Source organism: Streptomyces sp. NPDC033165, from assembly GCF_055577965.1.
This window is the reverse complement of the sequence record NZ_JBVIPK010000013.1, coordinates 1-110,193: the sequence shown is the minus strand read 5'-3', so window position 1 is coordinate 110,193 and position 110,193 is coordinate 1. Positions and strand designations below refer to the sequence as shown.

Sequence of the window (110,193 nt, the reverse complement as noted above, 5' to 3'; positions counted from 1 at the left end):
GGCGGCGGACTCCAGGGGGGCACTGAGCCGCTCGGCCAGGGCCCGGGCTTCGTCACCGCTGGCATCCGCGGCGACGGCGAGTTCCCGCCGGAGGTTGTCGACGTAGGGGGTGAGATCCATGACGCCATGATGGCACACAAATGGCGCCACGTCGAGCCACTGTGGCGCACTCCCCATAAAGACGCCCCTGACCTGCAAAGTCATCACCTGGAGCGCCGCAGTGGCACCCCATGAGCACCCCGAACAACCAACAGTGACGCCACACCGGCACCGGGTGGCACCACATGGCACCACCAGGCAGACATGCTCCTCGGCACGGAAGCCGAGACGGCGAACAGCTCCTGTTCGCCCCCTTCGCGGCTTCCGGCGGTACAGCTCGCCAGGATCACTCGGGAGCTGGAACCCCTATCGAAATGATCTCCGAGGCGGCCGGATCATCGCGGGAGTGACGATGCGAGTCCGGGACGGCACGGCCGGAGCCTCGGAACGCCGGTGAGGACGCGGCCCGGCTGCCGCACGCCCGCTTCAACGAGGCATGCCTTCAGCGACAGCATTCTGGTTCAGGCGTGACCAGGCTCCAACGCCCAAGGCTGTTCCGATGCCCAGGAACGCGCCGACCCCGGCGGGCACCACCCACTGCGTCACCGAAGGCGCGGCATCACCGCCGTTCCCGGTGAGGGCGACCGCAGCGGTCAGCAGTCCGTACGGGATCAACAGCGTTCCCGCCCAGGCCGGGGGAAGCAACAGCCACCGGGGGAGTCTCCGCCCCCATGGCCGGACGAGGGCGAATGCCAGCATCACCCCCATCAGCGCCAGCACGGCCGTGAAGTCGATGCCATGCCGTTCGAGCCACACCAACGCATCGGGGGCACCATTCCTCTCGAACTCGCCCGTCACGTCGAACCCGTCCGCAAGCCCCGCCCTGCCGCCGAATGCCCAGTACATCTTCATAGCGACATAGGGCGCGGCAGCCGCGCCGCCCAGCGCCACGACCGTCCGAGCCGCCCTTGGCGTCACCACGCGCGTCATCACCGCTCCCGCCCAGCGCCTTCACCGGGCCAACGGCTGTCGTCGGCCCGGTTCCACCGTGCTCCCGTTCCGGCGTCCAGGCGTCATGCCTGGGTACCGTCGCCACGACGGGCCCTCCCCCGAGTGACGGAAGCACGGTCATCCGCTGGTACGCGATGCGTTCAGGCGTCTCCAGCAGGCGAGTGCGCACCGGGGATGAGGAAGGCCTCATGGATGCCGTCCCGCATCCCCCAGCGGATCCGCAGGCGGCGGAACCAACGCCAGCCCCTCGCCCAGTTCACGCGCCGACCAAAAGAAGCCCAGGTCAGACACACCTGACCTGGGCTTCCCACCGAGCCCCCTGTCGGATTCGAACCGACGACCTACGCATTACAAGTGCGTTGCTCTGGCCAGCTGAGCTAAGGAGGCGTGCCGGAGCAGTCTAACCAACCCCGCGCCCCGCCCGTCCGCGTTTTCCATGTGCCCTGGACTACTGACAGATCAGGGAACGCCAGGTAGCGTCACGGCAGGTCCGCTCAAGTGGACCAGACCACTCCCTACTCGGATCGTCCGGCACGTTCCTGCCGGTGGAGGAGAAGATTCAGCATGGCCAGTGTCACGTTCGACAAGGCGTCCCGCGTCTACCCCGGCTCCACCAAGCCGGCTGTGGACCAGCTCGAAATCGACATCGCGGACGGTGAGTTCCTCGTCCTCGTCGGTCCTTCCGGTTGTGGAAAGTCGACCTCCCTGCGCATGCTCGCGGGTCTTGAGGACGTCAACGGCGGCGCGATCCGCATCGGCGACCGTGATGTCACGCACCTGCCGCCCAAGGACCGGGACATCGCCATGGTGTTCCAGAACTACGCGCTCTACCCGCACATGACCGTCGCGGACAACATGGGCTTCGCGCTCAAGATCGCCGGTGTGAACAAGACCGACATCCGGGCGAAGGTCGAAGAGGCCGCCAAGATGCTGGACCTCACCGAGTACCTGGACCGCAAGCCGAAGGCGCTCTCCGGTGGTCAGCGCCAGCGTGTGGCGATGGGCCGGGCCATCGTTCGGGAGCCGCAGGTCTTCCTCATGGACGAGCCGCTGTCGAACCTCGACGCCAAGCTCCGTGTCTCCACCCGTACGCAGATCGCCTCGCTCCAGCGCCGCCTGGGCATCACCACGGTCTACGTCACCCACGACCAGGTCGAGGCCCTCACCATGGGGGACCGGGTCGCGGTGCTGAAGGACGGGCTGCTCCAGCAGGTCGACTCGCCGCGCAACATGTACGACCGCCCGGCCAACCTCTTCGTCGCCGGGTTCATCGGCTCCCCCGCGATGAACCTCGTCGAGGTTCCGATCACCGACGGCGGCGTGAAGTTCGGCAACAGCGTCGTGCCGGTCTCCCGCGAGGCGCTCAGCGCCGCCACGAACCGCGGTGAGACCACCGTCACGGTCGGCATCCGGCCGGAGCACTTCGACATCGTCGAGCACGGGGGCGCCGCCGCCCAGTCGCTGGCCAAGGGCGCCTCGGGCGAGCCGGCCGGTCTCGCCGTCTCCGTCAACGTCGTCGAGGAGCTCGGCGCCGACGGGTTCGTCTACGGCGGCGCGCAGGTCGCCGGCGAGCACAAGGACCTGGTCGTCCGTGTCGGCGGGCGCGCCGTCCCGGAGAAGGGCACCGAGCTGCACGTCGTCCCGCGCCCGGACGAGCTGCACGTCTTCTCGACCTCCACCGGTGAGCGTCTCTCCAACTGACCCGCCGCCTGCCGTACGCTCGGGCCCCGCGCTCCCCGCAAGGGAGGCGCGGGGCCGTTTGCGTGGTCGCGGCGCGTTTGGGTTTCGACGCCGGATGAGGTCAAATACCCCGGCACACAGGGCATTTCGCCTTGGTTCGTCAACCTGGTATTCGAAAGGGCGCGTCGAACCATCCCCCGCGAGGGTGACGAAATGTCGCCAAGTCATCACTGGCCGCTACGCTCGCTGCGTGACCCACACCGCGCGCCGCATCGGCCGATCCCTCGCTCTCGTCCTGCCCGTCGTCATGGTTCTGTCCGGGACCCTCGCGGTCACCACTGTTCCGTGGGCCGCGCCGGACAACGACTCCACGCTGCTGGCCGCCTCCTCGGAGACCGTGTCCAAACCAGCGAAGCCGCGGGCCCCGCAGGAGATCCTTCGCGAGAAGCTGCTCGTGGAGCTCCAGGAGAAGGACCCGGGCACCGCGCTCACGGCTCTCCAGCGCGCCGTGGAGCAGCGCCCGTCGCTCGCCCGCCACTGCATGTCGATCGCGAAGGCGCTCGGCAAGGCCGCCGTCGAGCAGTACGGTCCGACCCGCGCTCAGCGCTTCTCCCGCCCCGTCTGCGACACCTCGTTCGCCTCCGGCGTCGCCCAGTTCAGCTGAGACCGGTGGGCGGTGGCTCGGAGCGCCGCCGCCCGCCCGCGGGCAGCGCCTATCGTGCCTGCCATGCATACGTATCCGACACAGGCCGTGATCCTTGCCGGTGGCCAGGGGTCGCGGCTGCGGCCGTACACCGACGACCGCCCCAAGCCGATGGTCGAGATCCCCGGGACCGGGACGCCGATCATCGGCCATCAGCTGTCCTGGCTGGCCGCCGAAGGAGTCACCGACGCCGTGGTCTCCTGCGGGCATCTCGCCGAGGTGCTCCAGGAGTGGCTGGAGGCGGCCGTGCTGCCGCTCCGGGTCACCACGGTCGTGGAGACCGAGCCCCTGGGGCGCGGCGGCGGGCTGAAGTACGCGGCCGAGCGCCTGCCCGACGCAGATCAGCCGTGGTACGCCACGAACGGTGACATCTGGACGCGCTTCTCCTTGCGCGAGATGGCCGCCTTCCACGCCGAGCGCGACGCCACCGCCACTCTGGCCCTCGCCCGGCCCCGCATCCCGTGGGGTGCCGTGGAGACGGACGCGTTCGGGCACATCACCGACTTCATCGAGTCGCCGCCCTCCCCGTATCTGATCAACGCCGGAGTGTACGTGTTCTCGCCCGCGTTCACGAAGCTGCTGCCGGACCGCGGCGACCATGAGCGGACGACGTTCCCCCGCCTCGCCCGCGAGCGCCGGCTCGCCGGGTATCCACTGCCGCACGGGGCGTACTGGCGGGCCATCGACACCGCGAAGGATCTGACCGAGGCGGCCCGGGAGCTGGGCTCGCACGGGGGCTGACGGCCGCCCGTACGTGCGGCCGTGTGTGCTGGCGTGCGCCGCGCCGCTGGAGCCCGTACGTACCGGTGAGCGCGGGAGAGGGCGGTCCCCACCCTGTTCGGTGGGGACCGCCCTCTCCGTCTGACGAAGCCCTACGAGGAACCTTACGAAGCTCTACGGAGCGGGCTCAGCCGAGGAGGCCGCCGATCGGGTTCCGGCCGCCGCCGCCGGAGGTCGAGCCCTCGCCACCGGAGGAGGTCGAGCCTCCGGTGGGCTCCGGTTCGCCGCCGCCGGAGGAGCCGTCGCCGCCGGTGGAGCCGGAGGAGGTGGGGCCCGCGCTGGTGGTGGACGGGGGCTGCTGGGGGGTGGACTGCTGCGGGGGTGCCTGGCCGGTGCCCTGGGTCTGGCTGGGCTGGGTGCTGCCCGAACCGGTGCTCTGACCGCCCGAGTCGCGGGTCGCGCCGGGGCTGGTCTCGCCCGTGCCGGGCGTGTTCGCGGCACCGGAGCTGGAGGGTTCGGGGCGTCGCTCCTCTTCCGGCGTACGGGGGGCCTCGCGCTCGCCGGTGGACTCCTGGGGCAGCGGCATGCCGGGAAGGCGGTTGGTGGGGTAGTCGCTGCGGCCGGGGACGGTGACGACCCCGGTGGAGCGGACCGCGCCGCCGAGGACGGAGCCGACCAGCAGGGTGAGGCCGATGACGACGCTGGCGGCGACGGTCCCGCGGCGCAGGACCCGGCGGCGCAGGTCCCAGATCTCGGAGCGCGGGCCGAGCTTGCGCCAGGCCTCTCCGGCCAGCCGCCCGTCCACGGAGTAGACGGGGGCGCCCGCGATGATCAGGGGGCTCCAGGCGGCCAGGAAGATGATGTCGGGCGCCTCGTACACCGGGACCGTACGCCAGCTCACCGTCACCAGGAGGGCGGCGGAGAGCAGGGCGCCGACCGAGGCGGCGACGCGCTGCCAGAGGCCGAGGACGGTGAGGACGCCGACGACGACCTGGAGGAAGGCGATGGTCAGGCCCGCGCCGACGGGGTGGGAGAGGGCGAAGTCGCGCAGGGGCTCGGCCGCCGCCCAGGGGTTCAGGGAGGTCAGCCACTTCACCATCGAGCCGCGTTCGCCGCCGTCGAAGTAGACGGGGTCGCACAGCTTGCCCATGCCCGCGTAGATGCAGATGAAGCCGAGGAAGACCCGCATGGGGAGCAGGACGACGCCCAGGTTCATCCGGTGGCCGGGGTAGTAGGCGTGCCGGACGGGGTCGTTGCCGTGGCGGCGGGCGCGGGCCTCGGCCGTCTCGTCGTGCTCGCCGTCACCGCCGGGTCCGTCGAGGCCGTCCGGGCCCTCGGGGCCGTCGACCGGGTCGTACGCGCCGACGGCCTGGCGCATGGGCGGCAGCAGCGGGCCGGTGGATCCGGGCTGGTGCGGGGCGGTCAGTACGGGATTGGGCTGCGTCTCCTCCAGGAGCGGGATGACCTGCGTCGCGCCCGTCCCGTGGCCGTCGCCGGAGGCCCCGCCGAGTCCGGCATCGAGATGCCCGGCGGTGGAGTTGCGCATGGCCTGGAGGAGGCCCGTCGCGCCGGGGTCGCCCGGGGCGGACTTACCGCTCCAGACGACGGGTGCCCGCCTTCGGCCTCCGGCCGCGCCGCTCATCGCGGGGATGCGGGCCGTGGCCGCGGGGGCACCGCGCAGCCGTGCGCGCTGGCCCGGGGGGAGCTGCACCCGGAAGCTGGCGTGGTTGACGATGACCTGCGCGGGGTCGCTGTCCACCTTGGTCATGCTCAGGGCGGGTTGCTCGTCGAACCGAGGCGTTCTGGTGTCCACACTCATCTAACCGAGTGATGTGTGTTTAGGACACTGCCTTGACCGCACCAGATGTGTCCGAGACCCGTCAAGATCAGGCCAAACTCGGGCATCCTGGAACTGTGTTCGGCGTTCGCGCGTCAACTCGCCCGGCGGACGAGCCCATTGCCGCGCGAACGCCGACTGGTGCCGGCACGGCTGCCGACCGGTGCCGGTGCGGCTACGCGCGGCGGCGCGCCACCTCGTACAGGACGATGCCCGCCGCGACACCGGCGTTGAGGGACTCGGCGCCACCCGGCATGGAGATCCGCACACGGTAGTCGCAGGTCTCGCCGACGAGGCGGCCGAGACCCTTGCCCTCGCTGCCGATGACGATGACGACCGGGCCGTCCAGCGCCTCCAGGTCCTCCACCGTGTGCTCGCCGTCGGCGGCCAGGCCGACGACCGTGAGGCCCGCCTTCTGGTAGCCCTCCAGCGCGCGGGTCAGGTTGGTGACCCGGGATACCGGGGTGCGGGCCGCCGTACCGGCCGAGGACTTCCACGCACCGGCGGTCATACCGGCCGCCCGGCGCTCGGGGACGACCACGCCGTGGCCGCCGAACGCGGAGACCGAGCGGACGATCGCGCCCAGGTTGCGCGGGTCGGTCACCCCGTCGAGGGCGACGATCAGCGGGTCCTCGTTGTTGTCGTACGCGGCGGCGGTGAGGTCCTCCGGGTGCGCGTACTCGTACGGCGGGACCTGGAGGACGAGGCCCTGGTGGTTCAGGCCGTTCGTCATCCGGTCCAGCTCGGGGCGCGGTGCCTCCATCAGGTTGATGTTGCCGCGCTCGCCCGCGAGCTTGAGCACGTCACGGACGCGCTCGTCGTTGTCGATGAACTGCTGGACGTACAGCGTGACGGCGGGCACGCCGTCGCGCAGGGCCTCGAAGACCGGGTTGCGGCCGACGACCATCTCCGAGGTGCCCTTGACGCCGCCGCGCCGGGGGGCCGGGCGGCGGGCGGCGGCCTGCTTGGCCTGGACGTTGGCGATGCGGTTCTTCTTGTGTCCCTTGCGGGCGGAGGCCGGAGGGGTCGGGCCCTTGCCTTCGAGACCACGGCGTCGCTGGCCACCGCTGCCGACCTGCGCGCCCTTCTTGTTGGACGTGCGGCGGTTCCTGCGCTGGCTGTTCCCGGCCATGATCTACCTGTTTCGTTGCTTTCAGACGTGCGTACGTTTAAGGAAAGTGTGCCGCCCGGATCGCCGGGCGGCACAATCTCACTGCTCGGAGCGGGTGCTCAGCGCGGTCCCAGCGTCCACCGGGGGCCGGTGGGACTGTCCTCGATGACGAGGCCGGACTGGTTGAGCTGCTCGCGGATGGCGTCGGCGGCGGCCCAGTCCTTGCGGGCCCGGGCCGCCTGCCGCTGGTCGAGGACGAGGCTCACGAGGGTGTCGACGACCCCGTGCAGATCCTCACCCCGGTCGCCCTCGCCCGCCCAGTGCGGGTCGAGCGGGTCGAGGCCCAGGACGCCGAGCATGGCCCGGACCTCGGCGAGGCGGGCGGCTGCGGCTTCCTTGTCGTCGGCGGCGAGCGCGCTGTTGCCCTGGCGGACGGCGGTGTGGACGATCGCGAGGGCCTGCGGCACACCCAGGTCCTCGTCCATCGCCTCGGCGAAGGCGGGCGGCACCTCGGCGGCGGGGGGAACGGTCTCCCCCGCCTTCTCGATGGCGCGCTGGACGAAGCCCTCGATCCGCGCGAACGCGGACTCGGCCTCGCGCAGGGCCTCCTCGCTGTACTCGATCATCGACCGGTAGTGCGGGGTGCCCAGGTAGTAGCGCAGGACGATCGGGCGCCAGTGCTTGACCATCTCGCTGACGAGGACGGAGTTGCCCAGCGACTTGGACATCTTCTCGCCGGACATGGTGACCCAGCCGTTGTGCACCCAGTAGTTGGCGAACGCGTCGCCGAACGCCTTGGCCTGGGCGATCTCGTTCTCGTGGTGCGGGAAGATCAGGTCGATGCCGCCGCCGTGGATGTCGAAGGCGGAGCCCAGGTACTTGTGTGCCATGGCCGAGCACTCCAGGTGCCAGCCGGGCCGGCCGCGGCCCCACGGGGTCTCCCAGCTGGGCTCACCCGGCTTGGTCGCCTTCCACATCGCGAAGTCCCGCTGGTCCCGCTTGCCGGTCTCGCCGTCGCCGGAGGGCTGGCGCAGATCGTCCAGCTCCTGGTTGGAGAGCTCCAGGTAACCGGGGAGGGACCGGACGTCGAAGTAGACGTTGCCCTCGGCCTCGTAGGCGTGACCCCGCTCGATGAGACCGCGCATCATCTCGATCATCTCGGGGATGTGGCCGGTGGCACGGGGCTCGTAGGTGGGCGGCAGGCAGCCGAGCACGTCGTAGCCGTCGTTGAACGCGCGCTCGTTCTCGTACCCGATCGACCACCAGGGGCGGCCCTGCTCGGCGGACTTCGTGATGATCTTGTCGTCGATGTCGGTGACGTTCCGGATGAACGTGACGTCGTAGCCGCGGTAGGTGAACCAGCGGCGCATGATGTCGAAGTTCAGGCCCGAGCGGATGTGGCCGATATGCGGTGCTGCCTGGACGGTGGCGCCACAGAGGTAGATCGAGACACAGCCTGCTGTGAGCGGGACGAAGTCACGGATCTGCCGGGCGCTGGTGTCGTGCAGGCGAATAGTCACGCCTCAAGGGTAGTAGGCCGACACCAGTGCCCCGCGACCCTCGGGGATCGAGGGGACAACTTTCTGATACCGGGATGCCTCTTTCCGGTACCGGGATGCCTCGAACCGGCCCCGAGAGCGTTCCCCGGGGCGCGCGAGAGGCCTCCGGAGGCCTCAGATGCTGCCGACGACCTTCCGCGGCGAGATCCGGACGACCACACGGGGGGCGTCGGCGGCGGAGTCCGGGTTGAACTCCGCGTACGGCTTGCCGGTGTACTTCACCGCGAGCTCGTCGATCAGCTCCTGCCCGCCGTCCGTCGTCAGCGTCGCCTCGCCGCGGATCTCGGCGTAGCTGTACGGGGCGTCGAAGGGCTGGACGAGCACGGTGACGCGCGGGTCGCGGCGGAGGTTCTTCTCCTTGCGGCGGCCGATCGTGGTGGAGATCAGCACGTCGTCGCCGTCGCGCGTGACCCACACCGGGGAGACCTGGGGGCTGCCGTCGGGCTGGATGGTGGCGATGTTGACGAAGACGGGGGTGTCGAGCAGGTTCTTGAGCTCGGTGGAGAGTGCGGCGGTCATGCGTACGTCCTCCTGGTCCCTGCGGGAGATCGGTTCGGTGATCAGGCCCGGTGCTTCTACCCCGTAACCGGGCGCGGCCCCGGCTCCTTCGCGCCCGTTCACCCGTTCACCCGTTCCCCGCACGTCCCGCCGGAAGGGCGAACGCGAGGGCCGCGCCGGTCAGCGGGCCCGGTAGACCAGCGCGGTCGCGATCCCCGCGATGCCCTCGCCGCGACCGGTGAAGCCGAGCCCGTCGGAGGTGGCGGCGGAGAGCGAGACCGGTGCGCCCACCGCGGCGGACAGCACCTTCTGCGCCTCCTCGCGCCGCTTGCCGATCTTCGGGCGGAGGCCGACGACCTGGACGGCCACGTTCCCGATCTCGAAGCCCTCGGCGCGGACGATCCGGGCGGCCTCGGTGAGCAGCGTGATGCCCGCGGCGCCGGACCACTCGGGGCGGCCGGTGCCGAAGTGCTGCCCGAGGTCGCCGAGGCCCGCCGCGGAGAAGAGCGCGTTGCAGGCGGCGTGCGCGACGACGTCGGCGTCGGAGTGACCGGCGAGTCCGGGGCCCTCGCCCTCCCACTTCAGGCCCGCGCACCAGAGCTCGCGGCCCTCCTCGAAGGCGTGGATGTCGGTGCCGATCCCGACGAGCGGGATGACGGGGGCGGGGGGCCCCGCGGCGTGCTGCTCAGAAACCATCGTTGGCCCTCCTGCGGGCGAGTACCGCTTCGGCCAGTACCAGATCGAGCGGCCGGGTCACCTTGAACGCCTCCTCGTGCCCGGGGACGACGACCACCGGCGCGCCGAGGCGTTCCACCATGCCCGCGTCGTCCGTGGCGCCCTCGCCGTCGAGCGCGACCTCGGCGTGGGCCCGCACCAGCGTGTCCCGGTCGAAGCCCTGCGGGGTCTGCACCGCGCGCAGCCTGGCCCGTACGGGGGTGGCGAGCACCGGCTCCGGCTCCCCGGCCGCCTCTGCGGGCTCGACCTCCTTGACGGTGTCCGCGACGGGCAGCGCGGGAACGACGGCGGGCGCCCCGCCCCGGACGGCCTCGACCACCGCGTCGACCGTGTCGACCGGCACCAGGGGACGGGCGGCGTCGTGGACCAGGACGACGGATACGTCCTCGGGCAGCGCGTCGAGGCCGAGGCCCACCGACTCCTGCCGGGTGTCACCGCCCGGCACCACCAGGTAGTCGGTGTGCTCGGGCAGCACGTGCTCGTCGAGGAGGTGCTTCACCTCGGGCGCGCCGTCCGGCGGGGCGACGACCACGACCAGGGAGACCGACCGGGAGGCGGCCATGGCGCGGACCGCGTGGATCAGCATCGGCGTACCGCCGAGGACGCGGAGGGCCTTGGGCGCGCCCGGCCCCAGGCGCACGCCCCGTCCGGCCGCGGGGATCACCGCGGCGGTACGGGGAGGGCGCGACGGGCCGGACGGCGGGGGCGTCGATGACATCGGGTGCACTCCGAAGGTCCGAAGGTTCGGCAGGTTTGTCTTCCGTGCCGACATGGGTAGGGGCCCAGCGAGCCGGGCAGGACGCCCTGTCTCGAACCGGGCCCCTTCCGTGACACCCGGTCGGGACAGCACGTCCGGTCGGGACAGGCACTCCGCACGAGTGGACGGCACGTAGAAGAGCGGCCGGTGCCGGTGCCAGTACGTGTCACGGGCCCGGAGATGGATGATTCGGGTCCGAACATGCCGCAGCGCCCGACGACACAGCGTAAAAACGACTGGTCAGCGGGCACCGCGGCACATTCATACGACCGGATTCATTCGACCGGTGCGACCCGGTTCAGGACGCGAGGACCTCGTCGAGCAGAGCCTCGGCCTTGTCCTCGTTCGTGTTCTCCGCGAGAGCGAGCTCGCTCACCAGGATCTGGCGGGCCTTGGCGAGCATGCGCTTCTCTCCGGCGGAGAGACCGCGCTCGCGCTCGCGACGCCACAGGTCACGCACTACTTCGGCGACCTTGATGACATCGCCGGAGGCGAGCTTTTCGAGATTTGCCTTGTAACGCCGGGACCAGTTCGTCGGCTCTTCGGCGTACGGCGCGCGCAGCACCTCGAAGACCCGGTCCAGCCCGTCCTGCCCGACCACGTCGCGCACGCCTACGAACTCCGCATTGTCCGCCGGCACACGAACCGTCAAGTCGCCCTGGGCGACCTTGAGCACCAAGTAGGTCTTGTCCACGCCTTTGATCTGGCGAGTTTCGATAGCCTCGATCAGCGCGGCCCCGTGATGGGGATAGACCACGGTGTCGCCAACCTTGAACGTCATGTGACAGGTACCCCTTCCGTGGCTATCCAGAGTAACACGAGAATCGCCTCTCCTGAATGGCGTTTTCGCAGGTCAGGGCATATCTCGGGGCTTGACAACAGCGACACGAACGTGCTGCGGAAGGCTTCCGGAAGGCGGTATTCGCAGGTCGGAGCCGTTGTGCACCCGGCGTGAAACGCCCACGTCACGCAGCCCGGAAGCCCCACAGAAGAGGCCGAAAGTCCCGTTTTGCCGGTTTCTGGATGACGATCATTCCGCACCCCGTTCGAGGATCGCTCACCCGTACGGGTGCAAGTGTCGGACCGCAATGAAATTGATCAAGCCAAACGCCCTGCCGCACCTTTCGCGGAATGCGTCGCCGCCGGAAGAATTGATCACGCGGATTACGTGAACGGCAGGCGACTTACCGGCTGGTAGACCTTCATCGGTTACCGGCTGGTAGACCTCAGAGGGCGTCCAAGGGCCCCAAGGGCCTCCCAGGGGCCCCAAGGGCCTCCAGGTGAACGCTCCCCGTCCGCTCTCCGCCGACGTCCTCCCCCGGGCACCCCAGGGCGCCGTCCGGCAGCGCTCGGGGAAGTGGCGGAGCGCGTAGGGGCGGGTCGGGTGCAGGGCAGGAGCGGTGGCTCGGTAGCCTAAGGCCGCTGACACACCCTTAGGGCGGCTTTACGTCACTCCTTCCGCCGCCGCTCTCGGGAGGGTCGGCACGACGTACGAAGCCCGCAGTCCGACTCGTTCAAGGAGTTGCCGCCGCCGTGAGCCGCAGCCTTCGACACGGCGCTCTCGCCGCCACCGCCACCGTGTTCTCGATCGTCACGCTGTCCGCCTGCGGTGCAGGCAACAACGCGGAGACGCTCCAGATCAGGCCGGACAACGCGGCCACCTCGGTCGGCACCATCAAGATCCAGAACGTCAACGTCCTCACGCAGCCCGAGGGCGGCGCCGACGGCACCGCCGTCGTCGCCGCGACGCTGTTCAACGACGGCACCGAGCGCGAGGTGCTGGAGGCCGTCACCCTGCCCGGCAGCGACGCCGAGGTGAACCTCCAGGCCGCCGACGGCAAGGGCCCCATCGTGGTCCCGGCCGGCGGGCGGGTCGTCATCGGCGGCAAGGGCAACGCCTCCGCCGTGATCGAGAACAGCGGCGAGGCGGCCCGCGACGGCGATGTGCAGCAGGTCGTCTTCAAGCTGAGCCGGACCGGCGACGTCGGCCTCGGCGCCAGCGTCTTCCCGGCGGAGGGCTTCTTCGAGGACTTCGGTCCCAGCCCGAAGGCAGAGGCGCCCTCGCCGAAGCCGGACACGGCCACCTCGGAGACGCCGTCCGGCGACGGCGAGACCCCGGGCACGCCCGAGGGCGAGACGCCCGGCACCCCGGCGGACGGCGCGGGCGCGGAGGGTGCCCAGGGCGCCGAAGGTGCTCAGGGCGCCGAAGGTGCTCAGGGCGCCGAAGGTGCTCAGGGCGCCGAAGGTGCTCAGGGCGACACGGGAGCGGAGCAGGGCGCCGAGCAGGGCGCGGCCCACTGACACCGGTGCGCCGCCCCCGTACGGCGCACGAGCACGCCGAAGGGCGCTTCCCGGTCGGGAAGCGCCCTTCGGCGTGCTGCCGTGCGGAGAGCGCCCCCGGCGCGGGCTCGGGCCCGGGGAGGCAGCTCGGTGCGGTTTACGGCTCGAACTTGTACCCCAGGCCCCGCACCGTGACGAGATACCGGGGCGCACCGGGGTCGGGCTCGATCTTGGCGCGCAGGCGCTTGACGTGGACGTCGAGGGTCTTGGTGTCGCCGACGTAGTCAGCGCCCCAGACCCGGTCGATGAGCTGCATACGGGTCAGCACGCGGCCCGCGTTGCGCAGGAGCATCTCCAGGAGGTCGAACTCCTTGAGCGGGAGGTCGACCTTGCCGCCGGAGACGGTGACCACGTGCCGGTCCACGTCCATCCGGACCGGGCCCGCCTCCAGAGCGGCCGGGGTGACCTCCTCCGGCTCTCCCCGGCGGCGCAGGACCGCGCGGATGCGGGCGACGAGCTCTCGGGAGGAGAAGGGCTTGGTGACGTAGTCGTCGGCTCCTATTTCCAGCCCGACGACCTTGTCGATCTCGCTGTCCTTGGCGGTGACCATGATCACTGGAACGTTGGAACGGCTGCGGAGCTGGCGGCACACCTCGGTGCCGGGCAGGCCGGGCAGCATCAGGTCGAGCAGGACCAGGTCGGCGCCGTTGCGCTCGAACTCGTCCAGACCGTCGGGGCCGGTCGCCGCGATGGCGACCTCGAAACCTTCCTTGCGCAGCATGTAGGACAGGGCGTCGCTGAAGGATTCCTCATCCTCGACGACAAGCACTCGGGTCACGGAAGAGCCTCCGGGGCAGGGAAGGGGTCAAAGGTGTCGGTCTCGTACGGCCCCTCGTCGTCGCCGTTGACGATAAGCGGTCCGCCGGTGGTGCGCTCCCTCACGACACCCGATTCGGGCAGCCGGAGGGTGAAGGTGGAGCCCTGTCCCTCTGAGCTCCAGACGGTGACCTCCCCGCCGTGCGAGGCGGCCACGTGCTTGACGATGGCGAGGCCGAGACCGGTGCCACCGGTGGCCCGCGAGCGGGCCGGGTCGACGCGGTAGAACCGCTCGAAGACCCGTTCGCGGTCCTTCTCGGAGATGCCGATCCCCTGGTCGGTGACGGCTATCTCGATGAGATCCCCGCCGGGCGCGGCCATCCGGCGTGCGGCGATACCGACGCGAGTGCGGGCGGGACTGTAGTTGACGGCGTTCTCGACGAGGTTGCCGAGCGCGCCGACGAGCTGGCCCCGGTTACCCCAGACCGTGAGGTCCTCGGTGCCGGCGGAGGCCATGGTGATCTGCTTGGAGCCCGCCTGCTGGCGGCAGCGGTCGATCGCCTCGGCGACCAGCGTCTCCACCCTGACTGGCTCGGCGTCCTCCAGCGGGTCGTCGTTCTGCACCCGGGAGAGGTCGATGAGCTCCTGGACGAGGTTGGTCAGCCGGGTGGCCTCGATCTGCATCCGCCCGGCGAACCGCTCCACCGCCTCCGGGTCGTCGGAGGCGTCCATGACCGCCTCGGAGAGCAGTGAGAGCGCTCCCGTCGGGGTCTTGAGCTCATGGCTGACGTTGGCGACGAAGTCGCGCCGTACCGCTTCTATCCGGCGCGCCTCGGTCAGGTCCTCGACCAGGAGGAGCACCAGCCGCGAGCCCAGCGGGGCGACCCGGGCGGAGACGGCGAGGGCGTCCCCCCGGCCGGTTCCGCGCCGGGGGAGGTCCAGCTCGACCTGGCGTATCTCCCCGTCCCGCCGGGTGTCCCGGGCCATGTTGAGCATCGGCTCGACGGCCAGCTTGCCGCCCCTGACCAGCCCCAGGGCATACGCGGCTGAGCTGGCCTTGACCACGCTGTCGCTCTCGTCGAGAACGACGGCGGAGGAACTGAGCACGGAGAGGACGGTGTCCACTCCGGGGGGCAGAGCGGCGTTGCTGTCCGGCCGCAGGGACGTACGCGTGGGCCGTTTCAGATCGCGCTCGCTCCAGCGGAACGCCAGCATGGCGATCACACCGGTCAGGAGACCGGCGATCGCAGCAGCTGCGGCGACCGCCGCGTTCACGTCCATGCTTCAAGGTTATGCGGGTGCGCAGACACTCTCCCAGCCGTCCGAGCACCATCTCGAACACTCGTCGCCCAGAGTTCACCGAGGGGTAGGTGCCGGTTCACTTGGGAGGTTGGATCCGGACGCGTTGCGGCCGCACCGTGGGACCGTGGGGGTCGGCCCGAGACCCCGGCCTCAGTTGGAACTGGAGAGGGACTTCCATGCGCGACGCTTACCACGAGGAACTCGATTCGATCGGAGAAAGCCTGGTCGAGATGGCCCGGCTGGTCGGCTCGGCGATCGGGCGGGCGACCACGTCCATGCTCGACGCCGACCTGACGCTGGCGGAGAGCGTGATCGCCGGCGACCAGAAGGTCGACGACCTCCAGCACGAACTGGAGGCCCGCGCCATCGCGCTCCTCGCCCGCCAGCAGCCGGTCGCGACCGACCTGCGCATCGTGGTGACCTCGCTGCGGATGAGCGCCGACCTGGAGCGCTCGGGCGACCTCGCCCAGCATGTGGCGAAGCTGGCCCGGCTGCGCTTCCCGCAGTCGGCGGTCCCGCACGACCTGCACGCCACCATCCTGGAGATGGGCCAGCTCGCGCAGCGCCTGATGGCCAAGGCCGCCGAGGTCATCATCACCAAGGACGTCGATCTGGCACTCCAGCTGGAGCAGGACGACGACGAGATGGACCTGCTGCACCGCACGCTGTTCCAGCACCTGATGGACGACCGCTGGAAGCACGGCATCGAGACGGCCGTGGACGTGACGCTGCTGGGCCGCTACTACGAGCGCTTCGCCGACCACGCGGTGTCGGTCGCCAAGCGCGTGGTCTACCTGGTGACGGGCGAGCACGCGGACGAGATCCAGGCGGCGGCACCGGTAGAGGGCGCGTAACAGCGCTCCTTACCGCGTTACGGCACTCCTGTCTGCGTAGCGGCACTCCTCGTCGCCGCGTGACGGCGCTCCGTCCGCGTAGCGGCGCTCCCGTCTGCGTGACGGCACTCCTCGTCCGAGTGCCGACGTCCCGTCTCCTGCCCCCGCCCCCATTGCATGCCCTCCCGCATCTGCCTGTCGACGGCGTACGCGAGTCGCACATGCGTTCCTGCGCGCGTGCGCCGTTGATGCGCCCGCCGGGGTGGGCATCCAATGGGGGCGGGGGCGGTGCACCATGCCGACCCCCGCCCCAGCCGTACGCCCTGAGGAGGGACCATGGCCGAATCCCCCATGACCGAACCCCAGCAGGAGACCCCGACCGAAGTGGTGCACCTGACCGTGCTCGGCGCCTGCGGCTGCGGCTCGGGGTGCGGGTGCGGCTGCCAGTCCGGTGCTCCGTGCCAGTGCGGCGGCTGCTCCGGCTGACACGTACAGGCGCACGTACAGGCGCACGGAATACGGACGCACGGAATACGGGCATACGGACGTACGGCGTCGGCCCGGAGGAAGAGCCGGGCCGGCGCCGTACGTGTGCCGGAGCGCGAGGTGCGCAGGTCAGACCGCGCGCTCGACGGCCAGGGGCTTCTCGGCCCGGTCCGGCCGGACCTCGGCCGGACCGGGAGCGGGTTCGGGAGCAACGGCGTCCGCACCGCCCGGGTGCTCCTCGCGCGGCAGGTTGCGCATCAGCAGCCAGTAGCCGAGGCCGGCGACCGTGCCGATCACGGCACAGGCACCCCAGAGCCAGGCGGCGCCGTAGTGGTCGATCACGAAGCCGGACATCAGCGGCGCGACGAGCGCCGCCACCGACCACGACATCGTGTACATGCCCTGGTAGCGGCCCCGGCCCCGGGCGGGCGACAGCTGCACGACCAGACCCGTCTGGGTGGGCGCGTTGACGATCTCGGCCAAGGTCCAGACGCACACCGTCAGGGCATACGCCGCGACCGACCCGGCGAACGCCGTCAGCCCGAAGCCGTACCCGGCGAGCAGCGAGGAGATGATCAGCAGCCGACGCGGATCGCGGTGCTGGATGAAGCGGGTGACCGGGATCTGGAGGACCACGATCAGCACGCCGTTGACGGCGATGGCGGTACCGAAGTCGGAGCTGGAGAGCCCGTCCGTACCCATCGCCACCGGCAGGCCCACATACCCCTGCTGGAAGATCAGCGACACCAGGAACGACAGCCCCACGACGCCCATGAAGCGCCCGTCGCGCAGGACGGTGGTGAGCCGCACCTCGTCCTTGGGCCGCTTGCCGCCGACGCCCTTCGCGGGCGCCTGCTCGGGCCGCGACTCCGGCACCTTCACGAAGACGACGACGGCGCACACGAGCGTCATCAGGGCCTCGCCGAGGAAACCGGCGAGGTAGCTGTACTCGGCGATGAAACCGGCACCGGCGGCAGAGATCGCGAAGCCGAGGTTGATCGCCCAGTAGTTGAGCGAGAAGGCCCGGATCCGGTCCTTCGGGGGCACGATGTCCGCCATCATCGCCTGGACGGCGGGGCGTGAGGCGTTGCTGGCCATGCCCACGAAGAACGCCACGGCGGCGATGGCGAAGGGATGCACCATGAACCCGAGCAGCGCCACCGAGACCGCGGTGGAGACCTGGGCGATCAGCATGGTGGGCCGCCGCCCGAGCCGGTCGGTCATCACACCGGCGCCGAGCGAGGAGATGACCCCGCCGAGCCCGTGGAGGGCGGCGACGAGGCCGGCGTACGAGGCGGAGTAGCCCCGGTCCAGGGTCAGGTACAGGGCCATGAAGGTCGCTACGAACGCCCCGAGGCGATTGACCAGGGTGCTGGTCCACAGCCACCAGAACTCGCGGGGCATCCCCGAGACGGTCTCGCGGGCAGCTGTGCGCAGACCGGCGACGGACATAAGGTTCCCCCCACGGGACGTACGGAACGAACGCCTCGGGTAATACTCCCGACGGCCTTCGAGACATTACGAAGCGCGGCTCTCCGCCCGCCACCGAATTGACGCCCACCGTCAATCGTCCCGCCGCCGGGCGCTCCTCGGGCGTCCCCGGACCGGCGCTGTCCGCGTTACGGGCGGGCGCGCGGAGGCCACGGGGGTTCGATTACGCTCGGACCCATGGCCGACGCACCGTACAAGCTGATCCTCCTCCGCCACGGCGAGAGCGAATGGAACGCGAAGAACCTGTTCACCGGTTGGGTGGACGTCAACCTGACCGAAAAGGGCGAGAAGGAAGCAGTCCGGGGCGGTGAGCTGCTCAAGGACGCCGGTCTGCTCCCCGACGTCCTGCACACCTCCCTCCAGCGCCGCGCGATCCGCACCGCGCAGCTGGCCCTGGAGTCCGCCGACCGCCTCTGGATCCCGGTCCGCCGCTCCTGGCGCCTGAACGAGCGCCACTACGGCGCCCTCCAGGGCAAGGACAAGGCCCAGACGCTCGCCGAGTTCGGCGAGGAGCAGTTCATGCTGTGGCGCCGCTCGTACGACACCCCGCCGCCGCCGCTGGACCGCGACGACGAGTACAGCCAGTTCGACGACCCGCGCTACGCGACCCTCCCGCCGGAGCTGCGCCCGGACACGGAGTGCCTGAAGGACGTCGTCGTCCGCATGCTGCCGTACTGGTTCGACAGCATCGTCCCCGACCTCCTCACCGGCCGCACGGTCCTGGTCGCCGCCCACGGCAACAGCCTGCGCGGTCTGGTGAAGCACCTGGACGGCATCTCGGACGAGGACATCTCGGGCCTCAACATCCCGACCGGCATCCCGCTCTCCTACGAGCTCGACGCCGACTTCAAGCCGCTGAAGCCGGGCGGCACGTACCTGGACCCGGACGCGGCGAAGGCCGCGATCGAGGCCGTGAAGAACCAGGGCAAGAAGTAGTCGGCAGGCGGTAGTCCGTACGCGGCAGTCCGCACGCGCTCGTCGCCGAGCCCCCGGCCCGACGGTTCATCCGTCGGACCGGGGGCTCGGCGCTGTACTGGGCTCCTGTCGCAGGCCGCGGGGAACAACGCGCGGAGCCGACAGGGGCGAGGGGCACGGCTACGGCCAAGAAGCAGACGCTCGCCGACACACCCGGGTACGTGGGGCTGCTGGCCGCGTCGGGCCTCGGGGATCGTCCCGATCGTCCTGAAGGCCGCCCCGGGGCCCTGGCGCACGTTGAGGGTTGTGCCCGTCCAGTTGTGGATGCAGCACGTCGCGGCCGCGGCGCGGGGCGCGGCCGACTCTGCCGTACGCACATCCGGGAGGTGCGGAGAGGCCGAACTGTCCGTGCCGCGTACTACGGTTGCCCCAACAGCGGCCGTGCCGGCCGCGACGGCGAAGCGCGGTGCCTCCAGGGCAAGGAGATCGGGGAGAGCGGTCATGGGCGAGTCTCTGAAGACCTTCGTCGGCGGTACCGAAGTCGAGGTGCCCAACAGCATCCCGGACATCCGGGCCGCGCTGCCCGAGGAGAGACGCGAGGAGTTCGACCTCGCGATCAACGAGGCCGGGGTGCACGAGATTCAGGCCGTCATGCGCCACTGGATGCTGGAGGCCGTCCCCGATCCCGAAGCGGAACGGATTCTGGACCGGCTCGCGCAGGACGAGGCCGAGAGGCGGAGCGTCGCTTGAGCTTCCGCATCTCCTACGCCCCGCCCGCCGACGACACCCTGGCCAAGATGCGGGACGGCGAGTCCTTCCGCGACGAGATGGCCCGCACGCTGGGTCAGGAGCCGTACGGACACGCCTCGTCCGCCGTCAAGAGCGAGCACGACCGGCGCGAGGCGACCGTCTCCGGGGCCATCGTCCTCTACTACGTCTCCCGGTCCGTCCTGACCGTCACCGTCGTCCGGCTCGTGCCCCTGCCCTGAGCAGCACGGCAGGGGCAGGGGCGGAGGCAGCAGGAGGGACGGGGGGCAGAGGCAGGGGTGCGCGTTCGGTCGTGCGCGTCAGGCCAGCTTCTCGTCCTGCGCCGCCACGACCTCCGTCGGCACCTCGAACTTCGAACCGCCGCCCCCAGCCGCCAGGTTGAAGGCGTAGAACGTCGCCACCGTGCCCTCCTTGCGCAGCGCCACCAGCTTGAACGGGACCGTGTCGCCGTCGTCCTCGGCCGTGACCGTCCAGGCCGCCGACTCGTCGCCACCGCTGACCTTCTCCTCCGCGATCGAGGCGACCTTCGTCGGCACTCCTGCGGTCGTGACGGTGAAGCCGCCCGCGCAGTCCGCTGCGGCCTTCTTCAGCGCGGCGAACGCGTCGGGGCCCGCCGTCTTGTCGTACGAGGTCAGCGCGACGAACGTGGACGTCAGGTCGAACGCGGCCTTCAGCGCGTCCTCGACCCCGTCGTCCGTCAGCTCCTCCAGCGGCTTCTTGCCGTCGGCCTTCGGCTCGCTGACGACCTTGCGCTTCGTGGTGGCCACCGAACCCTCCTGCGCCACGCCGTACATGGCGTGGGCCACCGGAAGGCAGGCCTCCGTGTCGACCTTGACGGCGTCCGCCGGGACCTCGTCGTCCGGGCCCGCCTTGGCGACCTTGTGGCCCTCCACATCCCCCTGGGCGAGGGTCGCCTTCTCCAGTTCGGCGGCGGTGAGCGCCTTGGCCGGGGCCGGGGCCTCCGGGGCGGAGCTGCTGCCGTTCGCGGCGCCGCCCTTGTCGTTCTTCCCATCGCCCGCGTCGGCGTCGGACGAGCCGCCGCAGGCGGTGGCCAGCAGGACGAGGGACGCCGCGCAGGCGGCGAGGGCGGTACGGCGTACGGCAGTGGCGCGCATGGTTCTTCTCTCCGGTTGGGGGAGCAACCGCCCTTCCCCCGTCGGCACTTCGACGCTGTCCGGGACGGGCCGTCGCAGTGATCCACACTTTACGATCGAACGCCCGAGCGATGGCCCGCCAGGCGGCACTCCCCCGTGATCGTGATTCTGATGTGATCACCCGGTGAACGTACGGGTGGCGCCGCCGCCGTGTAACGGAATTGCCGTTGCCTACGCCGTTACGAGGCGCCGCCGGACGGACGCTGGATCAGGTGGCTGAAGGCGTCCAGGTTCCGCGTGGACTCCCCGCGCGACACCCGCCACTCGTACTCCTTGCGGATCGAGTCGGCGAAACCGAGCTCCAGGAGGGTGTTGAACGCGCCGTCGGCCGCCTCCAGCACCGTACCGAGCAGGCGGTCCAGCTCCTCGGGGGTGACCACCGACAACGGCAGCTTGCCGACCAGGTAGACGTCGCCGAGCGGGTCGATCGCGTAACTCACGCCGAAGAGGCGGAGGTTGCGCTCCAGAAGCCAGCGGTGCACCCCGGCGTCGTTCTCGTCGGGGTGCCGGACGACGAAGGCGTTGAGCGAGAGGGAGTGCTTGCCGACGATGAGCGAACAGGTCGTCGACAGCTTGCGGGTGCCGGGCAGCGTCACCACGTAGTTGCCGGGTGCGGGGCTCTCCCAGGCGAGCCCGGCATCGTTCAGCGTCGCCTCGATGACCTGGGCCGCTGCTGTTTCGTCGGGTACGTCAGCCATGCGACGAGCGTACGTCAGCCCCGGACGGGCAGCAGATGGGCTCAGCCGTGGTGTGTACGCGCCCGGCGGCGGTGGTCGGTCAGCGCGGCCGTGTACACGTCGGCGGTCGCCGAGGCGGCCGTGTCCCAGCCGAAGGACTGGGCGTGCGCCGCCGCGGCCGCCCCCATCCGCTCGACGAGCTCCGGCGCGTCCGCGAACCGCCCGAGCGCGCGGGCGTACGCCTCCGGCTCGTGCCCCGGTATCAGAAAGCCGCTGACCTCGTCGCGTACCGCCACCGGCAGTCCGCCGACGGAAGCCGCGACGACCGGGGTTCCGGCCGCCTGGGCCTCGATGGCGACCAGGCCGAAGGACTCGCTGTACGACGGCATGACCAGCACGGACGCGGCCCGGAACCAGTCCGCCAGCCGGTCCTGGCCCACCGGCGGGTGGAAGCGTACGACGTCGGCGATGCCGAGGCGGGCGGCCAGCTTCTGGAGCCCCTCGGGCTTCGCGAGCCCGCTGCCGCTGGGCCCGCCCACCACGGGCACCAGGATCCGGGAGCGCAGGGACGGGTCACGGTCCAGCAGCACCGCCACCGCGCGCAGCAGCACGTCGGGGGCCTTCAGCGGCTGGATGCGGCCCGCGAAGAGCGGGATCAGGGCGTCCTGCGGCAGGCCGAGGCGGGCCCGGGCGGCGGCGCGGGCGGATGGAGCGTCCCCGGGACGGAATGTGCCGGAGCCCTTGGGGAAGGGCCGGAAGCGCTCCAGGTTGACGCCGGGATGCACGACGGCGACGGCGGCCGGGTCCGCGTCGTAGAAGCGGACCAGCTCGGCGGCCTCCTCGGCGGTGTTGGCGATCAGCCGGTCGGAGGCGTTCACGATCTGGGTCTCGCCGATGACGCGGGCGGGCGGCTCGGGGGTGTCGCCCTCGGCGAGCGCGGCGTTCTTGACCTTGGCCATGGTGTGCATGGCGTGGACGAGCGGGACGCCCCAGCGCTGGGCGGCGAGCCAGCCGACCTGGCCGGAGAGCCAGTAGTGGGAGTGCACGAGGTCGTAGTAGCCGGGGCGCTGACCGGCCCAGGCCTGCATCACGCCGTGCGTGAAGGCACAGAGCTGGGCTGGCAGGTCCTCCTTGGCGAGCCCCTCGTACGGCCCGGCGTCGACATGCCGGACCAGAACGCCCGGGGCCAGCTCGACGGCGGGGGGCAGCGACCCGGTGGTCGCCCGGGTGAAGACCTCGACCTCGATATTGATCGCGGCGAGCCGCTTGGCCAGCTCGACGATGTACACGTTCATCCCGCCCGCGTCGCCCGTACCGGGCTGGTGCAGCGGGGACGTGTGCACGGAGAGCATCGCGATGCGGCGCGGCCTGCGGGAGGCCCCGGGGAAACCGCCGGGGAACCGGATGCGCGCCGCGGAGCGGGCGGAACCGAGCCGGGAGACGTACTGGCTCACGTCGTCGGTCCTCCTCGCTCAGGGCCTCACTCGGGGCGTGCCGTGGGGAGGGGCGTAGGGCCTCTCCGAAGGGCGAGAACAGTGGAAGGCCGTCTTTCATTTCCGCTTTGCCAAATCATTACGTCGCCGGGCGGCGCGCCTCGCCACGTCGCCGGGAGGCGCATCGTGCGGTGAGCACCCCTCTCACCTCGTCGCATACGCTCGACGCATGCGCCAGCGCCCCATCGGCACCGTCACCCGCGGGACCACCAACCCGAACCGGCTGCGCCGCATGGACCGCTGGATCGCCGCCGTGCACGGCCCGGCCCTGCGCCGCGCCGCGACCCCCGTGGCCGCCGATCTCGGGTACGGGGCGGCCCCCTGGACCGCCGTGGAGCTGCTGGACCGCCTGCGCACCGCCGAACCGCGCACCGCGGTGGCGGGCATCGAGATCGACCCGGAGCGGGTCGCCGCCGCGCAGCCGTACGCCCGCGAGGGCCTCACCTTCGTCCACGGCGGCTTCGAGATCCCGCTGGAGGTCCGGCCCACGCTGATCCGGGCGGCGAACGTGCTGCGCCAGTACGACGAGGACCGGGTCGCCGAGGTCTGGGCGCGGCTGTGCTCCCGCCTCGCCCCGGACGGGCTGCTGGTGGAGGGGACCTGCGACGAGATCGGGCGGCGGCACGTCTGGGTGGCCCTGGGGCCGGAAGGCCCGCGCACGGTCACCTTCGCCACCCGGCTCGGCTCGCTGGCCCGCCCCTCGGACCTGGCGGAGCGCCTGCCGAAGGCGCTGATCCACCGCAACGTCCCGGGCGAGCCGGTCCACGCCTTCCTGCGGGACTTCGACCGGGCCTGGGCGGCGGCCTCCCCCTATGCCTCGCTCGGCGCCCGGCAGCGCTGGATCGCGGCGGTGCGGGCGGTGGCGGGCGACTGGCCGGTGACGGACGGGGTGCGGCGGTGGCGCCAGGGCGAGGTCACGGTGGCGTGGGACGCCCTGCGGCCGGGCGGCCACTGAACGACCGCCCGAAAGGACGGAACCAGCCCGTTCAGGGAACGCCGGGGGATCATCGTTCGTCCCTTGTGATGGGGAGGGGGGACGAAGGGCGGAATCGGGCACGCGCGGCGGCACCTGTGGGGCGAAGTGCCCCGGCACAGGCAGTATGTGACGCGGCAGGTGGCGACTACCTCTGTTGCTTTGCGGGGCGACATGGCACGATCACGACGTTGCCGAAAAGTTACTGACGGTAAGTCAGATGTGCGTTACCCGGCTTCGGTTGCCTTTCTCGCATTCGGCGCGATTGTCACCATTGCCGCAATTGCCCGCCACCGCTGTCATTACCGCCGCCTCTGTCACCGCCGCCATCACTGTCATTGCTGTCATCACTGTCATTGCCGCCCATATCGACTGAGTCGCCTTCACCCGGAGGCGAGCCCGGAGAACCGACCCGGAGGGGGAGCTCGTGAACCGACGCCACTGTGCCACTGCCGCGATCACGCTGGTCTGTGCGCTGGCCCTGCTGACGGCCCCGGTTCAGGCCATGGCCGCCCCGGCTCCGAACCCTTCGCCGTCCCCGGCCGCCTCTTCCCCGGCCGCCTCCTCTCCTTCCCGGTACTCCAACGCGGACCTGGAGAAGGTCCGCGAGCAGATCGAGACGCTGTACCGGAAGGCGGGCGCGGCGACGGACGCGTACAACCTCGCCGAGGAGCAGACCAAGAAGCAGTCCGGCGAGATCGTGAAGCTGGCCAAGGCGATCGTCGACGGACAGGCGCGCATCGCCGAGCTGAAGGACCGGGCGGGCGCCCAGGCCCGCGAGCAGTACCGCAACGGCGGTCTGCCGCCCGGCGCTCAGCTGGCCCTCAGCAACGACCCGAAGCTCTTCCTCGACGGGATCAACAAGGTCAGGCAGAGCCAGCAGGCTTCCCAGTCGCTCCTGACCGAGCTGAACCAGACGCAGGAGGACCTGGAGCTGTACACCCAGGACGCCAGCGCCAACTGGGAGAAGCTGGAAGCGAACCGGGTCAAGCAGGCCAAGGCCAAGAAGAAGATCAACGCCCAGATAGCGGCGGCGAAGAAGCTTGAGTCGCAGCTGGAGAAGAAGGAGCGCGACCGGCTGCGCCAGCTGGAACAGGACGCCGCGAACAAGGCGCAGACCGCCTGGCTCTCCTCCGGCGCGATCAAGGAGGTCAGCGGCGAGGCGAGCGAGGCCGGCCGGGCCGCGGTGGCCTTCGCGACCGCGCAGATAGGCAAGCCGTACGTCTGGGGAGCCGAGGGCCCCGGTTCGTACGACTGCTCGGGCCTGACGTCCCAGGCGTGGCTGGCGGCGAAGCGGCCGATCCCGCGCACCTCGCAGGAGCAGTGGCGGCTGCTGCCGCGCATCGACATCCGGGACATGCGCCCCGGCGACCTGATCATCTACCACTCCGACGCCAGCCACGTCGGGATGTACGTCGGCGACGGCTCGATCGTCCACTCCCCGCGCCCCGGCCGCAATGTCACGCTGGCGGGCGCGGGCTCGATGAAGATCCTCGGCGTGGTCCGCCCCGACAAGTAGGCGCGGCAGGCGTCGAGCCCAACGAGTACGCGCAAGCAAGCAGCGGGCAGCCGTCGTGAGCGAGTAGGCGCGGCAGGCAGCCGACAGCCGTCGTGAGCGGTGGCTCCCGGCTCATGTGAGCCGGGCCACGCGGCCGTTCACGGGCGGGTGATGTTCGTCATGGGCCCTTCCCGGCCCGTACGACGGCCCATCGCGCCGGATCCGTGTCAGGACGCGGCTTATGGCGCCGCATATGACAGCGCCCGCTTTCCGCATGCCATTCCGTTCCCCCGCCGTGTGCCGCTATCGTCCCCGACTGGCGGTGCGTCGATCGGCGTTCCGCCGCACCCTCGGGGGAGGGAAGGAAACCCGAACCGATGCCCGTACCCGTACCGCAGCAACGCGCCGTTCCCGCTGCGGAGACCACCCATGGCGCCGACCTCACCCTGCTGGTGATCGAGGACGACCCGGCGGGCACCACCATCACCGTCCCCGAGCTGTCGGCAGCCGCCGGGACCCGGGTCCGTGTCCGTACCGCCCGCAACCTCACCGAGGCCGGGCGGCTGCTCACGGACGACGTCGACTGCATCCTGCTGGACCTCGCGCTGCCGGTCACGGGCGCGGGACCGGCGGCCCCCGACGCCGGTGAGCGGCCCCAGCCCGCCTCCGAACGGCCCCAGCCCGCCTCCGAACGGCCCGAGCCCGTCTCCGGGCGGGCCGACGAGCTGGCGGCCCTCACCCACGTACTCCGCATCGCCCCGTTGCACGCGGTGCTCGCGCTCACCGCGCGGGACGACACGGAGCTGGCGGCCGAGGCGGTACGGGTCGGGGCGCAGGACTACCTCTTCCGGGGCGAGCTGGACGCGCGCGTCCTGAGCCGGGCCATCCGCTACGCCGTGGAGCGCAAGCGCGCCGACATCGCCCAGCACCAGCTGACCGAGTCCCGGCTGCGCGCCCAGGAGAACGCCCGCCTGGAACGCGGCCTGCTGCCCACCCCCCTGCTGGACGGCTCCGACCTGAGCTTCGCCGCCCGCTACCGCCCCGGCCGCAGCCGCGCCCTCCTCGGCGGCGACTTCTACGACACCGTGCGCACCCCGGACGGCACGGTGCACGCGATGATCGGCGACGTCTGCGGGCACGGCCCGGACGAGGCGGCGCTCGGCGTCGAGCTGCGGATCGCCTGGCGGGCGCTGACCCTGGCCGGGCTGTGCGGGGACGAGCTGCTGTCCACACTCCAGCAGGTGCTGGAGCACGAACGGCAGAGCGAGGAGATCTTCGCGACGCTGTGCACCGTCGACATCGCGCCCGACGGGCGACGAGCCGGGCTCTGCCTGGCCGGACACCCCGCCCCGCTGCTCGCCCGCCACGGACAGCCGGCCCGGCTGCTCCCGTACGAGGACGGCGGCCCGGCGCTGGGTCTGCTGCCCCGGGCGAGGTGGCCGCGCAGGCAGGTCGAGCTGGGCGGTTCCTGGAGCCTGATGATGTACACGGACGGCCTGATCGAGGGCCGTGTGGGGACGGGCGGCAGCGAGCGCCTCGGCCAGGACGGCATGGTCGCCATGGTCAACGAGCGGCTGGAGCAGGGCCTGGCGGGTGAGGAGCTGCTGGAGGCGGCGGTCACCGAGGTCCGGGAGCTGAACGGCGGCGAGCTGACGGACGACGTGGCGGTACTGCTGCTGGGCCGGGACCCGGAGCGGACACGACGGCGGGGCGGCAGCGCACCGCGCTCCCGCCCCGCGTCACCCGTGGCCGGGCGCCCCCTGGGCGCTCAGCGGCCGCCGTTGTAGGGGCCGTACGGGCCGTCGCTGCTGGACCCGCCCCGGCGGCCACCGCCGCCGCCCGAGACTTCCTTGATCGCGGGCCGTACGTCGACCATGAAGACGATCGACGCGATGAGGCCGGCGATCTGGAGGAAGAGCATGGGGATGAGCAGGTTCACGGCGACGGCGACGCCGAGAATGATCAGCCAGAACGACTTGCTCTTCTTGTCGGCGGCGCGGTAGGCGTCCTCCCGGGCGGTCGCCGCGAAGACGAACGCGACCACAGCCAGCACCAGCATCGCCAGATAGAGCAGCTGGAGGATCGTGCCGAATCCTGAGAGCAACATGGTGTACCGCCTAGTGAGTGGATGAACGCCCCGCGGCCGAGTGGGCCACGGTACCGGGACAACGATCCGGCCACCGGTAAAGGTGCCCGCCCCACACCCCGGTCACGCGTACCGGGGCGCCGAATGACCCTCCGGGGTCACGTGCCGGCGGGCGGCGGGGTCTTCTTGGCCGCGGGCTTGCGCGGGGCGGGCGTCTTCTTGGCGGCCTTGCCCTCGGCGGGCGCGGCCTTCGGCTCGGCGGACTTGACTGCTGCGGACTCGGCGGGCGCGGGCTCGGAGGACTCGGGCTCGGCGCCACCGGTCACGGGAGCGCTCTTCGGGGCGGCCTTCGGGGCGGCCTTCGGCTCGGCGGACCTGGGCGCGGCGCTCTTGGGCGCGGCGCTCCTGGGCGCGGCCTTCGGCTCGGCCTCGACGATGGCCGAGATCTCGACGATCTCCTCGGCCGTCTCACCGCGCCAGGTCCGCACGGTCTGCTCCCCGTGCTCGGCGACCTTCTCGTACGTCTCCCGGGCCTTGATCGCGTACTCGGCGGCCACGCCCACACTGCGGAGCGCCAGGTCCTGAGCGGTCTCGCCCAGCTTCTTCAGGTCGGCGGCGTCGAACGATCCGAACACCTCGGTGACCTTGGCCTGCACCGTGGCCTGGGCCTCCTTGGCCTGCGTGCTCACCTTCTCCTGCACGGCCTTGGGGTCCGTGTTGCGGACGGCGTCGATCCGCTCGGGCGCCTCGGCCCTCAGCTGCTCGATCAGCGCCGGGACCTTGCGCGCCTGCTGCACGGCCAGGTCGGCCGTACCTGCGGCGAAGTAGAGGGGGGTGGGGTCGGTGAGGGTCTTGCGCAGGTCATCGGTGATGGCCATGACTGTGGTCCTCCCGGATCATCAGAACCAGCTGCTAGCTGTGAGGGTCGTGGTCTTTCCTGGCGTCCGCACCGGCGTCCGCGCCCGTGTCGACGCCCTTGTCCGCGTCACCGTCGGCGGCCGCGCCGACGTCCGCGCCGACGTCCGCATCGGCTTCGGCTTCGGGGACGAAGCCGTTCTCGCGGCGGAAGGAGTCATAGATCTGCAGCAGGACGTTCTTCTGCCGCTCGTTGATCGAGGGATCGGCCAGAATGACGGCCCGCGTCTCCAGCTCCTCCCGCTCCCGCTCGTCGAGAATCCCCGCACGTACGTAGAGGGTCTCGGCCGAGATCCGCAGCGCCTTGGCGACCTGCTGGAGCACGTCCGCGCTGGGCTTGCGCAGCCCGCGCTCGATCTGGCTGAGATACGGATTCGACACCCCGGCGGCATCGGCGAGCTGCCGCAGCGAGAGCTGCGCCGCACGGCGCTGCTCCCGCAGGTACTCACCGAGATTGCCGACGTTGAGTGATGCCATGACTCGATAGTGCAACACCTCCGCTAACTATTGCAAGCACATGCTTGCAATAGTGTCGCGCGCCACGTCCTTGCCTTCGTGCGACTCGCAGGTGTCCGGTCCCAGCTATGTGTGGGCAGTCCCGCTCTTCTGTGGGCAAGAGGACCACCGTCCCGGTCATCTGTAGGCAAGTTCTGGGATGTTCCAGTCTTCTGTGAGCAGGGCAGTGACGGCCCTTCTACGGTCGGCGTGGACGGTTGGCGTCGTGCGTACGGGGGGCCTGGATGACTGCACACGTGGAGGACCCGGCGTCAGCTGAGGACTTCGAGATCGAGTACGTCGATACGGCGGGCGTGCGTCGACGGGGGCCATTGAGCAGGCTGTGGTCGGTGCGGTTCGAGGGCGTACGGCCTGAGCGTCGGTTCCTGTCTTTCCGGGGTCAGGGCAATTGGTGCGGCTGGTACTGGTCGGCGACCTGTGGTGGGCACGTCGGTTATGAGTCGTGGCTGGAGCGCGATCATTTGATGCTGCTCGACTTCGACCCGCTGGTTACGGTGGTCGCCTCGCAGCCCTTTCAGGTGTCGTGGCCAGGGCCGGACGGGAAGCGAGTGCGGCACACACCGGACTTCTTCGTACGCCGCGCGGATGGCACGGCGCTGGTCGTGGACGTGCGCCCGGATGAGCGGATCGAGCCGAGAGACGCGATGAAGTTCGCGGCGACTGCCGCGGCCTGTGAGCTTGTGGGGTGGAACTTCGCGCGGGTGGGTGCACCGGAGGCGGTGCTGATGGAAAACGTGCGGTGGCTGGCCGGCTATCGGCATCCGCGCGTGCACCGCCCACAGGTTGCCGATCGACTGGTGGAGGTGTTCGGCGAGGGAGCCTCATTGCTGGGCGGGGCCAGGCGGGTGGGCGATCAGATCGCCGTGCTTCCGGTGCTCTTCCACTTGCTCTGGCAGCGCGTCCTTGCCGTGGATCTCCACGCGGGACTGCTGTCGGCGAGTACGCGGGTCGGGCTCGGAGAGGTACGGGAAGGGGGCGGTGATGCCGTCGCGTCCGCGCTTTCTGCGAGCGGGTGACCTGGTCCGTTTCGATGACCGTCTGCACACGGTGGCTGCCCTGGAGGGGACTGCGGTCCGGCTCGTCGATGAAGGTCAGTTGCCGAGTGTGGTGTTCCTGGCCCCCCTGTTGTCGTCTGCCGGCTTCGAGGTGGTCACGCCGTCCTCGGTGCGGGCGGCAGTGCCGGCGGCCGGAGTGCTGGAGGGATTTCCTCGCAAGGCCGTTGAACGGGCGGAATGGTGGCAGCGGCACCTGGTGGAGATGCTCACCGGCCGTCCGCTGGAGGACCCACACGGCCCAGTGCGGGCCGCATACGATCCGGCGGTCCGGTCACTGCGTCAGCGCGAGCTGACCAAGGCGGAAGAGCTTGAGGCGGGTGGGCATCCCGCTTCTTTGAAACTGATCCAGCGAATGCGGGGACGTTTCGAGCGTGAGGGCGTCCTGGGCCTGGTCGACCCGCGGCTGCGGTCCGTCTCGGATGGCACCGGCCGCGTCGACCGGAGGGTCGTCGATGCCTTGCGGAAGGTCGTGGAAGAGCAGACCAGTCGCTCCACGGTGTCCGCTCAGGTCCTGCGGCGCCGGATGGAACGCGTGCTGGAGGCCGAACACGGCCCGGGGGTGGTGTCGCTGCCCTCCCGGACGACGTTCTACCGGCTGCTAGCCGCACTCTCCTCCGGGCGGCACACTCTGGGCTCGGCCCGCACCCGCCGCTCGCTGGCCAAGCAGCCGGACGGCATGTTCGGTCAGCTCACCGCGGCCCGGCCGGGCGAGGTGATGGAGATCGACTCGACTCCGCTGGATGTGTTGGTCGTCCATGACGACGGCACGGTGGACACCGTGGAGCTGACCGGCATCGTGGACATCGCTACCCGCACCCTGGCCGCAGCGGTGCTGCGGCCCTCGACGAAGGCGGTGGATGCCGCGCTGCTACTGGCGCGGGCGATGACCCCGGAGCCGATGCGGCCGGGCTGGGCGGACGCGCTGCGGATGTCCCGCTCGGTCCTCCCGCACGCCTCGCTCATCGCGCTCGACGAGCGGCTGGCCAACGCTGCGGCCGTGCCGGTGATCACGCCGGAGACGATCGTCTGCGACCGGGGAAAGGCCTACATCTCCGACACGTTCCGCTCGGCCTGCCAGGCGCTCGGCATCTCCTTCCAGCCTGCCCACCCGGACACCCCGACCGACAAACCGCATATCGAGAAAACTCTGGGTTCGGTGGCCACGATGTTCACCCAGTACCTTCCCGGTCACAAGGGACGCAGCACCGAATACCGTGGCGCCGATCCGGCGGCAGAGGCTGTCTGGTCGATCCATCAGCTTCAGGAACTCCTCCAGCAGTGGATCGTCATCTGGCAGAACCGGCCGCACGATGGCCTGCGGGACCCGCTGATGCCGGGCAAAGCACTGAGCCCCAACGAGAAGTACGCCGCTCTGGTCGCGGCCGCCGGGCACGTCCCGGTCGCGCTGAGCTCGGAGGAGTACATCGAGCTGCTGCCCCGGCACCGTCGGACGATCAACTCCTACGGCGTCCGTATCAACCACCGCACCTATGACAGCTCGGAGTTGAACCCCTTCCGCCGTCAGCGCTCCGGTGCGGGAGACGACGGCCGGGGCTGGGACGTGCACTACGACCCCTACGACATCTCCCGCGTCTGGGTACGCAACCACCGTCAGGGAGGTTGGATCACCGCGATCTGGCGCCACCTTCGCACTGCCCCGATGCCCATGGGCGAGCTGGCCTGGGACCACGCTCGCCGCATCCTGGCCCAGCGGGGCACGGATGCCGTGACAGAGGAGGAGATCGCCCAGACCGCCGTCGCGTTGCTGGACCGCGCCGCCGACGGGCCGGAGCAGGCACCCGTGAAACCATCTGCCGTCTCCTCCCGCCAAGGCCGCCGGGACCGCAAGGTCGCTGCCCGCACCCGCACGACTTCCCCACCGGCCTGGCCCCGCCCCGCTGACGAGCCCGAGTCGCCTGCTCTGCCAGCTCCCACGGAGGACGGCGAAGAGGAGCTCGCCAAGGTCGTCCCGCTGGAGATCTTCGACGCACGCAAGGAGGCCGAGAGGCGGTGGTGACCACGACGGAACCGGGTGAGGATGACATTGCGGACCTCGGAGAGGACCGGCCTGACCCGACGACGCGTCTGGAGGGCTGGCGCCGGTTCGTCGAGGAGGACCTGGCCGCTTTCGATCTGCTGCCCGAGCCGCAGTGGCACTCCTTGAGCCCGATGGGGCGTGAAGTCTACGACGAGGCCCGGATCCGTTATCACTCCGAGTTGCAGGTGGTGCGGACCTCGGCGGTGAAGGAGATCGCCCATCAGGGGCGGCTGTTGACTCTGCTCAACCAGCGCGAGCACGGGGCTCGACGAGGGATGATCGTCTCCGGGAAGCAGACGACGGGGAAGACGACCGCGCTCAAGCAGCTTGGCCGCCTCCACGAGCTGCGGGTCCGGCAGCGCTATCCGGGGAGTAGTCGGATTCCGGTCGTCTACCTGACCGCACCGCCCAAAGGATCCCCGCGCAAGCTCGCTATGGAGTTCGCGCGGTTCCTGGGCCTGCCGGCCATCGGGCCCCGGCACAACACGATCGACATCACCAGCGCCGTCTGCCAGGTGATGATCGAAGCCCGTACGGACCTTGTGCTGGTCGACGAGATCCATCTCATGAACCACGCCACGCTCGCAGGAGAAGATCTCTCCGACCATCTCAAGTACTTCACCGAGCACCTGCCTGCCACGTTTGTCTATGCCGGGATCGACGTCGAGCAGTCCGGTGTCTTCACCGGTGTCCGCGGCAAGCAGCTTGGTGGCCGGTGCGTGCTTGTCCGCACCGGGCCATTCCCGTTGGGCCCTGAATGGCGTTCGCTGGTCGCCTCCTTGGAGACAACCCTCCGTCTGCATCGGCACGAGCCAGGCACGCTGGTAAAGCTCTCGGACTACCTGCATCAGCGGACCGGCGGCGTCATCGGCAGCCTCTCCCACCTGATCCGCGCGGCATCCATCTCCGCGATCCTCGACACCAGCGAGCGCATCACCCGCGCCACACTCAAGAGCACACGTATCGACCACAACAGTGAGTCCGCCTCCCAACTTGCCTCGCCGCGAGGGGCGGTGCAGTGAGCGGACCTACCGGCTTCTGGCTCGTCCGTCCGCTTCCTCTGCCGGTCAGGCCCTTCCCCCGTGAGACCGAGGATTCATATCTGTGGCGTCTGAGTCAGACGAACAAGATTCCCCTCCAGCGATTGACATCGCCAAGTCACTGGCTGTTGTCTCAGCGGGACTACGTGAGCCGACTGAGCATCGTTAGCGGTCAGCCCCGCACCAGCCTCCTAAAAGCGATTCCTCACCTCGGCAAGGAAAAGGGTGACCCTGGGCGCCCGCGGCAGCGCGGTAGTTATGCCTGCCGCCATTGCGTCGCGCGGCGGACCGGCAGCACACACCACAGTGTCTGGACCTGGACCTCCTGCCACGACCAGGTCTGCATCCCACACCGCCTCTGGATCGGACGTGCTGTCGACGACCCCGCCCGCCAACTTGATCTCACCGAGTTTCCCGAGATCGTTGAAGCACAACGTCGTCACTACCGGCTGTTGCGCCGGCACGGACACCTTGTGATGGATTCGTGCTACCAGTACGGCTCGGACTTCTGGCACAGCCTGTTCCAGCGCGGATACCGCCTCAGTGACCGAGCGGAACGGCTCCGCCAGTTGTCGCCGGTCACCCGGGAGGTTCGCCCCTTCGACCCACGCCGCTATGTCGCCGTCTACCCGGAAATCGTCGAGGCCATCTCGCTCTTTGCATCCCCATACTGGCGGAGTCTCGCTCTTACCGACAATGAAACGAAGTTCAAAGAGTTCAGAGCGGAGTTCAACCGACGACTGCCCCAGGAACGAGCGCTCCGGACCACGGCTCGGGCGTGGTTCCTCACCGAACTCAAGCGGACCGCCATGCGCATCGAAGCAGCCGTGCAGCAGGATCGCCCGGAACCAGATCTGGGGTTTGTCGTTCGGTCGGAGAGCCGCTAGTTGACCTTCACCTTGGGGGAGGCCACAGCATCAAAGGGCCGGGCGACGTGCTCGGCATGAGGAGGAGCGAGCATGGGGTTGCTGACTATCGGGACGTTCGCGAAGGCGTCCCGCCTGTCGCCGAAGGCGCTGCGTCTTTACGACGAGCTCGGACTGCTGACCCCCGCTCGCGTCGACCCGGTGAGCGGCTATCGCCTCTACGCACCGGAACAACTGGACCAGGCCCGGCTGGTCGCCTGGCTCCGGCGCCTGGGGATGCCCCTGGCCCGCATCCAGCAAGTCTGCACGCTGGAGTCAGCCGCGGCGGCACAGGAGATCCGCGCGTTCTGGGCCCAGATCGAGGCCGACACCGCCGCGCGGCGGGACCTCGCTTCCTTCCTCATCGACCATCTGTCCTGGAAGGACCCCGCCATGTCTCCGACCTCCAAGCCCCTGGGAATCCGTTACGCCGCCCTTTCCGACACAGGCCTTGTCCGCGAGAGCAACCAGGACACCGCCTACGCCGGGTCCCGCCTGCTCGCCGTCGCCGACGGCTACGGCAGCGCAGGAGCCCCAGCCAGCGCGGCCGCCGTCGACGCGCTCAAGCGCCTCGAAACCGACAGCATCCAGGCAGGCGATCTCCTCAACGTCCTCGAAGACGCCGTCGAGCAGGCCAAACAGGCCGTCAACGGCGTCGCCGGACCCGGCTCATCACCCGAGGGCGAAGTGGCCGGCACCACACTCACCGCGATGCTCTGGACCGGCTCACAGCTGGCCCTCGTCCACATCGGCGACTCCCGCGTCTACCTCCTGCGCGACGGAGAGCTGTTCCAGATCACCCACGATCACACCATGGTGCAGTCGATGGTCGACGAAGGACGTCTCACCCCGGAGGAAGCCGTCTCCCACCCCCAGCGGGCGCTGCTGATACGAGCCCTGGGCCAAGGAGCCGATGCCACCCATGACATGCGCCTTCACGACGCTCAGCAGGGAGACCGATACCTGCTCTGCTCCGACGGCCTGTCGACCGTCGTGCAGACCGAAGAAATCCGACGGGTGCTCTCCGAGATCAGGGGGCCCGAGCAGGCCGTCCGCGAACTCATCGCCCTCGCCAACGGCTCAGGCGGCCCCGACAACGTCAGCTGCGTGGTCGCCGACGTCATGGAGCTCCAGCAGTAGGAGCGAGCGGCATGCACTTCGAGTTGCACCAGATCCGCTCTCAGGAACTCATCCGTGAAGCCGACGAGTACCGACTCGCCCAACAAGCCAGGAGGGTCGCGCCGACACCCCGACCCATGGCAGCTGGCACCTCGCAACCGACTCCACGGCGCCTGCTGGCCTGGCTCCGCGGGTGAACGACCGTGCTGCCTACGGTTGCGCGGGACACCAACCGCCAACCCGTCCCGCACAACCGTAGGCACCGCAGGTCAGAGCCCCACCCTGCCCACACTCATCTGGGACAGGACAGTGCGGCTCGCAGGGGTTTCTGTCACCAGTCGCTCGTAGTCGACCGGCTACTGTCCGGACGTCAGATCATGGCCAGCCGTGGCCGACACGATGAGCTGTGGTGGGATTCGGAGTTCTCTTGCGGTTCCTGTGGCACCTACCTGTGCGAACACGCTGGTACCGGACCAGCACCTGACGATGTTCGGGAGGCTCGCCTCGCAGCGCATGGGTCCGTCAGACTGCGGTTGGCCGGTTCGGTTCCCGGTCTCGTCCCAGCTTTGAAGGTCTCGCAGAAAAGTCGCCTCTCGCCGTCGTCCCGAGGTCGTCACTCAGAGGGTCCCCCCTGAGCCCAACAGGGACGGGCAAGACGACCGTCCTCAGGCCGGGCAAGCGAATCTCTCAGTGTTTCATCTGCTCTGGCCAGGGCGGCTGACAGCGGATCTGTCGCGGCCTCTTGCGGGTGGCCACGCTGGCGTCCAGGCCGCAGGCCCTGTGAACGGGCGACCAGGGCCACGGGCGGCGTACTCGCAGGGCCTCGGGCGTAAGGCCCGTCAGGAACCGGGGCAAGGTCCCGGACCGGCACGATCAGGTCACCGCCTCCGGGGTTCAAGGTGACCGCCCAGCGACGAGTCCAGCCACCCGAGGGATTCCTGATCCTGGCATCCAGAGACAACCGACGCCCGTACGAGCAAGTCGCCCAAGTGGCAGTAGTAGCAGTGGCAGGGGTGTGACCACACCGTCCCGACTCCGGTTCCGCCGCAGGCAGCAGTCCGTACTCATCGGCCACGCCTGCAAGCAACCCCGCCCACGGCACCCGCACGCGCGCTTCGAGATCGGTGACAACCCGACTGCGAACACGGACCTTGTGACAGATGGCCCGAGCAACTGGTGACAACTGCCGCTGTGACCCCGACCGACAGGGCCGGGTCAGATCCCCAGTTCGGTGATAGTTACCGCTGCGAGCCCCAACGGCCTTGCCTTCGAAGATCATTCCGTTGGAGCCTGGGGCATGCAGACTCTCCCGACCTTCGTCCTTGTCCACGGAGCCTTCGCGAACTCGTTCTCCTTCGCGCCGCTCCAGGCCGAACTCGCCCTGCTCGGACACCGTTCGGCCGCGGTCGATCTTCCGGGGCACGGCTTCGAGGCCACGTTCCCCGCGGCCTACCAGGCGCCTCAGGATCTCGGGGCGCTCGCCGCGGAGCCGGGCGGCATCAAAGGGGTCACCCTCGCCGACAACGCCGCCCGGGTGATCGAGGTCCTGGAACGCGCCCGGCGGAACGGGCCCACCGTCCTCGTCGGCCACAGCCGGGGCGGGGTCACGGTCACCGCGGTCGCCAACCAGCGGCCCGACCTGGTCGACCGCATCGTGTACGTCTCCGCCTGGTGCCCGGTCGACCTGCCCGTCGGCGACTACTACGCGGAGCCGGAGATGGCGGACGTGGACCCGGCCGCCTTCGCTCCGGCAGTCGCCGGGAACCCGGTCGAGCTCGGGCTGATCCGCACCAACTTCCGGACTGCCGACCCGGATGTGCTCGCCGCGTTCCGGCACGCCTTCGCCGCCGACCTCACCGACGACGAGTTCCGGACCTTCCTGAACACCTTCCAGCCCGACGAGAACCTCGACGCCGGTACGTCCGCCGACCGGGCGCAGGCGGCCACCTGGGGCCGGATTCCTCGGACCTACGTCCGGCTGACCGGCGACGCCAGCCTGCCGCCCGCCGTGCAGGACCGCATGATCCGCGAAGCGGACGCGCTCACCCCGGAGAACCCCTTCGACGTCCGGACGCTGGAAGGAAGCCACCTGCGCTGGCTCGTCCGCCCGAAGCCCGCCGCTGAGCTGCTCGCGAGCCTCGCAGAACTCTGATCGCTCCGCGCCGGGTTCGGCGGGCAAGACGGCAGGACGGCAGGACGGCAGGACAAGCGTCAGAGCCCCGTCGTGTCCTCCCTCGTACGGGACAGGGCCGCCGCCTCCGCCCCCGACAGCGTGAGACCAGCTGCCGCGGCCGAATCGCGGGCGGAGGCGGGCCTGCGGGCGCCCTTGGTCGCCACCACACCTCGCCCGCGCCACCCTGAGCCCCGGCGCCCCGAGCCCCGACCTCCAGAGCCCCGCCGCCCTGAGCCCGATGCGGCCGCACGCCTCACGGCACCTCGTACAGCACCAGCGCCTGAGCGAACGGTACGCCCGTACGTTCCGCGTACGTCATGCGCTCGCGCACCTCGCTCAGGGTGCGCGGCCGGTAGCCGGGGCCTCCGCAGCAGCTCTTGTGGAAGCGGACACCCGCGTTGAGCAGGACGGAGAGGGCCCGCCAGGCGGCGGTGTCGCGGCGCGGCGGGGGCGCGAAGGCCGAACCCGCGTGGATCAGGGTCCGCGCACAGCGGGGGCAGATCCGCTGCCGCTCCCGGTCCGGCGGCTGCTTGTACGAGGCGCGGCAGGGCAGGCAGACGTACGAGGTCTTCGCGGACGGCATGCCGGTCATCGTAGGCAGTGCCCACCGGCGGCCCAACCTGTTTTCGACGCCGCCAGCGACGACGACAGCCCTGGCGGTGGCGGTGACTCGACCCGGCAGTTCGGCGAGGCCCCCGACGCCGCCGGGCTCCCGTCCGCCGAGGCGCTGACCGCGGGCTACCGGTCGGCGTTCCCCCCGGCGCGGGTCACCTCACCGCCGACTTCGTGGCCGACGCCCTGCTGCTCCGCCCGCGCCACCGGACAGAATGGCCCCGGAACCCACGGCAGCTGAGAGCCGAACGGAGCTCGGGCATGACCAAGAAGTACGTCCTCTTCGACGTCGACGGCACCCTGATCGACGCCGTCGACAACCAGCGCCGGGTCTGGACCGACTGGGCCCGGCAGCACGGGCTCGACCCGGAGGCCGTGCACCGTACGGCGCTGCGCACCCGCCCCCTGGAGACGTTCGCCGAGGTCGCGCCGGACCGGGACCCGCAGGCCTGCCTGGACCTGCTGCACGCGCTGGAGGACGAGGACGTACGCAACGGCTCCTACGCCGCCTTCGACGGTGCCGCGGACCTGCTCGGCGCTCTGCCCGCCGGGTCCTGGGCGCTGGTGACCTCCAACTACGCGCACCGGGTGCGCGGCAGATTCGCCCGTACGGGGCTGCCGCTGCCCGCCGTGATCGTGGACGCGGCGTCGGTGCCGGAGGGCAAGCCGTCCCCGGTTCCGTACCTGCTGGCGGCCGAACGGCTGGGCGCCGATCCGGCGGACTGCCTGGTGATCGAGGACGCCCCTTCGGGGATACGGGCCGGGCTGCGGGCGGGGATGACCGTGTGGTCGGTCAACTCTTCGGGCCAGGAAGGAACTTCAGCGGCTCACCGGGAGTATCCGGAGCTACGCGCGGCCCTGCCCGACATCCACGCCTTCCTCGGTGACGGGCCTGCTGTCACCTCCCCCGCCGCCCGTGGCTTCGATGCCGTGCTCTGCGACCTCGACAACGTCATCCGCTTCTACGACACCGCCCCGCTCGCCGCCCTGGAACGGGCCGCCGGACTGCCGGAAGGCACCACGACGGAGGTGGCCTACGCGCCCGAGGTCGATCTCCCGCTGCTCCTCGGCCGGATCACCCCGGACACCTGGGTGGAGTCCATCACCGCGAGCCTCACCGGCCGCGTCGGCGCCGACCGTGCCCGCGAGCTGGCCCGGGCGCTCGCCGACGCGCCCTTCCGGGCCGACGAGGAGGTGGTCGCACTGCTGCGCCGGGCCAGGACCCATGTGCCCCTGGTGCTCGTCACCAACGCGACCCCCCGACTGGACGCCGACCTGGCCCTGTTGGGCCTGACCGACCTGGCCGACGCGGTGGTGAGCAGTGCGGTGGAGCAGGTGGCCAAGCCCGACGCGGCCATCTACCGCATCGCCGCCGAGCGGGCGGGCGTACCGATGGAGCGCTGCCTGTTCGTGGACGACCGACAGGAAAACGTCGACGCGGCCACCGCCCTCGGCATGTCCGGCATCCTCTACCGCGAACCCGCGGATCTGCGGCGGGCGTTGGGACCGTGCGCGCAGTACGCGGTCCAGCCGGAGCGGGCACGCTGAGCCCCGGACAACGGGAACCGGTTCACCCCCGCCCCCGCCCCCGCCCTTCCAGTCCCGTCCGCAGCTGGACGAACGCCTCCTCGGCCGCCTGGACCGCGCTCGCGTAGACGCGGTCCGCGCTCTCGCCCGCGTCGATCCGGCGCCAGTTCTCCAGGGCCAGGATGCGCAGGACCGCGATGATCTGCCCGGCCGCGAGCTGGTCGGGGACCCCGCCGCCCAGGGCGCGGGCGAGGGCGGCCTCGGAGCGGCTCTGGTAGGCGTGCAGACGGGCGACCAGGGACGGGGTGCCGTACAGCAGGCGGAGGAAGGCCAGGACCTGGGGGGCGTCGCAGAGGCCGGTCACCGGGTCGCGGCGGTCCAGGCCGTCGAGGAAGTGGCGGCGCAGGGCGTCCAGCGGGGTCTCGTCGGGGGAGCGGGCCGTGACCACCCGGGCGGCCTCGTCCTCGTGGTCGGCGAACCGGTGCAGGACCAGGTCCTCCTTGGCCGGGAAGTACCGGAACAGCGTCGGCTTGGAGATGTCCGCCGCGGCCGCCACCTCCGCCACGGACACCTTGTCGAAGCCCCGCTCCAGGAACATCGCGACGGCCGCGTCGGACACCGCCTGGTAGGTCAGCCGCTTCTTGCGTTCCCGCAGACCGACCGGCGCGGGCTCAGGCCCCCGGGCGGGTCCGCGGGAGGGCGCGCCGGTGCCGGACCCGTCAGCGCCACCGTTCCCGGGCTTCTCTCCGTTCATGACCATGAAGCGTACGCCCTTGACCTCAAGCGGACTTGACGTCACCGCTCGTCCTCCGGATGAGCACTTCGACCCCGTCCAGCAGGCGTTCCAGCCCGAAGACGAACTCGTAGTCCGGGTCGTCCGGCTCGCTCATCACCCCGGACTCCAGCAGCCGGGAGATCCCGGGGTGCCGTTCGGGGTCGACGAGCCGCCTCAACGTGCGCTCGTTCGAGGCGACCACGTCCTCGGGCGCCACCCCGCGCGTCGTGACGGCGGCGGCCAGGTCGCCCATCAGGAGCGCCTCGCTGCGGACGAAGTTGGAGACCAGCAGGATCACCGAGATCTTGTCGCCCTCACCGAGCCCGCTGCCCGCCAGCGCCTGGAGCCCCTGCTCCCACCAGGCGAGCGAGTTCGGGGTCGCGGGCGGGCCCCCGATGGGAATCCGGAGGACCCACAGATTGGCGTGGAACCGGTCCCGCTGCGCCGACGCCCACTCGGTGAGCGCCTCCCGCCAGCCCGCGCCGGTCTCCAGGGCGGACAGCGGCTCCGGGGGGCCGACGGCCGCCTCCTGCATCAGGACGTACAGCTCGTCCTTGGCGGAGACGTACCGGTACAGCGACATCGTCGACGCGCCGACCTCCTGGGCGACCCGGCCCATCGACACGGCCGCCAGCCCTTCGGAGGCCGCGACCGCGACCGCCGCCGCCACGATCCGCTCCAGGCTCAGGCCGGGCTTCGGGCCCTTGGCGGGGCGCTCCCGCAGCCCCCAGGCCGCCTCCAGGCTGGCCGGCAGATCGCCGCCGCCCGAGCTGGTCCTCTCCGTCACCCTCATCCCCTTGCCCGGCATCTCGTCCACGCCGCCGCCCTGTCACGCGCCCCAGCACGCCTTGACCCCATCCTAGAGATGCGTAATGCTTACGCAATAACGCGTATGTCATACGCAGAAAGGGGGCCGGTCATGACCGACCCGACCCACCGCGGCGGAAGCACCACCGCCGCCATCGACACCACCGCCACCTCCGCCACCTCCGACGCCACCGCCACCGCCACCGCCGCCGCCATCGAGGCGTACGGACTCACCAAGTCCTACGGAAAGTCCGCCGTCCGCGTCCTCGACGGCATCGACCTCCGCGTCGGGCCCGGCAGCGTCTTCTCCCTGCTCGGGCCGAACGGGGCCGGGAAGACCACCACCGTGCGGATCCTCGCGACGCTGACCGAGGCCGACTCCGGCACCGCCCGCATCGCGGGGTACGACGTCGTCGCCGACCGGAGCGCGGTACGCCGCTCGATCAGCCTCACCGGGCAGTTCGCCGCCGTCGACGAGACCCAGACCGGCGAGGAGAACCTGCGGATGATGGCCCGGCTCACCGGCGCCTCCCGCACCGATGCCCGCCGCCGGGCCGCGGAACTGCTGGAGCGCTTCGGCCTCACCGCCGCCGCCCGCCGCCCGGCCGGTACGTACTCCGGCGGCATGCGCCGCCGCCTGGACCTGGCCGCCGGGCTCGTCGGATCACCGGAGCCCCGGGTGCTCTTCCTGGACGAGCCGACGACCGGGCTCGACCCGCGCAGCCGCCAGCAGCTCTGGGAGGTCGTCCGCGAGCTGGCCGAACGCGGCGCGACCGTCCTGCTCACCACGCAGTACCTGGAGGAGGCCGACCACCTCGCCGACCGGATCGCCCTGATCGACAAGGGCCGTATCGCCGCCGAGGGCACCGCCGCCGACCTCAAGTCCCGCGTCGGGGGCCACCGCCTCGACCTGGCCCTCACCAGCCGCGAGGCCTACCTCCGGCTGGCGGGCCGCGCGGTCCACCACTCCCCCGAGACCCTGACGCTCGGCATCCCCACGGACGGCTCGGCCGCCCATGTACGCGCCCTGCTCGACGAGACCGACCCGACAGGCCGCGACATCGGCCGCTTCAGCCTGCACAGCGCCACCCTCGACGACGTGTTCCTGGCCCTGACCTCCTCGGAGGCTCCCGCCCATGTCTGACATGACCGCCGTCCGCGCGCGCGGCAGCGCGCCCGGATCCCTCACCCACGCCGCCGTCATGGCCGGGCGCAGCCTGCGCATCAGCAGCCGCAACACCGACGCGCTGATCACGGCGCTGGCCCTGCCGATCATGCTGATGCTGATCTTCGTCTACTTCTTCGGCGGCGCGATCGACACCGGGACGGACTACGACTCGTACGTCATGTACGTCGTCCCGGGCGTCCTGCTCCTGTCCGCCGGGTTCGGCGCCGCGACCACCGCCACGGCCGTCAGCGAGGACATGAAGGGCGGCATCATCGACCGCTTCCGGTCCCTGGACGTGAGGGGCACACCGGTGCTCGCCGGGCATGTGGCGGCCAGCACCGTCCGCAATCTCTGCGCCACCGCCCTGGTCTTCTGCGTCGCCCTGCTGATCGGCTTCCGTCCCGCCGCGTCCCCGGCAGGCTGGCTGCTGGTGGCCGCCGTCCTGGTCGCCTACATCGTGGCGCTGTCCTGGATCTCGGCGGCGATCGGCCTGCTGGCCCGGAGCCCGGAGGCGGCGAGCGGCTTCACGTTCTTCATGTCGTTCCTGCCCTACCCGAGCAGCGCGTTCGTCCCCATCGACAAGATGCCGAGCTGGCTGCACGGCTTCGCCGAGCACCAGCCGATCACCCCGGCCATCGAGTCCCTGCGCGGGCTGCTCCTCGGCCAGGACGTGGGCAGCATGCCCTGGATCGCGCTGGCCTGGGCCGCCGGGCTGCTCATCGTGGCGGTCAGCGCCTCGGAGGCGCTGTTCCGCATCCGGACGCGCTGATCACCCGGCTCCGTACCGTTCCGGACCCGGACGCACCGGCCCCCGCCCCCCGTCCCCCGGCCGGCGTCCCTCCCGTCGGCGGCCCTCAGAACACGTCCGGGCACCACGGGCGCCGCCCCGTACGGAACACCGCGTCCCCCGTCGTCACCGCACCCGCCCGCAGCTCCTCGGCCCGGCCCAGGTCCACCAGCCGCCGCAGCGACTCGTCGCCCAGGTAGAGCGCCGCCAACTCCCCCACGCCCAGGGCCAGATCGGCGCTCCGGGTGGTCGGGGTGCAGCGCGCGCCCGCATCCGAGACATCCAGCAAGAAGCGGCCCCCGGCCAGCCCCGCGTCGTCCCGGACGTCGAGGACGAGCGACGCCTCCACACCGTAGGTCCGGGCCTCCAGGGCACGCGGCACGTCCAGCATCCGCAGCCACAGCCAGTCCGCGTTCGTGACCATCCGGGCCGCCCGGGGGTCCGGGAGCAGCAGCGGGAGCAGGTCGTCGGGGGCGCGGTAGCCCGAGCGGACCGCGGTGATCCAGTCGATCGAGCAGACGTAGTGCCACAGGGCCCGCTCGGCCGCCGGATTCAACGCGATCAGGTCCCGTACGGTCGCCGTGTTCAGCGGCTGCTTGGCGTCGCCCCACTTGTCGTCCGCGCCGTAGACCATCAGGCCGTCGACCTCGCCGTCGGCCGTGCGGTGCACCACGTAGAACGGCTCGGTCCACTTCTCGTGCTCCGGGCGGGGCCCGGCCCCGGTGCGCTGCTGCCACCAGCGCTCGTCGCGGCTGACGACACCGGGGCGGAGCTCGGCGAGCCGGGCGTGCACCTCGGGGCCGAGCTTGCGGACGTCGGCGCCGTCGACCAGCTCGATCCGGCCGCCGCCGTCCGGCTGCCCCGACCGGCGCGGGTCGAGCCCGGCCCGGTGCACGGAGACCTCCCACTCGGCGGTCCAGGTGGCGGGGCCGAAACCGTACCGCCCGTAGATCGGATACTCGGCGGCGATCAGCGAGGCGAGGGGCTCGCCGCGCTCCTTGGCCGCCGCCAGGTCCGTCGCCATCATCCGGCTCAGCAGTCCGCGCCGGCGGTGCGTGGGCGTCACCGTCACCCCGGTGATCGCGTCGGCCGTCACGGTGCCCCCGCCCACCACGGTCAGCTGCTGGGCGAACGAACGGAACGTCGCCACGCAGCGCCCGGCGTCGAAGGCGCCCTGCACCCGCGAGAGGTCCACCGTGGCGACCCGGTCGGCGACGAGTTCCTCGCCCGGTGTGTTCGGGGTGAGGAAACCGGTGCCCACCGCCTTCATCCAGTCGGCGAACTCGGGTGCGGTGACCGTGCGGACATCAAGGCTCATGCCCCCACGCTAGGCACGCGCTTCTCAGAATGTCGCGCGAATTTCCCCGACCTCGGCAGCCCCGCCGAGCAGCGGCGAACGCCCGATCCGGGCGACGACGGGGGCGTCCACGCCGAGCAGTTCGAGCGCGCGGGCCAGCACCGGGCCGAGCGCCCGGCCCGCCCCGTCGTCGACCTTGAAGGCCAGGGCCCGGCCGTCGGCCAGGGCCACCGCCTGGACGGCCTCGGCGCCCATCTTGGAGAGCGCCCCGGGCACCTCGCTCATCAGCCAGGTGTCCGGCCGCCGGGTGCCCGCGACGTACTCCGGGTGGGCGCGCATCGCGTCCGCGACCCGGCGCTCGGCGCTCCCGGGCTCCGCCAGCACGAACGACCGGAAGGCGCGGGCCAGACCGGTCAGCCCGATCGCCATCAGCGGGGCCCCGCAGCCGTCCGTACCGACCGCGGCGACCGGCTCGCCCGCCGCCTCCGCGACGACCTGCGCCACCAGCCGCTGGAGCGGGTGGCCGGGGTCGAGATAGCTCGCGGTGTCCCAGCCGTTGCGGACGCAGACGGCGAGCATGGCCGCGTGCTTGCCGGAGCAGTTCATGGTGATCCGCTCGCGTACCTTCCCGGCGGCCAGGTACGCCTCCGCCTCCACCGGGTCCAGCGGCAGGTCCGGCGGGGTCTGGAGGTCGGCCGCGCGCAGCCCGTGCTCGGCGAGCACCGTGCGTACGAGTTCGAGGTGGAAGGGCTCCCCCGAATGGCTGGCGGCGGCCAGGGCCAGCCGCTCGCCCGACAGATCGAGCCCGGCCCGCAGGATCGCGGCGGCCTGCATCGGCTTGTTGGAGGAGCGGGGGAAGACGGGTGCCGCCGGGTCCCCGACCGCCCGCTCGACGCTGCCGTCGGCCGCCAGCAGCACCAGCGAGCCCCGGTGGTGGCCCTCCACGAAACCGGACCGTACGACCTCTGCCAGAACGGGCGGGGCGGGGGCCTCGGCGGGGGATATGGCGGACGAGGCGTCGGTGGACGTCATGGTGGGCCTTCCGGGGGCGGGGGTGCGGGACCCGCGCCCGGAAGGATCGCTTCAGGCGAGCAGGTCGTCTACTTGTGCTTCACCGTCACGGTACCTGCGGGCGATCTCCGCGCTGCAATCGTCGGCCGTGCGCTGGAGCTCGTGACGACGCCGGGAGACCTGCTGTTCGTAGCGGACGAGCCGGCCCATGGCCGTGTGCAGCTCCTCGTCCGTCCGGGCGTCCAGATCGGACAGCTCGACCTCGGCGAGCGTCTCGGCCGCCAGCTGCCGGAACTCGTCCCCGCGCGGCGTCGTCAGCGTGACGTGCCGGGCTGACGAGCGGTGCCGGGACGGGGTGTCGGCCAGGATCTCCGAGAGCCGGTCGACCACCGCGGCCTCCTCGACCGGTGCCTCCGGGTCCCGGCGGCGGGTCAGTTCCGCGCGCAGGATGTCGATCCGGCCCTGCACGAGGCGGCGTACGTAACTGAGATCGGCCTCGTCGCGCTGGGCGTCCCGGCGCAGCGTCCGCAGCTCCGGCAGCCGCAGCCCGCCGAACCCCCCGTCGCCGCCCGCCTGCCCCGGCACGGCGGCCCCGGGCGCCCCGGGCACCGGCGGTACGGACGGGAGCACGGGCCCCTGTCCGGTCAGACTGCGCTGTACGGGTGACCGCAGGGTGCTGGTGCGGTGACGTGTGCCCGGTACGGCACCGGGAGATTGTCCGGCTCCATATGTACTCATGCTGTTCCGTCCCCTCGACCGGTGCGTCGGCACACCGACATCGTGCATCGTGCCACCCCGCAGCGGGCCCACGCAGGTGCTCTGTACCCGTTCAGCCCAAGATAGGTTGGTCTGTATGCGTGCAGTGGTACAGCGAGTGGATGGCGCGAGCGTCTCCGTCGCCGGTGCGGGCGACGGCCCCTCGGCGCCCGGAATCGTCGGGGAGATCGTCGGCGAGGGCCTGTGTGTGCTGGTCGGGGTCACCCACGACGACACCCCCGAGAAGGCGGCGCAGCTGGCCCGCAAGCTCTGGTCGGTGCGCATCCTGGAGGGCGAGAAGTCCTGTTCGGATGTGAACGCCCCCCTCCTGGTGATTTCCCAGTTCACTCTGTACGGGGACGCCCGCAAGGGCCGCCGTCCCACCTGGAACGCGGCCGCTCCGGGCCCGGTCGCCGAGCCGCTGGTCGACGAGGTCGTCGCCCAGCTGCGGGCCCTGGGGGCGCAGGTGGAGACGGGCCGGTTCGGAGCGGACATGCGGGTCTCGCTCACGAACCACGGCCCGTTCACGGTGATCATCGAGGTGTAGCCGTACGCGGGCGGGGCAGCCCTCCACGGCTACGGCTCGACGACCGTCTCCTGGGCCGCCGCCGTGTCCCCCGCGATCAGCTCGGCGTCGACCGCCACGTTCCGCTTGACCAGGGCCAGCGCGATCGGCCCCAGCTCGTGGTGGCGGGCCGAGGTGGTGATGAAGCCGAGCTGACGGCCCTCCTCGCCGTCGGCGGCCAGCCGCACCGGCGTCCCGTGGCCGGGCAGGTGCACCTCACTGCCGTCCAGGTGCAGGAAGACGAGGCGACGCGGCGGCTTCCCCAGGTTGTGGACGCGGGCGACGGTCTCCTGACCCCGGTAGCAGCCCTTCTGGAGGTGGACGGCGGTACCGATCCAGCCCAGCTCGTGCGGGATCGTGCGGTGGTCTGTCTCGAAGCCGACGCGCGGCCGGTGGCCTTCGACGCGCAGCGCCTCGTACGCGAGGATGCCCGCGGCGGGCCCGTTGGCCGCCGCGTACGCCTCCAGGTCGGCACGCGGCAGGAACAGGTCCCGGCCCTGCGGGGTCTCCCGTACGGCCGCGCCCTCGGGGGCCTCCGCGATGGAACCGGCCGGCAGGTGCACGACCGCGATGTCCTCCGTTCGGTCGGCGACCTCGACCCGGTAGAAGAACTTCATCGACTCCAGGTAGGCGATCAGCTCGCCCTGCGTCCCCGGCTCGACGTGCATCCACACCGTCGTCCCGTCGTCCACCAGGTACATCGCGTGCTCGATGTGCCCGTTGGCGGAGAGGATCAGCGCCTCGGTGGCCTGGTGCGGGGCGAGGTCGCTGACGTGCTGGGTGAGCAGCAGGTGCAGCCAGCTCAGCCGGTCGTCGCCCGTCACGGTGACGACACCGCGGTGGGAGAGATCGACGAAGCCACTGCCGTCGGCGAGGGCGCGTTGCTCGCGGAACAGGTCGCCGTAGTGCGCCGCGACACCTTCGTCGCGGCCTTCGGCGGAGACGGCGCCTGGCAGGGACAGCAAGGGGCTCTTCATGCGCCCAGCCTACGACTTGGCGGAGGTGTCCTTCGCGGCCGTGCAGTCCGCGCAGCGGCCGAAGATCGCGAAGTGCTTCATATCGGTGTCGAACCCGAAATCGGCGCGCAGCTTCTCGGTGAACTCGGCCACGACCGCGAGATCCGCCTCGATGACGTCCTTGCAGTCCCGGCAGACCAGGTGGATGTGGTGGTGCCGGTCGGCCAGGTGGTACGTCGGGGCGCCGTGCCCGAGGTGGGCGTGGCTGACAAGACCGAGCTCCTCCAGCAGCTCCAGGGTCCGGTACACCGTGGAGATGTTCACGCCGGACGCCGTCTTGCGCACCTCGCACAGGATGTCGTCCGGAGTCGCGTGCTCCAGGGCGTCGACGGCCTCCAGAACGAGCTGGCGCTGAGGCGTCAGCCGGTAGCCACGCTGCCGAAGATCGGTCTTCCAGTCGGTGCTCACCACAGGGCCAGTCTAGGTCGTGGTGAGCACCGGCCGGCAGAGCTCGTTCCGGAAGGGCGCTCTCCTTCCGGAGAGGGGTCTACTTGAAGAACGCGATGCCGTCGTCCGGCATGTCCCCGAGGCTCTTCGCCATCTCGGCGACCTCCTCGGGGGTGACGACCTTCTTGAGGTGCGCCGACATGTAGGGGCGCAGCTCGACCTCGGGCGTCGCCTTCTCGCCGACCCACATGAGGTCGCTCTTCACGTACCCGTAGAGCCGCTTGCCCCCGCTGTACGGGCCGGAGGCCGCCGTCCGGGCGACCGCGTCGGTGGCCAGGTCGATCTGCGGCTTCTGGTCGGCCAGCTCGCCGTACCAGATCTCGACGACGCCCTGGTCGCGGACCATGACGACCTCGACCTTGCGGTTCTTGTCGATGCGCCAGTAGCCGGACTCCGACTCCAGCGGCCGGACCTGCTTGCCCTCGGCGTCCAGGACCCAGGTGTGGGAGACGTACTCCAGGAAGTCACGGCCGTCGTGGCTGAAGGTGACCTCCTGGCCGAAGTTGCACTTCTCGGCGCCGGGGAAGTCGGACACGCCCGCGCCCGCCCAGTTGCCGAGGAGGAAGGCCAGCGGGACGAGGTCCGGGTGGAGGTCGGACGGAATCTCGATCATGAGCGGCTCAGACGATCTGTGAGGGGGTGCGGGCGGGCGATCGGGTACGGCGAAGGTCAGCGCTGGCCCTGGTACAGCTTCTTCACGGCGACCGCGGTGAAGGCGAGGACGCCCACGCAGACCAGGACCAGCAGGGCGGTGAAGAATGCCTCAAGCACAGGGGGCTCCTCGTGACGAGCGGGTGGCGGCGGTACAGGGCCGGGCCCCCAGCCTAATGGGTGGGGGCCCGGCCTTCTCGTCCAGGTGGCCGCTGCGGCGGCCCTGTTCCGGCACTCAGGCGAGCAGCTGGTTCTGCAGGATCACTGTCTGCTGGAAGGGGACGCGCGCCGCCTCCCGCTTGCCCGGGCGCTCGTGGACGATCAGCGCGACCGTGTCGCCCGCCAGCGTGTACGCCTGCCGGACGTGCTCGGCGCCGAAGGGAGCCTGCTCCTCGAAGACGAACGACGAGAGGTTCTCGATGTCGTTGTCCGAGCCCCAGTGGTCGTCGAACCGCATGGTGTCCGTACGGTCCAGCGGCGTACCGGCCGACGAGCCGACGTTCAGGTCGTCGATCAGGCCGCTCGCGAACGCCGTCGAGTTGAACCTCAGCAGATAGACCCGGGACACCGTGCCGTCCGGCATGGTCCACCCGCGGGCCGCGATGTGGCGCGGCGGCGCGTCCTTGAGGAGCTGGGCCACCGACTCCCGGTTCTGCGGCCGGTAGGCGGTGAGGAAGGTCTCCGTGGAGATCCAGCCGCCGGCCAGCTTCTTGTCCGGCTCCGCTCCGGCCGGGGCGGGCAGGAGCAGCTCGCGCAGGTCGGCGTGGTGGATCTCGGCCGGGTTGCCGGTACTGAACGGCCCCGGCTTGCCGGCCGGGAGCGCGGGCAGCGACAGCTTCGGGTAGTCCCAGCGCCCGTCGCCCTCGGTGGCGAGCCCGGGTACGTCGGTCCGCTCCAGGGACGCGATCCAGAAGGCCGTACCGGTGCCGAGCAGCCCGAACACCAGGGCGGCGGCCGTCCACCGCGCCACGGCCCGCAGGACGCGCCGGGGCGGCCGGGGCGGCGTGGGCGACAGCGGCACGGCAGCCGCATCGGGTGTGTCGGGTGCCACGGGCATCTCGGGCGCCTCGGGCGCCTCGGGCGCCTCGGGCGCCTCGGATGCCTCGGATGCCTCGGATGCCATGGGCGTCCCAGACGGCTCGGGCGTCCCGGGCGTCTCCGGGGTCATCGTCCGCTCGCTCATATGTACTCCCCCGGGGACGTGATGTGGTCGAGCTGGTCCTTCACCAGGTCCCTGACCCCCGACGGGCTGAACGGCTTGCTGCCGTACGCCTCCACGGAGACCGAGACCTCGCCGTCGTACGCCAGGCACAGCACACCGTCGAGGGTGTTCTTGTCGCCCTTGGGCAGGCGATAGCAGGTGGCGTTCTTGTGGCCCTCGATGCGCGGCCCCTTGCGGAAGCCCCGGAAGGAGTCCATCAGTTCCTTGCGGTCCAGGTAGGACCGGCGTACCGCCCGTTTGTCCTGCATCTTCATCACCTGGATGTTCACCACGAGGTCGTTCGCCCGCGAGGTGTACGAGCGCTGCGCGATGCCCTGGATACGGAGCTTCTCGACGGACTTGTTCAGCTCGCGGCGGTCCTTGCCCGCCAGGCCGCGCCCCATCTCCTTCATCGCCGCGGTGGCCTTCGCTCCGCTGGTCTCGTTGTCGTTGCCGAGTTCGCCGATGTCCGGGCCGAGGCGGTAGTCCTCGGGCACCGGCAGCAGCAGCTTGGACAGCTCCGTGTCGTGGCGGCCCCGGGACGGATCGCCCGCCGTGTCCTTGTCGGCAGGCGCGTGGTCCTCGTCCCAGACGGTCGTGGTGACCTTCCGGTCGGCGGTGTCCACGGTGGCGTTGGTGTAACCGGCCGCACCGCCGATCGCCGCCAGCACCAGACCGACGGGCAGCGCGGTCATCAGCACCCGGCGCACGCGGCTCGCCGGGGCGGGGGCAGCCGCGGGCGCGGGCTCGGCGGCAGGCGCGGGCTCGGCGGTCGGCACAGGCTCGGCGGCCGGCGCGGGCTCGGCGGCCGGCGCGGGCTCGGCGGCCGGCGCGGGCTCGGCGGCCGGCGCGGGCTCGGGTGCGGGCTGCGCCTCAGGGGTCGTCTCGTCGTTCACAGCCGCTCCAGCTGTCGCTCGGCCAGCGTCCGGATGTCCTTCTTGCTGATCGGGACGGTGTCGTAGATGTTGATGTCCATCGCGATGTCACCGCGTACGGCCAGCGCCCTGGCCCGGTACGACGGGAGGTATCCGGCCTCCCGCTCGACCGGGAACAGGAAGTACCGCCCCTCGCGGCTGCCCTTGATCGCGTGGCCCAGGTTGCCCGCGCCGTTCTCGTCCTCGTCCATGTACGCGATTTGGTCGGCGACGTGGTCGGAGGCGCCGAGCAGGTCGCCGGACCGGAACTGGATCAGCTGGACCTGGATGTCGCCGTACTGCCCCCGCCGCCACGAGGCCGAGGCCACCCGGCGGAAGTCGCCCCCGGCCAGCGACTCGAACATGTAGTTCGGGTCCTCGTAGAAGTCCTGGGCGTACTCGGGCAGGGTCACCCAGCCGTCCCCGATGCCCAGCTCGTCGGCGAGCGACTTCTTGGCGCCCTTCGGCTTGTCGACGAGCAGCTTGCGCAGATCGCCGTCGGTCTTGACCTGCCGGTCCTGGGCCACGGGCAACGGGGCGGGGGCCCCGTCCGCGGGCAGGGGCTTCGCCGGGTAGCCGAGGCCGGGCTGCGACAGCGCGGACAGCGGTGTCGGCGGCCGCTCGGCCTGAATGCCGTAGCCCACGGCGACGCCTCCCGAGATCCCGAGCAGCGCGGCCGCGGTGATGATCAGCGTCGTACGCCCGCGCGGCCGGCGGCGAGGACCGGGCGTGCCGACCGGGGCCTCCGGCGCGGCAGGAATGGTGTCGTTCGGTTCCAAAAGGGTCCCCCCAAGAGACCTGAGGCGCGGGTTCCCTTACCTGCGCGCACAAGTGACCCCCAGGTCAGCAAGGAGGTTGCCCCCCGGAGGATTACAGTTCGGCATATGCCGAAGAAGCTTGTGATCAAGGTGACCGCCGGGCCCGAGGCCGCCGAGCGCTGCTCGCAGGCCTTCACCGTGGCGGCCGTGGCCGTCGCCAGCGGTGTCGAGGTCTCGCTCTGGCTGACCGGGGAGTCCTCGTGGTTCGCCCTGCCGGGCCGGGCGGCCGAGTTCGAACTGCCGCACGCCGCCCCGCTGCCCGACCTGCTGGACTCGATCCTGGCGGGCGGCCGGATCACCCTGTGCACGCAGTGCGCGGCCCGGCGCGAGATCACCGAGAAGGACGTGCTGGAGGGCGTACGCATCGCGGGGGCGCAGGTCTTCGTGCAGGAGGCCATGGCGGACGACACCCAGGCGCTCGTCTACTGACGACTCAGTAGCGCTTCCTGCCGTCCAGCTCGTCCCACCACTCGTCGGACTTCGGGTCCCCGGTGGGGTCGTCCCACCAGCGGTCCTCCGGGCCGCGCCGGTTGGCGATCATCGCGGCGATCGGCGGGATCACCATGGCGACCCCGCACATGCCGATGGCGACCGGCATGGACCACAGGCGCACCACGGCCCAGGCGGACACGAAGAGCGCGATGCATCCGCCCATCATGAGGAGGTAGTTCCGCCTGCGTCGGGCGTACATGCCTCCAGCGTAGGACTCCGTGCGCCGGACGGCACGAAGGGCCGCACCCCGCGTCAGGTGGCGTCCAACCCCCTGGGGTGCGGCCCTCCGGCCGTTCTGGGTGCCGGGGAGACCCGGCGTTCCGTGGATCCCGAGGGATCAGACGGCGATGGCGACCTCGGAGAGTCCGCCCGTCTGCGCGACGACCGTGCGGTCGGCGCTGCCGCCCGGGACCAGGGCGCGCAGCGTCCAGGTGCCCTCGGCGGCGTAGAACCGGAACTGTCCGGTGGCCGAGGTCGGGACCTCGGCGGTGAACTCACCGGTCGAGTCCAGGAGGCGCACGTAGCCGGTGACGGGCTCGCCGTCGCGGGTCACGCTGCCCTGGATGGTGGTCTCACCGGGCTTGATCGTCGAAGCGTCGGGGCCACCGGCCTGTGCTCCACACATGGTTGTGTCCTTCTGGTCGGGTCGTGCGGGTCGGTCGGAACTGCTGGGTGTGCGCTACTTGTTGGCGCCGAGTTCGATCGGCACGCCGACGAGGGAGCCGTACTCGGTCCAGGAACCGTCGTAGTTCTTGACGTTCTCCTGGCCGAGCAGCTCGTGGAGCACGAACCAGGTGAGCGCGGAGCGCTCACCGATGCGGCAGTAGGCGATGGTGTCCTTCGACAGGTCGACCTGCTCGTCCTCGTAGAGGGCCTTGAGCTCGTCGTCCGACTTGAAGGTGCCGTCGTCGTTGGCGTTCTTCGACCACGGGATGTTGCGGGCGCTCGGCACGTGGCCGGGGCGCTGCGACTGCTCCTGCGGGAGGTGCGCCGGCGCGAGCAGCTTGCCGCTGAACTCGTCGGGCGAACGCACGTCGACCAGGTTCTGGCTGCCGATGGCCTTCACGACGTCGTCGCGGTAGGCGCGGATCGACTCGTCCTGCGGCTTGGCCTTGTACTGGGTGGCCGGGCGCGTGGGAACGGCATCGGTCAGGTCGCGGGAGTCCAGCTCCCACTTCTTGCGGCCGCCGTCGAGGAGCTTGACGTTCTCGTGGCCGTACAGCTTGAAGTACCAGTAGGCGTACGACGCGAACCAGTTGTTGTTGCCGCCGTAGAGGACGACCAGCGTGTCGTTGGCGATGCCCTTCTCGCTGAGCAGCTTCTCGAAGCCGGCCTGGTCGACGAAGTCGCGGCGGACCGGGTCCTGGAGGTCCTTGGTCCAGTCGATCCGGATCGCGTTCTTGATGTGGTTCTTCTCGTACGCCGAGGTGTCCTCGTCCACCTCGACGATCGCGACCTGCGGGTCGTCGATGTGGGCCTCGACCCAGTCGGCGTCTACCAGGACGTCGCTGCGGCTCATGTTGTTCTCCTCCGGGGCAGTCTGCGGCGGGGTGGTGCGAGATGCGGAGTTGCTCAGTGCGGGTGCGGGGTGCGGCTGTACGCGCGGAGGCACGGAACGCGGCGCGTACGGGACACCCGGGGGCGGCCCTGACGACGGTCGAAGGGCCGGGGGAGGCGGGGCGGTGGGAACGGCCCCGTTCAGAAGGGGCGACAGAGCATGGCGGCGACGCGGCACAGGTCTACTGCCCGCCGCTTCGTGAGATCCGCCTGTCGCTTCATGGGTCCGATCGTAGGGAGGTACGGACGGAGATGTCACCGCCGTGTCGTATTGTGAGACACGATCATCCATGATGCGAGACGTGCGTGCGGTCGCCGCGCCGCGCATCCGCCGCAGGGCCCCTCGCGGCCACTCCGGCATCTGCGGACCGGACGGGGGTGTCTCACTATCCGGATCAGCGGGTGCGTACCCGCTCCCGGCCGGGCTCTCCCCGGTGTCCGGCCCCGTCCGGCACCTGTCGGGTCCCCATCCGGCCCCTGTCCGGCGCTCAGCCCGTCAGGGAGACGTCCGAGCCGGTCACCTGGATCTCCAGGCCCTTCTCGGTCACCTCGATCTTGCGCAGCTCCAGGCCCTTCGGCAGGCCGTCGATATCACCCTCGAAGTCGGTCTTCTTGCGGACCAGTTCCTCGACGCCGGGCAGTCCCTCGCCAGGCACCTGATCCGCGCGCACCTTGATCGTGTGGCCGTCGACGCGGGTCACGGTCGAAAGCACGCTGCGCGAGATCGGGCGGCCGAGGATCTCGACGGTGCCGGTCACCTTCGCCTTGCCGTTGCCGCCGTACTCGACGACGACGCCGTCGCTGGCCGCCGCCGTCAGGTCCTCGTAGGTGACGAGTGCGGTGCCGGTGGCGCGCGCAGCCGTGGCGCTGCGGTAGCCGGAGCCGAGCTTCACGTCGTACAGCTGCGCCCGCACCTCGCTGACCCGCGTCGTGCGGCCCGCGGCGCTGGTGTTCATCCCGGTGAGACTCACGTCGACCCGGTCGAGCTGTGAGCCCGCGAGCTGCGTGAGGAAGGGAAATCCCTTGATCGAGATGTCCGTGGAGCCCGCGCTGCCGCCGCTGATCGTGACCCGGTCCTCGGCCTCGGACTCGGCGAAGTGGACCGCCACACGGTCGACGGCGATGAAGAGGCCGCCCAGCACCACCACCAGGACCAGCAGTATTCGCAGTGCGCGCATGTGTGTCGTTCCCCCACCCTGAGCCGATCGGTCCCCCCGGCGCCGCCCGTGAGCCTGCTGCCGCGGGAATGGACGCCCTGGATGATCGACGAGCGGCGGCCCCCGATCGGTTCCCGGGGAACCGATCGGGGGCCGCCGCGGACGAGCGTGCCGGTGGGCGTGGTGGCCGTCAGACGATGGCTCGGCCGATCAGATAGACCGCCGGGGCCGCCACGGTGAGCGGCAGCGCCACCCCGGCCGTCATGTGCACGAACCGCGACGGGTAGTCGTAGCTCGCCACCCGCAGCCCGATCAGCGCGCAGCCGCCCGCCGCGAGGCCCAGCAGGGCCCCCTTCGCGCCGAAGTCCGTCCATCCGCCCACCGCGACCCCCGCGCCCGCACCCGCGAGCAGGGCCACCGCGACGGAGACCGTGCCGGGCAGCGGCAGCGCCCGGGCGAGCACAGCGGCCGCGACCGCCACCCCTCCGACCGTCACCGCGTCCGGGACCGCCGCGAGGTGTCCCCCCGCGAGGACCGCGAGGGCGGCCGAGACGACGGTGGCCATCAGGCCGTACATCCGCTCGTCGGCTCCCGCGTGGCTGCGGAGCTGGAGGACCACGGTGAGCAGCACCCAGACGCCCAGGGTGCCCAGCAGCGCGGCGGGACCGTGCTCCCGGCCCGCCGCGAGCAGGGCGACATCGGCGACGAGCCCGCCGGCGAAGGCGAGCGCGATGCCCTGGCGGGCGGGCCACATGCCGTTGAGCCGGAACCAACCGGCAGCGGTCACCGCCTGGAGCAGCACGACCGGGACGAGCAGCGCGTACGACCCGATGGCCGCGCCCCCGGCGAGGAGCAGGCCGAGGACGGCGGTGAGCGCCGCGGGCTGCATCCCGGGCGGGATGATCGGCGAGCGCCCCTCGGCGCGGGCCCGCTGGGCGTCGGTGATCCGGGCGTTGCCGAGGGTGGTGGGGGCGCTGTACCCGGAGCCGTCGGCCACCGGCCGCGCGGTCGCGGGCTCGGGATCGGGCGCGGACGACGGCGGTGCGGCGGGTGCGGGCGCGGCCGGGACCTCGGGCGGCAGCGGAAGGGAGCCCGAGGCCGCCTGAGACGGCAGATAGGCGGTGTCGGCCGCGGCCTGCGGGTACGCCTGCTGCTGATACGGCTGCTGCGGCTCTTGCGGGTACGGCTGCTGCGGCCGCGGTGTGCCGTACGGGTCGGGCTGCTGTGCCCCGTACACGCCCGGCTGTGCCTGCGGCTGCCCGTCCGGTCGGATCGTCGGCTGGTACTGCGTGTCCCAGGTCGGCGCCTGCCAGGTCTGCGTCGCACCCTGGTCGAAGGTGTCCGGTGTCTGGGGGGCCGCGGGCTGCCCGGCCGCCCCGTCGGGCCAGTACGGCTGCTGCTGCGGGTCGTACGGGTACGGGTACTGCTGATCGCTGCTGCTCATGGCCTGCGGTTCACCCTCCTGCGAACGGCGGGAGCACCTCGACCGTGCCGCCCTCGGCAAGGCGTACGGTCTCATGCCCGCGGGTCCCGACGGGGTGCCCGTCGATGAGGAAGGAGCACCGCTGGAGCACCCGGCTCAGCTCGCCCGGGTGCCGCTCGCGCACCGCGTCGAGCGCCTCGGCGAGGGTCGCAGCCGCGTACGGTTCCTCCGCGGTGCCCGCGGCGGCCTTCGCCGCAGCCCAGTAGCGGATCGTCCCCGCTGCCATGGCGCCACTCCTTCGGTTCGGTCGTCGGACGTGGTGTGCGTCCTGTGCGTCAGTTGTCCATGATGGGGCACGCCGCGACCGCCCAGTCGGCGATGCGGGTGAGGAGGGCGTCGTCCGCCGCGTTCTCCGCGTGCCCCATCCCCCGCTCCAGCCACAGTTCCGCACCGCCCGCCCCCGCCGCGTCCGCCAGCATCCTCGGGTGGTCCAGCGGGAAGTACGGGTCCCGGTCGCCGTGCACGAGGAGCAGCGGGGCCGGGGCGATGAGCGGAACGGACTGCACGGGAGAGAGCGGGACGGGGTTCCACTCCTCGGTGGCGATGCGGGTGCGGAGTCCGTAGCGGCCGACGAGCCGGCCCGAGGGGCGGGTGACCACCCAGTGCAGGCGGCGCATCGGAGCCGTACCCCGGTAGTACCAACGGGCGGGAGCGCTGACGGAGACCACGGCATCCGAATGCGCCCCCGTGCGCCCCCCATGCCCCTCGCGCGCCACTACGCGAACGGAGGCATCCCCCGCCCCGGAATCCGCCGTACCCGCCCTCGTACCTGTGTCCGTATCCGTATACAGAGCGCCGTGCCGCAGCACCACCGAGCCGCCCATCGAGAACCCGACCGTAACCACCCGCGCGTGCCCCAGCTCGCGCGCCCAGGCCACCGCGGCGGCCAGGTCCAGCACCTCGCGGTCGCCCACCGTGGAGCGTCCACCGGACCGTCCGTGTCCCCGGAACGAGAACGTGATCACGGCCGCACGCTGGGCGAACGCCCGCGCGGCCCGGCGGACGGCCGGGCGGTCGGCCGAGCCGGTGAAGCCGTGTGCCACCACGATCGCGAGGCTCTCGGCGGCCGTGTCCGCCGGCGCCCCGGAACCCGCCGTACACGGTTCGTACACCGCCTCGACCGGTACGCCGTCATCGGTCAGCAATGTGGCGAATCGTGGGACCCGCGTGAGCAAGGGAACAGAAGAACTCAGGAATCGACCCTCGGACACTGAACTCATGTGGGCTATTCTGCTGCGAAGAGGATCCGGGCAATGCAGCCCCCGGGTCCTTTTGTGCTTTCCGGGCGTTGTTACGGAGACGTTTCGACAAGCTCAGCGGTCCCAGGGCGCGGGACCGCACCGTAAAACCTGTATGACGTACGAAGCAGTGCCGCATACTCCCCCGGGTCCGACCCGGGAGTGCCCCTCTCGCAGGGAACGAGGAGGACCGACGTAATGGGCGAGCGAACCGTGCAACACGATCGACCGAACCGGGCAGGTGGGCGGCGATGAGTTCACTGCTGCTTCTGACGAACGCACTCCAGCCGTCGACGGAGGTGCTCCCCGCCCTCGGCCTCCTGCTCCACAGCGTGCGGGTGGCCCCCGCCGAGGGCCCGGCCCTGGTGGACACCCCGGGTGCCGACGTGATCCTGATCGACGGGCGCCGCGACCTGCCGCAGGTCCGCTCGCTCTGTCAGCTGCTGCGGTCCACCGGGCCCGGCTGTCCGCTGATCCTCGTCGTCACCGAGGGCGGCCTCGCGGCCGTCACCGCCGACTGGGGCATCGACGACGTCCTGCTGGACACGGCGGGTCCCGCCGAGGTCGAGGCGCGGCTGCGGCTGGCGACCGGCCGGCAGCAGATCACCTCCGACGACTCCCCGATGGAGATCCGCAACGGTGATCTCTCCGTCGACGAGGCGACGTACAGCGCGAAACTCAAGGGCCGGGTCCTCGACCTGACGTTCAAGGAATTCGAACTGCTGAAATACCTCGCCCAGCATCCGGGCCGGGTGTTCACCCGCGCCCAGCTCCTCCAGGAGGTCTGGGGCTACGACTACTTCGGCGGTACGCGGACGGTCGACGTCCACGTCCGGCGGCTGCGCGCCAAGCTCGGCCCCGAGCACGAGTCGCTGATCGGCACCGTGCGCAACGTCGGCTACCGCTTCGTCGCGCCGGAGAAGATCGAGCGGGCCGCGGAGGAGCCGAAGGGCCGGGCGGCGGCCGAGCAGCCGTCCGGCGAAGCCGTCGCCCGTTCGGAGCAGTCGGCGGCGGCCGAGGTGACGGAAGAAGCCCCGGTAGAGGCTGCCAAGAGGTAGTTCCATCCGCGTAGACTGCCGCGCGTGGCCAAGGTGACGCGGGACGATGTGGCGAGACTGGCGGGGACGTCGACCGCGGTCGTCAGCTACGTCATCAACAACGGACCCCGGCCGGTCGCCCCGGCCACGCGCGAGCGGGTACTCGCCGCGATCAAGGAGCTGGGCTACCGGCCCGACCGGGTCGCCCAGGCCATGGCCTCGCGGCGCACGGACCTCATAGGCATGATCGTGCCGGACGCCCGGCAGCCGTTCTTCGCGGAGATGGCGCACGCGGTCGAACAGGCCGCCGCCGAACGCGGGAAGATGGTGCTCGTCGGCAACTCCGACTACCGCGACGAGCGCGAGGTCCACTATCTGCGGGCCTTCCTCGGGATGCGCGTCTCCGGGCTGATCCTGGTCAGCCAGGGCCCCAGCGAGCGGGCGGCGGCCGAGATCGAGGCCTGGGACGCCCGGGTCGTCCTGCTGCACGAGCGCCCCGAGGCGATCGACGACGTCGCGGTCGTCACGGACGACGTGGGCGGCGCCCAGCTCGCCACCCGCCACCTGCTGGAGCACGGCAACGCGTACGTGGCCTGCCTCGGCGGTATGGAGTCGACCCCGGTGGTCGGCGACCCGGTGGCCGACCACGTCGAGGGCTGGCGCCGGGCGATGCACGAGTCGGGCCGCTCCACGGAGGGCCGGCTCTTCCAGGCGCCGTACAACCGTTACGACGCCTATCAGGTGGCCCTCGGCCTGCTGTCGGGCCCGGACAGGCCCCCGGCGATCTTCTGCGCCACGGACGACCAGGCCTTCGGCGTGCTGCGGGCCGCCCGGGAGCTGCGCATCGACGTGCCCCGGGAGCTGGCGGTGGCGGGCTTCGACGACGTGAAGGAAGCCGGTCTCACCGATCCGCCGCTGACCACGGTCCACTCCGACCGCCCGGCGATGGCGCGGGCGGCGGTGGACCTGGTGCTGGATGACGCGCTGCGGGTATCCGGTTCGCGCCGGGAGCGGCTGAAGCAGTTCCCCTCGGCGCTGGTGGTCCGGCGCTCGTGCGGCTGCGGGGAACCCCCGCTCTCCGCCTGATCCGCCCGATCCGCCCGATCCTCCTGGTCAGCCTCATCCGCCTCATCCGCCACCGCGCCCTCTCCTCGTACGGCCCCTGAAGGTCTTTACATCGGGCATACGCGGTTCTGCCGGGCTTCTCAGGACGTACTCAGACCCCTCTCATGTTCGCTCGCCAGCCTGGTGCACATGACGGAGAACCCCCGCCCGAGCGGCGCGTACACGACGGACCAGGCCCCCACCTCGTACTCGTACGACGGCACGGCGTACGGCACCACGCACGCCGGCGGCACGGGCGGCTACCCGCCGCCGCCCCCGTACGCGCCCGCCAGCAGGCGCCGGGCGAAGCGGCCGGTGGCCCTGCTGACGGCGGTGGCGCTCGCCGCCGCCGTGATCGGCGGCGGCACCGCGACGCTGGTCGGGCAGCTCACCGACGGCGGGGCGCGTACCACCGGCTCCGGCGGGGCGGTCAACGGCACCACGGTCTCGCAGAGCAGCAAGGGCACCGTCGCGGGCGTCGCGGAGGCGGTCTCGCCCGCCATCGTGGAGATCGGCGCGTCCTCGTCGGCGGGCAGGTCCACCGGGTCCGGAGTGGTGATCACCGAGGACGGTGAGATCGTCACCAACAACCACGTGATCTCGGGTGCGCAGCAGATCCAGGTCACCCTCTCCACCGGGAAGACCTACACCGCCGATGTCGTGGGCACCGACCCCGACAAGGACCTGGCGCTGATCAAGCTCCGGGGCGCGAGCGGGCTGAAGACGGCCACGCTCGGGGACTCCTCCCAGGTCAAGGTCGGTGACGAGGTCGTGGCGATCGGCTCGCCGGAGGGCCTGACCGGCACGGTCACCAGCGGAATCATCTCCGCGCTGGACCGGGACGTCACGGTGGCGAAGGACGACTCCGGGCAGGGCTCACGCCAGGGCCAGGGCCAGCGCGGCGGAAGCGTCCCCTGGCCGTTCGAGTTCGGCGGCCAGCAGTTCAACGGCGACACGGGCGAGCAGACGACCACGTACAAGGCGCTCCAGACCGACGCCTCCCTCAACCCCGGCAACTCCGGCGGGGCGCTGATCAACATGGACGGGGAGATCATCGGCATCAACTCCGCGATGTACTCGCCCAGTTCGTCGGCGGCGGGCAGTGGTTCAGCGGCGGGCAGCGTGGGCCTCGGCTTCGCGATCCCGGTGAACACGCTGAAGGCGGACCTGGACACCCTGCGCGCGGGAGACGCCTCCTGATCCCGTACAGCGACCCGGCCGTGCAAGGCTGAGGGCGCCCCGTCGGCCGGACACGAGAAGAGGACACGCAGCGATGAGCCCCGCCGAAGACGATCCCCAGCGCATCCTGATCGTCGACGACGAACCGGCCGTACGCGAGGCCCTGCAACGCAGCCTCGCCTTCGAGGGATACGGCACCCGGGTCGCGGTCGACGGGTACGACGCCCTGGCGACGGCCGAGGCGTACGCCCCCGACCTCATCGTCCTGGACATCCAGATGCCCCGGATGGACGGCCTCACCGCCGCCCGCCGCATCCGGGCCACCGGCTCCACCACGCCCATCCTCATGCTCACCGCCCGCGACACCGTCGGGGACCGGGTCACCGGCCTCGACGCGGGGGCGGACGACTACCTGGTCAAGCCGTTCGAGCTGGACGAGCTGCTCGCCCGCATCCGGGCCCTGCTGCGCCGCAGCTCCTACGCGTCGACGGCGGCGGGCGCGGACACCCCGGACGACGACGTGCTCTCCTTCGCCGACCTGCGCATGGACCTGTCCACCCGCGAGGTCACCCGGGGCGGTCGCCGGGTCGAGCTGACGCGCACCGAGTTCACGCTGCTGGAGATGTTCCTGTCCCACCCGCGCCAGGTGCTGACCCGGGAGCAGATCCTCAAGTCGGTCTGGGGCTTCGACTTCGAGCCGAGCTCCAACTCCCTGGACGTGTACGTGATGTACCTGCGCCGCAAGACGGAGGCGGCCGGCGAACCGCGCCTCGTCCACACCGTGCGCGGGGTGGGCTACGCGCTGCGCACGGGCGGGAGCGGCGAGGCGTGAGCACGGCGCAACCCCCCGCGGGCCGGGCCGGGCCCGCCGTGAACCGGTTCGTACGCCGCTTCCGGGCGCTGCCGCTGCGCTCCCGGCTCGCGATCCTGGTCGCCACGGCGGTGGCGGTGGCGGTGGCTGCGGTGGCGGTGGCGTGCTGGTTCGTGACCCGCGCCCAGCTGGAGGACCAGCTCGACGACTCGCTGCGCGACGCGAAGATGGACAACGCGCCGATGCGCGATCTGCTGAGCTCGTGCCTGAGCGGCGGGCAGTTGCCCGCCCAGGAGTTCCCCGGCCAGTACACCGTGCAGATCGTCGCGGCGAACGGGAGCTACTGCACGGCTCCGAACACCACCCCCGTACCCGCCCAGCCGAGTGACGTGGCCGTGGCGGCGGGGGAGCGGAGCGACGCCCTGCACACGACGGAGAACGACGCCGGACAGGACATGCGGGTCTACACCCGCAAGCTGACCCCGGTGGTCGGCTCCGGCCAGGCCACCAACCAGCTCGCGGTCTCCGTGGCCCGCCCGCTCAGCGAGATCGACGCACCGCTGTCCACGCTCGCCTGGGTGCTGGCCCTCGTCGGCGGCATCGGCGTCGTCGGCGCAGGCGCGGCGGGCCTGTGGGTGGCCAGGGCGGGCCTGCGCCCCGTGGACGAACTCACGGAGGCCGTCGAGCACGTGGCGCGCACGGAGGACCTGACCGTACGTATCCCGGTCGACGGGGAGGACGAGATCGCCCGCCTCTCGAACTCCTTCAACTCCATGGCCGCCCAGCTCGCCTCCTCCCGCGACCGCCAGGCCCAGCTGATCGCGGACGCGGGCCACGAACTGCGCACCCCGCTGACCTCGCTGCGGACGAACGTGGAGCTGCTGGCGCGCAGCGACGAGACGGGCCGGGTGATCCCGCCGGAGGACCGGAAGGCGTTGATGGCCTCGGTGAAGGCCCAGATGACGGAGCTGGCGGCACTGATCGGCGACCTTCAGGAACTGGCCCGCCCGGACGCCGCCGAACCGGGCCCGCTCCAGGTGGTGGCCCTGCACGAGGTCACCCGCACCGCCCTGCGCCGCGCCAGGCTGCGGGGCCCGGAGCTGACGATCACGGAGGACCTGGCCCCCTGGTACGTACGGGCCGAACCGGCCGCCCTGGAGCGGGCGATCGTCAACGTCCTGGACAACGCGGTGAAGTTCAGCCCGCCGCGCGGCACGATCGACGTACGGCTGCACCGGGGCGAACTGACCGTCCGGGACCGCGGCCCCGGCATCCCCGCCGAGGAACTCCCCCACGTCTTCGAACGCTTCTGGCGCTCCCCCTCCGCCCGCCAGCTCCCCGGCTCGGGCCTGGGCCTGTCTATCGTCGCCCGTACGGTGCACCAGGCGGGCGGCCGGATCACGCTGCGCCCGGCCCCCGACGACGGCCCCGGCACGGTCGCCACGATCGGGCTGCCGGGGGCGCCGACCCCGCCCCCGGAGATGTGAGGCCGCACGAGCGGATCGGGCGGGCGTCTCGGCGGCGGCGGAACCGGGCGCTGGAGGAGATCCGCTCGCGTCGGCGCCGACGGCGTCATCCCGTGGTCGCCCTGCGCCCGCCGCACGGGCGAGCTCGGGTCGCCCCGGCGACGGATGCCGAACAGCCCCCCTTCACACGATGATCGACACCATCGGATCCCGTCGAGGAGGGCACACGTGACCACGCAGGCCAAGGCCACAGCAGCAGCACCGGCAGCCGAGACGTCGGTCCACGCGCCGGCCGCCGGCGAACCCGTCGAGCCCGTCCCCCGCTGGGCGGTCCGGATGGCCCATGCCATCCCCCTGTGTGTCCTGCCGTCCGGGTTGTGGCGTGTCGCTCTGGTGCTGGGCCTGGCCGGATACGACTCCGACTACCAATGGGCGGTGTGGGAACGCCCGTACGTGATCGGGCTGTCCGTGGTCTCCGAAGGACTCGCGCTGCTCGCCCTCGGGCTGGTGCGGCCGTGGGGCGAAGTCGTCCCGCGTTGGGTGCCGGGGCTGCGCGGCAGACGGATACCGATACGGGCGGTGGTCATTCCGGCCGCACTCGGGGCGGCGCTGATCATGATGCTCTGCGCGTACGGCACGCTGAACCAGGTCTTCGGCTTCATGGAGCCGCTGAACGACGACGGCACCGGTCTCCCTACCAGCGGTCCTGCCGCCTGGGCACTGTGGACGACGTACGCCCCGGTCCTCGCCTGGGGCCCGCTCCTGGCGATCCTCACCGTCGCGTACTACCGACGCCGCCGGGCGAACGACGCATCGGCTGCCGCTCGGCCCGCAGCCCGATAGCCGGTCCGGACGGGCCCGCCGTTGCGCGGGCCCGGCCGCGCGAGCGCACAACCGCCGGCGCCGCAGGCCCGAGCCTCCTCGCCCCGGTCCGGCGGCGGACCGGGGCGGGCGCCTCAGCGGCGGCGCGTGCCCCTCACGCCGCCGGGTTGTGCCGGATCAGCGACTCGACCAGACCGGGCCGCTGGTTCGGGTAGTCCATCGGGACGATGCCCAGCCCCGTCCACCCGGCGGTCTCGGAGCGCTCCAGGAAGGAGTGGACCTGGGGGTTGAGCCGGTCCGCGTTCCAGCGGGGCGGCATCAGGGCGGCGGTGGAGACGTAGTTCATGAAGAACCTGCCCGGCTGCTGGGCCGCCCTGCGGAACTGGGCTTCGATCTTGGGGTACTTGGCGAACGGCTCGGCCATGTAGTCGTCCTGGATGTCGAAGACGGCAGGGTCGCCGTAACGCACCCCGGGCAGACCCCCGTTGTCCGCCAGCAGCACGACCTTGCCGCGGGCCCCGCCGAGGTCGGGAAGCGCGGGGTCGAGGCGGAACAGGGGCCGCCAGCCTCTCGCGTCCAGGTAGTCGTCGAAGACCGCCCGGAACGCGGCGTCACCCTCGGAGGAGTACTCCTGCTTGACCCTCATCAGCACCGTCTCGCTCGGCCGTGCGGCGAGGAACTTCCAACAGGCGACGAGGACATCGCCGAACATCATGTTCTGGAACGCGGCCCCGTGGTGGATCGCGAACGAGCCGTCGATGAGGCGGCAGCGTACGTCCAGGAAGCGGATGCCGCTCTCCAACTGGTGGGCGATCGTGGTGTTCTGACACTCCGACCAGGGCCCGCCGAACCGGGCCCCCGAGTCGTGCGTCCCCGGGATCGTCAGCCGCTGGAGCGCGGTGCCGTCGGGCAGGCCGCCCATCCAGTCATGCGTCCCGCGTACGGTCCGGGCCGCCTCGCGCGAGGCGGCGACGGCCGGTGCGGCGCCGAGGATCGCGGTGGCGGAGACCGCGAGCGCGCCGGCCAGGAATCCTCTGCGGGTACTCAGGGGTGCGGGCGCAGGGGTGGACACGGGGCGCCTCCAAGGGCCGTGGGGAAAGGCCTTTGGATTGTGACGGGTACACGTCATGACCGGAAGGGGGTGGGCGGCGCCATGGGTTCGACGCCGCCGAACCCGGCTTCGCCCCCCCGGCGGTCGGCCGACGCGTACGACTCGACGTGCTCGCGCACCTCGGCCGTCCCCCGGGAGCGGCATCGGCGCGGGCTGCGGCCCGTCGGCGACAGCACGTCGCCGACCGCCGCGACGGCGGAGGGCCCGGCGGCTGAGCCATCCGGCGGCGCTCTCTCACACGTGGCGGTGACCCTGTTCCTCGGCCGGATCAGCGCCGGGCGCCAGGGGTGGGCGCTCCGTGCTTCCCGAGCCGAGACTCACGCCATGAGACATCCTTCCCCGCGGCGCCATGGGCGTCCTCGTAGGCGTATCGGCTCCGCCGGACTCGCCTACGTGACGGCCCTCGCGGCCGTCCCCCTCCTTGTGCTCGGCCCCGGTGCCGTTCCGGCATCGGCCGCGCCCCTGCCCGGCGGGCTCGGGCCCTGTGTTCCCGGAGACTGCCCCGACCCGTTCCCGGGCATCAACAACGGCCCCATCGCGGGCCGGGACAACGCGATCAACATGTTCGTGGGTGACGACTTCCTCGTCCGCGGCGCTGCGGCGGAGGCCGAGGGGCGCGTCGTCGTCCTGGACGACTTCGACATGAACAAGGACGCCCAGGCGAGTCAGGCCTACAACGTCGGAGAGGCGGGCGTCGGATCGCGTGTTGCGCCGCCCGTCGGAGCGGACTGGCTGACCACCGGTGGCGATATCACCGTGGCGACCGGCCAGCGGGTGCTGGCCGAGGCCGGCGTCGTACGGTACGCCGGCTCGCTGACCGGCACGGTCGAGGCCACCCTCACCCAGGACGACGCGGCCGTCGCCCCCTATACCGCTCTCAGGGACGAGCTCACCACCGCGAGCCGCTGCTACGCGCGCGTCGACGGCTCCCCGAGGACGCCCACGGGGACGGCCGTCAACCAGGGCACCCAGACGCTGTTCACCGGTGACGGGACCTCAGCGCTCCAAGTCTTCAACGTCGACTTCGACCTGACGGGGCCCTCGGGTGCCCAGCAGGGCATCGTCTTCGCCGGCATTCCCGACGACGCGACGATTCTCGTCAACATCGTGGGCGCGAACCGTACGCTCAACACCTACAGTGGCGGGATCGACGACGCCACCGATCCGCTCAACGCCTACCGCGAGCGTCTCCTGTGGAACATCCCCGACGCCACCACGGTGAACCTCACCGGAACCGGACAGTTCCAGGGCAGCTTCCTCGTCGGGGAGCAGAGCTCGGCCACCACGGTCACCCTGCCGGGCATCAACGGACGCTTCTTCACCACCGGATCGCTCACCCACACCAGCGCCGCCACGGGCGGCGGCGGCCAGGAGTTCCACGCCTACCCCTTCAACGGCGACCTGCCCGACTGCACGACCCCGCAGCCCGTCACCGGTGCGGTGGAGGTACTGAAGACGGACTCCGAGACCGACGCGGCACTGCCGGGCGCGACGTTCCAGCTCTGGGAGGAGACCAACGGGACCCCCGGTCTCCAGACCGGCGGCGCCACTCCTGACACCACAGTGGGAGAAGTGTGCGTCACAGGTGACGACGGTACGTGTTCCCGGACGGTGGAGACAGGGACGTACTACTGGCAGGAAACGGAGGCCCCGGACGGATACGACCTGCCCGACCCCGCCGTCTTCGGGCCCCTCGTACTGACCGAGGAGAACGCGAGCGCCGGCGTCTCGGTCACCGCCGCCAACACCCGAACGCCGATTCCGCCGGGCACCGGCACCGTCAAGCTGCTCAAGACCGATGCCGACAGCGGTCGGCCGCTGCCGGGCGCGACGTTCGAGCTCTGGGAAGAGACCAACGGGCGCGAAAATCTCCAGACAGACGGCAGCGACCCCGACACCCGTGTCGGGACCGCCTGCACCACGAACGGCGCGGGCCTGTGCTCCTTCGGCGACCTGGACCACGGCACGTACTACCTGCGCGAGACCGGCGTACCGGATGGCTACGTCCTGCCCGGCGACCCGGTCGCGGGACCATACGTGGTCAGCGCCGACCAGGAGGTCGTGATCGCGCGGCTCGCCAACAGCCGCGACGGCAAGCCCTGTAAGGACACGGGCTACGGCTACGGCTACGGAGACGACGCGTACGGTTCGCATCCCGGCCGTAAGGGGCACGCCGGGCCCGCCTGACCGCCGCAGGTCCCGCAGTCCCGGCTTCGAGTCCGGCGACCCGGACATGTACGCGTACCCGCGACCGGTGTCACCCCCCAGGTGGCACCGGTCGCTGCGAAGCGTCCGCGCCACGGACAGACTTCGCGGCGAACTCGGCATCGCCCATCACCCGCAACCGGATCTGGGCACCCTCACCCGCGACGCCCTCGCCAAGATCCCTCGGCATCGGGCCCGTTGCCCTCTGCGGCACCACTGGCCTCATGACCAACATGTGCACGCTGTTCACCACGCAGGGCGCGTTCATCAACGGCAACAACCCGACAGTGGTGGCCGACGCCTCGGCGACCCGCCCGCTGCCGCTGAAGGGCAACCCGAACGGCATCCCGGCCGAGCAGCTGCACGAGTCGGCGCTCGCCACGGTCCAGGACCTGTACGGAGTGGTGGTCCCGGCGCAGAAGTCGCTGAAGTAGCTCCGCAGGACGGGTGACGGCAGGACGGGTACCGCAGGGCGCGCACGCTCGGGCGCGCCCTGCGCCACGCCCGTACAGCAAACCCCCGCGCCCCACGCCCGGATGCCCCACATTCCCCCATTCCCTCCATCGGAAGTGAACCCTATGAGCACGTTCCCCCTATTCCGCCAGAGATCGCACGACTATCCGCAACGGAGATCACGAAGATGGCTACCCGCAGAGGCTTCATGACCGGCGCTTCCGGAATCGGCACCGCGGCCCTCCTGGGCTACGCGGCGACCCCGCAGACAGCGGCGGCGGCCGCCGCCGACGGCCCGGCGAGCGCGGTGCGGGTCTCGCCGCAGCAGGCGAAGGACTCCCTCCTCGCCGTCAACGCCGGAATGCGCACCAACTACGCGGCGCTCAAGGCAGAACTGATCAAGCGCCTCTCCCCCGTGGTCGTCGTACAGAACGACGCCAAGGGCGGCCGGTTCACGCTCGTGACGGAGAACGGCCAGGAGAGCGCCAGCCCCGTGTCGGAGACGTTCGAGCTGGCGAAGTCCATCGCCCACGTACCGCTCGGCGTCTTCTCGGTGATCGCCTCGTACCTGGCGGACCACATCCCCAACCTCCCGAACGCCGACCGGATCGACCCGCACGATCTGCTGATGGTGGCGTTCAACGACGACTCGTCGACCGCCTGGATCCCCCCGCTCCAGGCCTACGCAGCCACCCTCACCACTGCTCGCCAGAACCTCCCCGACGCCGGGCTCCCGGCCGCGCTGACGACCTCGTGCGGCAACATCCTGGACGCCGCGCTCCGGTTCATCGACACCTCGGTGACGACGCGGTCGTTCGACATGAAGTCCTTCCAGGACTTCTCCGGCAGCGTCGACTCCGACATCCGCACCAACGTGGCGCACGCGGCGCAGGCCCAGATCAAGGGCGTGCGGGACCGGATGAAGGCGTGGCGTACGAAGGTCGGAGAGGCGGGCTGGGCCAACCTCTACTGCGTGGTGATCTCGCAGTGGACGACGAGCGTGCTGAACCAGAACACGATCATCATCAAGGACTGCATGAACCCGGCGAAGGTCGCCACCCACCTGATCGACCTGCCCGGCCTGGAAAGCCCGGCCGACCCGGTGTTCACCGCCCTGGACAACCTCGCCCGGATCGTGCAGGACAACGTGGCGGCGGAGATGGTGTCCCCCAAGGACACGAAAGTCGCGGACGCCCTCAAGGGCAGGGAGGACCTGCTCGCCGACGAGATCCTCAACCAGCTCGGCACCCGCCGGGCGGTTGCGAAGTCCGCGCCGACGTACGGCATGTCGGCGGGTGGGATGTGCCCGGTCAAGAAGTAGCGCGTGGCGCATGAGCGTTGCCTCCTCCCGCCGGAGCAGCCGTGCGGTCCGGGAGGAGGAGGCGTCTCCGTATCGAGGACGCCACGGTGGTGGACGCCGACCGCGCCACGTCTGATCCGCGCATCCTTCACACCCGAGCCTTGCGTCGCATGTGTGCCGGGTGGCAGTGTTCGCACAACTGAGCATGCGTGCGGCTTCCAAAGACCAGGTGGGGATGGACGAGCAGGCGTTCGACGCCTTTTACGCCGGGAGCGTGGGGCGGCTCATCGGCCAGCTGTACGCCATGGTCGGCGACCGCGCCGAGGCGCAGGACGTCGTCCAGGAAGCCTTCGTGCGGGCCTGGGAGCGCCGGACCGCGCTGGACAAGGACGGGGCGCCCGAGGCGTGGGTGCGTACCGTGGCCTACCGGCTGGCGGTCAGCCGGTGGCGGCGGGTGCGTACCTCCCTCACCTTCGCGAAGCGGCAGGGGCCGCCCCCAGACGTTCCGCCGCCGGACGACCACCACGTGCTGCTGGTAGCGGCGTTGAAGCAGATCCCCCCGGCGCAGCGACGGGTCATCGTGCTCCACCACCTGTGCGATCTCGAAGTGAAGCAGGTCGCCGAGGAGACCGGCTCCCCCGTCGGTACGGTCAAGGCGCAGCTGAGCCGGGGGCGGGCTGCGCTGGCGAAGATTCTGGCCGATACTGAGCTGGATCCGCGCGCGGGCCGGGTCTCGGAGGTGGAGCGTGGCTGAAGAGACCAGCTTGGACGAGCGGCTCGCCGACCTTGCCACCGGGGGCCGGCAGGCCGCCGTGCCGCTGGCCGCCGAGCAGATCCGGGCGCGCGGGGACCGGCGTCGGCGGCGCAAGCGGGCGGCTCGGGCCTCGGGCGGTGTGCTGCTGGCCGCTGCTGTGGTCGTGGGGGGTCTGTCGCTGGTCCGCCCGGGGCCGGATCGGGCGCCGACCGCCGCAGATCCGAACCCGTCCGCGAGCGCTGCCCTCTTCGTTCCCCCGACGCCGGCGCCGGGGGAGGAGTACGCCAGCGAACTCGGCTACGTCTACGACGCGGTGGCGCTCGACGGCGGCAGGGTCCGGGTCACCGTCCAGCAGCTCCGTGACGAGAAGGGGACGGGCGTCCCCACCGGTGTGGTGCACAGCCTGACCCTGCCGGCGGTGACCCCGGTCGAGGTGGAGCACCTGTCCGGGGGAAAGCCGGGAGACCTGCGGCTGGAGGATGTCGTGGACCGGCTGCGGGCCGGGCCGCAGTGGGTGTTCGCCCTCGATTACGACGGTGAGGGCCGGGTTCAGTCGCTGCGGGAAGCGCACTGGCTGTCCGTGGAGTGACGTCCGGGCGCTCGCGCCGCAACACCGTCGTGGACGCCTCGTGGGCAGCAAGCCACGGCGGACCTCCCAGGAGCAGCCACAGCTGACGCCGTAGGTACGGGTACTCATGCGCGAGTTGTAAGCGCTGCCTATCTTCGCGGGATGCCCACAGATCCAACACCGCCGTCATCCGCTTCCAACAGGAGTGGCTGCTGCCTGGCGCTCGCTGGTCTGCCCCTCGTCTGGTTCATCGCCTCCCCCTTCCTGCCGGAACAAGTGTTCTGGTTCCCGTTCTGGTTGGGGGCTGTGATGTGGAACGGAGCGGACGGCCAAGGCGGCATCAGCCACTTGCTCGGCTAGCAGCAGGTAGGGGCCAGAGCGATCCGACGTATCGGCGAACGTGGAATCACAGGATCAGCGCCTGCTTCGGCCCGGTTGACGACTTCTTCCGGCCGGATGCAACCCGGCGGGCGGTGTGGGGCGTAGAGACCGTGTACCCCGCCCGCACCGGTTTCCAGGAGAACGTTGACCATGCACACCTCACGCCGCCAAGCCGCGTTGCGCCTGCTCACCGTCGTCGCCTTCGGCGCCCTTGTCCTGACCGGCTGCGGCGGGGCGACCGCGGGTCCCGCGGAGCCCTCCCCCGTGGGAGCGACGGCCACCGCAGCGACCGGCGAATCGGCCGCAAGCCCTTTCGCCGGTACCAAGCAGTTCGTGACGATCGACAAGGCCTGGACCGAGGACGGACTGACCAAGCTGTCGATGCGGTCCGCCGAGAAGAAGGTGAACACCCAGTTCGACACCTGGCAGATCGTCCCCGGCACAGGTGAATTCGTCACGGTGACCATGGCGAAGGACGCCCGGGTGCTGCTGACCGTGCCGATCCGCGGCGACGCCGCCCCGGAGGCCGGGCGCGGTGAACCGGTGCCGACCACGCAGGCCGAGTTCGTCACCCTGCTGACGCGATTGGACTCCCGGATCCGCGAAGACTCCGGGTTCGACCTGAGCTTCGACGGAGAGGGCCAGGTCACCAAGTTGCAGTCACTGTACAAGCCGTGAGCCGGGTGAACCGGGTACGCCGGGAGCTGCCGAGGCCCGCAGCGGAGGTGGGGCATGGCCGATGAGAGCGGTCTGGAGAGCCGGCTCGCCGACCTTGCCACGTCGGGGCAGCGGTACGCCGCGCCGCTGGTCGCGGAGCAGGTCCGGGCGCGCGGGGACCGGCGTCGGCAGCGCAAGCGGACGGCTCGGGCCTCGGGCGGCGTGGTGATGGCGGCAGCCCTGGCCATGGGAGTCCTGTCGGTGACCCGGCTCGGACCGGAGGCGGTACCGTCCGCCGCGAAGCCGACGGCAGCAGCGAGCGTCTCCCTGTTCGCGACCCCGACGCCCGCACCGGGGGAGGAATATGCGAGCGAACTCGGTTTCGTTTACCACGCGGTGCCACTCAAGGAGAATCTGGTTCAGGTGACCGTGGCACAGGTTCGCGCCGGGAATGGTGTCGCTATTCCCACCGGAGTGGTCCACAGAATGACCCTGAAACCGGAAACTCCGGTCGAAGTCGAGCATGTGGCAGGTGGCGAGGCGAGGGACATGCGGGTAGGCGAATTGGTGGACCGGCTGCGCGCGGGTCCACAGTGGGTGTTCGCGCTCGATTACGACGGTGAGGGCCGGGTTCAGTCGCTGCGGGAAGCGCACTGGCTGTCCGTGGAGTGACTGCCGACGGACCACTTACCGGCCGCTGACCCGCCACTGACCCGCCGCTGAACGGCCACTGACCGGCCACTGACCGCCTTCGAGTGAGCTCTGACCGAGCAGAACGCCTCCCCCATGGAAATATCGACACCATCTCTCCAGTCTTCAGCATGCTCACTCGGGAACAGCTTTCGGGATCCCACCGGCTTTCATTGCCGGTGGGATCTCTCTCGTTTTCTGGAGGAGGCGGGCTGGGGCGGAACGGCGTAGAAGTCGAAGGAAAATACATCGGATCGGATGCAACCCCGGGGCCGATGTGGGGCGTAGAGAGTGTGTAACCCAAACACGCTGATCAATAGGAGCAGTTGACAATGAACGCTTCCCGCCGCCACATCGCCAAGGGCTGGCTCACCGCTATCGCTCTCAGCACGCTCGTTCTGACCGGCTGCGGCCAGCAGACCGCAGACCACTCGGCCCCCGCCGCGGCCGCCAAGCCGGTTTCATCCCCCACGGCCGACGACACGACGGACGCAACGGACGGCGCCCGGTCCGAGGACGGCGACAAGGCCGTCCCTCCCGCCACGAGCGGCCAGCAGCAGACCACACCGCCCTCGCAGGCCGACAAGACGACTTTCCGGACGGACGCCGACAAGAAGTCCGCCGGGGCTGCCGCCCCGTCCTCCGCGCCGACAGCCCCGGCAGGCGCCGAGAGCACCCCGGCAGGCTCCAAAGACACCTCGGTGGCGACCGCCAAGGCCCCCTTCGCCGGCACCGAGCAGTTCGTGACCATCAGCAGGGCCTGGACCAGCGACGGGCGCACCTACCTGTCCGTGCGGACCGCCCAGAAGAAGATCAACACCCGGTTCGACACCTGGGAGATCACCCCGGGCACGGGTGCCTTCACGACGGTGCCCATGGCCGAGAACGGCCGGCTGCTGCTGGCGGTCCCGGTTCGCGGCGAGGTGGCCGGCACCAGCCGTGCCGAGCTGCTCGGGTACTCCCCCGCCGAGCTGGTCACCCTGATCAACCGGCTCGACCCCGCACTCTCCGACGGCATCGGGTACGACCTGGAGTTCGACAGTGCGGGTCAGGTGACCGGCCTGACGTCGCTGTACCGTCCCTGACCTGCCTCGGACCTCCGCGAAGGGGGTCGGCGTCCCGGAGGCGTACGCCATGGAACCGCACGGAGCCCGCACCGCCCGCGCCCCCGCCGCCGGGGCCGGTCGGGCGACGCTCCGGCGGGCCCGCGCCTCACGTTCGGGCCGCGTATCGTGCTGGGCCGACGGAGCGCCCGACCCCGGCTCCCGCCGCGAGCACAAGCACGCCGAGGCGGCACTCCTCCTCGGCTCGGGGTGCGTCGACCGCAGCCGGAACAGGACTCCTTGCTACTTCCTCCGGCTCGCCTCGATCGTGAACACGACTGTCAGACAGGCCAGGGCTGCGGCCAGTGAGCCGAAGAAGATCCCTTCGAAGAGCCAGCTGTTCGCGTTCTCAACCGTGCCGTCCTCGTACGTGCAGGACTTCTCGAAGGGGAAACTTGCTGTGTGCAGTTCCCCGCAGCGATTGTGCAGGTCCTGGTCGAGCACGCTCGCCTTGACCCAGGACAGAGCCCATACGAGAAGAAAGAGCCCGGCGAAGGCACACACGGCGCCCCATAGCCGGTTCAGCTGGGCATCGCTGGTGTGGGCTGTCGTCACGCGTCGAAGCGTACCGCCGCCCATCCTGCACGGCCCCGCTCGGCCGGTGCCGAAGGCTGCTGCAACGAACGGCCTCCCGAGCCGAGTTGCTCACCATGGGCTTCGGGGAGCTCACGGGAAACGAGGGAGGGGCGGCAGGCCCGAAGGCCCACCGCCCCTCCTGCGCCAGGAGTCAGGCAGTCACAGGTAGCTACAGGTGGCTACAGATGGCTACTCGACGACCGTGATCCGGTCCGTGGCCGGCGGTGCCAGCGGGGACGAGGCCGTGGCGTGGGTCGCCAGGTAGGCGTTGAACAGGTCCAGGTCGGACGCGCCGACCAGCTTGTTCGTGCCCTGGCCCAGGACCGGGAAGCCGTCGCCGCCGCCCGCGAGGAACTCGTTCATCGCGACGCGGTAGGTGCGCGCCGGATCGATCGGCTCGTCGTTGAGCTTGATGGTGTCGGTGACCACGCGGTCCGCGCCGGTCTTCGTCAGGTCCAGGGTGTAGGTGAGGCCCCTGGAGACCTGGAGGATCTTCGGGGCGGCCTCGTTGGCACCGCTGACCTGCTGCTGGAGGGCGGTGATCAGCTGGGCGCCGGTCAGGTCGACGACGTTCATCATGTTGGTGAACGGCTGGACGGTGAAGGTCTCGCCGTACGTGACGACCCCGTCGCCCTCACTGCCGGACGCCTCGTACACGAGGTCCGAGCGGATACCGCCCGGGTTCATGAACGCGACTTCCGCGCCGCCCTTGTCGGCCGGGGCGAGGCCTTCGAGCTGGGCGTCGGCGATGACGTTGCCGAGCGGCTTCTCGGGGGCCGTGGAGCCGCGGCCGTTGATGTCGGCGGTGATCCAGCCCTGCGCCTTGTTGGCGACCGGGGCGGCGAGCTTGTTCCAGCGGTCGATCAGGCGCGTCATGTCGGCGGCCTTGGGCTGGTCCCGGGTCACCACGTGGTTCGCGGACTTCACCGACGTACGGACGATGTCCTTGGTGCGGCGGTCGTAGGTGAGCGTGGTGTCCGTGTAGAGCTTGCCGAAGGACGAGGCCGAGGTGACCATGCGCGGCTTGCCCGACGGGTCGGGGATCGTGCAGACGTACGCCTGGTGGGTGTGGCCCGTGACCAGGGCGTCCACCTTCGGCGTGATGCCCTTGGCGATGTCGACGATCGGGCCGGAGATGCCGTCACCCGCGCCGGGGCTGTCGCAGTCGTAGTTGTACGAGGTCGAGGCCGGGGCCCCGCCCTCGTGGATCAGGGCCACGATGGACTTGACGCCCTTGCGGTCCAGCTCCTTGGCGTACTTGTTGATCGTCTTGACCTCGTCGTGGAACTTGAGGCCCTTGACGCCGTTGGCGGTGACGATGTCCGGCGTACCCTCCAGGGTGACGCCGATGAAGCCGATCTTGACGCCCTTCTTCTTCCATATCGTGTACGGCTTCAGCAGCGGCCTGCCGGTCTTCTCCTTGGTGACGTTGGCCGCCAGGTAGGGGAAGTCCGCTCCCTTGAACTTCCTGCCCTTCTCGTAGCAGCCCTCGACCGGGTGGCAGCCGCCGTTCTGGAGGCGGGCCAGTTCGGTGGCGCCCTCGTCGAACTCGTGGTTGCCGACTGCCGTGACGTCCAGCTTCAGCTTGTTGAGCGCCTCGATCGTCGGCTCGTCGTGGAAGAGGCCCGACAGCAGCGGGCTCGCGCCGACCATGTCGCCGCCGGCGGCCGTGACGGAGTACGGGTTGCCCTTGCGCGCGGTGCGCAGCGAGGTCGCCAGGTACTCGACGCCACCGGCCGGGATCGCCTCCACCGTGCCGTCCGCGTGCGTCTTCTTGACCGTACCCGCGGAGCCGGACGGGGGCTCCAGGTTGCCGTGCAGGTCGTTGAAGGACAGCAACTGCACGTCGACGGTGCGGGACTTGTGGCCGTGCCCATGCCCGTGGCCGTGGCCGTTGCCGTTGCCCCGGTCATGAGCGCCGGCCGGCATCGCGGCGATGAGCGCGCCCACGGTGGCCAGACCGGCCGCGGCGGCGATCACCCGCCGGGACGCACGGTTCTTCTGCGGAGTCGCTGACATCGGTCCCCTTGTGGTGTCAGTGGTCGTGGTCTCACAGGTGCGCCGTCGGTGCCGCCGGTGCCACCGGTGTCGTAGCCGACGCAGCTGCGGAAGCTGTCGTAGCTGTCACTGGTTGTCACTTGCGGCGGCACACGTCGGGAATCCTGCGTCCCGCAGCCTAGAGTCAACGCGCGTAGCGCAACAGGTGTTCGGGGTTACGACCTGGTTGCCATCCGGCCAAACGGGCGCCACGAACCGGCCGCCCCGCCCACTCCGGCCGCCCTCCGCTCCCACCACCCCACCGTTCCACCGGCCCGCCCACTCCGGCCGCCCGGCCGCCCGGGCCCTCCCGCCCCCGGTTCCGGGACGTACACCCCCGGCGTAGCACCCGTACCCGCACCCGCTCCCCGTACGCTCGTCCTCATGACGACTGACGTACCCCTCCCCGCCCCCGGACGCGAGATTCAGGCCCTCGACGCACTCGACCCCGACCAGGCCGAGGCCGTCCTCGCCCTGCTCACCGAGGCGGCCGGGTCCGACGGCCGGCAGGCGGTCTCCGAGCAGGGGCGGCTCCGAATCCGGGGCGGACACCGCGACGGCGTACGGCACTTCCTGCTCACCGTGGACGGCGAGCTCGCCGGATACGCCCAGTTGGAGGATGTCGACCCGGTCGAGGCCCCGGCCGCCGAGCTGGTCGTCCACCCCGCGCGGCGCGGCAGCGGGCACGGCCGGGCCCTGGGCGCCGCCCTCCTCGCCGCGACCGGCAAGCGGCTGCGGGTCTGGGCGCACGGCGGCAGCTCGGCGGCCCGCCACCTGGCACAGGTCCTCGGCCTCTCCCTCTTCCGCGAACTGCGCCAGCTCCGGCGGAGCCTGACCCCCCTCGACCTCGCGGAGCCCGTACTGCCCGAAGGCGTCACCGTACGGACCTTCGAGCCGGGCCGTGACGACGAAGCCTGGCTCGCGGTGAACCGCGCCGCTTTCGCTCACCACCCCGAGCAGGGCTCGCTGACCCAGCAGGACCTGGACGACCGCAAGGCGGAGCCCTGGTTCGACCCGAAGGGCTTCTTCCTGGCCGAGCGGGACGGGGCGATCGTGGGCTTCCACTGGACGAAGGTGCACGCCGAGGAGCAGCTCGGTGAGGTGTACGTGGTCGGCGTGACGCCCGACGCCCAGGGCGGCGGCCTCGGCAAGGCGCTGACCGCGATCGGCCTGCACCATCTGGCCTCCGAGGCGCTGCCCACCGCGATGCTCTACGTGGACGCGGACAACACGGCGGCCGTGACGGTGTACGAGCGGATGGGCTTCACCACGCACGAGGTGGATCTGATGTACCGCACGGAGTCCTGACCTCCCGCCAGACCGGTCCGGGGCGGCGTCACTTGACGCCGCCCCTCTTTTGCACCACCCTTTCACTACTCAATTAGTGAAAGGGTGGTGCAGCGCATGGCAACCGAGTCCGCAGCGGTCGAGTTCCGAATCGACCGGCGCAGCGGCGTCGCCACCTATCTCCAGATCGTCCAGCAGACGAAGCAGGCCCTGCGCCTGGGCGTCCTCGAACCGGGCGACCGGCTGCCGACCGCCCGCGAAGTCGTGGAGGCCACCGCCATCAACCCGAACACCGTCCTCAAGGCGTACCGGGAGCTGGAGCGCGAAGGACTCGTCGAGGCCCGCCGCGGGCTCGGCACCTTCGTCCGCAGGACGCTGGGCGGCGCGGCCGAGGCGACCGCCGCCGACTCGCCGCTGCGCACCGAACTCGCCGACTGGGCCCGCCGGGCGCGGGCGGCCGGGCTGGAGCGGGACGACGTCGCCGCACTCGTCACCGCCGTACTGGACAGCACGTACAAGGGGGACCAGGAACGATGACCGGCGTCGCGATCGAGGCACACGGCCTCGGCATGACCTACGGGCGCGGGGGCGGCGGCCGCCGCGCCCTGCACGACTGCTCGTTCCGGCTGCCCGCCGGACGCGTCTGCGCCCTCGTCGGGCCCAACGGCGCGGGCAAGTCGACCCTGCTGAACCTGGCGGCCGGGTCAGCCCGGCCGAGCGCCGGCTCCCTGACCGTCCTCGGCTCCACCGGTCCCGCCGGTCCCACCGGCCCCGCCGACGTACGCGAGCGCATCGCGTACGTCCCCCAGGACAAGCCGCTGTACCCGCAGCTCACGGTCGCCGACACGCTGTGGGCGGGCGGCGAGCTGAACCCGGCGCGCTGGGACCGTGCCACCGCCGACCGGATCGCCGGACCGCTGCCGCGGCAGGCCCGCGTCCGTACGCTCTCCGGCGGACAGCGCACCCGGCTCGCCCTGGCCCTCGCGCTCGGCAAGCGGCCCGAACTGATGCTGCTGGACGAGCCGATGGCCGACCTCGACCCTCTCGCCCGGCACGAGCTGATGGGCGCGCTGATGGCGGAGACCGCCGAGCACGGGACCACCGTCGTGATGTCCTCGCACATCCTCACCGAGCTGGAGGGCGCCTGCGACTTCCTGCTGTTCGTGGACGGCGGGCGCGTCCGGCTCGGCGGTGAGGCCGAGGACATCGTCTCCGCCCACGCCCTGATCACCGGGCAGGCAGGGCGCGACCTGGCCCCGCACACCGCTGTCGAGTCCCGTACGACGGGCCGTCAGCTCACCGCTCTGATACGGAAGGAGGGCCCCGTGGACGACTCCCTGTGGTCCGTCACGGAACCCTCCCTGGAGGACCTGCTCCTCGCCCACCTCCGCTCACCGGACGCCCCGCCCCTGCTCACCCCGAGCGCGAGCGCCGTCCCGGGCGAGGCCCGTGAGGCGGTGGCGTCGGCATGAGCGTCTCCACCATGAGCTCTCCCCCCACGAGCGCCCCCGCCACAGGCCGCGCCTCTCTGCGCGGGTCCGCCCGCGTGGTGCTGCGTCTGCACCGCAAGGCCCTCTGGGCGGCGGGCGGCCTGCTGGTGCTCGGCATCGGCGTCGTCGTGGCCCTCCGTGTCTGGATGGCGTCCGCGAAGGAGCTGTGCGCCGACGGCGACACCACCCCGTGCGGCGGCCCCGTCTACCAGCCCAGCTACGCCCGTACGTCCACCGAGACCTTCCTCGCCGACGGCGGCACGGTGCTGCTCCTCCTGGCCGCCCTCGTCGGCGTCTTCGTGGCGGGCCCGCTCATCGCCCGTGAACTGGAGAGCGGCACCTTCCGGCTGGCCTGGGCCCAGTCGGTCTCCCCCGCCCGCTGGCTCGCCGCCCGGCTGGCGGTGCCCGCCGCGCTGGGAGTCAGCGGCCTGGCGGTGCTGGTCGTCGTCTACCGCTGGGGCCTGTGGGCGGTCAGGGGGTACCCGTACTCGAACCGGACCACCTGGTACGGCTCCGGCGTCTTCCCGGGCACCGGGCCCGCCCTCCTCGGCTACGTGCTGCTCGCCGTGGCGGTCGGCGCCCTGTGCGCGGTCCTCGTCCGTCGCACCCTGCTGTCCATGTCCCTCACCGCCCTCGTCCTCTGGGCGGTCGCGTTCGGGCTGGACAAGCGGCGGCACGAGCTGTGGCCCGCCGTGTTCCGGACGGACCAGGACGCATTCAGGTCCTTCTCCGCCGGGGACTGGTCCATCGATGCGGGCATGGTCACCGCGTCGGGCAAGAGGCTGTACTGGCAGGACTGCTACGACGCCGACCTGGCGCAGAACTACGACGTCGACCTGGCGCAGCACATCGAAGCCTGCCTGCGCGACCGGGGCGCCGTCAGCGACTTCATCGAGTACCACCCCGCCTCGCACTACTGGCCCCTCCAGCTCGTCGAGACCGGCATCCTGCTGGCCCTCGCCGCGCTCGCCGTGTTCCTCGCCTTCCGGGCCCTGCGCCGCCTGCACGGCTGAGCGGAGGCGTCCGGCAGCAGCCGTCGTCCGGGCCCTACGAGGGGTGGGCCCGGACGACGAACACGTACGGTCACCACGGGCCCGATCTCAGACCCGATCTCAGGCTCGATCCAGGCCCGTCCGCGCCCGATCCGCAGGCACACCGCTTCCTGGACGTCATGTCGCCGTTACCGGCCATTCAGACACCCTTGCGACCCTCGCGGAATGCAGCCAGCTGTGCCCGCCCCCCGCCGCAACGGGAGAGCCCGGGGCGGCGCCTCCCCAGGCGCCCCGGACCGCGCCCTCGGGTTTCCCGGGCCTTCCGCGATCTTTCCCGGCTCCGACGCGACCGAGGGGCCCTCCACGCGGAACAATGGGCCTATGAGCCAGCAGCCCAGCTCCGAGGTCCCGGTCCAGCCCGCCCAGCCGTCCGTCGGCTCGCTCGCCGCGCACCGGCCGCACGCCGTGGCCGGCCCCGCGTCCAACGGGGTCGGCTTCTCCACCGCCGCCGACCTGGACCCCGACCTCGACGCCGACGCGGACGCGTACGAGCCCGACCGGGACGGCGACGAGCTGCCCCAGGGCCGTTTCCTGGACCGGGAGCGCAGCTGGCTCGCGTTCAACGAACGTGTGCTGGAGCTGGCCGAGGACCCGGCCACACCCGTCCTCGAACGGGCTAACTTCCTCGCCATCTTCGCCTCGAACCTCGACGAGTTCTTCATGGTCCGGGTGGCCGGTCTCAAACGCCGCATCGCCACCGGCGTCGCCACCCGCTCCGCCTCCGGGCTCCAGCCCCGCGAGGTCCTCGACCTGATCTGGACCCGCTCGCGCGAGCTCATGGCCCGGCACGCGGCCTGCTTCCAGCAGGACATCGCCCCGGCCCTGTCCGACGAGGGCATCCAGCTGATCCGCTGGCCGGACCTGACCGAGAAGGAGCAGGCCCGGCTGTTCACCTTCTTCCGGCAGCGCGTCTTCCCGGTCCTGACCCCGCTGGCCGTCGACCCCGCGCACCCCTTCCCGTACATCTCCGGGCTCTCCCTCAACCTCGCCGTCGTCGTCCGCAACCCGGTCAGCGGCCACCGGCACTTCGCACGCGTCAAGGTCCCGCCGCTGCTGACCCGCTTCCTGGAGGCGTCCCCGCAGCGGTACGTGCCCATCGAGGACGTCATCGCGGCACACCTGGAGGAGCTGTTCCCGGGGATGGAGGTGCTGGCGCACCACATGTTCCGGGTCACCAGGAACGAGGACCTGGAGGTCGAGGAGGACGACGCGGAGAACCTGCTCCAGGCGCTGGAGAAGGAGCTCATGCGCCGCCGCTTCGGCCCGCCGGTCCGGCTGGAGGTCGAGGAGTCCATCGACCCGTACGTCCTCGATCTGCTGGTCCGCGAGCTGAAGGTGTCCGACGCGGAGGTCTACCCGCTGCCCGGGCCGCTCGACCTCACCGGACTCTTCGCCATCGCCTCGCTGGACCGGCCGGAGCTGAAGTTCCCCAAGTTCATCGCGGGCACCCACCGGGACCTGGCCGAGGTGGAGTCCGCCTCCGCGCCCGACATCTTCGCCGCCCTGCGCGAACGGGACGTCCTGCTCCACCACCCGTACGACTCGTTCTCCACCTCCGTCCAGGCCTTCCTGGAGCAGGCGGCGGGCGACCCGGACGTGCTGGCCATCAAGCAGACGCTGTACCGCACCTCCGGCGACTCCCCGATAGTGGACGCCCTGATCGACGCGGCCGAGTCCGGCAAGCAGGTCCTCGTCCTCGTCGAGATCAAGGCCCGCTTCGACGAGCAGGCCAACATCAAGTGGGCCCGCAAGCTGGAGGAGTCCGGCTGCCATGTCGTGTACGGACTCGTCGGGCTGAAGACCCACTGCAAGCTCTCGCTCGTCGTCCGCCAGGAGGGCGACACGCTGCGCCGCTACTCCCACGTCGGCACCGGCAACTACCACCCCAAGACCGCCAGGCTGTACGAGGACCTCGGCCTGCTCACGGCGGACCCGCAGGTCGGGGCGGATCTCTCCGACCTGTTCAACCGGCTCTCCGGCTACTCCCGCCGCGAGACCTACCGCCGTCTGCTGGTCGCCCCGAAGTCCCTGCGTGACGGGCTGATCGCCCGGATCAACAAGGAGATCGCCCACCACCGCTCGGGCCGCCCCGCCTACGTACGGTTCAAGGTCAATTCGATGGTCGACGAAGCGATCATCGACGCCTGCTACCGCGCCGCCCAGGCGGGCGTGCCCGTCGACATCTGGGTGCGCGGGATCTGCGCGATCCGCCCCGGCGTCGCCGGTCTCTCCGAGAACATCCGGGTCCGTTCCATACTCGGCCGCTTCCTCGAACACTCCCGGATCTTCGCCTTCGGCAACGGCGGCGAGCCCGAGGTGTGGTTCGGCAGCGCCGACATGATGCACCGCAACCTCGACCGCCGGATCGAAGCCCTGGTCCGGGTCACCGACCCCGCCCACCGCGCCGCGCTCAGCCGACTCCTGGAGACCGGTATGGCCGACACCACCTCCTCCTGGCACCTGGGCCCCGACGGCAACTGGACCCGGCACGCCACGGACGCGGACGGCCAGCCGCTGCGGCACGTCCAGGAGATGCTCATCGATGCCCGGAGGCGCCGGCGTGCGACGCCCTGACCAGCAGACGACCACCTCCGCCGGCTCCGGGAGCCCGGAGGCGGCGAAGGCCCCCCACCCGGCCGCCGACCTCACCACCGAGGCTGTTCTCGCGCCCTACCTCCGGGCGCAGGCCGCGGACTTCCTGCGGAGTCTGCGGCTGCACCACGAGCACAGCGCCCCCTCGGACGCCGGCGGACGCGACGCCGAGGAGGCCGCCCGCGCACTGCGCCGCTCGGCACGCCGGATCAGCGGCTCGCTGCACACCTTCCGGGGTGCGCTCGACCCGCTCTGGGCCGATCAGCTCCGTACGGAACTGGCCTGGCTCTCCGCACTCCTCGCCCGCGAACACGCCTACGCCGCCCGTCTGACCCGGCTCGTCGAGGCACTGCACCAGCTCTCCGGGGTCACCCTCCCGGCCGCCCGGTCCGGCAGACCCGCCGCGCCCGACGCCGCCGGTCCCCAGGGCCGCGCCGCGCTCGGGGTCGGGGCCGCCCGGGCCGCCGCCCTGCTGGAACGCCGCCTCACCCTCGCCCGGACCCGGGCGCACTCCGCGGCCCTCCAGGCACTGGGCTCCTCCCGCTTCCACGCGGTCGCCGACGCGGTGGCGCTGCTGGCCTCCGACGTCCCGCTGGCCCCCGGCACCACGGGCCGGGCCCCCGAAGCCCTCCTGGAACCCGCCGAGCTCGCCGAGCAGCGCCTTCTGGCCGCGGTGGCCGCCCTCCCGCCCGACGACGCGGCCGAGCCGTACAACGAGGCGCAGGACGGCCCCTGGCACCAGGCCCGCCTGCTGCTGCGCCTGCACCGGTACGCCCACGAGGTCGTCCTGGGCGCCTCCGACCCGTCCCTGGCGGGCCCGGGGCACGCCCTCGACCTGCACCGGGACGCGGTGGAGGCGGCCGCGGCGGCGGCCGCGGCGGCCCGCACTCCCCGGATCGCCCCGGCCACCGCGTACGCGCTGGGCGTCCTCCATGCGGACCAGCGGCACGAGGTGGAGGCGGCCCGGGCGGTGTTCCGGGAGACCTGGCCGTACACGGCGGCCATGACGGCCCCATGAGCCCCACCGGCGGCCGGGCCGAGCCCCCCGGCCGCACGGGCCACGCCCCCGCGAAGCCCCGCCCGCGGACCGGCACCATCCGCGCCGCGGGCTGCGTCCTGTGGCGCCGCGCCCCCGGCGGCCACGGCGTGGAGATCTGCCTCGTCCACCGGCCCCGCTACGACGACTGGTCCTTCCCCAAGGGCAAGCTGAAGCGTGGCGAGGAACCGCTGGCCGCCGCCGTACGGGAGGTGCTGGAGGAGACCGGTCACCACTGCACCCCGGGCACCCGGCTCCCCACCGCCCGCTACCTGGTGGACGGCCGCCCCAAGGAGGTCGCCTACTGGGCGGCCGAGGCGACGGACGGCGCCTTCGAGGCGAACGACGAGGTGGACCGCCTCCTGTGGCTCACCCCGGGGGCGGCCCGCGCCCGCCTCACCCAGCCCCGGGACGTCCAGCAGCTGACCGCCCTGCTGGACACCCTCGCCGCGCCCTGATCCAGGCCCTGGTCCACGTCCCGACCATCACCCCGGCCGGCCCGGCCCCGCACCCACCTGCCCGACACGGTTCACCTGCCGTTCACTCTCCCCCGTTGGCGGCTTCACCTGTTCTGCCTAATTTCGGACGCACAAGGTGCGCGGCGGCAAGCCACAGCACTCCTCCCCATCGCACGCCGTCGTAGAACGAACTGACCACGGCGGCTCCTGGAAGGAACACCCGAAAGTGAAGCTTCAGCGCAAGAACCGGCTTCGTGCAACCGCGCTCGGTGCCCTCGCCGTCTCCGGCGCCCTGGTCCTCACGGCGTGCGGTTCGGATGACAACAGCAGCGGAGGCGCCTCCGGAAGCGGCGAGAAGTCGACCGCCGCGTCGGACGTCAAGTGCGACGAAGCCAAGGGCCAGGTCCTGGCCGCCGGCTCCAGCGCGCAGAAGAACGCCATGGACATCTGGGTCAAGGAGTTCCAGGCCGCCTGCGCCGGCGTCGAGATCAACTACCAGCCCATCGGCTCGGGCGGCGGCATCACCAAGTTCACCCAGGGCCAGGTCGCCTTCGCGGGCTCCGACTCCGCCCTGAAGCCCGACGAGGTCACCGCCTCCCAGAAGATCTGCGCGGACGGCGGCAAGGGCATCAACCTGCCGATGGTCGGCGGTCCGGTGGCCATCGGGTTCAAGCTCGACGGTGTCGACGAGCTCGTCCTCGACGCCCCGACCCTCGCCAAGATCTTCGACACGAAGATCACCAAGTGGAACGACAAGGCGATCGCCGACCTCAACCCGGACGCGAAGCTGCCGGACACCGCGATCCAGGCCTTCCACCGCTCGGACGAGTCGGGCACGACCCAGAACCTGAACAAGTACCTCAGCGTCGCCGCCCCCGACGACTGGAAGTTCGACGCCTCCTCCAAGTCCTGGGAGGCCAAGGGCGGCCAGGCGGCCAGCGGCTCGGCCGGCGTCGCCTCCGCCGTCAAGGACATCAACGGCGCCATCGGCTACTTCGAGCTCTCCTACGCCGCGGCCAGCGACATGACCACCGTCAAGATCGACACCGGTGCCGGCGCCCCGGTCGAGGCCACCTCGGAGAACGCCTCCAAGGCCATCGCCGCCGCCAAGATCAAGGGCACCGGCAACGACGTGGCCCTGGAGCTCGACTACGCGACCAAGGCCGAGGGCGCCTACCCGATCATCCTGGTGACGTACGAGATCGCCTGCGACAAGGGCAACAAGGCCGAGACCCTGCCCTCCGTCAAGGCGTTCCTGAACTACGCGATCAGCGAAGAGGGCCAGAAGGTCCTCACCGACGCGCACTACGCGCCGATGCCCGCCGAGATCGCGGCCAAGGTCCGCGAGATCGTCCCCACCCTGTCCTGACCCGGCCGCGGCCGGCCCCCTGACCGGGGGCCGGCCGCGCCTTCCGGTGCACCGCCGCCAGGAGCCGTACGGCTCCGCAGACCGGAGACATCAGATGGAAACAGCAACAGCACCCAAGCACGCGCCGCCACCGGAGCAGCCGACAGGCGCTCCCCGCGGCAAGGCCCGACCCGGCGACCGGATCTTCCTCGGTCTGTCCAAGGGGTCCGGCATCACCCTCCTGGTGATCATGGCCGCCATCGCGGCCTTCCTCAGCTACCGCACCGTCCTCGCGATCTCCAAGGACGAGGCGAACTTCCTCACGACCTTCGAGTGGAACCCGGCCGGCGACCCGCCCGTCTTCGGCATCGCGGTCCTCGCCTTCGGCACCATCGTCAGCTCGGTCATCGCGATGGTGCTGGCCGTGCCGGTCGCCATCGGCATCGCGCTGTTCATCTCGCACTTCGCGCCGCGCCGGCTGGCCGGCCCGATAGCGTATTTGGTGGACCTGCTCGCCGCGGTCCCCAGCATCATCTACGGCCTCTGGGGCGTGGTCTTCCTCGTGCCCTACCTCGACGGCCTGAACAAGTGGCTGGACGAGTACCTCGGCTGGACCTACATCTTCGAGCGGACCAGCGAGGGCGCCGCCCGCAACCTCTTCACCGTCGGCATCCTGCTGGCGATCATGATCCTGCCGATCATCACCAACGTCACCCGTGAGGTCTTCCTCCAGTCGCCGAAGATGCACGAGGAAGCCGCTCTGGCCCTCGGTGCCACCCGCTGGGAAGTCATCCGGATGGCGGTCCTCCCCTTCGGCCGCTCCGGCATCATCAGCGCCTCGATGCTGGGACTGGGCCGTGCGCTCGGCGAGACGATGGCCGTCGCCGTCGTCCTCTCCCCGAGCTTCGTGCTCTCCGGACACCTGCTGGATCCGGGCGGCGGCACCTTCGCCCAGAACATCGCCGCGAAGTTCAACGAGGCGGACGAATTCGGCCGTGACGCCCTGATCGCCTCCGGCCTGGTCCTCTTCGCCATCACCCTGCTGGTCAACGGCGCGGCCCGCGCGATCATCGCCCGCCGCAAGGAGTACTCGGGGGCCAACGCATGAGCCACACCGTCCAGGAAAAGCGCCCCGTCGCCGCCCCGTCGCACGCCACGCTCGCCCACGCCAGGATGCCCCGCTGGGCCCCCGCGGCCATCGCCGTCGGCTCGGTGGCCACCGGCTGCCTGATCGGGTTCGTGGCCGGGCTGGACAGCCGCACCCAGTGGGGCATGATCTCCGCCCTGGTCTTCGTGGCCGCCACCTACCTCATCACCGCGAAGGTGGAGGGCAGCCGCCAGGGCAAGAACCGTGTCGCCACGAGCCTGGTCTGGGTCTGCTTCCTGCTGGCCATCGTGCCGCTGCTCTCCCTCGCGTGGATCACCCTCAGCAAGGGCGTCACCGTCCTCGACGGCTACTTCCTCACGCACTCGATGAGCGGTCTCCTCGACACCGAGGAGGGCGGCGGCGTCTACCACGCCCTGCTCGGCACCATCGAGCAGGTGGCCATCGCGGCGCTCATCGCCACCCCGATCGGCCTGCTGACCGCCGTCTACCTGGTCGAGTACGGGCGGGGAAGGCTGGCCCGGGCCGTCACCTTCTTCGTCGACGTCATGACGGGCATCCCGTCGATCGTGGCCGGTCTCTTCGTCCTCGCCACCTGGAACCTCATGCTCGGGTTCGGCCCCTCCGGCTTCGCCGGCTCCCTGGCCCTCGCGATCCTGATGATGCCGGTGATCGTCCGCTCCACCGAGGAGATGCTCAAGCTCGTCCCGAACGAGCTCCGCGAGGCCTCCCTCGCCCTGGGCGTACCCCAGTGGCGCACCATCCTGAAGGTGGTCCTGCCGACGGCGATCGGCGGCATCACGACGGGTGTGATGCTGGCGGTGGCCCGCATCACCGGCGAGACCGCCCCCGTCCTGCTGCTCGTCTTCGGCACGAAGCTGATCAACCCGAACCCCTTCGACGGAGCGCAGTCGTCACTGCCGCTGTACGTGTACGAGCAGTACTCCGTCGGCACGACGGCCTCGGTCGACCGCGCCTGGGCAGGCGCCCTGGTCCTGATCGCCTTCGTCATGATCCTCAACCTGGTGGCCCGCGGCATCGCCCGCTGGAAGGCCCCGCAGACCGGCCGCTGAGGCCACCGAAAGTGAAGTGATCCCCATGGCCAAGCGCATCGATGTCAGCGGGCTGAGCGCCTTCTACGGCACGCACCGTGCGATCGACGACATCTCGATGACCGTCGAGCCCCGCTCCGTGACGGCCTTCATCGGCCCGTCCGGCTGCGGAAAGTCCACCTTCCTGCGCACCCTGAACCGCATGCACGAGGTGACCCCCGGCGGTCGCGTCGAGGGCAAGGTGCTGCTGGACGACGAGAACCTCTACGCCAGGGACGTCGACCCGGTCGCCGTCCGCCGCACCGTCGGCATGGTCTTCCAGCGCCCGAACCCCTTCCCGACCATGTCGATCTTCGACAACGTCGCGGCGGGTCTGCGTCTGAACGGCACGCACAAGAAGAGCGAGCTCACGGACATCGTGGAGAAGTCGCTCAAGGGCGCCAACCTCTGGAACGAGGTCAAGGACCGGCTCAACAAGCCCGGCTCCGGCCTCTCCGGCGGCCAGCAGCAGCGACTGTGCATCGCCCGCGCCATCGCGGTCGAGCCCCAGGTCCTGCTGATGGACGAGCCGTGCTCGGCGCTCGACCCGATCTCGACCCTCGCCATCGAGGACCTGATCGGCGAGCTGAAGGAGCGCTTCACGATCGTCATCGTGACGCACAACATGCAGCAGGCGGCCCGTGTCTCGGACCGTACGGCGTTCTTCAACCTGGCGGCCGTGGGCCAGCCCGGCAAGCTCATCGAGATCGACGAGACGGAGCGCATCTTCGCCAACCCGTCGGTCCAGGCCACGGAGGACTACATCTCCGGTCGCTTCGGCTGATCCGCCCCCCCATGACGGCCTTGCGGTGCTGCATGGCGGTGCCACCACAAGGCGAAAGGGTCCGCCCCCGTTCTCCTCGGAGAACGGGGGCGGACCCCTTCACATCTACGTCCACGTGTACGTCCACGTCTGCGTCCACGTCGTACGTGGTCGGCTCAGCCGAAGAACAGGAACACCGCTCCATAGCTGAGAGCGGCCACCAGCGCCGCGGCCGGCATGGTGATGAACCAGCCGAGGATGATGTTCTTCGCGACGCCCCAGCGCACGGCGTTCACCCGCTTCGTGGCGCCGACGCCCATGATCGCGGAGGTGATGACGTGCGTCGTGGAGATCGGGGCGTGGAAGAGGAACGCCGAGCCGAACATGATCGACGCGCCGGTCGTCTCCGCCGCGAAGCCCTGCGGCGGGTCCAGCTCGATGATCTTCCGGCCGAGGGTCCGCATGATGCGCCAGCCACCCGCGTACGTACCCAGCGAGAGCATCACCGCACAGGCGATCTTCACCCAGATGGGGATCTCGTCGTTGGGGCCCTCGATATCGGCGATGACCAGGGCCATCACCACGATGCCCATCGTCTTCTGGGCGTCCTGGAGACCGTGGCCGAGGGCCATGCCCGCCGCCGAGACCGTCTGCGCGATCCGGAAGCCGCGCTTGGCCTTGTGCGGGTTGGCGTTCCGGAACATCCACATGATGCCGACCATCACCAGGTAGCCGACCAGCAGACCGACGACCGGGGAGATGAACATCGGGATGACGACCTTCTCCAGCACCCCGGACCAGATCACATCCGTACCGCCGGCCAGCGCCGCCCCGACCATCCCGCCGAACAGGGCGTGCGAGGACGAGGAGGGGAGGCCGAAGTACCAGGTGATGAGGTTCCAGATGATCGCGCCGACCAGCGCCGCGAACAGGATGCCCATCCCCTTCTGCCCCACGGGCGTGGCGATGAGGCCTTCGCTGACGGTCTTGGCGACCCCCTGGCCCAGGAAGGCACCGGCGAGGTTCATCACCGCCGCCATCGCCAGAGCCGCACGCGGGGTCAGCGCCCGGGTGGAGACCGAGGTGGCGATGGCGTTCGCCGAGTCGTGGAAGCCGTTCGTATACGTGAAGCCGAGCGCGACACCGATGGTCACGATCAGCGCAAAGGTGTCCACGAGGTTCAGGACTCCTTGACCGCGATGGTCTCCACGGTGTTGGCGACGTGCTCGAAAGCGTCAGCCGCCTCTTCCAGCACGTCCACGATCTGCTTGAGCTTCAGCACCTCCATGGCGTCGTACTTGCCGTTGAAGAGGTGGGCGAGCAGCTTGCGGTGGATCTGGTCGGCCTGGTTCTCCAGCCGGTTGACCTCGATCCAGTACTCCGTGAGGTTGTCCATGGTCCGCAGCCCCGGCATGGCCTCGGCGGTCAGTTCCGCCGCCCGGGCCAGCACCTCGATCTGCTGCTCGACGCCCTTGGGGAGCTCCTGGACCTGGTAGAGGACGACCAGGTCGACGGCCTCCTCCATGAAGTCCATGATGTCGTCGAGCGAGGACGCCAGCTTGTAGATGTCCTCGCGGTCGAACGGCGTGATGAAGGAGGAGTTGAGCTGGTGGAAGATCGCGTGGGTGGCATCGTCCCCCGCGTGCTCCGCTGCCCGCATCCGCTCCGCGATCTCGACTCGGGAGGCAGAATCCGCCCCGAGCAGTTCCATCAGGAGTTTCGAGCCCGTGACAATGTTGTCCGCGGACGCGGAGAACATGTCGTAGAAGCTCGTCTCCCTGGGGGTCAGACGAAAGCGCACGTGGGGTCCTCGGATGCATTGAGTTCGGTCAGGCTGATGCTAGGCGCATCATCCGGCCACGGCTAACCGGCGTTCTTCAGTGTCGCCCATCGGGCAGAGTGATCAGTACGGACCCCCGGTCACGTTTCGACAGGATTCGGTACGATATACCCGGCAGGGGTATAAGGACGTCAGGCGCGACAGGCGCGGCAGGCCGGCACGGCAGAGCGGTTACGCAGCACCGCAAGACCCCGGTCCTCATGGGGCCCCATGAGGACAAGCCTCACGAGGACAGACGGAGGACGCAGATGACCACGACCGGGACCACAGGAACGGAATCGGCGGGCGCGGCGGCCCCGGACCCCGAGGCGACCGTCCCCGCGGACGTCGTCACCGACCACGACCGCGGCATCCACGGCTACCACCACCAGAAGGACGAACACCTCAAACGGCTGCGCCGGATCGAGGGCCAGATCCGCGGCCTCCAGCGCATGGTCGACGAGGACGTCTACTGCATCGACATACTCACCCAGGTCTCGGCCTCCACGAAGGCCCTGCAGTCCTTCGCCCTCCAGCTGCTGGAGGAGCACCTGCGCCACTGCGTCGCCGACGCGGCGGTCAAGGGCGGCGAGGAGATCGACGCGAAGGTCGAAGAGGCCACGAAGGCGATCGCCCGACTGCTACGTACATAAGGCGGGGCGGGGCACGACGGGGGGCGGGCGCGACGAGGGCCGGGTCCGCGCGGGCGGGACGAGGAGCCGCGTCCGCCGCACTCCGGGACATACGGGGCATGGAGGGGGCATACGTGCCACCAGGGGCATACGGGGCTGCCCGACGTCTACGGGCCCCGGGGGCGTCGGGCCACCGGGGGCGTTCGGTCCGTCCGGCGCACAGGCGTGGGGTCACCCCCGGCGAGCAGCCTGCCGGGGAACGGCCGGCGTCCAGGACTCCGTGTCCCGGCCCCGGACACTGAGCGACTCGTCCCGGACCTTGAGCACCTCGTCGATACGGTCGGGGCTGAGGCGCTCCTCGCCCGCCACCGCCGACGCGGCGATCATCAGCTCGCCGCACAGTTCGATCTCGGCGAGGGCCACACAGTCCTGAGCGTTCGGAGCGCTGAGCGTCACCACCTGCGTCACCTCTCTCTGCCGTCGTCGACCCGGGGGCCCGGGCCCCCGGAGACCCGGGACCCCGGCAACCGGGACCCTGACAACCAGGGCCCCGACACATACCGGCTTCCTAGCGTAGGGATCGCGATACGCACCGCGCATGGCACGGACGGACCATTTCGGCCCCCTCCCAACCGGCCACCCCGCCCCTCCCCCTCCCCTCCCTCAACCCTGCTGGATCTCGCCGGTGAAGATGTCGTCGTCGTCCGGCAGGGTGACGGTGACGGGCAGCCCGAACCCGTACAGCAGCAGCGTCGAGACGACCGACACCTCAGGGCCGTCGGCCTCGGAGGAGAAGCTGAAGCGGTGGCGTACCTTCCGCAGCCGGCCGTCGTCGTCGAGGTAGGCGTCGAAGGGGACGGCATCGTTGCTGAACCCTTTCGCCGCCGCGTTCAACGCCCCGCGTGACAGGGGAGAGGCGCCCCGCGCGGCACGCCCGAGGTCCGCTACGCCGCGGTAGTGACGCACCATCACCCCGGCCAGCTCGGACTTCCCCACGTACGTCACCTCGTCTGCCCCGCGCAGCAGTTCGGCGGCGGCCATCGGATCGGTAACCCCTCCGGTGACGAGGTTGCCGTCCTTCAGCGTGGTCGTGTCGATCCGGACCCACTTGTCGTCGGGCACCCCGGCGCCACGGTTCTTCATGTACAGCGCGCCGGGGGCCAGCAGCTCGGTGATCGGCCGGTGACCGTCCTCGCCCGCCGCGTCCTTGCCCGCCGCGTCCTGGGGCAGCACCACCTTGAGCCGCCCCAACTGTGTACGGAAGTCGTACGCGCCCTGCCCCCGGATCGTCACCCGGGTCCCGCCGACCGCCGTCTCCATCGACGTACGGGCCTCCGCACCGCCCGCCTCGACGAGGGCGTCCGCGGCCTGCCCGAGCACATCGATCGGACGCTCGGCGGCCACGGGACGCTGCCCGGACCCGCCACCCGCGCCGCTCCCGCCATCACCGCCGTCCCCACTGGAGCACCCGGCGGTGACCGCCATCACCCCGGCCACAGCGAGGGCGCAGGCAGCACGGGCCCCGCCTCCGTACCTGTACTGCTGCACCACCATCGCCTGCCAACCCCCAACGACTTCCGCCCGGCCCGAGCCCTCACCCGCCTCGCATAACGACCACCGGCGCCGCCCGTCACGCCGCCCCCGGCGCGGCGGGCGGCGGGCGGCGGGTACCCGGGCAGCCGGTGGGCGCTATGCGGAGCGGTCGCACAGCGTGCGGCTGGTGGGTTGTGCGGAGCGGTGGCCGCAGGGCGGGCAGCCGGTGGGGCATGCCGGGCGGCGGCCGGAGAGCGGGCAGCCGTGGGGCACGCCAGGCGGGGGCCGCAGGGCGGGCAGCCGGTGAGCGTCATGCGCCGCGGCCACACGGGGGGCAACCCGTGGGCGTCATGCCCGGCGAGCGCACGGCGGGCAGCCGGTACTCGGCCCTCCGTTCACCGGCCGCCGCCAGTACCGTGGTCACGTGCATGAGGAACCCCCTGCCCCCGCTCGCACCGCCACCGTCCCGCACACCCAAATCCGGCCCGCCCTCACCCCACCGACGCACGCCCCACCCCCTGCGCCCCCTTCACCTTCTTCCCCCACCGCTCCCCCCACCGCTCCCGCTCCTCCTTCCCCTCCCCTTCCCGCTCCGTCGCCGATGGGGCACAGCGCCACGACAATCGAGCGCGGCTCGTTCTGCCTGGCCCGCTGCACCTGCGGCTGGTCGGGCCCGGCGCGCAGGTCCCGGGACCGGGCCCGTACCGACGCAGCCGAACACCTCGCCGCCGCCTGACCGTCGGGTACCCGTACAGGACCGCCAGGTACCCGTACACGCACGTTCCCCCAGGCGCTCGTAGCACCTGGGGGAACGGAGGCAAAACGATCATGCAGTTGACGGTCGAGCGGAGGGTCAGGCGGCGAGGTCCTTCTCCCCGGCGTCACCGCGTCCGGCCCCGGGCCTCGGCTCGGGGATGCCCATCGCGTCGCCGCGCTCATCGGCGTACGCGACGGACAGCTTCTTGGAGCGGACGAACCAGCCGACGCGCGGCGAACGCGAGATCGCCGCCATCAGCGGCGTCAGCAGCGCCATGGCGAGCGGCGCCAGGAGCAGGGTGACGGCCGTACCGAGGGCGAACCCGCCGATCACGTCGGTCGGGTAGTGGACGCCCATGTAGATCCGGCTGACGCCGGCGAAGAGCGCAAGGCCGATCGCGATGAAGCCGAACTTCCGGTTCGCCACGAAGATGCCGACGGCGATGCCCATGGCCAGCGTGGAGTGGTCACTGACGAACGAGAAGTCCGTCTTGCCGTGGATCAGGACCTCAAGGCCTTCGTGGTCGTTGAACGGACGCGGCCGTTCGACGAATCCGCGGATCGGGATGTTGATGATGATCGCGATCGCGGCGGCGAGCGGAGCCCAGACGATGGCGGCGGCAGCCGTCACCGAGTCGTCGAGCGTCCCTCGCTTGCGCATGCTCCACCAGCACCACAGGCCCACCAAGACCAGGCCGAACATGATCCCGTACTCGCCGACGAACTCCATGGTCCGGTCGAACCAGGTCGGAGCGGCCTTCGCGAGCCCGTTGATGTCGTAGAGCAGACTGACGTCCGGGTTCGACCCGTCGAGTTCGAGTCCAGCCATCTGCTGCGGCCCCTTGCCTTGTCTGCTTCATCTGCTGCTTCATCCGCTGCGGCGCACGTCCGAGCGCGCCGCCGTGGTCGAACCCCCGTGTTCGGTGCGATCCCCTTCTACTGCACTGTGCTCTCCAGGGAACGGCCCGGCCGCCGTGTGCGTTCCGCTCTCCACCGAATGATCACCATGACGTTATCGAAGAGTGACTCGTCGTCGCAGCTCAGGGCCCAGGCTTCACGGAGAGTTCCGGCCACGGCTGACTGGACGTCAGCCCCCGAGGCGGCCCCCCCGAGGCGGACCTCCGGAGGGAGACCCCTGGAGAGGGATCCGCCTCACCTCGGAGGCAGATCCGTCGGCAGGGCGGCCGCCCCGTCCTTGGTGACCCGGGTCGCACCGAAGTAGTCCGGCGTATCGATCTTGTCGAACCGGATCACCGCCCCCGTGAACGGGGCATTGATCATATAACCGCCCCCGACATACAGCCCGACATGCCGGATCGCCCGGGAGTTGGTCAGGTCGTCGGAGAAGAACACCAGGTCCCCCGGAAGCAGTTCGTCCCGCGCGGGATGCGGTCCCGCGTTGTACTGGTCGTTGGCGACGCGCGGCAACTCGATGCCCACGGTCCGGTACGCCGCCTGGGTCAGCCCCGAGCAGTCGAACCGCCCCTGCTGCTCGGGCGTCCCGTTGCCGCCCCACAGATACGGCGTGCCGAGCTTCTTCTGCGCGAAGTAGATGGCCCCGGCCGCCTGCCGGGAGGGCGCGACACGACCGACCGGCCGGGCGAAGCTCTTCTCCAGCGAGCGGATGATCTTGACGTAGTTCTGCGTCTCCTTGTACGGCGGGACTCCGCCGTACTTGATCACCGCGTAGGCCCCGGCGTTGTAGGCGGCCAGCATGTTGTTCGTCGGGTCGCCCGGCACCTTCTTCACGTACCCGGCGAGCTCGCAGTCGTACGAGGCGGCCGAGGGAATCGCGTCGGCGGGGTCCCAGACGTCCCGCTTCCCGTCGCCGTTGCCGTCGATCCCGTGCGTGGCCCAGGTGCCGGGGATGAACTGGGCGATGCCCTGCGCGGCGGCGTGGCTCTGCGCCCGCGGATTCCAGCCGCTCTCCTGGTACAACTGCGCGGCCAGCAGCGCGGGATTGATGGCGGGGCAGAGATTGCCCCACTTTTGCACGAGCGGCTGGTACCGCGCCGGAACGGCACCCTTGGCAAGCGCGACGGCACCACCGCCGCCCGCCCCGGCAAGACCGGCGGCGGCCGAGTACGTACCGACGACGAGCAGCGCCAGGAAGCACATGACCATGCCGACGCCGATGCCACCGAACACCCAGAATTTCCGCACCCCTCAACCATCCCCCATCGAGGGACGCTTCAGGGATGTTTTCGCGGGTGTGTACGAGTCATCCGCGACTCTCCCGAGTCATCCGCGACACATCACCGGCGCACCCGAGGCACAGGGGGGCGTCCCCGGCTCACCACCACAGAGCGGAAGCCGGAAGCCGAAAGCACCAGAACTGACCGGCACTCACCCCCCGCCCCCCCCGGCCGGAAGTCGGACTGGCCGGGGGGTGGGGCAGAGGACAGCCCAGCCTCGCGCGCAGGCCCATTCGGTACGGAGACGGGGGCCGGCAACCATCGACTCCGCCACCGCACGGGCTGCCTGCCCCCAGGAACGCCTGCCCCTCACCGCCGAAGCAGACGCTGACGCCGAACCCGATATCCGCGACCACACACACGGCCGGAAACCACTCATCGTTGCTGACCGCCTTGATTCGGCAGTCGTTGACGGCCCGTCGGCGGGTCATCCCTCAGCCCCCGGTGGCGTTGGGCTCATGGGCCCATTGGATGTCGGGGTCGATGCGTTGCAGGACTGCGTCCAACAGCGAGCCGACGAGCTCGGCGGCGACCTGGACGTCCATAGCACCACCGCTGTCCGTACCGCTGTCTGCGTCCTTGGGTACATCACCACCCAGCGGGCACTTCCGCTCTCGCACCCGCACCTGGACGGAGGAATCCCCAGAACCAGAACCAGAACCAGGGCCGTCCCGGAGAGCAGCGGGGCCCGCTTCGCTCGCATCGCTCCGGTACCTCCATCTCGAACCAGCGAGGCGCTGCCCGACACGATCAGGGCGACGCAGTCCGCGAAGACGGCGTCAGGCTCCGGGCTGAAGAAGTTCGAGTGCGCGTCCAGGCTGACACCGCCCCCGCCAAGGAGCGGCTCGGCCGTCGGCGACCGGGAAGCGCCGCGCCCTGCACGGCGAAGAGCCCGCGTCAGATGTGGACACCGCCGGTATGGACGTACAGCGACAACACGAACGCGCACAGCGACCGGACCGCGCCCACCAGGGTGCCCACGAAGAGCACACGAACCAGGATCAGGACTGCCTGCAACGACCGGGGCGTCGCACGCCTTTCCCAGCCTGCTGTGGCAGCGCTTACATCGACGTCAGCAGAAACCGTGCTTCCCTCACATGCCGACCAAGAGCAGTCCCTTACCTCTACCTCGCCAGTGGGCGGAACGACACCAGGTCAGTCACTCCGCGTATGCGACCACGCCGACAGGGGAGCGACATCGACCCAGGGACCAATGTGGGACTCACAGGTTGACCCAAGTCGCTCTAGTCACCGCCCGGACGTTGCGTCGACTTCCGGCGTCTCTGCCGACCAGAAGTCGGAGTGGATGTTCGGGCGAGGAATGAACTCCATGCCCTCATAGAGGGGCGCAGTCGCCTGGCTGATGGAGTCAGCCACTTCGGACTCACGGACACACGGCGTGTCCACCTGGAAGAAGGCTTGCCCCTTTCCCCCAATGCGAAGCCTCATGCCGAATCCATCATGCGTACGGGCGTAGATGGCCGGAAATTCGGCATCATTGTTGACAACAGTCATGCGATACCCGCTCTTACGCCAGAACCGGTCCACGACCCCCAGAAGGTTCCCCCTACGCGCAGCAGAAATATGTGTCATAACGACACGCCTGCGCGACACATCGCAGCTTCCCACAGTTGTGGGGCCATGCGTCCATCGCAGTTCGGGCTGAATCTCCTGCAGTACGGAGTCAAGAATCTCATCAGACCGTTCCGCCGCAGCCTGCATGTCCATGCTCGACCCCTCCCGCATCGCGCACCCAACCAGTATGAGACCAACACATCCGACAGCCAGAAAGGAGTTAAGCAGACGCATCAACGCGCACTCTCCTGCTTGACCTGATGACCACGCCCCGCGGTAATCATCGCAATACTGTCGGCCGAGGCAGAGTCCAACTCCGGGTCGAAGTACTGCGAATGCGCGTCGATCGAAACGCGGCCGAGCCCGACCAGCGGTGGCCCTGGATCCACCGCGAAGCGCCGCGCACCGAAGTCCTCACTTGCCGGGTCCCTGCCGAACCAGAGATCACTGCCTCCCGGATGGACCGCATCGACAACAATGGACCCTGCCGGCCCGAGCGCGCTCCCCGCTGCCGCGAGGACCCCCTTCTCCTTCGAAGGAAGGTGGGTCACCACGTCGTTTTCCGCAGCGCCAACAAATACGTGATCCCTTCTCACGTTGAGATCTTCTGCACGGTCCACGCCAACGCCGGGGCTGCCGACCAGGACGATGTCATCGACCCCAGGGATCCCGTCACCTTGCTGTGTGGCCGCTCCGACCGTTCTGGAACCGTAGGAGTGCCCGATAGCCGTCATGTGCGGATCATCATGGTCGTTCGACACCTCCAGTCCCGACATGAACCCGTGGAAAGATCGGCCGCCGGTCTCCGCCCTTTCGGTACCGGCAACAGCCAGGCTGCTCAGCCCGTCCGGACTCTGAGGCGCGTCATACCCCAGCCAGACGATCGCCGCAGTGGAATGGTCAATTTCTCTTGCAGCTACGGCTGTGTCGCGTGCCCTCTTCAGGTCACCCTTGGCGAATTCCTCGTCCAGCGACGTATTCAACCCCGGAACATAAGCCGCCACATTCCTAGACGTATCCGGATTCCCGTACGAGACAATCGCCCGCCCATTCCCCTGATCCCCGATCCCCAGCAAGTACATCGGCGGCTCCCCCGCCTTCGGCACCACCCCCAACTGCCGGTCGATCTCCCGCAGCGCGGCCAGTTTGGTCACCGCGTCCTCGTCGTCCCGCCCCTCCAGCTTTCCCATCAGCAACTGAAGGTTGTCCCGGTTCGCCGCGTCCCGTACCAGGGCCGGAATGCCGTCCAGGTTGCCGATCAGATCCGGGTACACCGCGAGGTACTCCTCGCGGTGCTCGTCCGTCAGCGCGTCCCACCACTTCTTGCGCTCGGCCGGAGACGCATCGTGCGGGATCGCGTTCTCCAAGTAGCTCCTCGCCGCCTGCCGCACCGCCGCCGCATCGGCCGCGGCGTCCGTCCACGTCGCGGCCGGGACGCCCAGGCCACCGTGGGCCTTCAGCGACCGCAGGATCCTGGTGTACCGCCAGTCCGCATCTGCCGCCGTCCGCACCGCCTGCGCCACCCGGTCCGCGATGTCCTGGGCCCTGCTCGCGTGCGGGTTGGGCGCGACCAGGCCGGAAGGGGTGACCATGCCCGGATTGGGAACCCCGGACGCCGTACCGCCCGCCAGCGGCTTCCCCTCGACCAGGCCCTCCCCCGCCGCCGGATACGTCACCGAACCATCCGGGTGCACCGTGAACCTCAGCGCCGCCGCCTCGTCCAGCGCCCCCTGCAACACCCGCTGCTGGGCCCTGATCTCATGGGCCAGGCTGTTCAGCGTGGTCCGCAGCAGCCCGCACTCGGTATAGATGTACTGGAAGTTCATGCCCAGCCGACGCAACTGCCCCAGAGCCGCCCCCGCCGCCTCCCCCTTCTGCGTATCTCGCAGTCCGGGCAGGATCTGGCCCTCGATACGGTCCCGGGCCGCATCGGCGCGGTTACTCACCCGGCCCCACCCATCGGCGGCCTCCTCCAGCTCGGCGCACTTCACATCCCGTAACGCGGCCCACGTCAGCGGGGAACCCACCGCACCCGCACCGCCGCCCGCGCCACCCCGCCCGCTCACCGCACCCCGCCACAGCTCTGGGTCTTCACCTGGACCTGGTCGAAGCTGCTCCTCACCACTTCGTTGACCTCGGCCTGGCAACGGGCGACCGCCCGCAGTTTCCCGGCGAGGCTCCCGCACTCACCGCGCGCCGCCTCCAGCCGCCGCTCCCACGAGTCCCGTACGGAACCCAACTCGGCCAACGACGCCAGCGCCCCGGCCCCGGCGATCAGGCCCTGGTGCGAGGCCTCCAGTTCACCCTTGACCGGCCCGAGATGCGTGACCAGACGATCGGTGCTCCCGGCGGCCCGTACCCACGGAGCATCGCTGTGCCGCAGATCCCCACCTCCAGCCCCTGCCCCGCCGACCGGCCCGACCGCCCAGTCCGGCACCGCCGGACCGGCCCAGCCCGGCGCCACCGGCCCGACAGGTCCCCCCATCCCGGCCGGCCCCGACACCCCGTCAGGGTGCCTACCGACGGACGCTCCACCCGCACCGTTCACGCCACTGACTTCACTCACGCCGCTCGCCCCGTCTCCTGATCGCCGACCGGCGGCACTGTGCCAAATCCGCAGGCCCGGACATGCCGCCGGTCAACAGCGCAGCGCGCAAGCCCCGTACACGCTCATACGGTGTTTCCCGGCCCGCGAACCAACCAGCACCGTTCCCGCCGGGCCACGCAGTTCACCCGAACGGAGGGGGCGGCACGCAGACCACCGGTACGAGGCAGCGACTCCGCCCACCCGGGATCACATGCCGACCGGCGCATCAGCGGCTCTCGAACGGCGCATACGAACACGCCCTGCCCCACGAACGCTGCAACCGCATCAGGAACCCATGGCCACCGTCATTGCTCCCGGTCACAGTGCGTGATACACAGAGTAACCAGGCATATGCGTGAAGAATCCGGGACGAGCCGCAGGTCAGGGTGGCCGCCCCGGTCAAGCGTGCGAGATCCGGGTAAAGACACCCGGAAGGCGTCGTACGAGTGCGGTTTCATCAGCGAAGATAGAAGGCGACCCGTGCCAGAACGGCACAGGCGGCGAACTACCCAACAGGGGCGGTGACTTACATGATCCTGGCAGCAGAGAAGGGCGACATCACCACCATCATCGGCGGAATCGCCCCGGACTGGGGGCCGTTCGGAACGCTGGGCAACGAGGCACGCATCATGATCGAGGTGGTGATGGCGATCGCCATCCTCCTCTGCCTCGGCATCGCGATCTGGGGCGCGGCCAAGCAGCGCATCGGGGCGACGGCACTCCGCGACACGTTCAGCGCGGAACAGGGCAAAGGGCTGATCGTGGCAGGCCTGACCGGGGTCTTCATCATCGGCTCCCTCGGCACCCTGTTCACCATCGTCTACGGAATGGCCGTCTGACCCACCGTCGGCCATCCCGCACCGGGCCGTCCCAGCCCGCTCCCCACCATCCGCCCGTCGCGCCCACCGGCTGAGGTTGCGTTTCCCTGATGTCGAGTCACTCCACCGCGCTCACGCGGCAACCAGCAGAGCTACCTTCGTCCTGCGCGGATCTGCACACGACCGAGGGAGCGAATGCGGCATGAGTCCCGGTGACGAGCACGACTACCGCGGCAAGGACCAGCCGGGCCGCTCGGACGACCCGTACAGCACCCTCGGCGGCACCCGCCAGACCCGCACCCGTCTCCCCGACGGCGACACGGGCAACCCCGGCACGCGCCGCCCCGTCCGGAACTCCCGCTCCCTGGTCACGATCACCGGCGTCGTGGTACTCCTCATCGCCGCCATCGCCTTCGCCAACCGGGGCGGTGGCAGCGACGACAACGCCTCCTCCGGCACGAAAAACCCCGGAACCGCAGGCAGCGCCCCTACCGCGCCCACCGGCACCAAGCCCGTCCAGGGCAAGAACGGCACCATCGCCTCCGGCTTCGCCCACGACGCGCAGGGGGCGCAGAGCGCGGCGGCGAACTACGCGGTGGCGCTGGGGTCGGCGGAGATGTTCACGAAGGAGAGCCGCCACCGCATCCTCGACACGGTCTACACCACTGCCGCGGCGGACAAACTCAGAGGGCCTCAGGACCTGGCCTACTCAAGCGAGTTCCTGGAGCGCCTCGGTCTGGACGCCGACGGAAACGCACCACAGGGCAGCACCTTCATCTCGCGGACGATCCCCGTCGGCACGAAGGTTCTGGCATTCGACGGCGACACCGCAGAGGTAGCTGTCTGGTACACGGGCCTCATCGGCATGTCCGGAACGGACTCGACCAAGCCCGTCAGCACCACCTGGAAGACATGGACGGCCAAGCTGTCCTGGTCGAACGGCGACTGGAAAGTGACCGGCGACTCCGAAAGCGACGGTCCAGCGCCCGTTCCCGGCGATGTCGCGGCCTCCCGGTCCGACGCCATCAGCAAGGCCGTCGATGAGTACGGAGGCTTCACTTATGCCAGGTAGCCCCAAGTACCGCTTCCGCTCGGTGGCCACCACACTGGTCGGACTACAGGCCGCCGCGATGGCATTCGCCGGACGCGCGGCCGCCGAGCCGACCCCCACTCCTACTCCTACGCCATCACCGAGCACCAGCGAAGACACCTGCCGACTGTTGTTCGGCGAGGTGAAGAAGTACTGCGAGGAAGACGAGAGCGGCGGTGCTCCCAGCAGCGTGCCGGGATCGCCGGACCCCGCAGAATCCCTCGACCCCCTCTCCTCCCTAGCCCGAGGCTGCGCCGACGCCGCCGCCTGGATCGTCGGCAAGCTCAGCGAGGCCGTCGAGTCCACGGCGAACGTCGACTTCACCAACCCCAAGTTCCTCCAGCAGTACGCCGTCATCTTCGCGGCCTCCACCATCCTCACCCTCGTCCTCTGGCTCCTCGCCGTGGCCAAACGCGCCATCCGCGGCGTCCCCCTGACCACCGCGATCTCGGAGGCCGTCGGCTTCCTCTGGCTCACCGTCCTCGCCTCGGCCTTCACCCCCCTGATCCTCTACACCATCGTCTCCGCGACCGACGGCGTCACCGAGGTCATCGCCTCCTCCACCGGTGGCCAGAGCGACGTCTTCTTCGGCTCGTTCGCCGAAGCCCTCAAGAAGGGCGAGGACATCGGCGGCGGCCCGATCATGCTGATCGTCGTCTCGCTCGTCTCGATCCTCGCCGCCGGCATCCTGTGGCTGGAGCTCGTCATCCGCGCCGCCCTGCTCTACGTCGGTGCGCTCCTCGGCATCGTCGTCTACGCCGGTCTCGTCGACAAGAACATGTGGGGCCACGTCCGCCGCTGGGCCGGCATCATGATCGCGGTGATCATGGTCAAGCCCGTCATCGTCATCGTTCTCGGCCTCGCCGGAGCGCTCTCCGCGAACGACGGTCCCGACGCCTTCTCCGCCGTCGTCTCCGGCCTCGCCATCATCCTGCTCGCCATCTTCGCCTCCGCCATGATCTACCGCTTCGTCCCCGGCTTCGGCGACGAGATCCAGGGCGCCCGCACCAACCGCAAGCAGGCCACCGACGGCGCCCAGGCCGCCGCCCTCATCAGCTCCCCGGCCGCCCTCGTCTCCCAGGGCATCAAGACCCACAGCGGCCGCAACGACCAGAACAGCTCCGGCGGAGGCCGCCCCGCCAACCCGGCCAGCGGCGGCGTCGCCGCACACAGCTCCCGCACCTCCAGCGGAAGCGGGGTCGGCGGCGGATCTGTCCCCTCCGCCGCACCCCCGCCCCGCAGCGGCGGCTCCGCCCCCGCCTCCAGCACCCCCCACAGCAGCCGCTCCTCCCGAGGCGGAGGCAGCGGCTCCGGCAGCACAGGTAACCCGAGCACAGGAGGTGGAGGGCGTTGACGACCCAGTCCCACACGATGACGCCCCGCCGTACGTATCTCATCGGCCGCGCCCGGCCGAACGCGATCGTCGGAAAGAACCGCGAGACCGGCGAGATCGCCCTGATCATCGCCGGCGCGTTCCTCGGCATGATGAGCGGACTCCTCGTCCCCGTCCTCTCCCTCCGCATCGTCTGCCTCGTGGGCTTCCCGCTTCTGGCCCTCGCCATCGTGTACGTCCCGTACAAGCACCGGACGTTCTACAAGTGGTTCGAGATCAACCGCAGCTTCAAGCGGTCCCTGCGCCGCGGAACCACCTACCGCTCCGGCGCCATGGAAGCGGGCGTCAGCGCCGACGGCCGCGAGGTCGAGATCGGCCCGCCCCCCGGCATCGGCCGGATCAGCTGGCTCGCCGCCCCCTTCGGCCCCGACGAGATCGCCGTACTCCTCCACGCCGACCGGCGCACCGTCACCGCCGCCATCGAGATCGAGGGCCCCGGCGTCGGCCTCCGCGACAGCGAGGACCAGGAAGCCCTGGTCGACCGCTTCGGCACCCTCCTCAAGCACGTGGCCAACGGCGACGGCTTCGTCACCCGCCTCCAGATGCTCGCCCGCACCCTCCCCGCCGACCCCGACGCCCATGCCAAGGACGTCGCCCAGCGCGGCGACAAGTCGGCCCCCGGCTGGCTCCAGGACTCCTACGACCAGCTCCAGTCCATGGTCTCCACCTCCAGCGAGCAGCACCGCGCCTACCTCGTCGCCTGCATGCACTACAGCCGCGAGCTCGCCGCCGAGGCCAATGCCATGGCCCGCGCCGCCCGCCCCCACGGCGGCCGCAGACTCGACCGCGACGCCGGCCTCGCCGTCGTCATGGCCCGCGAGCTCACCGACATCTGCGCCCGCCTCGCCGAGGCCGACATCCGGGTCCGCCAGCCGCTCGGCCAGAGCCGCCTGGCCTCCCTCGTGCACTCCATGTACGACCCCGACCACCCCATCGACCACATCCAGGCCATGACCAAGCGCAACGCCTGGCCCGCCGAACTGGACGCCGTCGAACCCACCTTCCTCCAGGCCAAGACCCGCGAGTCCGCCACCCGCGCCCCCTGGTGCCACGCCACGGCCTGGGTGAAGGAGTGGCCGATGACCCCCGTCGGCGTCAACTTCCTCGCCCCGCTCCTCGTCCACACCCCCGACGTCATCCGTACGGTCGCCGTCTGCATGGACCTCGAACCCACCGAGGTCGCCATCGAACGCATGCTGACCGAGAAGACCAACGACGACGCCGAGGCCAGCCGCCAGGCCAAGATGAACCGCACCGTCGACCCCCGCGACATCGCCGCCCACGGCCGACTCGACCAGCGGGGTGAAGATCTCGCCAGCGGCGCTGCCGGAGTGAACCTGGTGGGGTACATCACGGTGTCCTCGCGTTCACCCGAGGCACTCGCCCGCGACAAGCGGACGATCCGCGCCTCGGCCGGCAAGTCCTACCTCAAGCTCGAATGGTGCGACCGCGAACACCACCGCGCCTTCGTGAACACACTCCCGTTCGCCACAGGCATCCGCCGCTGACGGGCCATCGCCCCGGACGCACCAACCGCAGCTCCAGCTCCACATCCACCCCCGCAGGAAGAACCGCAACAAGAGAGGGCACCCCCACCATGCGAGACCCCCTGTCCGCATTGTCGGATGCCTTCACCTCCTTCCTCTTCGGCAAGGTGGAGACCACCCGGCTCCCCGTCCATACCTCGACGGGCCAGGCCCAGGCCGTCTACCTCCCCACCGCCGCCCCCGGCCTCGGCGACTCCGGCGTGATCATCGGCCGCGAGGTCTACAGCGGCAAGGGCTACATCTACGACCCCTTCCAGCTGTACGGACAACAGCTCCCCGCCCCCCACTGGCTCGTCCTCGGTGAGTCCGGCAACGGCAAGTCCGCGCTGGAGAAGACCTACGTCCTGCGCCAGCTCCGCTTCCGCGACCGCCAGGTCGTCGTCCTGGACGCCCAGGGTGAGGACGGCGTCGGCGAATGGAACCTCATCGCCCAGGAGCTGGGAATAACCCCCATCCGCCTGGACCCGACCGCCGCTCTCAACGGCGGCATCCGACTCAACCCCCTCGACCCCTCCATCACCACCACGGGCCAGCTCGCCCTGCTCCGTACGATCATCGAAGTCGCGATGGGCCACGGCCTCGACGAGCGCTCCGGCTTCGCGCTCAAGGTCGCCCACGCCTACGTGACCGCGACCGTCACCGAACGCCAGCCGGTCCTGATGGACATCGTGGAACAACTGCGCCACCCCGAACCCGAGTCCGCCGAGGCCATGAACGTCGACATAGACGATGTACGGGCCTGGGGCCTGGACGTCGCCCTCGTCCTGGACCGGCTCGTCGACGGCGACCTGCGCGGTATGTTCGACGGCCCCACCACCGTCGGCATCGACCTCGACGCACCCCTCATCGTCTTCGACCTCTCGCACATCGACCGCAACTCGATCGCGATGCCGATCCTGATGGCGATCGTCGGCGTCTGGCTGGAGCACACCTGGATCAGGCCCGACCGCAAGAAGCGCATCTTCCTGGTCGAAGAGGCCTGGCACATCATCAACTCCCCTTTCGTTGCGCAGCTCTTCCAGCGCCTGCTGAAGTTCGGACGCCGGCTCGGCCTCTCCTTCGTCGCGGTCGTCCACCATCTCAGCGACGTGGTCGACGGAGCAGCCGCGAAGGAAGCCGCAGCCATCCTCAAGATGGCCTCCACCCGCACGATCTACGCCCAGAAGTCGGACGAGGCCAGAGCGACTGGCCGGGTCATCGGCCTGCCGCGCTGGGCCGTCGAGATCATCCCCACCCTCACCCCCGGCATCGCCGTCTGGGACGTCAACGGAAACGTCCAGGTCGTCAAACACCTGATCACCGAAGCCGAACGCCCCCTCGTCTTCACCGACCGCGCCATGACCGAGGGTTCCTCGGACGACCAGCTCCCCGACGACATCCGCGCCGCGGAGCTGGAGGCGGAACAGCGCGCGGCCCGGATCGAGAACCAGCAACGGATGAACGACATGAACGAGTCGTCACGGTCGACGGTGGCCTGACATGGCCCGCCAGGCAGCAGGACAAGGACCGGCGCCGGAGCGGGGCCGTCGGCACGGCGGCCCCCAGCCCCGCCACGAGGAGCCCCGCACCGGTGGTATCCCCGACGGCCTGCTGGTCGGGCTGGTCGGCCTCCTGCTCGCGACAACCGTGCTCGCCTGGACGGCCACCGGCCTGGCCGGCCTCCTCGCCCACGGCTCCTGGCCGAACGGCGTCACCTTCACCCGAACTCCCCTCGCTCTGCGCGAACTGGCCACGGCCCCGCAGGACCTCCCTGCCGCCTGGCCCTACACGCCCCCGTCCCAGCTCTCCGGATACGGCCTCTTCTGGGGCCTGTTCATCGGCGAACTGATGGTGCTGGTGGTGCTGACGGTCTTCGTCCTGGGCTCCGTGGCCCGCTGGAGAGCCGTACGGGAACGGCGCCGCGGGGAGCGCCTGTACGGAACACCTCACGAGCCTCACGAACTCCACCAGCCCCACAACGTGCATGCGCAACCCCACGACGTGCACGCGCAGCCCCACAACACGCACGAGTCCCCGCTGACGAAGACCCCCGCAGCGCCACCTCAACCACAACCACCATCGCACCCGACAGAGCAGGAATCACACCGGGCAACCCCCCAGGCAACACACCAGCCACCCCCACATCTGCCCCTCTCACTCCCCTCCCCCCGCACCCCCCTCCTCGTCTACGCCCCCGCCCCAGCCCGGCGCCCCACCGTCGTCCAGGCCATCCAGGACGCCGAGGGACCCGCCCTCGTGGTCACCTCGGACCCCACGGTCTGGGCCGAGACGAAGGACGCCCGCGCCAAGCTCGGCCCGGTCCTCGTCTACGACCCGGGCCACCTCTGCGACACCCCCGCCCGCCTCCACTGGCCGCCGACCGCAGGCTGCGAGCACCCCGACACCGCCGCCGCCCGCGCGGCCGCGCTCCTCGCCCCGGTCCGCCCGCAGGCCAGGATCGACGCGGCGGTGGCCGACACCGCGCAGACGCTCCTCCAGTGCTGGCTGCACGCAGCCGCGGTGGACGGCCGCCCCTTCCGCCAGGTCGCCCGTTGGGCCTCCGGGGCCGCCGCCCACGAACCCGTACGCCTCCTCCGTACGCACCCCAAGGCCGCATCCGGACTCGCCGGGCTACTGGAGTCCGCGCTCACGGCCTATCCGGAACGGCGCGAAGTGGCGCAGGAGTTGAACGTACGGGCCTTCTCGGCCCTCTCCTCGGTGCACATCCGCGAGGCCTGCACGGCAAACCGATCGGATTCGGCCGCGCTGGAATCTTTTGCCCGCGAGGGGGGAACGCTCTATCTGGTCGGTGAACCCATCGAGGATCCCCGTACCCGCCCCGGCGCGATGCCCCTCCTCACCGCGCTGGCCTCGCACGTGGTCGAGCACGGCCGCCGCATGGCCGCACGGTCATCCGACGGTCGGCTCGACCCACCAACGACGCTGGTCCTGGACGACGTGGCCGCCGTGGCCCCGCTTCCCCAGCTCCCCGAACTGCTGGCCAAGGGCCAGGATCTGGGCATGCCCACCGTCGCCCTGCTCCGCTCGCGCGAACAGGGCCGGGCCCGCTGGCAGCAACACCTGCACACCCCTGGCGCCATCTGAACGAACAGGGACCAACGGCCTACCTGCCCCCGCCCCGCCCCCGCTCGACCACGTACTCCAACTCCCACTCCCCCCGCCCACCGGGCGCCGCAATACGCTGCCCGGACGGTACGAACCCGAACCGGCGGTAGAACGCCGCGGCGCGCGGGTTGTTCTCGTGGACGTACAGGCGCACCCGCTCCAGCCGGGGCTCCGACAGCGACCAGGCCCAGTCGACGGCCTCCCGGAACAACGCGTCCGTCACCCCGGCCCCCCGTACCTCCGGCCGGACGAAGACACCGACCAGGTGCCCCTGGTCCACCGCCGGGGCCTCGCCGAAGCGCACATCGTCCTCCGTCCGCTCGACGAGCACGGTGACCGTGCCCACCCACACCCCCTCGGGCGACTCCGCGACGAACTGCCGCACGGTCCTGCCCTCGGCGGCCACAGCGGTACGGTCCTGCCAGAAGGCATCGGTCCGGGCCACCGCCTCCTCGTACGTCTCCAGGAACGCCACGGGAGCCGCCGGGTCCTTCAGGGCATCCAGCCGCAGCTGCCTGGCCAGCGGCCATTCCTCGGCCCGCACCGCACGCATCACATAGTCCATGTCCCGATCCTCACCCCCGCCCTCCCCCGCTTCAACCGACTAAACCCCAGCGCCCGCCCCCGCCCCCCCCTGGTCACCGCCACACGCCGTCGTACCCGGGTACTACGCCCCGTCCCACGTCCCGCCCCCGGTCGGACGACCGCCACCGGCCCGCTCCGTAGCGTCGACGGCATGATCACGGCATACGGACTCTCCAAGCGGTACGGCGACCGAACCGTCGTCCAGGACCTCGACTTCACCGCCCGCCCCGGCAGCCTCGCTCACCGGCCCCGGCATGCCGCGCGCCGTGGCAGGCACGGCGACGGGGGCCACCCTGCGGGGCCTGGTGCAGCTCGGCCTGGACGGGGTCATGCTCCTCCCCGAGGTCCTCGGGATGTTCCCGTACGAGACCGTCGAGCAGGCCGTCCGGTACCTTCCCACCCAGGTCGCCGGGGCTCGGCTCCGCCACACCGCTCCCAGGAGCTGCGCAGTCGGGACGCCTGAGCCCAAGCAGGGAAGGCAGACGAAAGAGCAGGAAGAAGCAGAGAAGCAGGAAGAAGAGACAGGTGACGGACGACCACCACCACGCCGGCAAGAGCCCTGACAGTGCCACGGCCCCGACCGCGACCACGGCTCCTCTCACCCGGGCCATCCGCGGCACTCTGGACCGTCTCCGCGCCTTCGACCGACGTCGGCCACGGGTCTGGGACGCGGCGGTGACCGCGTTCTGGACCGTGGCGGCCGTACTCGACTACACCTCCGGCGGCTGGCGGACCGTCGCACGCGACGTGACCGCACCCGAACCGCTGGTGCTGCTGATGAGCCTGTGGTTCTCGCTCCCGCTCCTGTGGCGCCGCAAGCACCCGATGACCGTGCTCCTGCTGTCCGCCCCGATATCCCTGGTCAACATCTGGACGGGGGCCGTGGTCCAGGCCGCCCTGCTCCAGCTGATCCCGGTCTTCCAGATCGCCCTGCGCTCACCCCTCCGTACTCTCGGGACCGCGGCCCTGGTGTTCTGCACCCCGCTCCTGGCGGGCGCCGTCGGCATTCCCGGCGTCTGGGGCCAGCAAGTCGTGTCATACGTATGGGGGTTCGTCTTCGTCGCCCTTCTGGGCATCGCGGTACGGACGCGCCGCGAGTACACGGAGGCCCTGGTCGAACGCGCCCACCGCCTGGAGCACGAACGCGACCAGCAGGCCCGCCTCGCCGCCGCCGCCGAGCGCACCCGTATCGCCCGGGAGATGCACGACATCATCGGCCACAACCTGTCCGTCATCACGGGCCTCGCGGACGGCGGCGCGTACGCGGCCCGGAAGAACCCGGAACGCGCGGCCCAGGCGCTGGAGGCGATAGGCGCCACCAGCAGGCAGGCCCTCTCCGAACTCCGCCGCCTCCTGGGCGTCCTCCGCGACGACCACCCCGACGCCGAGCGCACCCCTCAGCCGACGCTCGACGAACTGGCCCCCCTCATCGAACGCGTACGCCGCGCGGGGCTGCCCGTCCACCTGGAACTCCACGGCCCGGAACTCCACGGCGAACCGCAGGCCTCCACGCTCACGCCGGGCCGCCAGCTGACCGTGTACCGGGTGGTTCAGGAGGCCCTGACGAACACCCTCAAACACGCCACCGCACCCACCGGCACGGCCCTGTCCGCGACGGTGACGCTCACCCACACCCGTACGCACATCGATGCCCGCATCACTGACACCGGCGCCACCACCTCAACACCTAGGAACGAACCGCCGATCCGGGCCAAGGGCATCATGGGCATGCGGGAACGGGCGGCTCTCTACGAGGGAACCGTCGAAGCCGGCCCGCTGCCTGAACACAGCGGATGGCAGGTACGCCTCCGCCTCCCCCTGGAGGACACCCACCCGTGACGACCGTACTCATCGCGGACGACCAGCCGATGCAACGCTTCGGCTACCGCATGCTGTTGGAGAGCCAGGACGACCTGACGGTCGTCGGTGAGGCGGCCGACGGCACCGAGGCCGTCAACCTGACCGCCCGCCTTCAGCCGGACGTCGCGCTGATGGACATCCGTATGCCGGGCCTCGACGGCATCGAGGCAACCCGTCGCATCGTCAGGTCCGGGGCCCGCACCCGCATCCTCATCGTGACGACGTTCGACCTCGACGAGTACGCGTACGACGGCCTCCGCGCCGGAGCCAGCGGCTTCCTGGTGAAAGACGCCCTGCCGGAGGAGCTCCTCTCCGGCATCCGCGCGGTGGCCGCAGGCGACGCCGTGGTCGCCCCGACCCTCACTCGCCGCCTGCTCGACGCGTACGTCCACCACCTCCCCACCGCCCCCGACGCCCAAGCCCCGCAGGACCCCCGCATCAACGCGCTGACAGAACGAGAGCGCGAGATCCTCACCGTCATAGGACAGGGCTGGTCCAACACGGAGATAGCCACCCGCTTGCACCTGGCCGAGTCGACTGTGAAAACGCACGTCACCCGCATCCTCGCCAAGACAGGAGCGAGAGACCGGGTACAGGCAGTGATCCTGGCGTACGACACCCGCCTGGTCACGCCCTCGTGAGTGAGGAGGGCCCTGCCCTCCTCGGAACGCAGAAAAGCCCCGTGCCACAAGGCACGGGGCTTTCCCGGAAAAATTGTTCGGCGGCGTCCTACTCTCCCACAGGGTCCCCCCTGCAGTAC

Annotated in this window: 109 protein-coding genes, 1 tRNA gene and 2 pseudogenes (1 of these 112 only partly in view); 59 read left to right on the top strand and 53 right to left on the bottom strand. The window is 70.7% G+C overall.

Annotated elements, in window-relative coordinates; genetic code table 11:
• The 3 genes from ACZ5WC_RS26450 to ACZ5WC_RS26440 all read right to left on the bottom strand — a co-directional run.
• A protein-coding gene (locus ACZ5WC_RS26450) for a toxin-antitoxin system HicB family antitoxin (RefSeq protein WP_468543131.1) crosses the window boundary here: on the bottom strand, positions 1 to 120 show its start. The gene continues 405 nt to the left of window position 1, outside the view; the window shows 120 of its 525 coding nt (coding positions 1–120); the start codon lies at positions 118 to 120; the stop codon falls past the left edge of the window.
• Positions 121 to 525: 405 nt separating this feature from the next.
• Positions 526 to 1,029, bottom strand: a complete 504-nt coding sequence (locus ACZ5WC_RS26445) for a hypothetical protein (RefSeq protein ID WP_468543130.1) — start codon at positions 1,027 to 1,029, stop codon at positions 526 to 528.
• A 334-nt stretch (positions 1,030 to 1,363) separates the two neighbouring features.
• A tRNA-Thr gene (locus ACZ5WC_RS26440) sits at positions 1,364 to 1,437 on the bottom strand.
• 177 nt (positions 1,438 to 1,614) lie between these two features.
• Between ACZ5WC_RS26440 and ACZ5WC_RS26435 the strand changes: the two genes are divergently transcribed.
• The 3 genes from ACZ5WC_RS26435 (at position 1,615) to ACZ5WC_RS26425 (ending at position 4,174) form a co-directional block, all read left to right on the top strand.
• Positions 1,615 to 2,751 (top strand): ABC transporter ATP-binding protein, encoded by a 1,137-nt coding sequence (locus ACZ5WC_RS26435; RefSeq protein WP_468543129.1) that lies wholly within the window; start codon positions 1,615 to 1,617, stop codon positions 2,749 to 2,751.
• 229 nt (positions 2,752 to 2,980) lie between these two features.
• Positions 2,981 to 3,394, top strand: coding sequence for a hypothetical protein (locus ACZ5WC_RS26430; protein ID WP_468543128.1), 414 nt, complete (start codon positions 2,981 to 2,983; stop codon positions 3,392 to 3,394).
• 63 nt (positions 3,395 to 3,457) lie between these two features.
• Positions 3,458 to 4,174 (top strand): nucleotidyltransferase family protein, encoded by a 717-nt coding sequence (locus ACZ5WC_RS26425; protein WP_468543127.1) that lies wholly within the window; start codon positions 3,458 to 3,460, stop codon positions 4,172 to 4,174.
• A 166-nt stretch (positions 4,175 to 4,340) separates the two neighbouring features.
• Here ACZ5WC_RS26425 and ACZ5WC_RS26420 read toward each other — a convergent pair whose 3' ends face one another.
• The 7 genes from ACZ5WC_RS26420 to ACZ5WC_RS26390 form a co-directional block, all read right to left on the bottom strand.
• A complete protein-coding gene (locus ACZ5WC_RS26420) occupies positions 4,341 to 5,972 on the bottom strand; it encodes a DoxX family membrane protein (protein WP_468543126.1) in 1,632 nt (543 codons plus the stop codon).
• Between the two features lie 193 nt (positions 5,973 to 6,165).
• Entirely contained in the window at positions 6,166 to 7,122 is a 957-nt protein-coding gene (rlmB, locus tag ACZ5WC_RS26415; protein WP_096629052.1) for a 23S rRNA (guanosine(2251)-2'-O)-methyltransferase RlmB, read from the bottom strand.
• 98 nt (positions 7,123 to 7,220) lie between these two features.
• The gene (gene cysS, locus ACZ5WC_RS26410) at positions 7,221 to 8,621 is read right to left on the bottom strand and encodes a cysteine--tRNA ligase (protein ID WP_468543125.1); all 1,401 of its coding nucleotides are present in this window, start codon (positions 8,619 to 8,621) and stop codon (positions 7,221 to 7,223) included.
• A 153-nt stretch (positions 8,622 to 8,774) separates the two neighbouring features.
• Positions 8,775 to 9,179, bottom strand: a complete 405-nt coding sequence (locus ACZ5WC_RS26405; RefSeq protein WP_096629085.1) for a PPOX class F420-dependent oxidoreductase — start codon at positions 9,177 to 9,179, stop codon at positions 8,775 to 8,777.
• 159 nt (positions 9,180 to 9,338) lie between these two features.
• Positions 9,339 to 9,854, bottom strand: coding sequence for a 2-C-methyl-D-erythritol 2,4-cyclodiphosphate synthase (gene ispF, locus ACZ5WC_RS26400; protein WP_468543124.1), 516 nt, complete (start codon positions 9,852 to 9,854; stop codon positions 9,339 to 9,341).
• Positions 9,844 to 10,611: a 2-C-methyl-D-erythritol 4-phosphate cytidylyltransferase gene (ispD, locus tag ACZ5WC_RS26395; protein ID WP_468543123.1), complete on the bottom strand. Its 768-nt coding sequence runs from the start codon at positions 10,609 to 10,611 to the stop codon at positions 9,844 to 9,846. Before ispD ends, ispF begins: the two co-directional genes overlap by 11 nt.
• A gap of 337 nt (positions 10,612 to 10,948) precedes the next feature.
• Positions 10,949 to 11,431, bottom strand: coding sequence for a CarD family transcriptional regulator (locus ACZ5WC_RS26390; RefSeq protein WP_003953493.1), 483 nt, complete (start codon positions 11,429 to 11,431; stop codon positions 10,949 to 10,951).
• 752 nt (positions 11,432 to 12,183) lie between these two features.
• Between ACZ5WC_RS26390 and ACZ5WC_RS26385 the strand changes: the two genes are divergently transcribed.
• Positions 12,184 to 12,951 (top strand): DUF461 domain-containing protein, encoded by a 768-nt coding sequence (locus ACZ5WC_RS26385; protein ID WP_468543122.1) that lies wholly within the window; start codon positions 12,184 to 12,186, stop codon positions 12,949 to 12,951.
• A gap of 136 nt (positions 12,952 to 13,087) precedes the next feature.
• Here ACZ5WC_RS26385 and phoP read toward each other — a convergent pair whose 3' ends face one another.
• Together phoP and phoR are read right to left on the bottom strand one after the other, a co-directional pair.
• The gene (phoP, locus tag ACZ5WC_RS26380) at positions 13,088 to 13,759 is read right to left on the bottom strand and encodes a two-component system response regulator PhoP (RefSeq protein WP_007446453.1); all 672 of its coding nucleotides are present in this window, start codon (positions 13,757 to 13,759) and stop codon (positions 13,088 to 13,090) included.
• Positions 13,760 to 13,764: 5 nt separating this feature from the next.
• Positions 13,765 to 15,027 carry a two-component system sensor histidine kinase PhoR gene (gene phoR, locus ACZ5WC_RS26375; protein WP_468543121.1) on the bottom strand — a complete coding sequence of 421 codons (1,263 nt, stop codon included), beginning with the start codon at positions 15,025 to 15,027 and terminating at the stop codon, positions 13,765 to 13,767.
• 197 nt (positions 15,028 to 15,224) lie between these two features.
• On the opposite strand from phoR, the gene phoU reads away from it, so the two are divergent.
• A complete protein-coding gene (gene phoU, locus ACZ5WC_RS26370) occupies positions 15,225 to 15,902 on the top strand; it encodes a phosphate signaling complex protein PhoU (RefSeq protein ID WP_096629061.1) in 678 nt (225 codons plus the stop codon).
• 315 nt (positions 15,903 to 16,217) lie between these two features.
• A complete protein-coding gene (locus tag ACZ5WC_RS26365) occupies positions 16,218 to 16,367 on the top strand; it encodes a hypothetical protein (RefSeq protein WP_468543120.1) in 150 nt (49 codons plus the stop codon).
• A 129-nt stretch (positions 16,368 to 16,496) separates the two neighbouring features.
• Here the strand turns inward: ACZ5WC_RS26365 and ACZ5WC_RS26360 are convergent, their stop codons facing one another.
• On the bottom strand, positions 16,497 to 17,819 hold the full coding sequence (locus tag ACZ5WC_RS26360; protein ID WP_468543119.1) for an MDR family MFS transporter: 1,323 nt from the start codon (positions 17,817 to 17,819) through the stop codon (positions 16,497 to 16,499).
• 216 nt (positions 17,820 to 18,035) lie between these two features.
• On the opposite strand from ACZ5WC_RS26360, the gene ACZ5WC_RS26355 reads away from it, so the two are divergent.
• The 3 genes from ACZ5WC_RS26355 (at position 18,036) to ACZ5WC_RS26345 (ending at position 19,762) form a co-directional block, all read left to right on the top strand.
• Positions 18,036 to 18,794 (top strand): phosphoglyceromutase, encoded by a 759-nt coding sequence (locus ACZ5WC_RS26355; protein WP_096629064.1) that lies wholly within the window; start codon positions 18,036 to 18,038, stop codon positions 18,792 to 18,794.
• Between the two features lie 480 nt (positions 18,795 to 19,274).
• Positions 19,275 to 19,523, top strand: a complete 249-nt coding sequence (locus ACZ5WC_RS26350; RefSeq protein ID WP_019762208.1) for a hypothetical protein — start codon at positions 19,275 to 19,277, stop codon at positions 19,521 to 19,523.
• On the top strand, positions 19,520 to 19,762 hold the full coding sequence (locus ACZ5WC_RS26345) for a hypothetical protein (RefSeq protein ID WP_468543118.1): 243 nt from the start codon (positions 19,520 to 19,522) through the stop codon (positions 19,760 to 19,762). The genes ACZ5WC_RS26350 and ACZ5WC_RS26345 overlap by 4 nt, the downstream gene beginning before the upstream one ends.
• 78 nt (positions 19,763 to 19,840) lie before the next feature.
• On the opposite strand, the gene ACZ5WC_RS26340 is transcribed toward ACZ5WC_RS26345, so the two are convergent.
• The 3 genes from ACZ5WC_RS26340 to mshA form a co-directional block, all read right to left on the bottom strand.
• Positions 19,841 to 20,656 carry a hypothetical protein gene (locus ACZ5WC_RS26340; protein ID WP_468543117.1) on the bottom strand — a complete coding sequence of 272 codons (816 nt, stop codon included), beginning with the start codon at positions 20,654 to 20,656 and terminating at the stop codon, positions 19,841 to 19,843.
• Between the two features lie 218 nt (positions 20,657 to 20,874).
• A complete protein-coding gene (locus ACZ5WC_RS26335) occupies positions 20,875 to 21,393 on the bottom strand; it encodes a type III secretion system chaperone family protein (protein ID WP_096629929.1) in 519 nt (172 codons plus the stop codon).
• 41 nt (positions 21,394 to 21,434) lie between these two features.
• Positions 21,435 to 22,826 carry a D-inositol-3-phosphate glycosyltransferase gene (gene mshA, locus ACZ5WC_RS26330; RefSeq protein WP_468543116.1) on the bottom strand — a complete coding sequence of 464 codons (1,392 nt, stop codon included), beginning with the start codon at positions 22,824 to 22,826 and terminating at the stop codon, positions 21,435 to 21,437.
• Positions 22,827 to 23,034: 208 nt separating this feature from the next.
• Between mshA and ACZ5WC_RS26325 the strand changes: the two genes are divergently transcribed.
• The 3 genes from ACZ5WC_RS26325 to ACZ5WC_RS26315 all read left to right on the top strand — a co-directional run bounded on the left by ACZ5WC_RS26325 (position 23,035) and on the right by ACZ5WC_RS26315 (position 27,123).
• The gene (locus ACZ5WC_RS26325) at positions 23,035 to 23,820 is read left to right on the top strand and encodes a class I SAM-dependent methyltransferase (RefSeq protein WP_468543115.1); all 786 of its coding nucleotides are present in this window, start codon (positions 23,035 to 23,037) and stop codon (positions 23,818 to 23,820) included.
• Positions 23,821 to 24,265: 445 nt separating this feature from the next.
• Positions 24,266 to 25,357 carry a C40 family peptidase gene (locus ACZ5WC_RS26320; protein ID WP_468543114.1) on the top strand — a complete coding sequence of 364 codons (1,092 nt, stop codon included), beginning with the start codon at positions 24,266 to 24,268 and terminating at the stop codon, positions 25,355 to 25,357.
• Between the two features lie 356 nt (positions 25,358 to 25,713).
• Positions 25,714 to 27,123 carry a PP2C family protein-serine/threonine phosphatase gene (locus tag ACZ5WC_RS26315; protein WP_468543113.1) on the top strand — a complete coding sequence of 470 codons (1,410 nt, stop codon included), beginning with the start codon at positions 25,714 to 25,716 and terminating at the stop codon, positions 27,121 to 27,123.
• On the opposite strand, the gene ACZ5WC_RS26310 is transcribed toward ACZ5WC_RS26315, so the two are convergent.
• From ACZ5WC_RS26310 to ACZ5WC_RS26300, 3 genes are all read right to left on the bottom strand, one after another.
• Entirely contained in the window at positions 27,105 to 27,443 is a 339-nt protein-coding gene (locus tag ACZ5WC_RS26310; RefSeq protein WP_096629921.1) for a DUF2516 family protein, read from the bottom strand. The genes ACZ5WC_RS26315 and ACZ5WC_RS26310 overlap by 19 nt on opposite strands.
• Positions 27,444 to 27,580: 137 nt before the next feature.
• On the bottom strand, positions 27,581 to 28,300 hold the full coding sequence (locus ACZ5WC_RS26305; RefSeq protein WP_468543112.1) for a hypothetical protein: 720 nt from the start codon (positions 28,298 to 28,300) through the stop codon (positions 27,581 to 27,583).
• A gap of 34 nt (positions 28,301 to 28,334) precedes the next feature.
• Entirely contained in the window at positions 28,335 to 28,814 is a 480-nt protein-coding gene (locus tag ACZ5WC_RS26300) for a helix-turn-helix domain-containing protein (RefSeq protein WP_468543111.1), read from the bottom strand.
• A gap of 263 nt (positions 28,815 to 29,077) precedes the next feature.
• On the opposite strand from ACZ5WC_RS26300, the gene ACZ5WC_RS26295 reads away from it, so the two are divergent.
• From ACZ5WC_RS26295 to ACZ5WC_RS26270, 6 genes are all read left to right on the top strand, one after another.
• Positions 29,078 to 29,869 carry a TnsA-like heteromeric transposase endonuclease subunit gene (locus tag ACZ5WC_RS26295; RefSeq protein WP_468543110.1) on the top strand — a complete coding sequence of 264 codons (792 nt, stop codon included), beginning with the start codon at positions 29,078 to 29,080 and terminating at the stop codon, positions 29,867 to 29,869.
• A 391-nt stretch (positions 29,870 to 30,260) separates the two neighbouring features.
• Positions 30,261 to 31,925, top strand: a complete 1,665-nt coding sequence (locus tag ACZ5WC_RS26290) for a transposase (protein WP_468543109.1) — start codon at positions 30,261 to 30,263, stop codon at positions 31,923 to 31,925.
• Positions 31,919 to 32,968: a TniB family NTP-binding protein gene (locus ACZ5WC_RS26285; protein WP_468543108.1), complete on the top strand. Its 1,050-nt coding sequence runs from the start codon at positions 31,919 to 31,921 to the stop codon at positions 32,966 to 32,968. Before ACZ5WC_RS26290 ends, ACZ5WC_RS26285 begins: the two co-directional genes overlap by 7 nt.
• Positions 32,969 to 33,132: 164 nt before the next feature.
• Complete coding sequence (locus ACZ5WC_RS26280; protein ID WP_468543107.1) at positions 33,133 to 33,873, top strand: hypothetical protein; 741 nt, start codon at positions 33,133 to 33,135, stop codon at positions 33,871 to 33,873.
• A gap of 72 nt (positions 33,874 to 33,945) precedes the next feature.
• Positions 33,946 to 35,031, top strand: coding sequence for a protein phosphatase 2C domain-containing protein (locus tag ACZ5WC_RS26275; RefSeq protein ID WP_468543106.1), 1,086 nt, complete (start codon positions 33,946 to 33,948; stop codon positions 35,029 to 35,031).
• Between the two features lie 1,276 nt (positions 35,032 to 36,307).
• Positions 36,308 to 37,162: an alpha/beta fold hydrolase gene (locus ACZ5WC_RS26270; RefSeq protein ID WP_468543105.1), complete on the top strand. Its 855-nt coding sequence runs from the start codon at positions 36,308 to 36,310 to the stop codon at positions 37,160 to 37,162.
• A 59-nt stretch (positions 37,163 to 37,221) separates the two neighbouring features.
• Here the strand turns inward: ACZ5WC_RS26270 and ACZ5WC_RS26265 are convergent, their stop codons facing one another.
• Both ACZ5WC_RS26265 and ACZ5WC_RS26260 read right to left on the bottom strand, forming a co-directional pair.
• Positions 37,222 to 37,347: a hypothetical protein gene (locus ACZ5WC_RS26265; protein ID WP_468543104.1), complete on the bottom strand. Its 126-nt coding sequence runs from the start codon at positions 37,345 to 37,347 to the stop codon at positions 37,222 to 37,224.
• An 89-nt stretch (positions 37,348 to 37,436) separates the two neighbouring features.
• On the bottom strand, positions 37,437 to 37,766 hold the full coding sequence (locus ACZ5WC_RS26260) for a deoxyxylulose-5-phosphate synthase (RefSeq protein WP_468543103.1): 330 nt from the start codon (positions 37,764 to 37,766) through the stop codon (positions 37,437 to 37,439).
• A gap of 290 nt (positions 37,767 to 38,056) precedes the next feature.
• Here ACZ5WC_RS26260 and ACZ5WC_RS26255 point away from each other — a divergent pair.
• Both ACZ5WC_RS26255 and ACZ5WC_RS26250 read left to right on the top strand, forming a co-directional pair.
• Positions 38,057 to 38,674, top strand: a pseudogene (locus ACZ5WC_RS26255) (HAD family hydrolase); the annotation flags it as partial.
• A 51-nt stretch (positions 38,675 to 38,725) separates the two neighbouring features.
• Positions 38,726 to 39,343 (top strand): HAD-IA family hydrolase, encoded by a 618-nt coding sequence (locus ACZ5WC_RS26250; RefSeq protein ID WP_468543200.1) that lies wholly within the window; start codon positions 38,726 to 38,728, stop codon positions 39,341 to 39,343.
• A gap of 22 nt (positions 39,344 to 39,365) precedes the next feature.
• On the opposite strand, the gene ACZ5WC_RS26245 is transcribed toward ACZ5WC_RS26250, so the two are convergent.
• On the bottom strand, positions 39,366 to 40,082 hold the full coding sequence (locus tag ACZ5WC_RS26245; RefSeq protein ID WP_468543199.1) for a TetR/AcrR family transcriptional regulator: 717 nt from the start codon (positions 40,080 to 40,082) through the stop codon (positions 39,366 to 39,368).
• Between the two features lie 19 nt (positions 40,083 to 40,101).
• Complete coding sequence (locus ACZ5WC_RS26240) at positions 40,102 to 40,890, bottom strand: TetR/AcrR family transcriptional regulator (protein WP_468543198.1); 789 nt, start codon at positions 40,888 to 40,890, stop codon at positions 40,102 to 40,104.
• A gap of 126 nt (positions 40,891 to 41,016) precedes the next feature.
• On the opposite strand from ACZ5WC_RS26240, the gene ACZ5WC_RS26235 reads away from it, so the two are divergent.
• Positions 41,017 to 42,048, top strand: coding sequence for an ATP-binding cassette domain-containing protein (locus ACZ5WC_RS26235; protein WP_468543102.1), 1,032 nt, complete (start codon positions 41,017 to 41,019; stop codon positions 42,046 to 42,048).
• The gene (locus tag ACZ5WC_RS26230) at positions 42,041 to 42,841 is read left to right on the top strand and encodes an ABC transporter permease (protein WP_468543101.1); all 801 of its coding nucleotides are present in this window, start codon (positions 42,041 to 42,043) and stop codon (positions 42,839 to 42,841) included. Before ACZ5WC_RS26235 ends, ACZ5WC_RS26230 begins: the two co-directional genes overlap by 8 nt.
• 85 nt (positions 42,842 to 42,926) lie before the next feature.
• On the opposite strand, the gene ACZ5WC_RS26225 is transcribed toward ACZ5WC_RS26230, so the two are convergent.
• From ACZ5WC_RS26225 to ACZ5WC_RS26215, 3 genes are read right to left on the bottom strand one after another with little or no spacing between them, the layout of a single operon-like run.
• Entirely contained in the window at positions 42,927 to 44,177 is a 1,251-nt protein-coding gene (locus ACZ5WC_RS26225) for a GNAT family N-acetyltransferase (RefSeq protein ID WP_468543100.1), read from the bottom strand.
• A 24-nt stretch (positions 44,178 to 44,201) separates the two neighbouring features.
• On the bottom strand, positions 44,202 to 45,188 hold the full coding sequence (locus ACZ5WC_RS26220) for an asparaginase (RefSeq protein ID WP_468543099.1): 987 nt from the start codon (positions 45,186 to 45,188) through the stop codon (positions 44,202 to 44,204).
• Positions 45,189 to 45,239: 51 nt separating this feature from the next.
• Complete coding sequence (locus ACZ5WC_RS26215; RefSeq protein ID WP_468543098.1) at positions 45,240 to 45,905, bottom strand: RsiG family protein; 666 nt, start codon at positions 45,903 to 45,905, stop codon at positions 45,240 to 45,242.
• A gap of 115 nt (positions 45,906 to 46,020) precedes the next feature.
• On the opposite strand from ACZ5WC_RS26215, the gene dtd reads away from it, so the two are divergent.
• The gene (dtd, locus tag ACZ5WC_RS26210) at positions 46,021 to 46,470 is read left to right on the top strand and encodes a D-aminoacyl-tRNA deacylase (protein ID WP_468543097.1); all 450 of its coding nucleotides are present in this window, start codon (positions 46,021 to 46,023) and stop codon (positions 46,468 to 46,470) included.
• 29 nt (positions 46,471 to 46,499) lie between these two features.
• Here the strand turns inward: dtd and ygfZ are convergent, their stop codons facing one another.
• From ygfZ to ACZ5WC_RS26180, 6 genes are all read right to left on the bottom strand, one after another.
• On the bottom strand, positions 46,500 to 47,465 hold the full coding sequence (gene ygfZ / locus ACZ5WC_RS26205; protein WP_468543096.1) for a CAF17-like 4Fe-4S cluster assembly/insertion protein YgfZ: 966 nt from the start codon (positions 47,463 to 47,465) through the stop codon (positions 46,500 to 46,502).
• A 9-nt stretch (positions 47,466 to 47,474) separates the two neighbouring features.
• Entirely contained in the window at positions 47,475 to 47,915 is a 441-nt protein-coding gene (locus ACZ5WC_RS26200; protein ID WP_468543095.1) for a Fur family transcriptional regulator, read from the bottom strand.
• A gap of 76 nt (positions 47,916 to 47,991) precedes the next feature.
• Positions 47,992 to 48,564, bottom strand: coding sequence for a heme-binding beta-barrel domain-containing protein (locus tag ACZ5WC_RS26195; protein ID WP_311120734.1), 573 nt, complete (start codon positions 48,562 to 48,564; stop codon positions 47,992 to 47,994).
• Positions 48,565 to 48,837: 273 nt separating this feature from the next.
• Positions 48,838 to 49,785 (bottom strand): hypothetical protein, encoded by a 948-nt coding sequence (locus tag ACZ5WC_RS26190; RefSeq protein WP_468543094.1) that lies wholly within the window; start codon positions 49,783 to 49,785, stop codon positions 48,838 to 48,840.
• The gene (locus tag ACZ5WC_RS26185; protein ID WP_468543093.1) at positions 49,782 to 50,699 is read right to left on the bottom strand and encodes a hypothetical protein; all 918 of its coding nucleotides are present in this window, start codon (positions 50,697 to 50,699) and stop codon (positions 49,782 to 49,784) included. Before ACZ5WC_RS26185 ends, ACZ5WC_RS26190 begins: the two co-directional genes overlap by 4 nt.
• Positions 50,696 to 51,496, bottom strand: coding sequence for a hypothetical protein (locus ACZ5WC_RS26180; protein ID WP_468543092.1), 801 nt, complete (start codon positions 51,494 to 51,496; stop codon positions 50,696 to 50,698). The genes ACZ5WC_RS26185 and ACZ5WC_RS26180 overlap by 4 nt, the downstream gene beginning before the upstream one ends.
• 105 nt (positions 51,497 to 51,601) lie before the next feature.
• Between ACZ5WC_RS26180 and ACZ5WC_RS26175 the strand changes: the two genes are divergently transcribed.
• Positions 51,602 to 51,964: a DsrE family protein gene (locus ACZ5WC_RS26175; protein ID WP_311120732.1), complete on the top strand. Its 363-nt coding sequence runs from the start codon at positions 51,602 to 51,604 to the stop codon at positions 51,962 to 51,964.
• Positions 51,965 to 51,968: 4 nt separating this feature from the next.
• Here ACZ5WC_RS26175 and ACZ5WC_RS26170 read toward each other — a convergent pair whose 3' ends face one another.
• From ACZ5WC_RS26170 to ACZ5WC_RS26135, 8 genes are all read right to left on the bottom strand, one after another.
• Entirely contained in the window at positions 51,969 to 52,226 is a 258-nt protein-coding gene (locus ACZ5WC_RS26170) for a DUF3099 domain-containing protein (RefSeq protein WP_468543091.1), read from the bottom strand.
• A 138-nt stretch (positions 52,227 to 52,364) separates the two neighbouring features.
• Complete coding sequence (locus tag ACZ5WC_RS26165; RefSeq protein WP_003968135.1) at positions 52,365 to 52,652, bottom strand: DUF1416 domain-containing protein; 288 nt, start codon at positions 52,650 to 52,652, stop codon at positions 52,365 to 52,367.
• 54 nt (positions 52,653 to 52,706) lie between these two features.
• Positions 52,707 to 53,546 carry a sulfurtransferase gene (locus ACZ5WC_RS26160; protein ID WP_096629896.1) on the bottom strand — a complete coding sequence of 280 codons (840 nt, stop codon included), beginning with the start codon at positions 53,544 to 53,546 and terminating at the stop codon, positions 52,707 to 52,709.
• 179 nt (positions 53,547 to 53,725) lie between these two features.
• Positions 53,726 to 53,806, bottom strand: coding sequence for an Ms5788A family Cys-rich leader peptide (locus ACZ5WC_RS26155; protein ID WP_350751515.1), 81 nt, complete (start codon positions 53,804 to 53,806; stop codon positions 53,726 to 53,728).
• Positions 53,807 to 54,072: 266 nt separating this feature from the next.
• On the bottom strand, positions 54,073 to 54,762 hold the full coding sequence (locus tag ACZ5WC_RS26150) for an LmeA family phospholipid-binding protein (RefSeq protein ID WP_468543090.1): 690 nt from the start codon (positions 54,760 to 54,762) through the stop codon (positions 54,073 to 54,075).
• Between the two features lie 169 nt (positions 54,763 to 54,931).
• Positions 54,932 to 56,185, bottom strand: coding sequence for a hypothetical protein (locus tag ACZ5WC_RS26145; RefSeq protein WP_468543089.1), 1,254 nt, complete (start codon positions 56,183 to 56,185; stop codon positions 54,932 to 54,934).
• 10 nt (positions 56,186 to 56,195) lie between these two features.
• On the bottom strand, positions 56,196 to 56,450 hold the full coding sequence (locus ACZ5WC_RS26140; protein WP_096629892.1) for a MoaD/ThiS family protein: 255 nt from the start codon (positions 56,448 to 56,450) through the stop codon (positions 56,196 to 56,198).
• A gap of 49 nt (positions 56,451 to 56,499) precedes the next feature.
• Positions 56,500 to 57,444, bottom strand: a complete 945-nt coding sequence (locus tag ACZ5WC_RS26135; protein ID WP_468543088.1) for an alpha/beta hydrolase family protein — start codon at positions 57,442 to 57,444, stop codon at positions 56,500 to 56,502.
• A gap of 269 nt (positions 57,445 to 57,713) precedes the next feature.
• Here ACZ5WC_RS26135 and ACZ5WC_RS26130 point away from each other — a divergent pair, with 269 nt between their 5' ends.
• The 6 genes from ACZ5WC_RS26130 to ACZ5WC_RS26105 all read left to right on the top strand — a co-directional run bounded on the left by ACZ5WC_RS26130 (position 57,714) and on the right by ACZ5WC_RS26105 (position 63,902).
• Positions 57,714 to 58,520 (top strand): winged helix-turn-helix transcriptional regulator, encoded by an 807-nt coding sequence (locus ACZ5WC_RS26130; RefSeq protein WP_468543087.1) that lies wholly within the window; start codon positions 57,714 to 57,716, stop codon positions 58,518 to 58,520.
• Between the two features lie 24 nt (positions 58,521 to 58,544).
• Entirely contained in the window at positions 58,545 to 59,585 is a 1,041-nt protein-coding gene (locus tag ACZ5WC_RS26125; RefSeq protein WP_468543086.1) for a LacI family DNA-binding transcriptional regulator, read from the top strand.
• A 168-nt stretch (positions 59,586 to 59,753) separates the two neighbouring features.
• The gene (locus ACZ5WC_RS26120) at positions 59,754 to 60,803 is read left to right on the top strand and encodes a S1C family serine protease (RefSeq protein ID WP_468543085.1); all 1,050 of its coding nucleotides are present in this window, start codon (positions 59,754 to 59,756) and stop codon (positions 60,801 to 60,803) included.
• A gap of 73 nt (positions 60,804 to 60,876) precedes the next feature.
• The gene (locus ACZ5WC_RS26115; RefSeq protein WP_468543084.1) at positions 60,877 to 61,614 is read left to right on the top strand and encodes a response regulator transcription factor; all 738 of its coding nucleotides are present in this window, start codon (positions 60,877 to 60,879) and stop codon (positions 61,612 to 61,614) included.
• Positions 61,611 to 63,080: a HAMP domain-containing sensor histidine kinase gene (locus tag ACZ5WC_RS26110; RefSeq protein ID WP_468543083.1), complete on the top strand. Its 1,470-nt coding sequence runs from the start codon at positions 61,611 to 61,613 to the stop codon at positions 63,078 to 63,080. Before ACZ5WC_RS26115 ends, ACZ5WC_RS26110 begins: the two co-directional genes overlap by 4 nt.
• A gap of 207 nt (positions 63,081 to 63,287) precedes the next feature.
• Complete coding sequence (locus ACZ5WC_RS26105) at positions 63,288 to 63,902, top strand: hypothetical protein (RefSeq protein ID WP_468543082.1); 615 nt, start codon at positions 63,288 to 63,290, stop codon at positions 63,900 to 63,902.
• Positions 63,903 to 64,035: 133 nt separating this feature from the next.
• Here the strand turns inward: ACZ5WC_RS26105 and ACZ5WC_RS26100 are convergent, their stop codons facing one another.
• Positions 64,036 to 65,010, bottom strand: coding sequence for a phosphatidylinositol-specific phospholipase C (locus ACZ5WC_RS26100; protein WP_468543081.1), 975 nt, complete (start codon positions 65,008 to 65,010; stop codon positions 64,036 to 64,038).
• Positions 65,011 to 65,316: 306 nt separating this feature from the next.
• Here ACZ5WC_RS26100 and ACZ5WC_RS26095 point away from each other — a divergent pair, with 306 nt between their 5' ends.
• From ACZ5WC_RS26095 to ACZ5WC_RS26060, 8 genes and pseudogenes are all read left to right on the top strand, one after another.
• Positions 65,317 to 67,179 carry a choice-of-anchor A family protein gene (locus ACZ5WC_RS26095; protein ID WP_468543080.1) on the top strand — a complete coding sequence of 621 codons (1,863 nt, stop codon included), beginning with the start codon at positions 65,317 to 65,319 and terminating at the stop codon, positions 67,177 to 67,179.
• A gap of 236 nt (positions 67,180 to 67,415) precedes the next feature.
• Positions 67,416 to 67,631 (top strand): annotated as a pseudogene (locus ACZ5WC_RS26090) (cysteine hydrolase); the annotation flags it as partial.
• A 206-nt stretch (positions 67,632 to 67,837) separates the two neighbouring features.
• Positions 67,838 to 68,971, top strand: coding sequence for a hypothetical protein (locus ACZ5WC_RS26085; RefSeq protein WP_468543079.1), 1,134 nt, complete (start codon positions 67,838 to 67,840; stop codon positions 68,969 to 68,971).
• Positions 68,972 to 69,185: 214 nt separating this feature from the next.
• A complete protein-coding gene (locus ACZ5WC_RS26080; protein ID WP_468543078.1) occupies positions 69,186 to 69,704 on the top strand; it encodes a SigE family RNA polymerase sigma factor in 519 nt (172 codons plus the stop codon).
• The gene (locus ACZ5WC_RS26075; RefSeq protein WP_468543077.1) at positions 69,697 to 70,293 is read left to right on the top strand and encodes a hypothetical protein; all 597 of its coding nucleotides are present in this window, start codon (positions 69,697 to 69,699) and stop codon (positions 70,291 to 70,293) included. The genes ACZ5WC_RS26080 and ACZ5WC_RS26075 overlap by 8 nt, the downstream gene beginning before the upstream one ends.
• 510 nt (positions 70,294 to 70,803) lie before the next feature.
• A complete protein-coding gene (locus tag ACZ5WC_RS26070; protein ID WP_468543076.1) occupies positions 70,804 to 71,331 on the top strand; it encodes a hypothetical protein in 528 nt (175 codons plus the stop codon).
• Between the two features lie 54 nt (positions 71,332 to 71,385).
• A complete protein-coding gene (locus ACZ5WC_RS26065) occupies positions 71,386 to 71,982 on the top strand; it encodes a hypothetical protein (protein ID WP_468543075.1) in 597 nt (198 codons plus the stop codon).
• 350 nt (positions 71,983 to 72,332) lie between these two features.
• Positions 72,333 to 73,085 (top strand): hypothetical protein, encoded by a 753-nt coding sequence (locus ACZ5WC_RS26060; RefSeq protein ID WP_468543074.1) that lies wholly within the window; start codon positions 72,333 to 72,335, stop codon positions 73,083 to 73,085.
• A gap of 261 nt (positions 73,086 to 73,346) precedes the next feature.
• Here the strand turns inward: ACZ5WC_RS26060 and ACZ5WC_RS26055 are convergent, their stop codons facing one another.
• Complete coding sequence (locus ACZ5WC_RS26055) at positions 73,347 to 73,658, bottom strand: hypothetical protein (RefSeq protein WP_468543073.1); 312 nt, start codon at positions 73,656 to 73,658, stop codon at positions 73,347 to 73,349.
• A 210-nt stretch (positions 73,659 to 73,868) separates the two neighbouring features.
• The gene (locus tag ACZ5WC_RS26050) at positions 73,869 to 75,698 is read right to left on the bottom strand and encodes a bifunctional metallophosphatase/5'-nucleotidase (RefSeq protein WP_468543072.1); all 1,830 of its coding nucleotides are present in this window, start codon (positions 75,696 to 75,698) and stop codon (positions 73,869 to 73,871) included.
• 402 nt (positions 75,699 to 76,100) lie between these two features.
• On the opposite strand from ACZ5WC_RS26050, the gene mshD reads away from it, so the two are divergent.
• The 11 genes from mshD (at position 76,101) to pstB (ending at position 87,959) form a co-directional block, all read left to right on the top strand.
• A complete protein-coding gene (gene mshD, locus ACZ5WC_RS26045; RefSeq protein ID WP_468543071.1) occupies positions 76,101 to 77,024 on the top strand; it encodes a mycothiol synthase in 924 nt (307 codons plus the stop codon).
• Between the two features lie 96 nt (positions 77,025 to 77,120).
• Positions 77,121 to 77,540 (top strand): GntR family transcriptional regulator, encoded by a 420-nt coding sequence (locus ACZ5WC_RS26040; RefSeq protein WP_468543070.1) that lies wholly within the window; start codon positions 77,121 to 77,123, stop codon positions 77,538 to 77,540.
• Complete coding sequence (locus ACZ5WC_RS26035) at positions 77,537 to 78,475, top strand: ABC transporter ATP-binding protein (protein ID WP_468543069.1); 939 nt, start codon at positions 77,537 to 77,539, stop codon at positions 78,473 to 78,475. The genes ACZ5WC_RS26040 and ACZ5WC_RS26035 overlap by 4 nt, the downstream gene beginning before the upstream one ends.
• Positions 78,476 to 78,486: 11 nt before the next feature.
• A complete protein-coding gene (locus ACZ5WC_RS26030; RefSeq protein WP_468543068.1) occupies positions 78,487 to 79,506 on the top strand; it encodes an ABC transporter permease in 1,020 nt (339 codons plus the stop codon).
• Positions 79,507 to 79,866: 360 nt separating this feature from the next.
• Positions 79,867 to 82,119: an RNA degradosome polyphosphate kinase gene (locus ACZ5WC_RS26025; protein WP_096629861.1), complete on the top strand. Its 2,253-nt coding sequence runs from the start codon at positions 79,867 to 79,869 to the stop codon at positions 82,117 to 82,119.
• Positions 82,088 to 83,155: a CHAD domain-containing protein gene (locus ACZ5WC_RS26020; protein WP_468543067.1), complete on the top strand. Its 1,068-nt coding sequence runs from the start codon at positions 82,088 to 82,090 to the stop codon at positions 83,153 to 83,155. Before ACZ5WC_RS26025 ends, ACZ5WC_RS26020 begins: the two co-directional genes overlap by 32 nt.
• Positions 83,152 to 83,631 carry an NUDIX hydrolase gene (locus ACZ5WC_RS26015; RefSeq protein WP_468543066.1) on the top strand — a complete coding sequence of 160 codons (480 nt, stop codon included), beginning with the start codon at positions 83,152 to 83,154 and terminating at the stop codon, positions 83,629 to 83,631. Before ACZ5WC_RS26020 ends, ACZ5WC_RS26015 begins: the two co-directional genes overlap by 4 nt.
• A 226-nt stretch (positions 83,632 to 83,857) precedes the next feature.
• Entirely contained in the window at positions 83,858 to 85,000 is a 1,143-nt protein-coding gene (pstS, locus tag ACZ5WC_RS26010) for a phosphate ABC transporter substrate-binding protein PstS (RefSeq protein WP_468543065.1), read from the top strand.
• A 94-nt stretch (positions 85,001 to 85,094) separates the two neighbouring features.
• Positions 85,095 to 86,087: a phosphate ABC transporter permease subunit PstC gene (gene pstC, locus ACZ5WC_RS26005; RefSeq protein WP_468543064.1), complete on the top strand. Its 993-nt coding sequence runs from the start codon at positions 85,095 to 85,097 to the stop codon at positions 86,085 to 86,087.
• Positions 86,084 to 87,157: a phosphate ABC transporter permease PstA gene (gene pstA, locus ACZ5WC_RS26000; protein WP_311120705.1), complete on the top strand. Its 1,074-nt coding sequence runs from the start codon at positions 86,084 to 86,086 to the stop codon at positions 87,155 to 87,157. The genes pstC and pstA overlap by 4 nt, the downstream gene beginning before the upstream one ends.
• Before the next feature lie 25 nt (positions 87,158 to 87,182).
• On the top strand, positions 87,183 to 87,959 hold the full coding sequence (gene pstB / locus ACZ5WC_RS25995) for a phosphate ABC transporter ATP-binding protein PstB (protein ID WP_468543063.1): 777 nt from the start codon (positions 87,183 to 87,185) through the stop codon (positions 87,957 to 87,959).
• Between the two features lie 155 nt (positions 87,960 to 88,114).
• Here the strand turns inward: pstB and ACZ5WC_RS25990 are convergent, their stop codons facing one another.
• Entirely contained in the window at positions 88,115 to 89,113 is a 999-nt protein-coding gene (locus ACZ5WC_RS25990; RefSeq protein ID WP_311120703.1) for an inorganic phosphate transporter, read from the bottom strand.
• Between the two features lie 5 nt (positions 89,114 to 89,118).
• Positions 89,119 to 89,739, bottom strand: coding sequence for a DUF47 domain-containing protein (locus tag ACZ5WC_RS25985; RefSeq protein ID WP_069740154.1), 621 nt, complete (start codon positions 89,737 to 89,739; stop codon positions 89,119 to 89,121).
• A gap of 287 nt (positions 89,740 to 90,026) precedes the next feature.
• Between ACZ5WC_RS25985 and ACZ5WC_RS25980 the strand changes: the two genes are divergently transcribed.
• A complete protein-coding gene (locus ACZ5WC_RS25980) occupies positions 90,027 to 90,410 on the top strand; it encodes a metal-sensitive transcriptional regulator (RefSeq protein ID WP_468543062.1) in 384 nt (127 codons plus the stop codon).
• Positions 90,411 to 90,620: 210 nt separating this feature from the next.
• Here ACZ5WC_RS25980 and ACZ5WC_RS25975 read toward each other — a convergent pair whose 3' ends face one another.
• Both ACZ5WC_RS25975 and ACZ5WC_RS25970 read right to left on the bottom strand, forming a co-directional pair.
• Positions 90,621 to 90,857 carry a hypothetical protein gene (locus tag ACZ5WC_RS25975; protein ID WP_468543061.1) on the bottom strand — a complete coding sequence of 79 codons (237 nt, stop codon included), beginning with the start codon at positions 90,855 to 90,857 and terminating at the stop codon, positions 90,621 to 90,623.
• Positions 90,858 to 91,052: 195 nt separating this feature from the next.
• A complete protein-coding gene (locus tag ACZ5WC_RS25970; RefSeq protein WP_468543060.1) occupies positions 91,053 to 91,943 on the bottom strand; it encodes an SCO4651 family lipoprotein in 891 nt (296 codons plus the stop codon).
• A gap of 457 nt (positions 91,944 to 92,400) precedes the next feature.
• Here ACZ5WC_RS25970 and ACZ5WC_RS25965 point away from each other — a divergent pair, with 457 nt between their 5' ends.
• Positions 92,401 to 92,658: a hypothetical protein gene (locus ACZ5WC_RS25965; RefSeq protein ID WP_468543197.1), complete on the top strand. Its 258-nt coding sequence runs from the start codon at positions 92,401 to 92,403 to the stop codon at positions 92,656 to 92,658.
• 117 nt (positions 92,659 to 92,775) lie between these two features.
• On the opposite strand, the gene ACZ5WC_RS25960 is transcribed toward ACZ5WC_RS25965, so the two are convergent.
• The 5 genes from ACZ5WC_RS25960 to ACZ5WC_RS25940 form a co-directional block, all read right to left on the bottom strand.
• Positions 92,776 to 93,507, bottom strand: coding sequence for a phosphatase PAP2 family protein (locus ACZ5WC_RS25960; RefSeq protein WP_468543059.1), 732 nt, complete (start codon positions 93,505 to 93,507; stop codon positions 92,776 to 92,778).
• A 323-nt stretch (positions 93,508 to 93,830) separates the two neighbouring features.
• Positions 93,831 to 94,826 (bottom strand): C40 family peptidase, encoded by a 996-nt coding sequence (locus ACZ5WC_RS25955; protein ID WP_468543196.1) that lies wholly within the window; start codon positions 94,824 to 94,826, stop codon positions 93,831 to 93,833.
• A gap of 1,295 nt (positions 94,827 to 96,121) precedes the next feature.
• A complete protein-coding gene (locus ACZ5WC_RS25950; RefSeq protein WP_468543058.1) occupies positions 96,122 to 96,601 on the bottom strand; it encodes a hypothetical protein in 480 nt (159 codons plus the stop codon).
• Between the two features lie 80 nt (positions 96,602 to 96,681).
• Positions 96,682 to 98,475 carry an alpha/beta hydrolase gene (locus tag ACZ5WC_RS25945; RefSeq protein ID WP_468543057.1) on the bottom strand — a complete coding sequence of 598 codons (1,794 nt, stop codon included), beginning with the start codon at positions 98,473 to 98,475 and terminating at the stop codon, positions 96,682 to 96,684.
• A 35-nt stretch (positions 98,476 to 98,510) separates the two neighbouring features.
• A complete protein-coding gene (locus tag ACZ5WC_RS25940; RefSeq protein WP_468543056.1) occupies positions 98,511 to 98,933 on the bottom strand; it encodes a hypothetical protein in 423 nt (140 codons plus the stop codon).
• A 632-nt stretch (positions 98,934 to 99,565) separates the two neighbouring features.
• Between ACZ5WC_RS25940 and ACZ5WC_RS25935 the strand changes: the two genes are divergently transcribed.
• From ACZ5WC_RS25935 to ACZ5WC_RS25910, 6 genes are all read left to right on the top strand, one after another.
• On the top strand, positions 99,566 to 99,874 hold the full coding sequence (locus ACZ5WC_RS25935) for a hypothetical protein (protein WP_003968086.1): 309 nt from the start codon (positions 99,566 to 99,568) through the stop codon (positions 99,872 to 99,874).
• 181 nt (positions 99,875 to 100,055) lie between these two features.
• Entirely contained in the window at positions 100,056 to 100,925 is an 870-nt protein-coding gene (locus tag ACZ5WC_RS25930; RefSeq protein WP_468543055.1) for a DUF8175 domain-containg protein, read from the top strand.
• Complete coding sequence (locus ACZ5WC_RS25925) at positions 100,915 to 102,297, top strand: hypothetical protein (protein ID WP_468543054.1); 1,383 nt, start codon at positions 100,915 to 100,917, stop codon at positions 102,295 to 102,297. The genes ACZ5WC_RS25930 and ACZ5WC_RS25925 overlap by 11 nt, the downstream gene beginning before the upstream one ends.
• Positions 102,294 to 103,844 carry an SCO6880 family protein gene (locus ACZ5WC_RS25920; protein ID WP_468543053.1) on the top strand — a complete coding sequence of 517 codons (1,551 nt, stop codon included), beginning with the start codon at positions 102,294 to 102,296 and terminating at the stop codon, positions 103,842 to 103,844. The genes ACZ5WC_RS25925 and ACZ5WC_RS25920 overlap by 4 nt, the downstream gene beginning before the upstream one ends.
• 89 nt (positions 103,845 to 103,933) lie before the next feature.
• A complete protein-coding gene (locus ACZ5WC_RS25915) occupies positions 103,934 to 105,361 on the top strand; it encodes an ATP-binding protein (protein WP_468543052.1) in 1,428 nt (475 codons plus the stop codon).
• 1 nt (position 105,362) lies between these two features.
• Positions 105,363 to 106,967 (top strand): type IV secretory system conjugative DNA transfer family protein, encoded by a 1,605-nt coding sequence (locus ACZ5WC_RS25910; protein ID WP_468543051.1) that lies wholly within the window; start codon positions 105,363 to 105,365, stop codon positions 106,965 to 106,967.
• A gap of 19 nt (positions 106,968 to 106,986) precedes the next feature.
• Here the strand turns inward: ACZ5WC_RS25910 and ACZ5WC_RS25905 are convergent, their stop codons facing one another.
• Positions 106,987 to 107,553: a GNAT family N-acetyltransferase gene (locus ACZ5WC_RS25905; RefSeq protein ID WP_468543050.1), complete on the bottom strand. Its 567-nt coding sequence runs from the start codon at positions 107,551 to 107,553 to the stop codon at positions 106,987 to 106,989.
• Between the two features lie 545 nt (positions 107,554 to 108,098).
• Here ACZ5WC_RS25905 and ACZ5WC_RS25900 point away from each other — a divergent pair.
• Entirely contained in the window at positions 108,099 to 109,412 is a 1,314-nt protein-coding gene (locus ACZ5WC_RS25900) for a sensor histidine kinase (protein ID WP_468543049.1), read from the top strand.
• On the top strand, positions 109,409 to 110,074 hold the full coding sequence (locus ACZ5WC_RS25895) for a response regulator (protein WP_468543048.1): 666 nt from the start codon (positions 109,409 to 109,411) through the stop codon (positions 110,072 to 110,074). The genes ACZ5WC_RS25900 and ACZ5WC_RS25895 overlap by 4 nt, the downstream gene beginning before the upstream one ends.
• Positions 110,075 to 110,193 lie beyond the last annotated feature (119 nt).

What these genes read in the sequence shown, in the direction of transcription:
- ACZ5WC_RS26355 (WP_096629064.1), top strand. Translation starts at nt 18,036, where the DNA reads ATGGCCGACGCACCGTACAAGCTGATCCTCCTCCGCCACGGCGAGAGC.
- ACZ5WC_RS26300 (WP_468543111.1), bottom strand. Translation starts at nt 28,814, where the DNA reads ATGGCATCACTCAACGTCGGCAATCTCGGTGAGTACCTGCGGGAGCAG.
- ACZ5WC_RS26080 (WP_468543078.1), top strand. Translation starts at nt 69,186, where the DNA reads ATGGACGAGCAGGCGTTCGACGCCTTTTACGCCGGGAGCGTGGGGCGG.
- ACZ5WC_RS26155 (WP_350751515.1), bottom strand. Translation starts at nt 53,806, where the DNA reads ATGAAGCGACAGGCGGATCTCACGAAGCGGCGGGCAGTAGACCTGTGC.
- ACZ5WC_RS25960 (WP_468543059.1), bottom strand. Translation starts at nt 93,507, where the DNA reads ATGGCTGGACTCGAACTCGACGGGTCGAACCCGGACGTCAGTCTGCTC.
- ACZ5WC_RS25935 (WP_003968086.1), top strand. Translation starts at nt 99,566, where the DNA reads ATGATCCTGGCAGCAGAGAAGGGCGACATCACCACCATCATCGGCGGA.
- phoU (WP_096629061.1), top strand. Translation starts at nt 15,225, where the DNA reads ATGCGCGACGCTTACCACGAGGAACTCGATTCGATCGGAGAAAGCCTG.
- ACZ5WC_RS26130 (WP_468543087.1), top strand. Translation starts at nt 57,714, where the DNA reads ATGAGTTCACTGCTGCTTCTGACGAACGCACTCCAGCCGTCGACGGAG.
- ACZ5WC_RS26095 (WP_468543080.1), top strand. Translation starts at nt 65,317, where the DNA reads ATGAGACATCCTTCCCCGCGGCGCCATGGGCGTCCTCGTAGGCGTATC.
- pstC (WP_468543064.1), top strand. Translation starts at nt 85,095, where the DNA reads ATGGAAACAGCAACAGCACCCAAGCACGCGCCGCCACCGGAGCAGCCG.
- ACZ5WC_RS26140 (WP_096629892.1), bottom strand. Translation starts at nt 56,450, where the DNA reads ATGGCAGCGGGGACGATCCGCTACTGGGCTGCGGCGAAGGCCGCCGCG.
- ACZ5WC_RS25925 (WP_468543054.1), top strand. Translation starts at nt 100,915, where the DNA reads ATGCCAGGTAGCCCCAAGTACCGCTTCCGCTCGGTGGCCACCACACTG.
- ACZ5WC_RS26160 (WP_096629896.1), bottom strand. Translation starts at nt 53,546, where the DNA reads ATGAGCCGCAGCGACGTCCTGGTAGACGCCGACTGGGTCGAGGCCCAC.
- ACZ5WC_RS26360 (WP_468543119.1), bottom strand. Translation starts at nt 17,819, where the DNA reads ATGTCCGTCGCCGGTCTGCGCACAGCTGCCCGCGAGACCGTCTCGGGG.
- ACZ5WC_RS26295 (WP_468543110.1), top strand. Translation starts at nt 29,078, where the DNA reads ATGACTGCACACGTGGAGGACCCGGCGTCAGCTGAGGACTTCGAGATC.
- ACZ5WC_RS26165 (WP_003968135.1), bottom strand. Translation starts at nt 52,652, where the DNA reads ATGTGTGGAGCACAGGCCGGTGGCCCCGACGCTTCGACGATCAAGCCC.
- ACZ5WC_RS26135 (WP_468543088.1), bottom strand. Translation starts at nt 57,444, where the DNA reads ATGAGTTCAGTGTCCGAGGGTCGATTCCTGAGTTCTTCTGTTCCCTTG.
- ACZ5WC_RS26305 (WP_468543112.1), bottom strand. Translation starts at nt 28,300, where the DNA reads ATGGCCATCACCGATGACCTGCGCAAGACCCTCACCGACCCCACCCCC.
- ACZ5WC_RS25915 (WP_468543052.1), top strand. Translation starts at nt 103,934, where the DNA reads ATGCGAGACCCCCTGTCCGCATTGTCGGATGCCTTCACCTCCTTCCTC.
- ACZ5WC_RS26040 (WP_468543070.1), top strand. Translation starts at nt 77,121, where the DNA reads ATGGCAACCGAGTCCGCAGCGGTCGAGTTCCGAATCGACCGGCGCAGC.
- ACZ5WC_RS26435 (WP_468543129.1), top strand. Translation starts at nt 1,615, where the DNA reads ATGGCCAGTGTCACGTTCGACAAGGCGTCCCGCGTCTACCCCGGCTCC.
- ACZ5WC_RS26060 (WP_468543074.1), top strand. Translation starts at nt 72,333, where the DNA reads ATGAACGCTTCCCGCCGCCACATCGCCAAGGGCTGGCTCACCGCTATC.
- ACZ5WC_RS26020 (WP_468543067.1), top strand. Translation starts at nt 82,088, where the DNA reads ATGCCCGGAGGCGCCGGCGTGCGACGCCCTGACCAGCAGACGACCACC.
- ACZ5WC_RS25910 (WP_468543051.1), top strand. Translation starts at nt 105,363, where the DNA reads ATGGCCCGCCAGGCAGCAGGACAAGGACCGGCGCCGGAGCGGGGCCGT.
- ACZ5WC_RS26390 (WP_003953493.1), bottom strand. Translation starts at nt 11,431, where the DNA reads ATGACGTTCAAGGTTGGCGACACCGTGGTCTATCCCCATCACGGGGCC.
- ACZ5WC_RS26070 (WP_468543076.1), top strand. Translation starts at nt 70,804, where the DNA reads ATGCACACCTCACGCCGCCAAGCCGCGTTGCGCCTGCTCACCGTCGTC.
- ACZ5WC_RS26240 (WP_468543198.1), bottom strand. Translation starts at nt 40,890, where the DNA reads ATGAGGGTGACGGAGAGGACCAGCTCGGGCGGCGGCGATCTGCCGGCC.
- ACZ5WC_RS26145 (WP_468543089.1), bottom strand. Translation starts at nt 56,185, where the DNA reads ATGAGCAGCAGCGATCAGCAGTACCCGTACCCGTACGACCCGCAGCAG.
- ispD (WP_468543123.1), bottom strand. Translation starts at nt 10,611, where the DNA reads ATGTCATCGACGCCCCCGCCGTCCGGCCCGTCGCGCCCTCCCCGTACC.
- ACZ5WC_RS25930 (WP_468543055.1), top strand. Translation starts at nt 100,056, where the DNA reads ATGAGTCCCGGTGACGAGCACGACTACCGCGGCAAGGACCAGCCGGGC.
- ACZ5WC_RS26340 (WP_468543117.1), bottom strand. Translation starts at nt 20,656, where the DNA reads ATGCGCGCCACTGCCGTACGCCGTACCGCCCTCGCCGCCTGCGCGGCG.
- ACZ5WC_RS26315 (WP_468543113.1), top strand. Translation starts at nt 25,714, where the DNA reads ATGCCCGTACCCGTACCGCAGCAACGCGCCGTTCCCGCTGCGGAGACC.
- ACZ5WC_RS26085 (WP_468543079.1), top strand. Translation starts at nt 67,838, where the DNA reads ATGGCTACCCGCAGAGGCTTCATGACCGGCGCTTCCGGAATCGGCACC.
- ACZ5WC_RS25950 (WP_468543058.1), bottom strand. Translation starts at nt 96,601, where the DNA reads ATGGACATGCAGGCTGCGGCGGAACGGTCTGATGAGATTCTTGACTCC.
- ACZ5WC_RS26260 (WP_468543103.1), bottom strand. Translation starts at nt 37,766, where the DNA reads ATGCCGTCCGCGAAGACCTCGTACGTCTGCCTGCCCTGCCGCGCCTCG.
- ACZ5WC_RS25980 (WP_468543062.1), top strand. Translation starts at nt 90,027, where the DNA reads ATGACCACGACCGGGACCACAGGAACGGAATCGGCGGGCGCGGCGGCC.
- ACZ5WC_RS26220 (WP_468543099.1), bottom strand. Translation starts at nt 45,188, where the DNA reads ATGACGTCCACCGACGCCTCGTCCGCCATATCCCCCGCCGAGGCCCCC.
- ACZ5WC_RS26420 (WP_468543126.1), bottom strand. Translation starts at nt 5,972, where the DNA reads ATGAGTGTGGACACCAGAACGCCTCGGTTCGACGAGCAACCCGCCCTG.
- ACZ5WC_RS26035 (WP_468543069.1), top strand. Translation starts at nt 77,537, where the DNA reads ATGACCGGCGTCGCGATCGAGGCACACGGCCTCGGCATGACCTACGGG.
- ACZ5WC_RS26335 (WP_096629929.1), bottom strand. Translation starts at nt 21,393, where the DNA reads ATGGCTGACGTACCCGACGAAACAGCAGCGGCCCAGGTCATCGAGGCG.
- ACZ5WC_RS26365 (WP_468543120.1), top strand. Translation starts at nt 16,218, where the DNA reads ATGGCCGAATCCCCCATGACCGAACCCCAGCAGGAGACCCCGACCGAA.
- ACZ5WC_RS26325 (WP_468543115.1), top strand. Translation starts at nt 23,035, where the DNA reads ATGCGCCAGCGCCCCATCGGCACCGTCACCCGCGGGACCACCAACCCG.
- ACZ5WC_RS26270 (WP_468543105.1), top strand. Translation starts at nt 36,308, where the DNA reads ATGCAGACTCTCCCGACCTTCGTCCTTGTCCACGGAGCCTTCGCGAAC.
- ACZ5WC_RS26235 (WP_468543102.1), top strand. Translation starts at nt 41,017, where the DNA reads ATGACCGACCCGACCCACCGCGGCGGAAGCACCACCGCCGCCATCGAC.
- ACZ5WC_RS26025 (WP_096629861.1), top strand. Translation starts at nt 79,867, where the DNA reads ATGAGCCAGCAGCCCAGCTCCGAGGTCCCGGTCCAGCCCGCCCAGCCG.
- ACZ5WC_RS26290 (WP_468543109.1), top strand. Translation starts at nt 30,261, where the DNA reads ATGCGGGGACGTTTCGAGCGTGAGGGCGTCCTGGGCCTGGTCGACCCG.
- ygfZ (WP_468543096.1), bottom strand. Translation starts at nt 47,465, where the DNA reads ATGAAGAGCCCCTTGCTGTCCCTGCCAGGCGCCGTCTCCGCCGAAGGC.
- pstB (WP_468543063.1), top strand. Translation starts at nt 87,183, where the DNA reads ATGGCCAAGCGCATCGATGTCAGCGGGCTGAGCGCCTTCTACGGCACG.
- ACZ5WC_RS26275 (WP_468543106.1), top strand. Translation starts at nt 33,946, where the DNA reads ATGGGGTTGCTGACTATCGGGACGTTCGCGAAGGCGTCCCGCCTGTCG.
- dtd (WP_468543097.1), top strand. Translation starts at nt 46,021, where the DNA reads ATGCGTGCAGTGGTACAGCGAGTGGATGGCGCGAGCGTCTCCGTCGCC.
- ACZ5WC_RS25905 (WP_468543050.1), bottom strand. Translation starts at nt 107,553, where the DNA reads ATGGACTATGTGATGCGTGCGGTGCGGGCCGAGGAATGGCCGCTGGCC.
- ACZ5WC_RS26120 (WP_468543085.1), top strand. Translation starts at nt 59,754, where the DNA reads ATGACGGAGAACCCCCGCCCGAGCGGCGCGTACACGACGGACCAGGCC.
- mshD (WP_468543071.1), top strand. Translation starts at nt 76,101, where the DNA reads ATGACGACTGACGTACCCCTCCCCGCCCCCGGACGCGAGATTCAGGCC.
- ACZ5WC_RS25940 (WP_468543056.1), bottom strand. Translation starts at nt 98,933, where the DNA reads ATGGGGGGACCTGTCGGGCCGGTGGCGCCGGGCTGGGCCGGTCCGGCG.
- ACZ5WC_RS26190 (WP_468543094.1), bottom strand. Translation starts at nt 49,785, where the DNA reads ATGAGCGAGCGGACGATGACCCCGGAGACGCCCGGGACGCCCGAGCCG.
- ACZ5WC_RS26405 (WP_096629085.1), bottom strand. Translation starts at nt 9,179, where the DNA reads ATGACCGCCGCACTCTCCACCGAGCTCAAGAACCTGCTCGACACCCCC.
- phoR (WP_468543121.1), bottom strand. Translation starts at nt 15,027, where the DNA reads ATGGACGTGAACGCGGCGGTCGCCGCAGCTGCTGCGATCGCCGGTCTC.
- ACZ5WC_RS26050 (WP_468543072.1), bottom strand. Translation starts at nt 75,698, where the DNA reads ATGTCAGCGACTCCGCAGAAGAACCGTGCGTCCCGGCGGGTGATCGCC.
- ACZ5WC_RS26030 (WP_468543068.1), top strand. Translation starts at nt 78,487, where the DNA reads ATGAGCTCTCCCCCCACGAGCGCCCCCGCCACAGGCCGCGCCTCTCTG.
- ACZ5WC_RS26445 (WP_468543130.1), bottom strand. Translation starts at nt 1,029, where the DNA reads ATGACGCGCGTGGTGACGCCAAGGGCGGCTCGGACGGTCGTGGCGCTG.
- ACZ5WC_RS26065 (WP_468543075.1), top strand. Translation starts at nt 71,386, where the DNA reads ATGGCCGATGAGAGCGGTCTGGAGAGCCGGCTCGCCGACCTTGCCACG.
- ACZ5WC_RS25970 (WP_468543060.1), bottom strand. Translation starts at nt 91,943, where the DNA reads ATGGTGGTGCAGCAGTACAGGTACGGAGGCGGGGCCCGTGCTGCCTGC.
- ACZ5WC_RS26310 (WP_096629921.1), bottom strand. Translation starts at nt 27,443, where the DNA reads ATGTTGCTCTCAGGATTCGGCACGATCCTCCAGCTGCTCTATCTGGCG.
- ispF (WP_468543124.1), bottom strand. Translation starts at nt 9,854, where the DNA reads ATGGTTTCTGAGCAGCACGCCGCGGGGCCCCCCGCCCCCGTCATCCCG.
- ACZ5WC_RS26350 (WP_019762208.1), top strand. Translation starts at nt 19,275, where the DNA reads ATGGGCGAGTCTCTGAAGACCTTCGTCGGCGGTACCGAAGTCGAGGTG.
- ACZ5WC_RS26170 (WP_468543091.1), bottom strand. Translation starts at nt 52,226, where the DNA reads ATGTACGCCCGACGCAGGCGGAACTACCTCCTCATGATGGGCGGATGC.
- pstA (WP_311120705.1), top strand. Translation starts at nt 86,084, where the DNA reads ATGAGCCACACCGTCCAGGAAAAGCGCCCCGTCGCCGCCCCGTCGCAC.
- ACZ5WC_RS26245 (WP_468543199.1), bottom strand. Translation starts at nt 40,082, where the DNA reads ATGGTCATGAACGGAGAGAAGCCCGGGAACGGTGGCGCTGACGGGTCC.
- ACZ5WC_RS26115 (WP_468543084.1), top strand. Translation starts at nt 60,877, where the DNA reads ATGAGCCCCGCCGAAGACGATCCCCAGCGCATCCTGATCGTCGACGAC.
- ACZ5WC_RS26195 (WP_311120734.1), bottom strand. Translation starts at nt 48,564, where the DNA reads ATGATCGAGATTCCGTCCGACCTCCACCCGGACCTCGTCCCGCTGGCC.
- ACZ5WC_RS26225 (WP_468543100.1), bottom strand. Translation starts at nt 44,177, where the DNA reads ATGAGCCTTGATGTCCGCACGGTCACCGCACCCGAGTTCGCCGACTGG.
- rlmB (WP_096629052.1), bottom strand. Translation starts at nt 7,122, where the DNA reads ATGGCCGGGAACAGCCAGCGCAGGAACCGCCGCACGTCCAACAAGAAG.
- ACZ5WC_RS26425 (WP_468543127.1), top strand. Translation starts at nt 3,458, where the DNA reads ATGCATACGTATCCGACACAGGCCGTGATCCTTGCCGGTGGCCAGGGG.
- ACZ5WC_RS26150 (WP_468543090.1), bottom strand. Translation starts at nt 54,762, where the DNA reads ATGCGCGCACTGCGAATACTGCTGGTCCTGGTGGTGGTGCTGGGCGGC.
- ACZ5WC_RS26100 (WP_468543081.1), bottom strand. Translation starts at nt 65,010, where the DNA reads ATGACGTGTACCCGTCACAATCCAAAGGCCTTTCCCCACGGCCCTTGG.
- ACZ5WC_RS26215 (WP_468543098.1), bottom strand. Translation starts at nt 45,905, where the DNA reads ATGAGTACATATGGAGCCGGACAATCTCCCGGTGCCGTACCGGGCACA.
- ACZ5WC_RS26230 (WP_468543101.1), top strand. Translation starts at nt 42,041, where the DNA reads ATGTCTGACATGACCGCCGTCCGCGCGCGCGGCAGCGCGCCCGGATCC.
- ACZ5WC_RS26015 (WP_468543066.1), top strand. Translation starts at nt 83,152, where the DNA reads ATGAGCCCCACCGGCGGCCGGGCCGAGCCCCCCGGCCGCACGGGCCAC.
- ACZ5WC_RS26175 (WP_311120732.1), top strand. Translation starts at nt 51,602, where the DNA reads ATGCCGAAGAAGCTTGTGATCAAGGTGACCGCCGGGCCCGAGGCCGCC.